Below are 115,343 nucleotides of genomic sequence, written 5' to 3' on the forward strand. Positions count from 1 at the left end.
TTTATTTCTGTCCATTCACCTCCAAATTGATTTGCCATAGCTATTCATTAAAAAGGAGAATTTGAGTTATCTAAAATCTGCATGAGCTCTGATTTCCAGTACAGTTTTCCATTTCTGATTGATTGAAAGAAATCTGTGTAATTATCTGGGGATAGAAAATAAAAATGGTAAGTCCATTTCACTCCCTTTTCTTGTAGCTTTTCATTTAATACTTTGAAATGCTCTTGAGCATCCCTGTATTTTGCTCTGTTCTTCGGATGGCTGTCGCCATCAGCTTTTATCTCTACGACAAGCATTTCATTCTTGCCCTTCAATTTTAAAAAGAAGTCAGGATTGAAATTTTCGCGTTTTACGTGACTTGACCCTGTTTCTGCTGGTTTGTATGAGTACGGGAATGAATAGAATCCCTTATCCGGAGATTTGAGGAATGAGTCTATCAGGTCAATATTCGCTTGTAATGCTTTTAAAAACTGACGTTCAGGATCGAATGAGACATAAACCAGATTGTGGATGGTTTTTAAATTTTCATCATCAACCTGAATTAGATTTTGATCAAGGAAATCTACTTCTTGCAAATTTCCTCCGTATTTCTCCGCAACCTCCTTTACCACTGATAATCCACCAGTTTGAATTTTGTCCTTATCCTCAAGATAGTCTTTCAGAATCGCATATTCTTCTTTCTTAAGTGCATTCAACCCTTCTTTGGAGTAAAAAAGATATCCATTCCGTTTTATACTACTTTCTGAAAAGGTTTGAGTAGGAAGGTTCTTTAGTTTTATCTCACTTGTATTATGTGCTTTTAAAATTAGGCGGACTACCTGCTTGCCTGCTTCTCTAAACATGGGGCCAAACGCCTGTTTGAAAGTAGACAGGTTTTCACGACTTACATACGTTGAGTCGTATCCTAGGTTATCTAGTTTGCTGCTTAAGAATTCCTGAATTCGTTTTATTGGCCATTCCTTCGAAATCTCAGGATCTTTGTCCTTAAGAAAAAGTTTGATCTGTCTAGCAGCAGATTCTATGGGTTCATTATCCTGAATTTCAATTTCAAAACTGACGGAACCTGATTCAGAATACTCACTATAGGTTTGCTTTACTTTATTTTGAGGCTTAAGCTTTTCAATCTTGGGTTCCTTTGAAGAAGGCTGTTTTTCACTTCCTACTGTTTTTTGATCGGCAACGTAATCAAGGTTATAAAGCGGAAAGTCATATTGCTTTCGATTTTCTGAATAACCATAGCTGATCCGGTTTTCAAGTTCAAGTACTTCTTCATACAGGTCTTTAATTTCCTGTGACCATTTTTCATGGTTATTGATTCGAACATAGACTGGTTGTTCAACACCTTTAGGAATTCTTAGACCTCTTCCCAACACCTGGGCAATCAGAAGTTTGGAGTTAAATGCTCGCTGTTCATGTGGCACAATCTGAAAAACATTCTTTACATCCCAGCCCTCTGTAAGCATGGCTACTGAAATGATCCATTCCACTGAATTATCAGGTTCATCCACAGTTTTTAACGTGGACAAATTTTCCTTCCTTGCTTTTTCTGGGCTCTCTATAATCGACTCAATGATGCCTTTCTCCTGTTTATTGGAAGGAATACCGGAAGCCACCCAAATCACTTTTTTAGAAGCTTCCTCAAAACTGATTTTTTCCTTTTTCGAAATGTATTCTGAAAGCTCTTTCCAGATTTCAACGGTGCGGTAAATCCTATCTGCAACCACAATGGTGAGAGGCTTCAATTTTCCACTATACTTATTAGCAATCTCATTGTGGTTGTGCCAGGTTTCATCCCAACCTTTATCCTGATCCGCTTCTTCCAGTTTATAGTCAATCTTTTTGACTACTCCGTCTTCAATAGCCTGTTTTATCCCATAGCGATAAATTACATCATGGAAATAATCATTGCCAATGTAGGGGGTTCCTGTTACACCAATGTGATAAGCGAAATCATAATCTGGATTGATGATAAAGTCAAACCATTTCTTAGTGGCTGCTTCATCTGGGCTGTAGATATGATGGGCCTCATCACTAATTACAAGAGTTCTTTGCCCTTTTCCTAAAAAGCTGTCCTGAATGGATGAACCTGTGCGTTGGTAAACCGCATGAATATTTTCTACGCAAATATCTCCGCTCAAAATGGGAACGTTTGCATTCTTAATGCTTGGTGCAGGATGAACTCCTCCTAATTCTTTCAGAATTTGTTGATTGGTTTGGCTTCCGGCCAGTTGCTCAAACTTCTTTTTGAGTTCTTCTTCAATAGTAAGCGAAGGGCAGAGAACTAATACCTTATCCACCAAACCTTCTGCTAATGCCAATTGAGCTACTCCGTAAATGACCCAGCTTTTGCCTGTTCCGGTGGCCAAGTCAATGCTTGCAGCCTTTTTATCCTTAATTTGAATATTGAGTAGGTATTGCTCAAGTGCATTATATTTTAATTGCAGTTTTGAATTGTTGTGCCAATTTTCTTCTGCTAATTCCTGAGTATTTCGGTATTTGTCAGTTACCAGAAATCGCAATGCTCTGCGAATAGCTTCTCTTACATGCTCAAAATTTTCTGTGGTGATGGCATCAAGGTATGCTTCATACTTACCCACAATGGCATTAGTCTGGTCAGTATAATCACTGATCTTCAGAACAAAATCATCTTGTTTATATTGAAGGCTCATGCAAAGTCTTTTTTAGTGCGTATTACTTTCAATTCATTGCCATATTTATCCATGAAAATGATCATCATTTTTTCTCCCGTAAATGCTTTTTCAGGAATGCGAACAATGGCTTTCTCTGCCTCAGTATCGAATATCTTATCAGCCCAATAAACTTCATTCAAATGAAAATACTCTCCGTTGTAATTGGTATCTACCATGACCATGGAGAAGGTTTCAAAATTCTCAAAGTCTTCAGGGTCGTAGGCAAGGGTATTTGACTTGAATTCTGTTATCTCAATAATGAAGTCTTTATCTGAGGCATTAAACAGATCTTTATTGTCAGGTGTAGCTCGTTTGTAGTTTACCTTTACCAGTGGTTGAGAAATGAAGTCAAAACCTATGGCGTCCATCACTTCATTCACATCTGTCTCACTGGCCGGTTGTTTCAGCGCACCGGGCTCTCCTTTATTAATCAGCGCCATAAGAACAGAAAGCGGCACTTTCAGAAATACATAGGTTGTATTTCCATGTTTGATCTCATCCTGCATAAAGCTTAAGGATGAAATAGGAGCAATAACATAGAATTTGTCGCCAGCTCTGCCTCCCAAAGCTTCATGTAATGTTTTCACATATTCCTCATCCAGCAATAGATTCTTTTGGTTTGGGTAGTCCCAGATATAAGCGGAATTGACTCCTATGTATCCATCAACTTTCAGGCTATGTACTTTGTGTTCACTTATTCTAACTCCAAACAACTGAGCCACAAAAGGACGGTAGTGCTCCCATTCCATTTGCAGTATGAGTTGATTATCATAAATCCCAGAATGATATAAGGTAAACTCGTTCCCTTTAACTTCTCTTGGTCTACCTGAAAGAAACTCATTAAACATAATTCCTTTCATTTTACATAGTCTGCTTTGTATGGTGTAAATTGACATTTTACCACAATCCAATGCAATCCATTTCCTGTTAAGATATTCACTTGCACATGCTGTTATACCACTGCCACCAAATGCATCCAAGACAATGTCCCCCTCATTAGATGATCCCAGAATAATCCTTTCTAAGAGAGGCAATGGCTTTTCGGTAGGGTACCCTACGCGTTTAATCCCATCCTTAGGATATCTACCAGCGATAGCCATTAACCAATGATCCTCAGGCACTTTTCCGTCAGGAATTTCATATTCTCCATCAATAAAACCTGAACCACGAAGGCCTTCTTTAAAATTTCCCTTAGTCTTCTCATCATGTGCCGTTCGTACCATATCTGCATTGAAAATCCATTCATTGGACTTTGAGTACCAATAAATGTTGTCATGCTTTCTGTTGTACTGTTTCATGTGCGGTGAGCCCGGACCATAATAATTCCAAATTATTTCATTCTTGAAGTTATGTTCTCCAAATATCTCGTCTAGAATTGCTTTTATGTAATGACCTTTTTTCCAATCTAAATGGACGAATATTGATCCATCATCAGCTAAAATCTCTCTCAACAAGATCAACCTCTTTCTCAAGAACTCAATAAACTGCGCACCAATGATTTTATCCCGGTAAGCCTTCTCCCGGTCTTTCATGAAATCCTGTTTGGTAGCAAAAGGGGGGTCTATGTAGACGAGCTTTATTTTGTTTTTGGTCTTGTAAAGGTTTGGCCCTTGTTGATCTTCGTAAATGGCTTTTAGTGCGAGCAAGTTATCACCAAAAATGAGCATGTTGCTCCAGTCATCTTTAAATTGATTATCACTGTTGAAGCTTCTTATTTTTTGAAGTGGGGCGGCTGGTGTATTGGCAATGATATCTTCTTTCCGTGCCTTTCCTTTATAAACCAGCTTGTAATCTTTGGTAGCTTCTACAAACTCGGTGTCCTCCGTGTTAAACAGCTTTTGTTTGTAAATTGAAGGAATAGGTTTTCCTTCGTCCAAACACTTTTTGATTATTTCTTTATCCTTTTCGGTCAGGTTCATTTAATTATTCTCCTATATATCTAAGTATTTAATTTAATTATGATTAAATAATTCCCTCTTGAAAGCGAACCTTCAAAGGTTCTGATCCTTCAAGTACAATTACACAATGGGTATTTACCAATAAATTCTTATTGACTAAACCCTGACTGTAGGATTTTAGGCTAGATTGAAGGTCTTTAATGAGGTCTTGAAGCATAGCTCTAAAACATTGAGTTTTAAAAATAAGAATTTAATTGATTAAATCATCTATAGTTTTTATTCCCTAAGAACTTTTATCAATCATTTGAGTCTAAAATCAAAAATTTCTCTCTGCTAAATTGGTAAGGACATTTGAAACATCCTCCACAACAATCTGCCCTTCCTGGTTGTAGAGCTTGTTTTCTTCATTAGAAACCTTCCCTCCATATCCAAACAAAGAGGCCTTTATTCTTGCTACCCTTCCTGTATTTAAGTCTGCTACAAAAATTCTGAAAGCTGGTTCTGGAGTTTCACTAACAGTAAAAAAAGCAAATTCACCATTTGAAACTACACTGGATATGGATGGATCTCTTAATCTCTCAGGTCCACTGGTCAGGGGATGGTCAGTAACAAACAAAACAGCTTCATCAGATCCATTTTTTAAAATCAGGCTATGCTTTCCTCTCCACAGAATCAGATCACTCTCCTCCACTTTGATTTGTTCCTGATGGAAATCATGGTTGTTTCCATAATACTCTAGATAGCCTTCTTTGGATTCATCAATCCATGCAGGTGGCTCTTGAATTGGATGATAAGCTGACTTGATCATTCGATCATCTATTTTCAACTGGTATTTTGAAGTTTTAGCTATTGGTCCATTATTCCAAGATGGCTTAATAGGTAAGACCAAATCAAATAAATCATCATTACCTGGAACAATGGCTTGGAGATTAGCTTGAATGATCCAGTCCAATGTAGGGTCTGGCTCTGCTTGAATATCAGGAAATAACTTCTCAGCTAATGCATCATAAAATGGTTTATGCTCTGACAATCTCGCTTCTGGTGGAAATGGTACCACAAGTTTTATATCACAAATACAACCCCAGGTGTCAAGCTCATAGATTTTTCCAGTAGCCCCATTTTTAACTTGGCCATAGTATCCTCCGAAGCCACTTCCTCCATCATACCAAATCTCCATCCTATCTGGAATTCCATCCTTATTAAAATCTTCGCTGTAGTCCCCTTCTTGTTGAGCATGGGATATATTGACTATCAAAACAAGTAGGGAAATACTTAAAAAGTTGATTTTCATCGATAAACTAAGTTTGATCATAGGATACAAAATAAGAATTTAAAGGCAAACTATTTTCTTCAAACCCAAATTAAGCTCAGTCTAAGTCTGAACTTACACTATTTCGAAACCTCCTTGGAATACAGCTTTCTTTGCAGTAAGCACTTTGGTAGAAGGCTCCTCGAGCTTCCTCTTGTTTGCGGTAGTGATAATTACTGGTGCTAAACCAGATACATTTTCTGATATAGCATTCCTGAGCCTCAAATTCATCCATAAGCTTCAATAGTACCTTATGCTCCTTCTCCTCATTCCAATAGATCAACTCAGTGATACGCTCATCAATTTCTTGGGGTACTTCAAACTGATTCCACTCCTCTGCCATAATCCATCTGGCTTCGAGCTCTTCGTCCTCTATTTCAGGTTTGTTCAGTAAATCCTTCATCAAAAAACTCTTTTATACTAATATCTAACCCTTTCAATATTTTAAGCAAACTACTGAATTTCAGATCTTCCCCTTTTTCATACCTTCCATATTGTGCCCTTGGAATATTATGGTCGTAGGCAAAATATTCATAGGAGGTATATCCTTTTTGAATTCGAAGCTGCTTGATTCTAGCAGCTAGTTTTTGGAGCTGATCCTTTTTGAATTCCTCGAATTGCTCATCCTTATTCTTCATAAAGATAAAGCAAATTCATTACGAACTCTTGCGTTACCACTTTTAAGTTACTACTTTAGAGTAACAAAAAATTTAAGCACGGTATTTTATTTAAAAAAGTCTTAATGGAAAACCAGACTCAAAATCTAATTATTGAGGCTTTAAGCCCAGAAAATCTTGAAATCATTTGGAAGAATAAAACTTCAAAAAAAGAAATGATCCCTTTGAAGTCAGAGTTACCTCTACGCAATGTATTGAACCCAAATGGAACTAGGAACATTGAAATAATTCTTTCAACTGACTATGGGTATTTTTCAAAGACTTTGGCACTCGTTGAAAAATCAGATATAATATTTCCAAATGAGTATTTATCATCTGTGAAAAATATTGACTTAGGTGGATTCAATGATCATTCTTTCAAAAGAGAAATCGATCTTTTGATAGGGGCCTTTTCTCTTGAAACCATGTTTTTAGCTTTTGATCAAAAGGATGTGAACTCATATAAAGCAAATGGCTTGACTTATGAATTAGTCGTGGCATTTGATGGAAGCATTCAATGCTTTGAAGTTTCAGGTCGAACAAAGGCTCTTGGGATGTTTGATCCATATTTAAAACTTACTTCAACTGAATTTGATGAAAAGCCACTTTCATCTTTCAAAATAACTGATCAAGGTCTTGGGGTATATCCCACTAATTTCACGAATCCCTGGGTTGAACAATTAGCCCCTCAAAGACTTCTACAGACATTTAATACGCTTCAATGATTAATTAAGGATGATATTGCCAACTCTTTCATAAATTCTCATTTATAATTTCACAAGCTTTATGGATTTTAGACTAATTAAAATTGAAGAAATTGAGGATCTTACCTTAGGATCAAGTTCTTTGAGAGTAGCTCTTTCACCTGTAAAATACGTTTACAAAAACACTGGCTACCACTTTGATCATACTGAATTTAAGGAATTCATTTTATTGAACACGAAGGAGAATAGAGATTTTTTCCTTGATGATCCTGAAGAAATAAAAGAATTGCATATTCCCCATTTTGGATTAGGTACTCTTACTAAGCCTGATGGGACTAAAATTGATGTTTATAGGCATATCGACTATATCCGAACATTACAAAACTTAAGGAAGGGAATAAGGAACCTAGATTCATACCACCCTTTAGGGAAATTACAAGTTGACCCTAATATTGATGACGAAAATGATCTACCCTTTTAATTTGGATTGACATAACAATTAAACTTTCAGTATCCAATTTGTCTTCTCATTTCCTAAGTTGAATATAATTTCGGGTAGTGGTTAATTTTCTATCTCTAGTAACCTACTGAGTCACAATCAAAGGGATTCCCGTTAAAATGGAGTTTGAGATAAAGGCTGTTCTTTCTATATGGCTTGAAATTAGCATCCTCTCAAAGGCGCTTCATATAGGCATTGTATTTCGTTGGAGATCTTGATTGGCTTTTTATAAAAAAGAGGTGTATTACCACCTCTCATTATTTAAAGAAATTGCTAAGCTTTTCCAGCTCAGTCCTCTTATTCTCATCCGCTATCTCCACATACTTCTGAAGGGTAGTTAGCTTTCGATGCCCAGTAATTTTCTGAATCACAGGTAAGGGAATCCCAGCTAATATGGCATTGGTAATAAAGGTTCTCCTTCCTGTATGACTTGCAATCAGCTGGTGTTTGGGAAAGGTCAGGTACTTCTTCACACCCTTTTCATACCGGACTATTTCAATTTGATCTGTAATTCCAGCTTCTCTGCAAAGCCCCTTGACATAGTCATTAAACTTCTGATTGGAAATTTTCAGTGGGGTTAGATCATACTCATATTTAGCCAATACTGCTTTTAAATGAGGATGAATAGGAATAGATACTTTCTCTCCAGTCTTTTGGGTATTGATATATAGAAACTCTCCTCTCACCCAGCTTTTTCTTACCCTGACTGCATCTCCAAACCTGAGACCTGTAAAGATCAATACAAGGAATAAATCCCTCACTTTGGATTCTGAATTAGTCTTTGGGACATACTGAATCAGCTTTACCACTTCATCCTTGCTTAGTACTATTGTATTGGTTTCAACCATTCTAGGATATTGGAATTCCTTGTAGAATTCATTTTCTAGAAGGCCCTCTTTTCTGAGGTAATTCATAAACAATAGGATAAACCTGAAATTCTTGTGGATAGTATTTGGCTGTAACCCTACCTTCTGTTCCCAATAATGCGTCAGTTTATTGATAAAGGTCTGATTGTATTCCACTAGGTACATTTTCTTTCTGCCTAGAAAGATCTTTAGATGATTTTTAATGGTAGTAAGCTTAATGACCATTTTGTGCTTGGCTGTCAACTTCTTTACTTCCATGAATTCTTCAAACAGCGTGAGAATATCCCTTTCCTGAACAGGCTTCTCTTCTAATTTGGTCTTTATTAGGTCTACTGTAAGATATCCAATCTCCTTCTCCCATTGATAGAGCTGTTGCTTTACTTCTTGATGCTTATCTTCTAGTCTTCTCAGAAGCTGCTCTTTTTGGGGATATGATTTAGAGATTATACCATTTTTCCAGAATTTCTCATGGATTTCCTCCCCTGTGGGAAGGTACATTCGCTCCCTTTTGCTATCTCTGGAAAAGTAGATTTCTATGGTAATCTTACCCATTCCAGTTTTCTTACTTGGGTTTTTCAGGACATATTTTGTTCGGTACATTTTCAGTGGCAATTCAGTGGCAGAACTCTCTGAAATCCCCTGGATCAACTCATCATTTTATATACTTAATCGAAATGGAAACTGGTAGAATCAACTTGTACTAAGCTCTAGAAATTATGCCTAAACTAAGGTGTCGATCAGGTCAGACTGCTGCTTGCGATGCGATTAAGCAAGCTTAAGACTCAGTCGCTAAGCTAGACTCAGGTGTGTCACCCAGCATAGTCTAGTCGAAAAACCAATCGGTGACTAAGCATGTAGACGGTACGGTGTTTCCTTATCTGGACGCGAGTTCGAATCTCGCCAGCTCCACCAGTTCAAACACAAAACCCATTGTAAATCAATTATTTGCAATGGGTCTATCTTTGTTTTAGTAACAAAACAGTAACAATTTGCGATTTTTTCACCTTAGGTAATCTAATTACAAGAATCTGAGGATTTGAAGTGGATTAAAAAAACTTAGCCATACTTCACCTTAACAGATTGTTTGTTTTAAAAATAAGCCTACCTTTTTGGCAATATACGTTGTTAGACTATCCTTTTTTTTAAATCTACATCTCACTTTTTAGACAATACTATACTTATCTAAAAATCAATGAATAAAAACGATAAGAAAAATGGAAAATTACCCACTTTATGGTATTGATTTGTACGATAGAACAAATTACTTTTAGGATTAAAATTTTAATTACAAAGCTATGAAAACAAAAATGAAATTTATCCTAGTGATTCTAGGAATGCTTTTTTCGTTTAGTAATTACGCCCAAGACGTAATAACGAAGAAAGACGGAACAGATATAGAGGCAAAAGTCTTAGAAGTTACTCCTGAAGAAATAAAATATAAAAGGTTTGACAATCAGTCAGGCCCGACTTTTACAATTTTGATATCAGAGGTATTGATGGTAACATATGAAAACGGAACAAGAGATATTTTTGATCAAAAAAGAACCTACTCAACCGAGTCTGATGAATTATATGAGCTAATAGAAAAGGGAAAGCAAGATGCCCTTATGTATTACAATGGGAACAATTCTGGTAGAGGAGGTGTAGCTGCAACATCTATTTTATTTGGGCCTGTTATTGGTCTTATTCCAGCCGCAATAATCACATCATCTGAACCAGATGAGGGAAATTTAAACGCTCCCAATTTAGAACTGATGAGAGATCCTAACTACCGTAAGGGCTACACAGATCAGGCAACCAAAACCAAGAAGAAGAAAGTTTGGAAAGCTTATGGCATTGCTTCAGGAATTTGGCTAGGCATTATAGTTGCCAGCTATGCAGTAGCGGGATCACTCTAATTAAATTCTTTGATTTTGAAGACCATTGGTCTGACCTATGTTAAAGTCTTAACCTTCTAGCCCTATAAAATTTAAAGAAAAACTTTACTGTTATTCACCAAATAAATAAGTCCCTGTATAATTATCATATACGGGGATTTTTTTTGAAAAATATCGGAAGCCCTTCAGCTCCACAACTGGACAAAATTAACCCTGTAAGAAATGGACTTACAGGGTTTTCTTTTTATAGCTTTTTATTTTTTAGAAATGAAGATTCTACAATTCTAAAAGTTTTTCTCAACCGGCTGATTCCGTTCTATTTAGCACCTGTTGAAGCAATTTCATTTTTTTATTAAAATTTAACTTTTTAAAGAAAATTGTATTTATTTTAGCGAATTATTTCATTTTTCCAAGAATAAAATACTGGAATTAACCAAGTAAAATTATCATTTATTCAATCCTGTGATATCCAAAATTGTAAAACAACATGAAAGGATTCTATAAATCACCGTGTGAACATAAAGTAAAAATTAGCAATAGATTAAATAAGAAGGTAGCAAATACTACATTTATACTATCCTGTCTAATAGCTTTTTTTCTTTTTTCAAATCGTGTATTTGGCCAGACTAAGCAGACTCAGTTTAATGGATTCGGTCACCTTGAGTTTTCGATGATCAGAGATGAAGAGGGAAGGAAGGCATCTTTTGCAATTGGTGAGCATGACTTTTTCGTAAATGCTACTATTTCAGACAAGATTACTTTCATTGGAGAGTATGTTGTTCGATTTAATTCTAAGTCAGTAACTAACTACCTACCGAGCATTGAGAGGTCTCTTGTAAAATTCAACTATACCAACAACCATTCGGTGATAGTTGGAAAAGTTCATACTCCTTTAAATTATTGGAATGACTCTTATCATCATGGTCGGGTATTTTTCCCTGTCATTGATCGCCCCCTTGGCTTTTCATACTTTATTCCTCTCCATACTCTGGGTCTACAGTTTCAGGGCCAGAATTTAGGCAAGCTTAATTTTGGATATGATGTAATGGTTGGCAATGGGATAAGTTCAACGGATGTTTATCATGATTCGGTAGTTCCATCTTTTTCGGCTTCATTTCATATCAAACCAAGAGACGGAATGCGTATCGGCGCATCCTATTATTGGGATAATTTACATGATAACACTCCAGGAGTGCATAGTGGCCATAGCACTGCTTCATCAGTACCATTGGATCAGCGATATGAAGGACCTGTAAAATTCCGGTTGACGAGTTTTTCTTTTGCCTACTTCAAGGACAATTTTGAGATCCTTAACGAGTCCGGCTATAATGTTTCCACTACTGATACTACAGGACGAGCCAATAATTTCTACCAGTTTGTCTATGCCGGGCTAAATGTGACTGAAAAAAGCACCCCTTATATATTAGGAGATTACATTCATGTGGCAGATAATGATGTACATGCTTACCCTGCTGAAAGGCTTAAGATTGCTCTTGGTTATCGTTATTCTTTCGACTATTTATTAAACGTAAAAATCCAATTGGAAAAAGAATGGGAATTCAAACACGCTTTTCATCAGAACCATCCCACATCCTACGGAGGACCATTTTTAAGGATTCAAGTCGCATACGGATTTTAATCAATGAGGACTATGAAAACCTGGTATCTTATTGTGTTGGGGCTGTTGGCAGCCCATCTCAGCTATGCACAGAAATCTGACATAGGTGAATTGGATTTTATAATCAATGTAAATGGTGTGACTGAATTACCCCAATCAGAAATATTGAAAACTTTCAAAAATGGGAGGTCACTTTGGGATAGTAATCAAAAAGTAATCATTGTTCTACCTGCTAAAAACTCTAGCCTTGCATCTGATGTGGCTAATAATCTTTACAACACAAGCGTATCTGGAATGCAAAAGTTTTGGCTTGCCCTAGTATTTCAGGGAAGGTCCAGCCCCCCTGTATTTCTACAGTCTGCTAAGGACATTGTAGAATATGTTGAAAACAACCCAGGTGCAATTGCAGCTATTCCGGCAGGAAGTATTGAGATTCCCTCTAATTTGAAATTATCGATCAAATGAAACCGAATCCTTTAAAAAATATTCTCTATGGGCTTTCCTTTCGTATATGGTTTCCTTTTGCCCTATCGATTACGATTCTACTAGCATCCTTATTAGTCCTCTACCCTAGTCGCCAATCCACCCTCTTTAAACAAAATTTTGAGACCGAATTTAACCAGCTAGGTAGAACAACAGCACTTGGTGTCAACTTAGCCTTGCGAAACAATGACTTTGAAGGACTGGCAGACATCATTGATTTGGCCAATGTAAAGTCTGAACTGGAATATATTGCCTTAGTGGAAGAAGACTCCCTAGGTAACCTGACCGTATTCGCAAGCAATCCTGAAGGAGTAAATCCGGAATTGATACTAAATGCAGATTCCATAAACTATTTATTAGTAAAAAATCCGATAATTTCTGATGATTTGAATGGCTTTGTAGCCTTAGCTATATCAAATAAGGTAATTGAAGAAGCAATTTTTCGAATCAATTACCCCATTTACGTTTTCCTTGGGATCATTTTGGTAATGTCTTTAGGCTTATTTTATGGAATTGCCGAACGGATTGCTACACCGATCACCTACCTCACAAATATCTCTAATCGCCTACAAACTGGTGAATATGACATCGAAATAGAAACCATTTCAAATGTCGATGAGATATCAAGTCTAAATACCTCACTGATAGAATTAAAGGAGCATTTGCTCCAAGCAAAAATCCAAAATGAAGAATTCAACTTTAAACTTGAAGAACAAATTCAAGCTAGGACAAAAGCTCTTGAGGAAACAAAAAACAGGCTGATAGAAGCTCAACGAATCGCCAAACTGGGGAATTATGAAGTAAACCTGATTACTGGTGAATGGCAAAATTCTGAAATGATCGATGACATCTTCAGAATACCGGATGATTTCGAGCGTAATAACAATTCTTGGCGGACATTTTTAAATGAGAAGAATAGTGAAAAACTGATTGATGCATTCTATAGATGTCGGGTTTTCAAAGAGTCATTTAAGATGGATTTGCAAATAGTGGATCCTCTCACTCAGGAGTCAAAATGGATTAGTATTACGGGATCTCCCGTAGTCTTATCCAATCAGGATATCCGAACCGTAACGGGCACAATTCAAGATATCACAGACCGGAAAGTAATAGAGCGGGAAGTAGAAAAACTCTCATTGGTAGCAAAAAGAACATCAAATGGAGTAATTATCACTGATACGGATTTGAAAATTACTTGGGTAAATGAAGCATTCTTGAATCTCTCAGAATATTCTATGGAAGAGATCATAGGACAGACTCCTAGGATGTTTCAATTCGAGAAGACAGACCGGACAATTGCCAGGCAAATCAAAAAGGAGGTTTTAGAAGGTAAAAATGTTACCGCAGAAATACTAAACCGAGGTAAAAACGGAAAAGAATATTGGCTACAACTGAATATTGTACCGATGCGTGAGGATTCTGATAAAATCACGGGGTATATGGCTGTAGAGGTCGATATCAGTGAACTAAAGGAAAATCAGGCGCTGATTCAGCATCAGGTGGCACTTCAGAATATCCTAATTGATATTTCCTCCACTTACATCAATATTGATATTAATAAGATCGAGAATGTTATTTCAAGCTCACTTGAAAAAATGGCAAAATTCGTAAATGCAGATCGAGCTTACATTTTTGATTACAACTTTAAAGAAAAAATTACCACCAACACGTATGAATGGTGTGAAATCGGAATTGATCCGGAAATTCAAAACTTACAAAACGTCCCCCTGGATATTGTCCCTGAATGGGTCGAAAAGCATCTAAAAAAACAACCCTTCTTGGTGGAAGATGTAAAAGAGTTGCCTATCGTAGAAGAAGGGAAAACTAATTTAAGGTCAATTTTGGAGCCTCAAGGAATCCAAAGTTTGATTACGATTCCAATTTTTGAAGGCAAAAATCTACAGGGGTTTGTAGGCTTTGACAGCGTCAGGTCAAGACGAAAATACGCAGCCGAGGAAATCAAGCTCCTGACACTTTTCGGTCAAATGATCATCAATGTCAAAGAAAAGCAACGAGTCCAAAAACAACTCCAAATTCAGGAAGAAAAATACAGGAACATCATTGCGAATATGAATTTAGGATTCCTGGAAGTAGATGAAGACGATACGATTTTAGATGCAAATCCAAGCTTCTCTCTAATGTCAGGATATTCAACAGAAGAGCTTATCGGAAAAAGAGGCATTGATTTATTTTTTCATGATGAAAAAGGAAAAAGGACCATTATCCAGAAAAACATCCTGCGAAAAATCGGACAATCCGATGTTTATGAAACAGAAGTAATTGACAAGTTTGGAAATCGACGATGGTGGCTGATCAGTGGAGGTCCTAATTACAATGATGCAGGAGAATTGATTGGTTCGGTAGGTATACATCTAGACATCACTGACAAGAAAAAATTAGAGGATGAGCAAAACCAATTGCTTAATCTAACCCAAAAACAAAATGACCGTCTTAAAAACTTTGCGCATATAGTTTCTCACAACCTTCGGTCACATGCCGCCAACCTAAGCGGAATGATATCTTTTATTGAGTTAAAAGATAAGCAGTTTGCAACCAATATCTTCTTCCAAAATTTCAAAAATGTCGTTGATAATTTGATGGAATCTATTCAAAACCTTTCGGAGGTAGCAGATATACAGATCAATGAAGCAGGGGATTTGGATAAACTCAATCTAGTAGAAATCATTAACTCCACGCTTCTAAATGTATCTTCTCTTGCGAGGGGCTCTGAGGTACAAATTAATTTTGAACAAAATCAGGGGAAGGCTTGGGTGATGGGAATCTTAAGCTATTTAGAGAGTATTATTTTAAATCTACTCACTAATGCCATCAAATATTCTGATCCTAAAAAGCAAAAAAGAATAAATATTTCCATAGAAATTTCAGATGAATGGACTATACTTCGAGTCTCTGACAATGGATTAGGAATCGATTTGAAAAGACAAGGGCGAAAAATCTTTGGAATGTATAAGACTTTTCATAATCACCCGGATTCCAGAGGAATTGGTTTGTTCATCACCAAATTCCAAGTAGAAACCCTAGGAGGAAAAATAGAAGTGGAGAGTGAGGAAGGGATTGGTTCCACCTTTAGCGTATATCTAAAAAATCAATGAAAAAAAATAAATCTATCTGTATCATCGAAGATGATGAGAACTACTTGACTCTCACTCAAAAAATGATAGAGTTTACTGGCCTTTTTGGCGAAATACTGACTTTCAGAAATGGAAAAGAAGCTTTTGAGGGGATTCTTCAAAGAAAAAAAGATACAGAGAGTTTCCCAGATTACATTTTATTAGACATTAATATGCCTATTTGGGACGCTTGGGATTTCTTAGATGAATTCTCAAAATATTCATCAGAATTTTCAGGAATGATATACATAATCACCAGCTCCATAAACAAAGTAGACGAAGCTTACGCAGATCAATACCCCTTCGTCAAAGGTTATTTGAAGAAACCAGTAGGACTTGAAAAACTAATAGAAATTTTCAGTTCATAAGACTAGGCCTAATGGGCTAGAGACCCTCCAACCCACTTTCTTCAATCATTAATCTTAAATACCAACCACTTAAATTCAATAATCCTCCCTGTCTCAGGCAACAAAGCCAGAAGAGCTATATAAACCAATCATTTTAAGGAATCAGCTCCAACTCCTTTTGCTTCTCTTTGATCCGTAGCACAAAGTCACTGAGCACATTCATATAATTGATAAATGCATCATAAGGCGTATCGTAAGGACTGAAGTAAGAGTGAATATCCCCGTCGGAGAAAAACTTGGTACACATATAGTAGAAATGATCGGAGGTCTGTAGGTAATTCCAGTCTCGAATCAAATCCGGATCATCTAGCTTTCTCACAATTTTCTCCAATTCATAGAGTCGATCGAAAGCTTCATCCTGCAGATCATTTCCCAACCATGCGGTCAAGTCACGCTCTTCATCCGCCCAACTGATCGGATAAGGCACCTGAATAGGGCTTACAGGTTCTACCTGATTCAAGACCTCTGATGGCGTAGAGAAGCCATAATTCGTCTGACTCAAAACTGCCTCAGGCAAGGCGCGCATAAATTCAAAGATCCCCGTCTCCTTCCATTGATGCTCCCCGAAGGTCTCATAGTCCATAAAGAGATTGAGAACCGGTTCGGACGCTGGAATAGGCTTGATCCAAGAAATGAATTTCTCTACAGTTAGCGGATAATCTTTCCAGGTCTTGTTGGAGAAGCGGAAGGCAATATCATCAGAAAGCAGGAAGTTTTTCAAGAGTACTTTGAGCTCTGGCTTGATGCTATTTTGGTACACATAATTGGGGCTTTTCCAACCCAAGACATGCTTGGCACCTTCAGTTAAAATCCCTTTGTAGCCCATATCTGCTACCATTTCTCCGATTTGATCCGAGTAGATAAGCTCGGTATTTCGGAAGACTTTGGGCGTGTAGCCATTGAATAATTTTTGGATTTTCTCCTTATGTTGATTCACCATGCGAGCAAACTCTTCCTTGCTCTTCAGGGCAGCCAGTGAGTGACCATAGGTTTCGCTCAGCACCTCCACATGACCTGTCGCCACCAGCCTTTGAAAGCTTTCGAGCACATCCGGCGCATAGGCTTCCAATTGATCCAAATAGGTCCCTGAAAAAGAAAAAGTCACTTTAAACGCTCCTTGATGCTTTTCGATCAGCTCTAGTAATAGGGCATTCATCGGCAAGTAGCACTTTTGGGCTACCCTCCGCATAACATTCCGGTTTAGAAAATCATCCCAGTAGTAATGGTCATCTCCAATATCAAAAAAGCGATAGGGCTTTAGCCGGTACGGCTGATGCACCTGAAAGTAAAAGCAAATCGTTCTCATGGTTATTGCGCTAAAGTTTTTTCGTAAATCTTAACTAGTCGGGCAGCCACATGCTCCCATTTCAAATTTTTCAACTCCTCACTCCCCAGTTCTTTAAACATCTTAGAAATCCCTTGGTAATGCAGCAAGGCAAAAGTGGCATCCGCCATGGCATCCACATCCCAATAGTCTATTTTGATGGCATTCTGAAGGACTTCTGCTACCCCAGATTGCTTGGAAATTACGGTAGGTGTATTATGCCGCACCGCTTCCAAAGGAGCAATTCCAAAAGGCTCCGAAACAGAAGGCATGATATAGACATCTGAAATGGCATACATATGGTCCACGTCATCGCCTTTCAGGAATCCTGTAAAGTGAAATTTATGTCCCATGCGCAGTTCTGCCACCCGATCAATCATTCGGTTGAGAAGGTCTCCTGACCCAGCCATGACAAAGCGTACATTTTCATCCCGATCCAAGACCTTTTTCGCTGCCTCCACAAAGTATTCAGGGCCTTTTTGAAAAGTAATTCTCCCTAAGAAAGTGACAATTTTCTCTGGTACTTTCTTCTCATATTTTGACTTGATGATGCTGGCATCCAATACGGCATTGTGCAGCACGCTGACTTTTTCCGCAGGAATTCCGTAGCGACGAATGATCGTATTCTTGGTGAGTTGGCTGACAGCCACGACATGGTCGGCGGCTTCCATACCCGCTTTTTCAATATCAAAAACAGGCTTATTGACTGATTCACCAGATCGATCATATTCTGTCGCATGCACATGGGCTACTAGTGGTTTTCCACTGATTTCTTTTGCAGCTATACCTGCAGGGAAAGAAAGCCAGTCATGGGCATGGATGATTTCGTAATCATCGCGATCCCGGGCTATTTGCGCAGCAGTCAAGGCATAGCGACTCACCTCTTCCATGAGGTTTTTACCATATTTCCCGCTGAACTCATATTTGGTGGTGAAAATACTTTCATCCACATCCGTCCGATCATGAATCGCATAATCGGTAAATTTCTGATACTCTTCAGGACCCAGATATGGAACCAGAAAACTGGAAACTTCCAGATAGGTCAGGTTTTTCCAGATACTTTTAAACTTCTTTTCCCGATAGTCTATGGTGATATCACTGGCATTGACAAAGTCTGCCAATTCCTCCTCATCACCCCAAAGTTTGGGTACTACAAATATCACCTCCTGATTGTGGTGAACCATCCCCTTGACCAAACCATAACAGGCAGTACCGAGGCCCCCGGAAATATGCGGCGGGAATTCCCACCCAAACATTAAGACTCTCATGAAAAATAAATTATAGACGTTTTATTAAATCCATCATACGCAGCAATTCTCCCACACTCCAAGCTTGTGAAATCGCTCCCTTTGGCCGATGCGGTGCATCTCCATCAAATATCTCTGCTACTGTACCGACACCATATTGGGTCATCACTCCATCAAATCCCTGAATAATTTTCTTGATGAAATTTTCACCGGATTTTCCATGAAGCTTCAAATAAGCATCTACAAAATGACCCAAAGGCCAGACCCAAACGGTTCCATTGTGATAAGCATTATCACGACTGATCGGATCACCGAAGTAATATCCTTTATAGGCAGGATCATCAGGAGCAAGCGTCCGAAGTCCTCGATTTGTCAGAAGTTTGGACTTGACTAAGTCAAGCACACTGGCTTTTTGATTTTCATCCAGCATGGAGTATGGCAAGGAAGTCGCAAAAACCATATTAGGCCGAATAGCCCAATCCTTTTCTCCATCATGAACATAATCCGCCAAATAGCCATTTTCTTCATCCCAAAATTCAGCTAAGAAGGATTCTTTGGCTTTCTCTGCCAGCTTGCCATATTCCTGATCCCCGGAAAGCTCCTCATAGAACTTGAGTGCATTGTACCAAAGAGCCTGAATCTCCACAGGTGAACCGGTTCGAGGGGTCACAGGCCCATCCACCGTGACTGCATCCATCCAAGTCAATGCGACGCCGTCATAGCCTCCGTAGACCAATCCATTATCCATGACATGAATATTGAAGTCGGTTCCTTCCCGATATCCATCGATTATGCCTTTTAGCTTATCCAAATATCTTTTTTGGATGGTCTTTTTATCTCCTGTAAAGAAAATATATTGCTGAAGTGACCAAGAGAACCATAGTGGAGCGTCAATGGAATTCATGTTGGTGAAATCACCACTACCCACGTTGGGGAAAAGCGGTCCCTTCAGATCGCGGGACATGGTATCCATGATTTCCAGGAAAGTCTCTTTGTCCCCTCGGGCCAAAGTCAATCCGGGTGCAGCCACAAAAGTATCTCGACCCCACCAGCCAAACCATGGATATCCTGCGATGATCCGGGTATCCCCTTCTCGCTTTCGGATAAATTGAGTGGCTGAATTAATCAGGCAGTTTTCAAAATTATTTCGGGGAATTCTACGAGCTACCTCCTTTTCGAAGGCTCGCTGTCGGGTAGCTGGATCAGCCTCTGTCAGACCTGCCGCAAAAATCACGGATTCCCCCTTTTTGATATCGAATTCAAAGTAACCAGGTACATACAAGTCTTCTTGATAATCATAGCCTCGCTCCCTTTCGATGATGTACTCTAGGTTATTGTACCATTTCGGGTCAGACTCGAAGGTGTTCTTCTTGGAAAGCTGTAGATACAAGGGATCATATACCGGGTAAAGTTGAAACTTCACACCGTTGGGCACTTTTTCAAAATCCTTATTTATGTCATTGTTTTCCTTACAAAGGGTATGATAGCCTCGAAAAGCCAAAAAGGGCTGAATTCGAATTTTGGTAGGCGAATGGGCTTCAAGCAAGGTGTATCGAATCATTACCCGATCCCGATTGGTATCGAGAATCAATTCCTTCTGGAGCAAAACCCCACCGACACGATAAGTCAGTTTCGGTATGGGTTCAGAGTCAAAATCCTTCAAGTACTTATGCCCTCGTGGATGGTAGTTTCCCGGAAACTTGCTGATGCCCAAGTTGAAACTTGCCCCATGCTGAATAACGGTCTCATGGACCGTGGACAGAAAGACATGGTTTTGAGAATCAATCTTTGGCTGAGGAGCCACCAAAAGACCGTGGTATTTCCTTGTGTTACAACCAATTATGGTAGTGCTTGTATAGGTTCCCGAACGATTGGTACGTATGATTTCCCGGTCAAGGGAATAATTGAGGTTGACTAGTTGGGTCTTGTCAAAATGGATATAACTCATGGGTTGAAAAGTTGCTTCCGTTAAAATAGAATATAGAAACGGAAAGAAAAATCAAATGCAAAAAAATAAAGGTTATGTTGCCATAACCTTCTGATAATCGAATCTTTTTTAGGAGCGTACAGCTTCTTTTTGAATTTCCTCAAAATTTTTGAGGGACTCCTCAAACTTGACCATGTAATTTCGGACAAGCGAGATATTCACCGGTTTCACCACCGGGAATTTCGGTGAGTTTTTAAACAATGTAAACATCTGAAGTTGGTTTAGTTTGTCGATTTGCACCAAATCCTGTGCCAAAGTACTGAGGATTAAAAGGAAAACCCCTCAAAATGAGGGGTTTTAGGGGTGAAAGACCGGGTTCGAACCGGCGACCTCTGGTGCCACAAACCAGCGCTCTAACCAGCTGAGCTACAATCACCATTTGATAATCTTCGAGAACTTTTTCTCAATCGGATGGCAAAGGTAGACAGAAGTCCCTTTTTGCGCAAGAATCATCCCGAAATTATTTTTAGAAATTGAGGAAAAAATCATAGGCATCCCGTCTCCACATTACAAGACCATTGATACACTGAAGGAATAGACCCGAAAAGTTCCAAGTCGTAATCGCTATATTTGCACAATATTTAATCTTTTCTCCTTCCAAACCCAACCATCATGGCCGAGCAGGCAATCAATTTTGAGGCATTTAAACTGAATAAGCAGCTACTTAATGCGATCGCAGAGGCAGGCTACAGCACTCCTACCGCTATTCAGGAGAAGGCTATTCCGCTTGGCTTGGCAGGTCATGATGTATTGGGAATTGCGCAGACAGGTACCGGAAAAACCGCTGCCTACGTGCTTCCCATCCTGATGAAAATCAAGTATGCCCAAGGCATGCATCCACGGGCTATGGTCCTTGCTCCTACTCGGGAGCTCGTCATGCAGATCGAGGCAGTCTGCAAAGATTTGGGAAAATACACCGACCTACGCGTAGTCTGTCTTTATGGTGGATTGGGACCAAAAACCCAAATCGAGCAGATTGAAGCCGGAGTGGATTTGATTATCGCGACACCGGGCCGATTCATGGATTTGTATAAGAAGGGCGTCATCCTGACTCGGGAATTGAAAACCATGGTCCTAGATGAGGCGGATAAAATGCTGGATATGGGATTCCTACCGCAGATTCGGGCTATTTTGGAAATTATCCCAGTGAAGCGTCAAAATCTACTTTTCTCAGCGACTTTCTCAGATAAGGTGGAGCGACTTTCTGCCGAGTTTCTTGAATTTCCAGAGCGCGTCGAAATCACACCCTCTGCCACCACTGCGGAGACTATCGCTCAAGTCAAGTATTTCGTACCTAACATGAGGACGAAAATCAACCTGCTGGAACACTTGCTCGAAAACGAGGAAATCAACCGAGCCATCATTTTTACCCGAAGCCGGAAAAATGCCGAGGAAGTATCCAGCTTTCTACTGCGGAAAAAGGTGGGCGAAGTACGCGTCATTCACGCCAATAAAGGGCAAAACACCCGAATCAACTCCATGGAGGATTTCAAAGCTGGAGATGTGCGACTTTTAGTTGCGACAGATGTGGCCTCCAGAGGCTTGGATGTGACGATGGTTTCCCATGTGATCAATTTTGATGTGCCCTTGATCTATGAAGACTATGTGCATCGAATCGGCCGAACCGGAAGAGCAGAAAATGAAGGGAAAGCCATTACTTTCATCAATCCGGCAGAAGTCTGGCATTTTGAAAAAATCGAAGAATTGATCCGCATGGATGTACCTGAGGTAACGATTCCCAAATCTGTGAAAATCACCGAAACACCTTTTGCAGAGCAGCAGATTTATGCTCGTGAATTGGATAAGCTCAAGCAAAGAGAAAACCCCGATTACAAAGGAGCTTTTCATGAAAAGAAAGCCAAACCCAAGCGAAATATCGGAAAAGGTGAAAAAGTAAAAGCGAAGAAATCCGGAAAGAAAAAGAATAGGAATCAGTTGAAGACGAAGAATAGGAAGAATTAGAACGCACTTAGTTAAAAAAGACTAATTTTTTTTTAGTGAAACCACCTTTCATTATTTAGCAATATGAAAAGGCTCCTTAGTATCATTCAGGTAGTTATTTGGTTTTTCTCTTGTCAGCCATCGCAGGAGGAAGAACTCCCGATCAAATACTCGATTGAAACCATTAAAATCCCTATTTCTTCAGAACAATTAAACTCTTATCAAATCCAATCAAATTTCTCTCTAAACGAGAAACCGGTCCTTGTCAGCTATAATGACAAAAGGCATAGCTTAGATTTTTTTAACCTAGATCATGAAGAATCGATAACATCAAAAAATTTGGATTCCGACGGACCTAATGGAATTGGAAAGATTGAGTCAATTTTTGTTCAATCTTCAGATTCCATTTTCGTCTACGAATTAGGTAAACTTCATCTTTTAAATGGTGATTTGAGTAAAAAGCAATCTTGGGACCTATTTCAGATTTATGGCGATTTGAACTTAGGAATTCCTCAGTGTAATTTTTATTTCAAATTATACTATGATTCAGAACGCCAATCCGTGTATTTTTTTATGAATCAAATGGGAGTAAGCCTATTGGAAATAGCTGAGTTACCGTTGATGACTTCTTTGAATCTAGAGACTAATGAAGTAAATGTACTTCCCATCTACCATTCAGAATATTTTAAATCTGTTGCGGGCCAGGTAGGATTTATGACCTATTTGGGCTTTTATGGGAAACTTGATAATCAATTGATTTTCAATTACCAGTATGAGTCAACGATTTATGGGTTTCAATTGAATGATGAAAAATTGTCTACCACTTCAAGTTCTAAGGTGAAGTTTGTGCCCAGTACTCCTCAAACCAACGATCCTCAAGCCTATGATCAGCATGCCATTGAAAACCCACATTTTTTATCACCAATTCCTGATCCATGGAGAAACTTGATTTACAGTATTGTTTGGGATAGCCCAGATGCTAATTCTTACAAAACCTACTTGGATAAAAGCCAGATTTTGAGAGTCTTTGATGAAAATTTAGAGCTAATCCAGACTGTCCCTCTTCCAGACCGCACTTACCAAATTAACAATTGGTTTGTCAATGAAAATGGACTTTATCTCAATAAAGCTCACCCAGGAGACTCTCTTTTAAATGAGGATTTTTTGATGTTTGACGTATTTAAGTTTAAAGTAAATTAATCATGAGTCTTTTTGGTTTCATATTCCTTTTATCTTTTGGTCATTCAGATTGGATAGAAGTTCCCTTGGATCATGAAGACCCCTATTCCATAAAAGTCAAAATTGAATATTCTATTCAACAACCTTTTGACTCTAAAAAGAAAACTATCATTACTCATGCTGATCCACTTGATGATTATTTAGGATTAGGTGACTTGATAGAATTGGAATTTACCGGATTCAATCTGATAAAAATCCATGGAAGGTATTCCTCCCCTTATTTGAACCAATTTATTGAAGAAAACACCGGTATAGAATCTGATAAAAAATATCTCTGGTTAAGTCGAGGTCAAATCATCAAAGATATAGAAGTGGTCCGAAAAGAAATTTTAGGGGATGATTCAGCAATTTTAATCGGGTTTGGAAGTGGTGCAGGCCTTATTCACTACTATCTTCATGAATTTCCAAATAATGTAGAAAAGGTGGTTAGTTTAAATCCACTGCTTCTAGACATTCCAAAAAATCTAAGCTTTTGGGATCTTTTAGAAGGGTTTGATTCAATTTTCAAAGAATACTCAACTGATCAAATTGTAAGATTCTCAATTACATCTTCTGAACCTTACTTTTTTATGGACAAGCCTATTCGAGATAGTTTGCTAGAATCGAGAATTAAAGAATTTGTAAAAACTTCTTTTTCAGAAAGTCAAAAAGAAATAAGTCTAGGATTAGAAGCAAGAGCTTTTGAGCATTATTTGGATATTGGAATCTATGATTTAGGGCCATTTGGCCATTTTTTGGGCTTACTCTCTTCAAGTCTAAGATCGAATACAATGTCTTTGGAATACTTCAACGGGACAAATTACGATCGTGGAAAAGCATATTCCTCCAAAATAATTTTGGTGGGTGGGGTTTACAATTTGCTTTTAGACCCTAAATCATTTGATGTTATTGGAGAGTTTTACCCCAACGCTTCTGTACATTACCTTAGAGATGGGTATGATTTTTCGGAAACTCGAAAGCGCAGAATATGGGAAGCATTGATTTCTAGTTTATGCTCAGATGATGTTTCGACTAAGATTGAAATGTTTAAGTTATTGCAAGAACATGAATTACTATTTCAGGAAAAAAATTACAATTCTATCCGAGTAGGAAAGTAAAAAAGGGTCTCAGCTGAGACCCTTTTCCAATCTTATCGCTCTCCGCGAGTGTTCGTTCCATCTACTCGAGTTCGCTTTTCTCTATTTGCCAAATCCCAAGCTGTGTGAAAAATCAAATGCGCCCGCTTGGTCATCAGTGGGAATTCGATTTTATCAACTGTATCGGTCACCTGATGGTAATCATCATGCACACCGTTGAAGAAGAAGATCACCGGAATATCAAACTTCGCAAAGTTGTAGTGATCTGATCGATAGTAGAATCGATTTGGATCATCCTCAGCATCATATCGATAGTCCAAGATCAAGTCTGTGTAGGTGATATTATTGTACTCGTTGATTTTCTTCAAATCGGTAGAAAGCATCTCCGAACCAATCACATATACATAGTCCTTGTTCTCAGCATCCTGATATTCGTAGTCAATACGGCCTACCATATCGATGTTGATGTTATTCACAGTATTGGCGATCGGGAATATTGGGTTTTCAGAATAATACTGAGACCCCAGCAAGCCTTTTTCTTCACCAGTCACATTCAAAAAGAGGATAGATCTTCTAGGTCGATGACCTTCTTTGGCTGCAGTAGCAAAAGCTTCGGCAATTTCCATCACAGAAACAGTCCCTGAACCGTCATCATCTGCACCATTGAATATTTCGCCGGTAGAACTCACACCCACGTGATCATAGTGTGAAGAAATTACAAATACTTCTTCTTTCTTATCAGTTCCTTCCAAAAAGCCCAAGACATTGTATGCTTCTACTGGAGTCACGCTTTTTTGCACTTGGTAGGACGCTTTTTGGGACTTGATGGACTCAGGACTGGACTTTGCAGCTTCCTTGAGCTCCTCCACCGGAGTTTCAAAAAACTCTCCCATTTTATCAGAACTCACCAAGAAGATAGGTCGCTGTTCGATTTCACGCTCAAATCCAATTCTACCTCTTCCGGAAAGCGTCTTGTATCGGTTGGCGATACGGTCAAAGTTAGCCTGACCTTCCATGCTGACGATTACCACACCGGCAGCTCCAGCATCCATCACTTTAGCCACTAAGCTATTGCTTCGCTCACCTACAGCCCAAATCCCGACTAGTTTTTCACTTACATCTACTTTGGCAAGGTTTTCATCATTGGCAAGACCCAAGAAAACCAAATCCGTTTTGGAGGCTTTTTTCATGTCTCCATCACCGATAAAAACAAAATCCTCGTTTTCAACCAAGTTGGACTTACCCACTTTCAAGCTGACCTTTTCGAATTTAGCACTCACCAAAGGCACCTGCTGAAAATAGCTTCCATCTACCGGGCCAGTCAGCCCCAGTTCTTTGTAAAAATCAGCCAAATAATTGGCAGCAATCAGCCCTTCAGGCGAACCCGTATCCCGGCCTCTCATTTCATCGGAAGCCAAGAAAGTAAGGTACTCTTCCAAATCAGCCTCAGTGATCGTGTTGGCATATTTTACCTGCACGGGATTCTGCGCAAAAGAGCCCCAGGAAATCCCCAAAGCCAGTGCAGAAGTCAGTAGAAATCGTTTATTCATTTGTTTATTTTTTATTTTGATCGCTAAGCTAGACATTTTTTTATCCTATCGGTAAACCGTTTACACGAAAGGGGTGTTGAGGAGGTGAATTTCTGTCTGTTAAGTAAAGATTATCCCTTGATAAATTGTACATTTGCCGCCAGAAATTGAAAATATTTCAGACCCTACTATTCATCACAGCTTCCATTAAAAAAGTATGAAGATTAACCTTTCGAATGCTGTCAAGTTTGAGAGCAGACACAATGGCCCGACAGAGGCGGAAATCGCAGAAATGTTGGAGAAGATCGGTGCCACATCCCTTGAGGAACTTATCAATCAAACCGTCCCAAAAGCAATTCAAAACGAAAGACCTTTGGATTTGCCCAAAGCGAAACTGGAATCTGAATTTCTAAGAGATTTCAAAAAACTCGCTTCCAAAAACAAGGTATTCAAATCCTTCATTGGGATGGGTTATTACGATACCATCGTTCCGGGGGTGATTTTGAGAAATGTGCTGGAAAACCCAGGGTGGTATACAGCCTACACTCCGTATCAGGCAGAAATTGCCCAAGGGAGATTGGAAGCTTTGATCAATTTCCAAACGGTGGTCATGGAACTGACCGGCATGGAGCTAGCCAATGCTTCTCTATTGGATGAAGGCACTGCAGCTGCCGAGGCAATGACCATGCTTCACTCCGTAAAACCAAGAGCGAAGAAAACCGCAAACAAATTCTTTGTAGACGAGAAAATCTTCCCTCAGACCAGAGCGCTTCTTGAAACTAGAGCTGAGCCGGTAGGAATCGAATTGGTATTTGGATCTATTCAAGATTTGGATGTGACCGACCCTGAGCTTTATGGCGTCATGTTCCAATACCCTGATGCAGAAGGTGCTGTGAGAGATTACTCTGCCATAGTAGCTGCCGCAAAAGAAAACAATGTATTGACAGCCTTTGCCACAGACCTTTTGGCGCTCACGTTATTAACCCCTCCGGGAGAAATGGGAGCCGATGTGGTAGTAGGATCTGCACAGCGATTTGGTGTACCGATGGGATATGGTGGACCTCACGCAGGATTTTTTGCAACCAAGGAAGATTTCAAAAGACAAATCCCAGGCCGAATCATCGGTGTATCTGTAGACCGTGCTGGAAATAAAGCCTATCGCATGGCGCTTCAGACACGTGAACAACATATCAAGCGTGAAAAAGCCACATCCAATATCTGTACCGCACAGGTATTACTTGCCGTGATGTCTTCGTTCTATGCAGTCTATCACGGTCCGCAAGGATTGAAAAATATTGCGCTTCGTACGCATGGCCTTGCCAAATTGACAGCTCAAGCACTGAAGAAGGTAGGCCTCGAAGTTTCTGATCAAACCTTCTTCGATACCATTCAGGTAAAAATGAATGAGGTATCTCGCGAGCGTGTAAGAGGATTGGCCTTAGGAGCTGAAATGAACTTCCGCTATGAAGAGGACTCTATATTCATCTCCTTTGATGAGACTAAGTCGCTTGCTGATGTAGAAGCTATCGTATCCATCTTCGCTACAGAAGAAGGAAAGCATACGTTGAACTTGGATGAATTGGTAGCTGACTTGAATCTGGAATTGCCAGAGGCTCTAGCCAGAAAGTCTGACTACCTCACCCACCCTGTGTTCAACAACTTCCACTCCGAGCATGAAATGCTTCGCTACATCAAGCGATTGGAAGCAAAAGACCTTTCTTTGGTACACTCCATGATCTCCTTGGGATCTTGTACCATGAAGTTGAATGCTACCGCTGAGATGATTCCTGTCACTTGGCCAGAATTTGGGCAGATTCACCCATTTGCTCCTATGGATCAGACTTTGGGTTACCAAGAGTTGTTTTCCAATCTCAGAACATGGTTGACAGAAATCACCGGTTTCGCAGACACTTCTCTTCAGCCCAACTCAGGTGCTCAGGGCGAATATGCTGGCCTGATGGTCATCCGAGCCTATCACATGAGCCGTGGCGAAGGTCACCGCAATATCGCTTTGATCCCTACTTCTGCTCACGGAACCAACCCTGCTTCCGCTGTTATGGCCGGAATGAAAGTAGTCTTGGTGAAATGTGACGAAAGAGGAAATATCGATGTGGCAGACCTGAAGGAAAAAGCTGCTGCAAATGCTGAAAACCTTGCAGCTTTGATGGTAACCTATCCATCTACACACGGGGTATTCGAAGAAGCTATTCAGGAAATCTGCGCCACTATCCACGAATTTGGAGGACAAGTTTACATGGATGGTGCGAATATGAACGCACAGGTAGGTTTGACCTCTCCGGGACGAATCGGAGCTGATGTCTGCCACCTCAACTTGCACAAGACATTCTGTATTCCTCACGGTGGTGGAGGTCCAGGCATGGGACCAATTTGCGTAGCTGCTCACTTGGCACCTTTCTTACCAGGAAACCCAATCATTAAAACGGGAGGAACTCAAGCAGTATCGTCCATTTCAGCTGCACCATACGGTAGTGCTAGCATTCTTCCAATCTCCTACGCTTACATCGAAATGATGGGAGGAGATGGTTTGACCAATGCGACTAAAATGGCTATTCTAAATGCCAACTATATTAAGGAAAGATTGGATGGTCATTACCCTATTCTTTACACGGGTGCTAATGGAAGAGCTGCTCATGAGATGATCATTGATTGTCGTGGCTTCAAGGAGTTCGGTGTAGAAGTAGAGGATATCGCCAAGCGATTGATGGATTATGGCTTCCACGCTCCCACTGTATCTTTCCCTGTGGCAGGCACGATGATGATCGAACCAACCGAATCCGAGACCAAGGCTGAGTTGGATAGATTCTGTGATGCATTGATTGGAATTCGTGAGGAGATCAGAGAGATCGAAAATGGATCTGCTGATAGAGAAAATAATGTGTTGAAAAATGCTCCGCACACAGCAAACATGGTCTTGATCGGAGATTGGGAATTACCTTACTCCAGAGAAAAGGCTGTTTATCCTTTGGCCTATGTGAAGGATAATAAATTCTGGCCTACCGTACGGAGAATTGATTCTGCCTATGGTGACAGGAACTTGATGTGTAGCTGTATCCCTGTTGAGGAATACGCCCAAGAGCAGGAGCTCGTATAAATTCATAAAGAAGCCCGATCGAAAGACCGGGCTTCTTTATTGATAGTCAAATTTTTACCTAGGAAATCACCCCTTTTGTTTCCTTTGATTTTCTGAAAATCAACCAGAACATCACTAAAATCAGGATTATTAGGAGTGCAACTTCGAATTGTGCCCAAATCTGTGAGCGATTGATTAGTCTTTTAGCTTTCTTGATCAATCTTTCACCTTCATCCAATTGGATCGCACTGAGATCATCCAAGTCCTTTCTCGCCCGAGAAATTTTTGCATCATATCGCTTGACTTGGTCGATATTTACTCCACTAGAATCAGAGTAAAGCAAATCATAACTCTTGATCGATAGATCATTCACAATGATATTTTTGAAATCTGTCAAATATTGAGATTCATCCGGTGTCAGCTTTGTCTTTTCAAATTCTTCTATGATCGCCAAAATCTCATTTTCCTCCTGTTCAATTTCATCCAAAACGCGCGAATAATCATAATCAATATCGCAGTGGTCTACGAGCTTTTGGATCTGAAAAAGACCTTCAGAAATATCAAAGATGTAGCTTTCTACCACCAGTCGGTCGTTATACACCTCAGTAAAGGTGGAGCTGATCTCTTTAAAATTCTGACGCTCAATAAGATTTTTTGCATAGATCAACAAAAGCAAAAGGCTGACAATAAAGAAGGCCTGAAATTTTTTTCTTCGAATTGAGGACATGGTATTTTAGTAAGTAAGGCTAACTAATTTTCTTCTTCAGTTTAGGCATTCTTAGACAGTTTGCCAAAAATTAAATTAGGGGTTCTCTCCCGGCATTTCATCATAGACCCGGACATAATCGACTACAAGCTGCTGTGGCCAGATATCCGGATCTACTCCTTCTCGACCTCCCCAATTTCCTCCGACTGCAATATTCAATATCAAGTGAAAAGGTTGATCAAAAGGCCATTCCTGATAGCTTCCTCCCGTATTTTCAAAGGTAAAATACTGAACACCGTCCACTAGAAAATCAATCTTTTCTTCTGTCCAATTGATGGCGTAAACATGAAATTCAGAATCAAAATCAGGAACTTGAATCTGATTTCCTTTTTGGGTGCCTTTGACATGATTAAATGCCTCTGTATGAACAGTGCCATGAACCACTCCGGGATCATATCCCACATGCTCCATGATATCAATTTCCCCATTCTTTGGCCAGCCTCCATGGCGATTTTCCTCCGCTAGCATCCAGATAGCAGGCCAGGTACCAACTCCTTTGGGAAGCTTTGCCCGCACTTCTATGTAACCATATTTCCAGGTTGCTTTTCCCCTAGTAAGTAATCGAGCAGAGGAATAGCCTTTTGGAAAACCCGCATCAGACCTTGCCTCAATGATCAAATACCCATCTTCTACCCGGGCATTTTTAAGGTCTTTTTCTGTATAAAACTGCAACTCATTGTTTCCCCAGCCATGATCTCCCACATCGTATGTCCACTTAGTGGCGTCCGGCAATCCTGGAATTTCAAACTCATCAGACCAAAGCAGTTTCTGTGCTTGAAGAGACTCCGTATTGGTAAAAAAGAAAACAAGTAATAGGCTCAAAAAGGATTGAAAACAAACTTTTAATTTAATAGGCATGGAACTATTTTTTAGGTAAATAGGTTTTATTGTTGTTAATCTTTTATTCTAACCAAAAATATACATTTTATGTCATTACAACTGAAAGGAAAATGGAATCAACTGAAAGGACAATTAAAGCAGACTTACGCCGCACTGACTGACGATGATTTAAAGTTTACCGAGGGACAGGAAGATGAGCTTTTGGGTCTTTTACAGGAAAAAACCGGTGAAAAAATAGAAAACCTCAGAAAGATGATTTTTGAAACTGAGGAAGAAAGCAAATAAGTCTACCCTAACAAATATCGAAGAGGCTGGTTAAATTGATAATCAGCCTTTTTATTTATGCTGTTTTTTCTCTCAAAGGCTAATTGTAAATTGCCTTCGTAAACCCAAATAAAAACCCATGGCATATTATCACAGACTCGGTCAGATTCCGCCCAAGCGGCACACGCAGTTTCGACAGCCAGACGGAAGCCTCTACAAGGAAGAGCTTGTCAGCTCAAAAGGTTTCTCAGGAATCTATTCCAATCTCTACCATATCTACAATCCAAACGAGGTAAAAACCATCGGTAAGCCCAAACCTTTCAAATGGGAAGTGGCTAAAGACCACGGTCTCCAGCAAACCCATCTCAAAACATCAGGAGTTGGCACCACTGGTAAAGACTATCTCTCCGCCCGTCGTATGCTCATGATGAATAATGATGTGATGATGGGCATCTGCTCTCCGGAGCAGCGGAAAATGGACTATTACTTCAAAAATGCAGATGGCGACGAACTCATTTACATTCATGATGGTAATGGCGTTCTTTATTCTCAGTTCGGAAAATTGGAAGTGCGGAAAGGCGATTACATTGTGATCCCACGAACGACGATTTATCGGTTTGAATTTGAAGAAGAAGGTCCTTTGCGATTACTAGTCATCGAATCTCATGGTCCGATCGAGACAGTGAAGCGATATAGAAATGAAGTCGGTCAATTGCTAGAGCATTCCCCTTATTGCGAGCGGGACATTCGGCCTCCACATGAACTTCACATTGAAAAAGAAAAAGGTGAATACCTGGTTCAAATCAAAAAACAGGGGATGTTGCACCAATATTCTTACGGTCATAGCCCACTAGATATAGTGGGATGGGATGGTTACCTGTATCCTTATGCCCTGTCAATCTATGATTTCGAGCCCATTACCGGCCGAATCCATCAGCCACCACCCGTACATCAGACTTTCCAAGCTTGGGGCTTTGTGATTTGTTCTTTTGTACCCCGCTTATTCGATTATCATCCCTTGGCCATTCCAGCACCTTACAATCACTCCAATATTGATTCTGACGAAGTACTGTACTATGCGGAGGGAGAGTTTATGAGTCGAAGAGGAATTGATCGAGGATCTTTCACGATTCATATGGGAGGACTGCCACACGGACCTCATCCGGGTACGGTTGAGAAATCTATTGGAGCCAAATCCACGGAAGAATATGCAGTCATGCTGGATACTTTCAGACCGCTGCAGATTACCACAGATGCTTTGGATTTTGTGGATGAAAACTATCCCATGAGTTGGACGGATTGAAAAAAGATTAAAACTTAGAAAATCAAATACCCCAAAAAGCAAAAAACTTTTGGGGTGTTTTTTTTAAATAGGATTTTCGATTAAAAGTATAATTAATATATCTCCTTTCTGTGCCCTAAATCAATCACATCTACCAACAGAATCTTGTCTTGTATTTCGTATAGGATACGGTAATTGGCTACCCTAATTCGATACCCCTCCCTACCTTTTAACTTTTTATATCCTTTGGGCCTTGGATTATCTGCTAATGCCAAAATGGCTTCTTTAATATTTGAAAAATAGGGGTCAGGAATCTTTATTAATTTCTTTTTGGCTCTTTTTGCTATTCTAACCTTATACTTGCTCATTTTTCCTGGATTCTTCAATTTCCTTAAAGACCTCCTCAGCATCAAAAAATTCCTGATCTTCCTTTTTGGCCTCATCGAAAAGCCTAATATCATCCAATTCCTCCAACTCTTCCAAAATCGCTTTAAAATCCTTCATAGGGAGAATTACAGAAACTTTTTTCCCTTTTTTATCTGTAACATATTTTGGGTTGACACTTATCATAGCGATTGATTTTTAAAGATCTAATATTTGAACTTAGTTCACAGGTTTAGCTTAAAATAAAGCTGCTTATTTATCGAACGTACAAAATTAATCCAAGTTCTTTACCTTTCCGCAGTACTCTTATTTTGAAATAGCTCGTGGTTTTCATTTCCACCCGCTATCAAATAAGCCATCAAATCCTTCAACTCCTCCTCGTTGAGCCGATTGATTAATCCAGGAAGCATGATGGACACTTCTGAGTTTTTGGTAAAGGAAACTGTGCTTTTTGGCACCTCACGTAAATCATCTGGAGCAAATGGATTCTGAGACACAAAATACGCCTCCTCATTTTCATTTACCAGTCTTCCCACCACAGAGCCTCCATCTTTCAATTCAAATACGGTTGCATGATATTGCTCCGAAATGACATCACTTGGATTGATGGTAGCTTCCAAAATGTCCTTTTTGGAAAAACGGGTGCCTAATTGAGTCAAGTCCGGTCCGACGATTCCACCCTCTCCCTGCATGGTATGGCAGGATTGACAAAGAGTCGCCTGATACATGGCCTTTCCTCTGACATAATCCTGAGCACCCAAATTATCCACCGCTGCCAAGGCTTCGTCTACAGTCCATCTTCTTCCAGGACCCTCGGGCTGAATTCCCGGTTCGACAATATCATTCCCACTGGCAGAAAGCAATTTCCCACCAGATAGCTCATCATACTTTTCAAAATCTGCAGGATCCACGGATGCTAAGGCCATCTTTCGGGCACGGTCCAAGAATCCCACATAGCTTCTGCCTCCTTTATATTCGGTCAACGCATTTTTGATCCAGGCAAAATATTCTTCACGCATCGCTGGAGTCCATCCTTTTTCGGCACCTCCCAAAACAGTCGCATAGTAAGTAGCCTGAGCTGGAGGCACATTTGCAAGCATATTTGCGATATCCAAACCATACTGTGGATTTCTAAAAACCAATTCAGAAGAAGAAGTGAAGGTCTTTTGATAGTCTGCGTCGTCTTTGGCTGTTTGTAGCAATGCCAAAGTTTTCTCCACAGCATCAGGAGCTTCTAAATGCGTTAAAAGCACCGAAAGGGACCGGTTTAATAAATTATCATCTGCCGGGAAATTGGGGGAAAGATAGGCGACCAAATCAGACTTGACCGAGGCAGCAGCGTCATCATACCGATACAGAATGACCTCAACTGTTCGAAGCAAATCCTGTTTTTCTTTTTCAGAAAGTGCTGAATAATCTATTTCCATCAAACCATTCAGCAAGTCAGTTGCATCCCCCGAGCCTCCCTGACGAGCCAAGGCCAAACTGGCTTGCGTTTTCTTGACTGGGTTTGTTTCTGAACTGACTTTGTCTCTCCAAGATTCCAAAGGTTGATGCTCCAAAGCTATCCGAGCGGCATATTGAACAAATCGATCTTCGTGATCTAAGTTTTGCCAGGCCAACTCCAGACCTTCTGGCCCTGGATTTCTTTCGTGAAAGCTTTCCAATTCCCGTCTCAGCTTAGCTTCGGCGGGCAATTCCTCCACCGTCAAAGCTGAAACATCATCAGGATTCCCTGTGTAATAAACCCGGTAAAGATCCGACTCCAAGCGTCTACCACCCGTGGCAAAATACATCGCACCATCAGGGCCGATAGTTCCATCCGTCAGGGGAAGTGGTGAACCAGAAATAAATTCCTCCGCATTGGCAGAGTAGCTCGCTCCTTCTGGTGTAAGATGAACCGCATAGATAATCCCAAAACTCCAATCAAAGGCATACAAAGCCTTTTGATATTTAGCGGGGAAAGCCGCCTCAGTTCCAAACATCACATTGGTCGGAGAACCTTGTCCGATATTCAAAACAGCTGGGAGGTTGTCCGGAAAATTGGGTGACCATTTCGCATTTCCTGTTCTCCAGCCAAACTCCGCACCCGATGTCACATGATTGATTCGGGTAGGCCGATACCAAGGCATTCCGAAGTCCCATTCCATGTCTGAATCATAGGTGAAAAGATCGCCCACTTCATTATAGGCTATATCAAACTCATTCCGAAAGCCTGCTGCGATCAATTCCCAATCCTTGCCTTCCGGATCAATGGTTGCAACCCAGCCTCCAGGTGCTTGTCTGCTATTGGCATGACCACGTGGGTCCTTGATGAGAGGGAATAAATTGTCTTCATCCCATACCCTTGAAAGTCGATAATGATCCATCTGAGGCACATCCACATGATTACCTGCGGAAAGCACAATTCGGCTTCCATCCGGGGTCAATTTCATGGAATGAGGTCCATGCTCACCCGGCTCTCCTGTAAAAGTCCGAATCTCGGTTACGGTCTCATACTGATCATCTCCATCCAAGTCCTGAATACGGTAAAGCCCTGTTCCTCTGGAAAAAGTCTCATTGGGATTGTGATTCACCATCACGTAGATGGAATTAAAGGCAAAAAGCAAGCCTTGTGCATAGCCCATCCCAACTTGAGGCTCCTCCACATTTCCAACCAGCATTTTCTCCACCTTAGGCTTGACAGAGTCAGAACCTACTTTGGGGATGGTCAAGCGATAGAGAAACCCATATTGGTCTGCTGTAATCATCCGGCCTTTATCATCAAAAGTCATAGCTACCCATGACCCCTGATCGTTTTCTCCAGGACTATACAGATGCTCCACCTCAAAACCTTCGGGAAGCTTTAACTTGTCAATTTTAGGATTACCAGTGAGTTGACGCTCTGACTTGGGCTGCTGACAGCTAAATCCCAAGAGGACTAAAACGAGTAATGAAAGGCTCGAAATGCTTTTTATTGAACTTTGCATGAAAATAAATTTCAGGTTGAAAAAGAAATTTAAAAAAAGCAAAATAGATTTCAGCCGAATGATCCGACCGTTTACATAAAAAACTGGAAAATTATATTTTTTACAGGGTGCATCCTGCTTCTTTTGGTCTCTTTTGAAAATAAAGCGATATTTTCAAATCTAATATTGCCTCAAAAGCCCTTTAAAAACCATGAATCAAATTCGTCTTTTAATTTCTCTAGGTCTCGTTTCAATTTTCTCTGCATGCCAAGAGCAAAAGCATTTAGAATTAAGCAAGGATGCCCAAATCGCTATAGTCGGGGGAAATTTAGCTTCTCGAATGATGGAATATGGCTGGTTTGAAACCTCCATGCATGCTCGCTATCCTGATTCCACACTTTTCATCCGAAACATGGCCGACCCAGGAGATACACCGGGCTTCAGACCGCGTTCTGCCACTAATGATCCGTGGGCCTTTCCAGGAGCAGAAGAATTCCAGGACGAATATGCCACCAACTCCAACTCACAGGGCTTTTTCGAAAAGCCCGATCAATGGTTGACTAGACTGGAAGCCGATATCGTAATTGGTTTTTTTGGTTTCAGCGAATCCTTCCAAGGTTTAGAAAAGCTTCCAACCTTCAAAGACGAACTCGAAGCTTGGGTTCTTCATTCTAAGTCCAAAAAATACAATGGCACTGATTCCCCTCAGCTAGCCTTAGTCTCCCCGATAGCCATGGAGGATATTTCTGATTGGAAGGATTTGCCTAACGGAATCGATCAAAATGAAATTCTAGAGGCATACACCCAGGCGATGGAAGAAGTTGCAGAAAAGCATGATTTGGTATTTGTGGATGCTTTTTCGGCTAGTAAAAAATGGTACGCTGATGCTTCTTCTCCATTAACACTAGACGGCTCACAACTGACCGAAGAAGGCTATCAGCGCTTCGCCGAATTATTGGCTGATCAGCTTTTTGGCCAGACTGGTCAAAAAAATCCTGAAAGACTTGCATCCATTCATGAAGCTGTACAGGAGAAAAACTGGATGTGGCATAATGACTACAAGATTCCAAATGGTGTGCACGTATTCGGTCGTCGCTATGATCCCTTCGGTCCTGATAATTACCCATACGAATTGGAAAAAATCAGACAACTAACCGCAAATCGAGACTCTGCCATTTGGGCAAGCGCCAAAGGAGAAAACTATGATTTGACTGCAGCAGATGTGAAAACCAGAGACCTTCCTGAGGTGGAGACCAACTACAATCCAAAAGCCAATGGAAGCTTGGAATACAAATATGGGGATGCTGCTCTTGCAGAATTGAAAGTACCTGAAGGCTACAAAATCGAACTTTTCGCCTCAGAGGAAGACTTCCCGGATTTAGCTAATCCCGTTCAGCTTTCTTTTGACAACCATGGAAGACTTTGGGTAGCTACCATGCCTTCCTATCCTCATTATAAGCCGGGCGACCCCAAACCTTCCGACAAACTCATCATCTTGGAGGATACTGATCAGGATGGAAAAGCCGATAAGCAAACGGTTTTTGCTGATGATCTTCACCTTCCTGTAGGTTTCGAACTGGCAGCCGAAGGAGTGTATGTATCTCAATTACCAAACTTGGTTTTACTGGAAGATACCGACGGAGATGACCGAGCTGATAAAAGAACTATTCTTCTTTCGGGATTTGATGACCATGATACACACCATGCGATTTCTGCCTATTCTACTGATGAATCCGGGGCAATTTACATGGCGGAAGGTGTCTTTTTACATACCAATGTCGAAACTTCCTATGGCCCGGTAAGAGCCACAAATGGCGGTTTCTACCGCTATGAACCCAAGCGACATAAGTTAGAGCGTGTGAATCAGGTAGCCATTCCCAATCCTTGGGGAATAGCCTTCGATGATTGGGGTCAAAACTTCTACCTCGAAACTTCAGGACCGAATCTCAATTGGATGCTTCCAGGCTCGGTACTTCCCCGGTATGGAAATTCCAATTACAAAGGTCCCAACCTGATCGAACAGCAACAGATGGTCAGACCAACTTCTGGTTTGGAATTTGTCTCCAGCAGGCATTTTCCGGAGGAAGTTCAAGGAGACGTCTTATTGAATAACACCATTGGTTTCTTGGGAACCAAGCAGCACAAAATGGTGGAAGATTCCGTAGGCTTTCATACCGAATACCGACAGGATTTGGTGAGTTCTACGGATCGTAATTTCCGGCCGGTTGATCTTGAATTTGCACCTGATGGCTCACTTTACATCGTCGATTGGCATAATATCCTGATCGGACACATGCAGCATAATGCCCGCGATCCATTGAGAGATCATGTACATGGCCGGATTTATCGAGTCACCTACCCTTCCCGACCTTTGGTAGAGCCAGCCAAAATCGATGGCGCCAGTATCCCTGAGCTTCTGGATAATCTGAAGCTACCCGAATACCGAACACGCTACCGAACACGAAGAGAGCTCAGAGGAAGGGATGCCGATCAGGTATATCAAGAGGTGGAAAATTGGCTTAGCCAGTTGGATACAGAAGACCCCAATTACGAACATCATCGCTTGGAGGCTCTTTGGGTGACTTGGGGAATCAATCGAGTCAATCAAAACCTACTTCAAGAGCTCTTGGATTCCAAGGATCATCGGGCTAGAGCCGCGGCTGTGAGAGTCCTTCGATACACCGGGCATCAAGTGAGCAATCAACTAGACCTCCTAAAAAGTGCTGCTTCAGATCCACACGGACGAGTTCGCATGGAGGTAATTGCAGCAGCATCCTGGCTTCCTCAAGAAGATGGCGTGGATATTTTGAGTGTGGTAGAAAAGCAGCCACAGGACAATACTTGGATTTCAAGAACTTTAGAGACGGCTATTGCACACATCAATGGTCTTTCTGTTGATGAGAAAAAAGAGGAAGATATCAAGTCCAACCTGACTGGGTCTGACCGTGAGCTTTTTGTCATTGGAAAGGAAATCTACGCACGCGAAGGCTTTTGCGCCACCTGTCATCAGCTCGACGGAAATGGTCTGACCGCTTCTCAATTCCCTCCACTCAAAGGTACGCCTTGGGTAACAGGAAGTCCTGAGCGACTGATCAAAATTGTCTTAAACGGACTTCTCGGTGAAATCGAGGTTAATGGTCGGGTCTACCCGGGTCAAGTTCCGATGACCCCTTATGCAGGCATGCTCAATGATACGGAAGTTGCAGCCGTTTTGACCTATGTAAGAAACTCATTTGGGAATCAAGCGAGCCCTATTCCCCCTGAGCTCGTCAAGCAGGTACGAGAGGAAGTAAAAGACAAGGAAGGGTTTTGGAATCCAGACGAACTTCTGGAAATACATCCCATGGAAAAATAATCCATTGCATCTTTTTAGCTATTTACCAAAACCAAATAAATGGAAAACCTAGAACTACTTATTGATTTTCATATAGATGCGGAAAGACAGGGTCCGGATAGCGATGAGGATACGGTCAAAGCTTTAAACCTTACCCAGCTTTCTAAGCAAAGTAACCTTAAAGTTGCGGACATCGGATGTGGATCGGGTGCTCAGACGCTTGTTTTGGCAAAAGAACTGCAAGCTGATATTACTGCGGTGGACTTATTTCCGGAATTTCTAGAGAAGTTAACCGAACGTGCCAAAGCATCAGGACTAGAAGGAAAAATCAAAACCTTGGAGGCATCTATGGAAGATCTGCCATTTGAAAAAGAGAGCTTGGATTTGATCTGGTCTGAAGGTGCCATCTACAATATGGGCTTCGAAAACGGAGTGAAATATTGGAAGAATTTTCTCAAAAAAGATGGATACCTAGCCGCGAGTGAAATCACCTGGCTCAGCGAATCAAGACCGAAGGAAATTGAGGAACATTGGAATCGGGAATACCCGGAAATCGGCACTGCCTCCACCAAGTTTTCTGTTCTGGAGCGAAATGGTTTTTCGCCAGTAGGCTATTTTGTATTGAGTGAGGCTAGTTGGATCGATCACTATTACCAACCCATGGAAAAGCGATTTGACAGCTTTCTCAAAAAGCATCAAAATTCTGAAGATGCCAGGGAAATCGTAGCGACTGAAAAAGATGAGATCAGGAAGTATAAAGAGTACAAGGACTTTCTGAGCTATGGCTTTTACATCGCAAAGAAAATATCATAATACGGCTCTGGCTTTTCCAATCATTTAAAATCAGAGACACGCATTCCTTTTCGGAAGGTATCAAAACCAAACATGGTGGGTTCATAAGTCCCGACAAAGTCCACATTCATTTCTGGATCAATTGCCTCTTCCATTCCCATCAACCAAATTGCGGCATTGATTACAAGCCTTCGTAATCCTTCACTCTGAAAATCCAAGGAAGCACCCATGGTCGAAGCAAAAGCCATTCCCTGCTTTCCACCCTCGAGTTGGTATGGTTTGGTCCAAGCGATAGGCATCAGGGCTTTTTCCCAAATCAATTCCGAATTAGGATCTAGCTCAGCGGTACTTTGACCTTGTACCAAGACATTGGCTGACTCGGGAAGATGGCGAATCCCATAGACATCCGAAGGCCCCCAAATATCTGTGACGCCACGAAGAATCGGATGTTCATTATTTTGATCTACCCCATCAATCAAGCCCCGGGTACCCTCTTTGCCGTGGACGCCGTGGTGATTGACCCAGGTTTCTCCAAATATCCGCTGACCAAATCCCCGCTCCCATCCCGGAGCCTTACTCATCCAGTCCCACTTGGCAAACTTGGATTCTTTATTCTTTTGGTAAAAAAATGCATGTGTGGAAGTCCTCAAACCAATGACAGGCTTGCCTGCCATCAGAAAATCTTCAATGTATTGGCTTTGCTCATCCGGCAGCTCCCGAAAGCGAATCAGCATAATCATCAAATCGGCCGACTGCAAATGCTCCAATCCAGGGATATTGTTTTGATAATTGGGTACTACATCCCCTGACTCAGGATGAATCGGAAAAAGAACGGTAGTCTTAAACCCAAAACGCTCCGAAAGAATCTTCGCCAGCATCGGCATACTTTCCTCCGAGCGATACTCATCATCTCCTGCCACCAAGACCACATGCTTTCCCTTTCCTACACCTTCTCCCCCTTCAAATTGCAGGAAAGTCTCGCCATTTTGTGCGGCAAGTGGTTGTAAAATCAAAAGGAGGATAGCAAATGTCAGGATATGGGCTTTCATTTTTCTGATAATTAAAAGGTTTAAGCAGCTTTCTTTTTAAATAGTTTTTTGAAAAGGGAGACAGGTACTAAAGTGAGAAAACCGATCACCAAACCAATCAATCCGTCTCGAAGGAAAGTCGGCCAAGAGGGCAAAAGGTGATGGAAGAAATCAATATTATGTGAGAAAATCCCTCCGGAAACTAATAAAAGCGCGATAGTACCAATAAAGCCGAGTGCTCTAACGACCCATGGCAGGCCCCTCACAAGTAGCTTTCCTACCTTATCCGAAAAGCTATCATCCTCCTCATTTAAAGCTATCAATTTATAGCCCATTTCATCCATTCGGACGATCAGCGCCACAATTCCATATACACCCACCGTTGCCAAAACAGCTATAATGGACACCACCATAATTTGTGTAGACAAAGCTTCTGTTGATACCGCCCCTAATGCGATGATTACAATTTCTACAGAAAGGATAAAGTCCGTGGTGATCGCGGATTTTATTTTTGCCTTTTCGACTTCCAAAACCTCCTTTTTCGAGAGTTCAAGATCTGGCGTATCCTTTACCTCCTTTTTATGAGGAATGATGTAATGATAAATCTTTTCTGCCCCCTCATAAGCCAGGTACAAGCCACCAATGATTAAAATAATTGTTACTGCCATTGGAACAAAAGCACTTAGAAGGAAGGCTAATGGAAGAATAATCAGCTTGTTCAAAAAAGAGCCCTTAGTAATAGCCCATAAGACGGGCAATTCCCGATCTGGCAGAAATCCGGATGCCTTTTCCGCATTAACCGCCAAGTCATCCCCTAATAATCCTGCTGTTTTCTTTGCTGCTACCTTACTCATGACCGCCACATCATCCATCAGTGTGGCGATATCGTCCAAAAGTGCAAATAATCCTGAAGCCATTTGATTGATTAAAATTCGAAGGCTTAAGTTTCAAATTTGAAAGCTAAAAAAAAAGTTTTTCTCGTGTATCGCTCATTTTTTGAAGAAGTATAGGCCTTATGAAGGTCTTCCTACGAAAAAAAAAGCAATCCGAGTCCTTCTGCCAGATAGCTAATTGTAATCTTTTGGTATAGTCTTCTGCCGCTCTTCCAATCAGCATTTGTGGTATTCCTTGCTTTTTGTAAATTGATTTTCAATCTCTTCAAACCCTGTAACCTATGAATCAACTTAATCGCCGCGAATTCCTAAAGGGATCTTCTGCATTCATGACCCTTGCCAGTTTTGGTCTATTTGGTATGGACTTTAAAAATCCAGATGGCCCTATTCGAACAGCCTTAATCGGAGCAGGATGGTATGGGAAATCCGACCTTTTCCGATTAATCCAAGTAGCAGACATTGATGTGGTAGGCTTGGCCGATCCGGATAAAAATATGCTTGAAGCGGCTGGAAAGCTGGTTTCAGAGCGACAAAAGTCCGGTAAAGTTCCTCCACTCTATGAAAATTACCAAGACCTCCTAGCCAAAGAAAAACCAGAACTTGTTTTGATCGGCTCACCAGACCACTGGCATGCCTTGCAGGCGATTGACTCCCTCAAAGCCGGTGCTCATGTCTACCTACAAAAGCCCATCTCGGTTGACGTGATCGAAGGTGAAGCTATCCTAGCTGCCGCCCGCAAATACAATCGTGTGGTACAAATTGGAACACAGCGAAAATCCACTCCTCACTTGATCCGAGCAAAGCAAGAGATCATCGATACAGGAAAGCTGGGCAAAATATCCCATGCGGAGGTTTGCTGCTATTTCCACATGCGGGCAAATGGGAATCCTCCCGTTCAGGAAGTTCCGGATTTCTTTAATTACGATCTTTGGACTGGTCCTGCACCGCTTCGCCCTTATGATGGGCTACCGCATACGCGTTGGTGGAGAACTTTTATGGAATATGGCAATGGCATCACAGGAGACATGTGCGTGCACATGCTTGATACGGTTCGTTGGATGTTGAAATTGGGATGGCCTTCTCAGGTCACCGGTACAGGAGGTATTTATGTGCAAAAGGATGGTAAATCCAATATCGCAGACACCCAAACAGCCATTTTCGAATTTCCTGAACTCAACGTAGTCTGGCAACACCGCACCTGGGGCAATCCGGTTGATCCGGAATACCCTTGGGCCTTTAAAATCTATGGTGAAAATGGAATGCTAGCCGGAAGTACCATGCAAGCAGATTATTTCCCCTATGGAGATGAGGAAGAACCCATTCACTACGATGTGGTCTATGAAAAAGAGGAGTATCCGGAGGATGTCACCGAAGATCGGATCGAGCTAAATGCAGCCCCTGCTACTCGCCTTCACATGAAGGATTGGCTCAAGGCAATCGACAACAATACCCGACCCATCGCTGATGTGGAAGAAGGTCATATCTCTACTGCTTCCTGTATTCTAGCCAATATCTCTATGGAGCTTGGTGGCAGACCACTTCGCTACGACCCCAAATCGATGACTGTAATCGATGATCCTGAAGCTACAGCAAAACTCCGCAGACCTTATCGGGCTCCTTATCAGCACCCTGAACCAAGTAAGGTTTGATCCGAATAACGCATTAGACTTTATTATCCATTTTGATATTATTATAGAGAAAGGTCTGCCAAAGTTTTAAGCTCTGGCAGGCCTTTTATATTCGGATATCTTTGAGAAAATCGTCCATGCCTACGGCATTTATACAATCAAAGATCAATCAGCCGGTACTCGATTGATGACTCCATCTGTGATTTATACAGAATTACCTTGAGCATCAGTCCCGGATGCACTGAATGTTCCGCTTACCGTACTTCCTAATTCGGTGATTTCCACCGTTCCGGAATTTCCACTTGCACCCCCTGAACCGCTTGCTTTGAAATACTGAAAACTCGCATCGCCCGAAGACCAATTTTGCCCAACTACAGGATAGGAACCTGGAGCAGTTCCATAAAAATCAATCTCAATGTTTTCATAGGAAGTTCCCGAACCATTTTCATAATAAACCCGGGTTCGCTGCCCATTGATATCAAACCAAACAGCATCTACTTGAACATCGGAGCCATTCAGTTTGAAACACATTTTTCCTGCGGGGCAATCTCCTGCAACTGGGCTCATATCATCATCCTCTCAGCAGGAGGAGATCAATAGAATGAAAGAAAAAGCGAAAAGTAATTTTTGAAAATTTTTCATGGTTTTTATTTCAAAGTTGTCTTGATTCGGAGCCAAAGTCCATACGACAAATGCCCTAAATAGCTTGGACATTTCCTAAATATTAAGCAAATGCTACCTACTTAGATTTTTAATAAAACAAGCTTAACGCCTTGGGAAAGGACAGGGAAAGGCTTTTGCCTAATTTTGAACTGTACAGCAAAAACTTTTTAACTCCTTGCATAAATTTTTCGCCCCGGCTTGTCCGGGGTTTATTTTTTCCTAAATCTTCGATAGAAAATCACTTGGGATTTTATGCCCTTCTTGTACCTTAGTTGGGTAAATCAAGCACTATGGAAATAGCCACCACGCCCAGTAAAGAACTGAATTTTGATCGGAAGAAACTCAGCAAAACCAAACTTTTGGAACTCTATGAAGCGCTTGTCATTCCGAGACGAATTGAGGAAAAAATGCTCATTCTTCTTCGACAGGGCAGAATTTCAAAATGGTTTAGTGGTTGGGGGCAAGAGGCAGTTTCTGTAGGGGCTGTGCAGGCATTGATGGAGGATGAGTTTATCCTTCCCATGCACCGAAATTTGGGGATTTTCACCGGAAGAAATGTCCCGCTCACCAAACTTTTTGCCCAGTTTCAGGGAAAAAAATCGGGCTTCACCAAAGGTCGGGATCGATCTTTTCACTTTGGTTCGGTAGAGCATCACATTGTGGGGATGATTTCCCATTTGGGGCCCCAACTTGCCATTGCGGATGGTATTGCATTGGCAAATAAGCTCTCAAAAGAAAAGAAGGTCACCTTGGTTTTCTCCGGAGATGGAGCGAGTTCAGAAGGAGATTTTCACGAAGGTCTCAATGTGGCAGCGGTTTGGAAATTGCCTGTCATCTTTGTGATCGAACACAATGGCTATGGACTTTCCACTCCCAATCAAGAGCAATTTGCTTTCAAAAATTTCACGGAAAAGGGACCTGGCTACGGAATGGAGACTGTGCGAATCGAAGGCAATAATGTCCTCGATGTCTACCAAACGATCCACGACCTTGCGAAAGACATCCGAAAAAATCCCCGCCCAGTCCTCGTGGAAGCAATCACCTTTCGGATGCGGGGTCATGAGGAGGCTTCCGGAACCAAGTATGTTCCTAAGCAACTGATGGAGGAGTGGTCCAAACTTGACCCCGTCGAGAATTACGAATTGTACCTCGAAAGCATCGGGGTGCTGGATGAGAAAAATAAGGAGCTAATCAATCATAAAGTACGAAAGGCAATCACAGAGGCATGGGAAATTGCTTTTGCGGAAGAATCGATTTCACCCGACCTAGTAGAAGAACTAGCAGATGTCTATGCGCCTTTTGAGCAAAAGCTAATCGAGCCCAATTCAGAAAAAAGCAGCGAGAAGCGATTTGTTGATGCCATCAGTGACGGACTTCGGCAGTCTATGGAAAAATTTCCAAGGCTCGTTTTGATGGGTCAGGATATCGGGGAATATGGCGGAGTCTTCAAAATTACAGATGGCTTTGTCAAGGAATTTGGCGCAGATCGGGTACGAAATACTCCACTTTGTGAAAGTGCGATTATCGGTGCTGGTTTGGGACTATCGGTCAAGGGCTACAAAGCCATGGTCGAGATGCAGTTCGCTGATTTTGTTTCTGTAGGTTTCAACCAGATTGTCAATAATCTGGCAAAAATCCACTACCGCTGGGGACAAAATGCCGACGTGGTCATCCGCATGCCTACGGGTGCAGGAGTAGCAGCCGGACCTTTCCACTCCCAATCCAATGAGGCTTGGTTTTTTCACACTCCCGGCTTGAAAATCGTCTACCCATCCAACCCTTACGACGCCAAAGGCTTGCTGAATGCAGCCATTGAAGATCCAAACCCCTATTTATACTTCGAGCACAAAGCCCTCTATCGTTCCTTGAGCGAGGAGATTCCTGATGACTACTATACCGTGGAAATCGGGAAAGCAAAACTGATTTCCGAAGGCGAGCAAGTTTCTATCATCACCTACGGGATGGGAGTGCATTGGGCAAAAAAGGCCAAGGAGGAAATGGGAATTTCGGCAGATATCTTAGACTTGCGCACGCTTCTTCCTTGGGATCAGGAGGCAGTCAAATCGACGGCAAAAAAGAACGGAAAGGTGATTTTTCTACAGGAAGATTGCTTGACGGGAGGAATTGGGGCAGAAATTTGCGCTTGGATTTCTGAGCATTGCTTTGAGTACTTGGATGCTCCGGTGATGCGGGAAGGAAGTCTGGACACTCCAGTACCTTTTTCTCCAAATTTGGAAAAGCAGTTTTTACCCAAAGAAAGATTTAGAAAAAAACTGAGGAAACTCATTGAATTTTAGAAGATTATTTCGGGTATTGTCTTTAAAATTGGCTTTTTCCAAAACTCTTTCACTATGAAAGCATCCATATCCCAGGGACTATTAATTTTTATTTTCTCTTTTTCGATCAGCTATCAGACTTGGTCACAGACTATTTTCGGTGCTCAAATTGATAATCGGGCTGGCATCAAAGGCCTTACCTTGAATCCAGCCAATGTGATCAATCCCAGACTCAAGGCAGAAATTCATCTTTTCTCCTTCAGCGGATACGTGGGGAATGATTACGTAGGTATCAATCTTTCCAACCTGAATAGAATCACCACTTTCCGGAGCTTTCAGGAAAACAGCAGTCTAAACCCAAAGCCGGATAATAATTTTGTCGGAAACCTAGATTTCATGGGACCGGGCTTTCAAATGAACCTTAGCCCTAAACATAGTATTGCGCTCAGTACCCGAGTGAGAACTTTCTTCAATCTCAACAATATCGGTGGTGAATTTTTTGAATCTATCTCAAGTCCAGAAGATGAGTCCGAAAATTATGAGGTGTTGATGAGAGATCTGGATGGGATCTTTCACCTTTGGGGAGAAATAGGGCTGACTTATGGCCGCGTCATTATTGATCAGGACAACTATTCTATAAGAGGTGCCGCCACATTCAAATACCTTGGAGGAGCTGGAGGGGCTATCGGATCCAGTGATTTATTAGGGGCCGTTTACCTTCAAAATCCCAATACTCTTACTACCCGGGGTCAGTTTCGCTATGGCTACTCGAATGGTTTTGACTTCGAGGATATAAATCTTGATAACCTAAAATCGGGATTTGGAATGGACCTCGGATTTATTTTTGAAATGAGAAATCAATCTGACAGAGCCTATACCGATGGGTATAAGTTGAAGGCGGGAGTTTCCGTTTTGGACATTGGAGGAGTTAATTATCCGGAGTTTAGCCGCTGGGATTACAATATGAACAATACCATTTCGCTGGATGAATTTAACGAGGACAACTTTCAGGATGTCTTGGAGGAAAATTATGAAGGCCTAAGAAGCGATCAAGCCAGTAAGTTAGGCATGCCCACTTCTTTACAGATTTTTGCGGATTATGCCATCACAAACCGCTTTTACCTCGCTGCTCAGGGCTCGATTTCTCTCCGAAATCATCAAGAGCTACCTGTCAGCCAAATCGTAAATAACTTCATGCTTACGCCAAGAATGGAGACTGGATGGTTGAGTATTTACAGCCCCATCAGCTATCGCCAATATGAGGGAGCCTTGTCTTGGGGTCTTGGGTTCCGAATCGGTCCTGCGACTATCGGTTCCGGCTCGATTCTTACTAATTTGATTTCGAAAAACTCACGAAGCATCGATGCCTATTTAGGGTTTCAGATTCCGCTTTACCGAAAAGGAGTCAAAGGCAGCCAAAAGTGAAACATGAGCTACCCAAATACTCGTATTAAAGGCTAATATGAGTAGAGTATTTGCTATTATCCTGTTTTGCCTTTTTTCACAAATTGCATCCGCTCAATTCTTCCTTGCCGGTGGCCATTTCAATGGTTCTGTACCGGTAGGCAAGTTGAAACAAGAAACAGGATCCCTCTTTTTCCCAACCATCTCGGGGATATTTTTGTATGAATTCAGAACAGCTCCCCTACAGGTAGGATTGGAATTGGGCTATGGGATTTACGGTTCTAAACTGGAAAGAAGAACAGATTTATATGCCGGATTTTCCGACGAACTGAGACTACGGAGAAATAACAATCTCGCTACAGGCATGGCAGTCATTCGTTACCTGCCATCAGTCAACACCAAGCTTACACCCTTTATCGAAGCACAGTTTGGGGCGAATTACCTGTACACACGCTATAAAATCCGGGAAACCATCCTCTCGGAGGAAAGCATAGAAAGCGGCAAAGACTTCGAAGATTGGGCCTTGGCTTATCGGATTGGTGGAGGAATTCAAATTCCTTTGGATGAATTTCTAAGGCTGGAGATCCGGGCTACCCTACAAGATGGGAATTCTGTACGCTTTCTGCAACGTGGAGATGTTTCTTACCTACCCGATGAAGGAATATTTGATTATAATTTCCGAAGAAGCCCTTTGCAATACATGACCTTTTCTATTGGGTTGATTCACTATGATGTTTTTCATTAAATCAATCCATCCATTCCTTTAAAAAATCCTCATACTCCTCCCCAAAACTCGGATTCATCAAACTAATGACTTTTCCATCTTGGATATTCAGGACGATGCCGCTCATATCTCCTTCAAGATTCTCCTTACGAAATGAATCCTTAGGATCAAAAATCACAGGAAAGACAAAACGCTTTTCTTCCATCCAACTCCTTAACTTCTCTTCGCTTTTTCCTCCGTAGTAAAAAATAAAGTTGATTTCGGGAAATTTCTCGCCTAGCGATTCCCAGTTTAGGTTGAAAGTGGCTAGCTCCCAAGTTAAATTCCGAGTATAAACCACTACTTGAAACTCCTTGTTTTCAGCCAAAAATAAATTATTCACACCAGAATTTAGGGACAACAACTTACAGTCCAAACAATGACGAATGACCTTACCTGTATTGCCTTGAGTCTCTTTTTTATTTACCCAAAAAATCAAACCTACCACCAAAATCAGCGAGGCAATTAAAATACTATTTTTCAAGCCTACCATATAGGATTACCGGATTAGAATCTTCTACTAACACCTTCAACTGCTCTCGGACTTCCTCGGTCACATTCAACTCATCTATACGCTGAATCAAAGCAGGTGCATAAGCAATGAATAGTACATGGCTTCCAACCAAAGCAAAAGGGGAATAGTATTCTGGAAAATTGTCTTGGGTGATTTCTATTTTTCGGCTTTCCCCGCTTACTCGGTCAATAATTAAAAGCTCCTTTCGATAGTCTCCTTCACGCTGTAAAACTATATCTGCAAGGAAAAATTTCTCGTTTTCGAAAATTGAATACGAATCCGCAAAACCATTTTTATTCAGTTGCTCAAAAAGCTGAAATGGATCTTCTATCTCCCATATTTCGTTTGGTATGGAATAGCTACCAAAGTCCATTTCATAGGCTAGCTTCAAGGAATCACTCTGCACCTCATAAATCTCGGGAAAAAGTGGTTCACGAAACAAAAGTCTTTCTCCACCTTCAAAAAATGAATTTTCGGTAAAGGGAATCAATGCGTCATTGAAATCATTAAACAATCGCTGTTCAATAACTTTACCCATCTGATCGACACGCTGTAGTCGATAATCACCCACGGCTTTGTTCAGACCCGAATACAACCAAAAACTACCATCTTCATTGGGATAAAAAGAAAAGGCAGAAGCCTCTGTCTCTATGGTTTTAACTAGTCTATGTTCAGGAATATAAAAGAAATTCAAATCGATATGATCCCCCTTCCCTGTATTTACAATCAATGTATCTCCGTGAATTCGAAACTCCTCAAAGCGTAAAACCTGACCCGGAGCCTCGCCCACTTCTGTGATTCTACCTAGATGCTCTCCTTGGGGTGAAAAGTGATGAATCGCTTTTGGTCCGTTGTAATTGGAAACAAAAAACCCATGTTTTGAAAATACTGTCCTCAATTCACTTCCCAGCAATTCTAGGGTATCCGAACCCAATAGAATTGCCTGATCGATTAGCAGTTTATCTTCTTGAATAGGAATATTATCTAGCGGAATGATCTTGACTTGATTTGGGTCGTTTTTAGAAGAATTACAAGCCAAAAAGCCCAATAAAACAATTAGATATAAAGATTTTGTCCATTTCATAATTCTTGAATTATATTGGATTCTGATGATAGCATTCAATGAGCAGGATTAAGTTATTTCCCCCTCCTCCAAAACTTCCAACTACGCTTTTTCTTGACCTTTGTCTCCTTGACTTGGACCTCATTAGCAAGTGCTACTTTCTCCTTTTTCCAAAGGAAAACCGGCAAGGCCCAGAATACTCCCAGCATACTGAAAACCAAGCCTCCGATGGTACCAATCGCGAGTGAAAACCAGAAAATCTCATTTTGACCTTCCATGATAAAGGGAATCAAGCCAAAGCAGGTAGATAGAATGGTCAATAAAATCGGAATAGCTTTTCCGGCCACTGATTTGAGCACATTGCGATTATAGGCCCCTGCCGTCCGGTTGTTCAGGTCATTGACAATAAAGATCCCGGCATTCACCGCCAAACCACCCAGCATCACAAAAGCCGCATAGCCTCCCTGATCGAAGTAAAAGTCAAACAGGGAAAAGATCAGAAAGAGACCGATAAAACTGATCGGAATAATGGCAATGATATACACCGGCTGCTTGAGATTCTCAAAGAGTACCGCACAAATCATGAAAATCCCCACAATCAAAAATGCTAACAAGGAATACTGTCGCTTGGCTTTTTCATAGCTGAATGACCAGGTCCGCTTTTCGGCCGTATAGCCAATCGGCATCGTCTGTTTCATCTCATCGAGCACTTCATCCAAGTATTCATTTCCGAATTTGGCCGAACCCATGTACTCAAAAGCCACTGCGCGGATATACTGCCGGTCTTCTTTGTTTAGCGCATTGGTCGTGGTTTCCTTGGTTAGGGTTCCAAAGTCCGAAATCTTAAAAATCCGCTCAGTCCCTCCGACTAAACCTTTTTGCTCCAAGTCAAACTTACTGAAATCATTGGATTTAGCTTCACGAATGACCATACCATAATTCTTCTCTTCCAAGGTCAGCGAACCGCTTGGCCCCTGAGGCTTACTCAGGTCAAGCATGGTGTTGATCAGCTCGAATTGGTTGGTCTGCCCAAGGGCGATTTGATTTTGATCCAAGCGAAGTACATATTCCTCGGTTTTCTGCTCTCCCCAACCCAGTCTCTCATTCGTATTGACTTCCTGAATCCGCTTATGCTTCAGCAGTTTCTCTGCCAAAATCTCTGCCTGCCGCTCCAGTTCATCGAAATTGTAGCCCTTCATGGTCACTCGAAAGGAAGGAATCCCCTCTCCTCCTGCTCCGGTATAGAATCCCTGTCCTACGCCATAAATGTTCCATTGCGCACCACTCCAATCCGTGGACTTGACGGATAGTTTTCCTTTAAGCTGATAGGGCAAAGCGGAATTTTCGTAAGCTTCTTTGAAGGTGATTTCTATTTGGGCGCGTTGACCTGACATCACATAAGTCACAAACTTATCGATCCCTTCCACGTCCTTCAGATAGGCTTCAAACTCACGCATGATAAAGTCCATCTGATCCAGGGTATTCCCAAAAGGCAATCGGGCTGAAACATACAATCGAGTCTTCGCAGCTTCCCGATAGGAGCTTTTCTCAAAAACTCCCCGGACAAACATCCGCAAGGAACCACCCAAGGCTTTGTCCACATAAGGCCGGACTTCCTCTTGGTAGAAAGTGTTTCCGACTGTTTTATTGTACCATTCCTGTCCTTCCCACTTGGCAGGAAGGTAGAAAATCGGAATCCCAAAAAGCAAAATAATTAGCGTAATAAAAGCTTTGCGATAGCGAGCAGTCCAGGATACAGTCTGCTCAAATCGATTCAGGTATTTCGCCCGCTTCCGAAGTTGCGGAATACTGAGCTTCCGCCCCTTTCGAGAGGACTCTTTGAAAAGCACTTCGTAAAATGCCGGGGTAAAAAAGAGCGCAATCAACAATGAAATCCCCAACATCACGGAAACGACGATGGAAAACTCTGTCAAATTCTTCTGGTCTTCCTCGGGGAGGAAAAAGACAATCATTAATGCCGCGATCGTGGTCAGTGAGGCCGCAAGCAAGGCCAAAAACACCCGTCTATTTCGATGCTTATGTAGGTGATCGATCATGATGATGGCATTGTCCACGATCAAGCCAAAACTAATCGTCAAGCCTGCCAAAGAGTAAAGGTGAATATCCACCTTGAGGAAGTACAGCACGATGGCACAAAGGCTGAGATTGACCAAGATGCCTAGGAATAGAACAGAAAGGTATTTGAGATTGCGATTGATCAAGAAGATAAAGACAATCAAGATCAGAATGGAAAGCCCTGACCGCTTGTAGATTTTATCCAATTCCTTGTCGAGAAACTCGGTATCATCCCGCTCCAGGCGAACCTCAAATCCTGCCGGCAGAAGAACCTTGGTCCCTTCCACCGCCGCTTTGAGATTTTGAGCCAATAAGACCTTATTGACTCCATCCCGGTTGAAAATGGTCAAGGTCACCGAATTATTACCGTTGATTCGGTAGTAGGATGAGGGCTCGGCTTCCTCCAGAGTCAATTTGGCAACATCACGTAGCAGCACATCCTTCCCCTGTACCTGCGCCACCCGAAGATTTTCCAGTTGATCCATATCCCTCAGGGATCGGTCTACCTGCACAAAGAGGGTTTTACCTTCATTATTGAGGACGGAGCCTGGAAAATTTCGCCCAAATGCCTGATTGATTTGAGTATTCAGTTGAGAGCGGGTCAAGCCGTACGCTTGTAGCTTTTGGATGTCAAAAGTGATGTACAATTGCAGGTCTGTGGCTCCCCGAACCGACACTTCCTCCACTTCCTCAAAACGCGTCAGTGCTGGTTTGATGATATCCTCGGCGATCTTTTTGATCTCAAAAGCAGCAAAGGGTCCATTGACAGAATAAGTCAGAATCGGGGTCTTTTCATCGGTTCGGGCCTGATCGCTTTGAGATACCGTGGGATAACTGAGCCTGGAGTCCAATTGGGGAAAAATCTGACGTATCAGCGACAGCACCTCAAAGCGCTTGAGCTCCATATCGGCCTTCTTGTCAAATCTCAGTGTGATTTGCCCCCTATCGTAATTGGAGATGGAAGTGATGTTTTTTAGCTCCGAAAGTTGGGAGAAAGCACCTTCCAAAGGCGAAGTGGCCAGTTTTTCGATAATCTCCGGTGAACTTCTCGGAATGCCATAGGCAATGGTCAAAACGGGTTCTTTTTCCCGGGGATTGAGATCAACCGAAAGCAAAGGAATGACCGCCACTCCAAGAATGGCCAATACAACAAATGCAACTAAAACCCGAAATGGTGTCATCTTACGCCTCCTTCAATTTTTTCTTTGACACAAAAAACCAATACGCCAAGGGAACGAAATACAAGGCTGTCAGTGTACCAATCGTCAGACCTCCGATTACCGAAAACACCAAAGGCCGCTGCAAGTCTGCTCCCAAGCCTGAACTGAAAATAATCGGAATCAAGGCCAAAATCGTGGTGATAGAGGTCATCAAAATCGGCTTGAGTCGAATCTGACCTGCCCGATGCAGCGCCATTTCCAAAGCCTCCTTTGGATCTATCTCCGGTCTGTCCACGTATTCCTTTCGCAGTCGGTTGATCGTATCGATCTTCAAAATGGCGTCATTCACCATAATTCCCAGCATGACCACCAAGCCGATGGCAGACATCACATTCAGCGAAGCTCCTGCCAAGAGCAAAACCAAAAATGCCCCTGCAATACCCAATGGCAAGGTCAAGACTACAATCAAAGGTTGAATAAAGCTTTCGAACTGTGCAGCCAAAATAAAATAGAGCAAGAGCACTGAAATCAGCAAAATCCCGATCAATTGCTGAATATTTTCCTGATCCTTGAAGTATTGCCCTACCATGCTGACTCCTAGGTTACGATCGGCACCCCATCGGATAAATTCGGAATTGTAGCTATCGGGATTAGGCGCTGTGACAAGGACGGATTGATAGATGCCCCCTTTATCTGCAGTCACATATTTGTAGTGATCTTCATAGCGAAAGTCTACAAATTCACCCAAGGTATAAAAGGACGAATCGGAAGTAGTCAACTGCGTGGTTCGAAGCAGATCCTCAAAGCGAGTTTCCGATTCCTTCAGCCGAATGGGAGTAATCTCTCCAAATCGACGGATATCGGTGATGGTGTAAGTACCAAACAAGCGGGACAGCTGCTCCTGAACTTGATCGACTGCAATCCCATAGGTGGCCAAGCGATCTGCTCGCAGGGTAAAAACCACCGAGGCTTCTTTTTGCAAACCAGGTCCTCGCTCCCAGTCAGACACAGGGAATTGACTGAGCCATGGATCCATTTTCTGTTCCTCGATCGGCTCTTTTGATGTCAGATCTTTCCAGCGCACCTCGTAGTACGGAAGTGTGGAATTGAAGAGCTGATCGAAGGCATTGGGCGCATCGCCTAGTTGAAAGTTGGCATTCGGGTAGTTTTCTGACAGGTAGCTTTCCAACTCCTTCAGCCGCTCCTCTTTGGCCTCTGTAGAGGCGAATAGAAAATAAAGCAACGACTGCTGAATGGAGTTTTCTCCATCGAAAAGCAGGAATTGACGTACTCCCACATCCGCTTCTGCCTTTTCGTAGCGACCGTCCAAGGAACGCATCAATGCGATGACCCGATCCCTGTTTTCGGAGGCTGAAATGGGCTCATTCCAATCGATCTCCAGCGTGGCATCAAACTTTTCGATTTGTGGTAAGCCTTCTGAATCCAGCCAAATACTTAGTCCTAATCCCAAGGGAATCAAAATGGCAAAAATGGCTAAAGCAAGTTTTCTACTCCCAAAGATTCCCCGATATCCACGATCGTAGAGTTTGAGAATTTTGCTGAAAAAGACCCCTTCCCCACCCTCTTCGGTCTTTTTGCTTCTGCTGAAAAAGAGAAAATACAGCAAGGGTAAAAGAATAAAGGCCACTGCCAGTGAAACGGTTAGAATCGCTGCAACTGCCACAGCCTGATCGAAAAACAAAGCTCCGGAAATCCCACTCAAAAAAACCAAGGGTACAAATACCGAAAGTGTGGTCAGTACCGAACTGATCAAGGCGCTCATCACTTCATTGACCCCGGCCACGCATGCCTCAAAGAGGGATAGCCCCGACTCTCGCTTGCGGGTGATATTATCAAGGACGATGATGGAATTGTCAATCAACATCCCGATACCCAATGCCAAACCTGAAAGGGAAATAATATTGATCGAAATGTCGAAGAAGTAAAAGACCAAAAAGGAAATCAATAAGGAGGAAGGTAAACTCACGCCAATAATGATCGGCAGTCGATAATCTTTCATAAAAAGAAAGAGAACCCCAAAGGCGAAAAGCCCTCCAAATAGTAAAGAGGTTTGCAGATTGGAAATGGCCGCGTTCAGCAAGTTGGACTGATCCTGTGTCAGTTCAAAATCCACCTGAGGGTAATCAGTCTTGAAGAGCTCCAAAGCTTCTTTCAATTCCGGGATCAATTCATTCATCTTGGCAGCGGCCTGCTTATGCACGGTGATCACCAAGGCTTCCTTTTCTCCAAAAAGATGGTAACCAAGCATTTCCTGCGCCTGATAGCTCACTTTCGCCAGACGACCTAATGGGATAATCGCCCCGGAAGGTGCCGACACAGGAAGACTCTCAATATCACTTGGAGTATCGACGCGGGTAGCTAGTCTCAGGTAATAGCGAAACTGACCATCTTTGACCGATACACCGGGAAGCTCCGAGTTTCCCGCCTGAATGGCATTGATGACTTCCTGCTGCGTCATGCCCAGGGCACGAATTGCTGCCTCATTCGGCTCTACCGTGATGATACGGTCTTTTTTTCCATTGATATCTACAAGTGATACGCCGGGAAGTTGCTCGATCCGCTTTTTCAGTACATTCTCCGCCAAAAGGCTAACCTCGATCTCATCCACTCCTTCTTTGGGAATGACTTGTACACGGGCCACCGGAATATCGGAGGTATTGATACGGATCACTTCCGGGCGGGTCAGGCCTTCAGGAAGTGAATTGGTGATTCGGTCGATCTTTTCATTGACATCGATGTAGGCAAGCTCCATCTGCGTGGAGTAATTGAAAGTAAGTCGAATCGTCCCAACCTCAGACCCGGCTTTGGAGTCCATTTCCTCCAGGCCATTGAGTGTAATCAAACCTTCCCTGATGTTCCGAAGGACATTTTGTTCGATAGCCTCAGGAGAAGCATTGGGGTAATTGACCTTGACTACTATCTGCGGCACATCAATCGGCGGAAGCAGCGATATGGGCAACATCCGCAGGACAATGAAAGAGAAGACCATCAAGGCCGAAAAAGTCATGAATACGGCTATAGGCCGTGCTAGTAAAAATCTTACCATGACTTATTCGCTTACGATTTGAACAGGTGCCTGATGTGCTAGCTGCAGATTATTGGTCGTGATGACAGTGCTGCCTGAGGTGATACCATCCAAAATCTCAATTTCCTGCCCATTATCCTTTCCTACCTCCACATAATTCCAGCGGGACTCATTGTCCTCGATGGTAAAGACTACCGCTCTGCCGGATCGATACACCACCGCGTCTTTAGGAACAACCAGAGAATTGGACTGCGGAGCGCGAATGATCGCCCGGGCATTCATACCCGGCAGTAGGTTTTGAGAACTTGTCAAGCGGATGGCTACTTCGACCAGTCCATTTTCATCTACTTTAGGATTGATTGCGATGACTCTTCCTTCCAATGCTTCCTGCGTATTGGATACCGGATACACCTCGGATTTTTGATTGATGGAGATCAGACCGATATCGGATTCCAGGACTTTCACCCGAAGCTCCAGATTATTGGTACTGAGGATTTCGCAAAGCTCGGCATTGGAACTGATCAGACTCCCCATTTTGAATTGAAGATCTGCTACTTTCCCACTGATTGGGGCTTTGACTTCGCAGCGCTCAAGATTAAGCTGTGCCTCCTTGAGTTCGATTTCGGCGAGAAATACGCCATTCTTTGCTTTGAGCTGCTGTTCTAAAAATGTCTTCCGCTCTTCATCCTCTGATGCAAAATCACGGGAAAAACCCAATTTATCATTTTCGAAGGATGCCTGCGCATTTTGAAGAGCGATTTGGGCTTTCTGAAGACGTATCTCCGCTTCGGTAGGGTCGAGCTTGGCGATCACCTGACCCTTGGTGACAGACTGACCTTCACGGATGGGTAGCTCGATGAGATACCCAGGTTGCTCAATGACCGCCTTGACTTGGGCAGCAGCTTCGAGTTTCCCGGTGGCATTAATCAAGTAATCGAAGCTTTTGGTTTCGGCCTTGGCCACCCGAACTTCGGTAGCGGCCACTTCATTTCTGAAAGATTCTGCAGGGATTTCTTCCTGCTTTTCGGTGTCTTCCTGACAAGAAAAACTAAAGCCCATCAAAAAGATAAGCGCAAAATAGCGGTAGTGTTTCATCTAAATAATCGTTAGAACCCTAATAAACTAATTAATTGGATTGAAACAAAAATTGATATTAAAAAAGACTGTTAAAAATGGTGAAAGCAATTTCCTTTCCAAAAAGGTAAACCAAACTCAAATGATAAAATGCTTAATTTAAAATAAGTGGCAACTCATGAACTTTAAATCTATCAGTCTGACTATCGAAGGTGTAGACTTTTTGATTGGCTAGATCAAAGTCGAAGGAGGTGAAGAAATCCTCAAAGACTAATTTCGAAATCGGGTTTCCTTCCCAATCGAAAATTAGGATCTCCGGAAGAGACTTTCGCTCGGTTGCAAAATCCTGCTCCAATTCATTGAGATGAAGTAAGGCAAAGAAATCATCGTAGACTCTTACATCTGAAAATCGATAATTGCGCTCAGGTTGAGGGACCTTTTCAAGGAGACTCAGATCATCGAGATTTGGTTCGATAGCAATCGTTTTCTTCAAAGAACCATCCAAAGCGTACAGATTAAAATAATTAAGGCGAAAATACATCTCCAAGATTTTATCGCGCTCTGGACTAAGCCTTGTCATCGATGCCATCAAAGACATATTTAACATTCCATTGGAAACTTCAGCCCGATTTAGCTGATCGAGAAGTGCATTGCTGGACAATTTACCTTGAAATAGCAAATACCGATTTTGTTTTGTCTCCTGATTTTCAGGCTGTCTCAGAAAATAATGATCAGGACCCAAGATCAAAAAATCAAAAAGAAATAGTGGCAAATCATAGTCAACTAGCTCCAAGCTATCCTGCCCTAATTGTATTGATGGGTTTAGATTGAATTTTATTAAGTTACCCTTTGAGAATTGATAAATCAAGGCTGTTATATCATTTCTTTCGGATCGAAAAAGAACCTTATCCGAGGCTATTGATGGGTCGGCAAATTCCTTTGGTCCTTCTCCTAAAGACAGAAAACTACCTAATGAGTCTAAAGCAGGAAGTTGATAGATACTCCAGAATTTTGGAAAAGCAGTAGAAACGACCATAAGACTATCCACAATCTCAAAATCTTTCATTCCAATAAATTCCTTGTCTAAGCTTACTCCCTTCTCGATAGCGTGAATTTTTGGAAATTTATTGACCACATGAACAGAGTCAAAGGTCATGAAATTGGAATTTTGCGGCACATCCTGCACAAAAATCGTTTGATCAGATTTTTGAGAGCAGGCCATGAGCACAGCCCACATTAAAAATACTAATTGATTGAGTCTAGATTTAATTTTCATCGTTTTAGTTATTGATAGGCACACCTTCCAAGGAAAGTGTGCCTTACTTTATTACAAAATTTAACCTATTCCAGGACATTGATAGCAAAGGCCTGTATCCGTTCCCACTCCCATACTATTTTCTATATAGGTGCAAGTGCCACAATACATGGCTAGCCAGCCATTTCGTTGAGTTATCGTTTTCCAACAGCCGGCTGGAATACAATCACTTTGAGCTTCGATTTCAGAAGGAGTTAAAAAATAAACTCCAACGAGAACCATACTCAAAAATGATAGTTTTAAAATCGTCTTTTTCATTTTTGTTTGGTTTTAATAAAACATCGCAGACCGAAGCCACTTTGACTCCGGGGAAAAATCGATGATTGGCCAATACCTTGATCCTAGTTCGTCTAAACTAAAACCTAATTCCTAAACTTGCAAGTTATTTTAAGATTAAAAAAAATGATTAGTTGATACAAGTTATTGATTATCAATTGGAAATATTTTTTAATGATTGAAATATTTTAGTTTAAAAATAATCCTATTCTTCACAGAATCAAACCCTTACCAAATCGGCCAAGCCCACGAAATCGGTCTTTTTCGAAACACTATAGCCTCCTCAAAATACCGAATCCGGAGAGTTCCGCGAGCTTCCCCTTCGAATTGATCGTACAATTCATTCATGGCGTCTATCGAAGCTACTTCAAGTTTGACCTGTGCTATTCCATCATCGAGCATTTGAAGTTGGGAAGCCGCACCCCGGGATAAATCAATAATCCTCCTTGAGGCTTTCGGCAAGCGGTCATTAATTCGTACCCAAACTGTATCTCCGGTATCCAATCGAGTCACCTTCACACGAGTATCAAAAGGCAGGTATTTATGAGCCGCTGTCAGGCTGTCTAGGTGAAAAACCTCTCCGTTTGCGGTTTTCCGAAGATGAAAGCGCTTCCCGTAAAAACTCGCCCATCCTGTCTGAATCTGTACGGAATCCGCTCCCTGAGCCTTACTATCCCAAGGCAACCCAAAAATCAGAAGTAAAAGAAGCGAGAGTAAAGATTTATTCATCAGCAGAAGCAGGTCAACAAAAATGCCAATTTCTGTCCAGCATAGATCTACCGATATCAAATGGTAGGCGATAAAATATTCAAATAATGGTACTCAAATAAGCCTGTGGGAATATCTTCTTTGTTGTTTGTCCCTGGACGTCGGGAGAGTAAAGCGAGATGCTTCCGGATTAAGTTCCTTTCAAGGCATTCAACTGTTCACACTTTTTTTGCTTGAGATAAAATAGAAAATCATAAAAAATTTTGAGAAACTTACAACCCGATAAAAACCTAATCAAATATTAGAATAAGTCAATTTTCAACTAAAGAGAGAAAGAATTTATAACTTTTTAAACTTTAAATATTTTTGAAGGAAAAGACACTTTTTTGAATTTCAAAACCATAAATAATATTTTTAAATACATTTTTTTGCGTTTCAAATATTAGCATGCATATTTGCGTACGATTAGACACCCATCTCTTCCCGATAGTCCTAAACTGAATTTGTACAATTTTGACCAAAGTACTGAACACGAATTTACCCTTGAAAAAAACCTATGATCTCTAGAATTTCTAAAAATATTCTTTCGAGGTTTTCAGCTCAAATGAAAGTCGTGGGGCTATTTTGGCTTTTGGCCTGCGTAGGCTTTTTTAGCAATATTTCGGAGGTAAAGGCTCAGTTCCCTGTAATCGAATCCACCGCTACATTTCAGAATAATTCAAGACCAGATAATCATGATGTAGACTTACCAAATGGGATCCAAAACGGCGATTTGCTATTGATGATTTTGCGGCCTCAATCTAGTAGGTCAATCAGTATTCCCTCTGGATGGATTCAATTAAGTACTAGAAATGATAACGGTCGATCATATGTCATTTATCGTGAAGCAAATGGTAATGAGGGCTCCAGTCTAAATATTAGGTTAGACGATGATGGACGACTTGCTGCAATTACCTACCGGATATCGAATTGGGAAGGCACTCCAGAGGCAGTTGTAGCGGGTTCTAACACGACCAATCCACCTTCTTTGACCACTTCTTGGTCAGCCAGTCCTACGCTATTTTTAGCAGCTAAAACCAATCGAGTTACCGAAAATAACGTTAATGGACCTCCTAGTGGATATGGAAATTTAATTACAGTAGCAAACTCAAGCAATAGAAGAACCTCTAGAGTTCGAGTTTCTTCCGCATCTCGCAATTCAACTAACTCAAACGAGAACCCAGGTTCATTCAACCTATCGGGAGATTTCGATTCTCCCCATGCCTTCACCATAGCAATTAAAGGCAAAGCGAGAGTTTTAACGGTTACAGCCAACCCAATCACCAAGGTTTATGGGCAATCCGATCCAACATTAACTTATTCGGTATCTGGTTTTCAAGGGAATGACAATGCAAGTATTATTACTGGATCTTTATCTCGAGCTAATGGTCAAAACGTAGGAACCTATGCCATCAATCAAGGAAATCTTGCTGCTCCAGGATATACCATAACCTTCACAGGAGCAAATTTTTCCATAACTCCTAAGAATCTTACCATTACCCCTGATGAAGGCCAATTCAAGCTTATAGGCGAGTCGGACCCTAGCTCCTTTACCTATCAAGCATCTGGGTTTGCCTTTGCTGATAATCCCTCCATTCTCTCGGGAAACCTCGTACGGGATGCAGGAGAATCTGCTGGCTTCTATGAAATCAGGCAGGGTAGCCTAAGCAGTTCCAGTGGCAATTACACGATTGATTTTGTCTCAGGAATATTCTTTGAAATCCAGTCAAAGGTCTTAACAGTCACAGCCAATCCAATTACCAAGATTTATGGGCAATCCGATCCAACATTAACTTATTCGGTATCTGGTTTTCAAGGGAATGACAACGCAAGTATTATTACTGGCTCTTTATCTAGAGCTAATGGTCAAAACGTGGGGACCTATGCCATCAATCAAGGAAGTCTTGCTGCTCCAGGTTATACCATAGAATTTGTAGGGGCAAATTTTTCAATCACTCCAAAGCTTCTAACCATTACCCCTGATGCTGGCCAATTCAAGCTTATCGGCGAGTCGGACCCTAGCTCCTTTACCTATCAAGCATCTGGGTTTGCCTTTGCTGATAATCCCTCCATTCTCTCGGGAAACCTCGTACGGGATGCAGGAGAATCTGCTGGCTTCTATGAAATCAGGCAGGGTAGCCTAAGCAGTTCCAACGGTAATTACACAATTGATTTTGTCTCGGGAATACTTTTTGAAATCCAGTCAAATCCAACTCAATACCTAGTCACAGTTTCTTCTCAAAATCCAAAAAAAGGCACCTCGATTACCATCACAGCTCAATTAGCAGATGTCAATGGGAATACTGTATCAGAAGCGGGAAGATTAGTTTCCTGGTCCGAACTGAATGGAAACTCTGGCACATTCTCCTCTTCCACATCCACTACAGACGGAGATGGAATTGCCACCATAGAATTTACTGTCGCTAATTCAGTTGGGATTACAACTCAAATTACTGCTTCCGGATCAGGCGGACTATTCGGAACCTCCCCAGAAATCACTACGGTCGATGCCATTCCGACCCAGCTGGTCTTTGTACAAGACCCCACAGGCAGTACGACAGAAGCAGGACAACCTTTTGCTCAACAGCCGATTATTGAAGTTCAGGACGCAGATGGGAACCGGGTAGAAAGTGCTTCAGTCCTTATTTCTTTAAGTTTGGAATCTGGATCTGGAGAGCTACGCGGGGAAATCGAACTCCAGGCAGTCAATGGTTTGGCGACTTTTTCGGGATTAAACATTGACTTGGTGGGAAATGATAAGGTTATTTTGGCAGAATCCGAGGGATTATCTTCTGCCTCCAGTGGGCAATTTGCCATCTCGGTAGGACCTGCTGCATTATTCACCCGCTATGCGGGAATCCAACAGGTGGCTCCCACAGGAATGGCGGTCACCACTCCTCCAGCAGTTAGGGTTCAGGATATTTTTGGGAATCCAATTTCAGGGGTTTCGGTAAGTTTTTCCGTCACTTCTGGTGGAGGCAATATTGAACCAACCACGGCAGTTTCTACGAATTTAGCAGGGATAGCCTCCTTGACTTCTTGGATTTTGGGTGAGACTCCTGGCCAAAATACACTAACCGCAAGCTCTTCAGGCTTCACTTCTCTGACATTTACAGCCCTTGGTACCGAAGATGCAATACAAGAATTCAATACCAGTACCACTTGGACTGTGCCTCCGGGTGTGACCAGCATTATGGTCGAAGCTTGGGGCGGCGGTGGAGGCGGCGGTGGATCTGGTGCATTTTTCGGTACTGGTAGAGGTGGCGGAGGCGGAGGCGGAGCCTATTCTTCAGCCACCATTTCAGTCTCTCCGGGACAAACACTTAGCATCAATGTTGGTGTGGGTGGTGTAGGAGGCGCTAATGCTGATGGTCAAAATGGAGGTTTTTCTAGTGTAGAAACCGGAGGCACCGAGCTAATGAGTGCCAATGGAGGAATAGGTGGCCAAGGAGCAACTGGTGTTTTTGGAACATTTAATGGCAATGGTGGAAATGGAGGAAGCGGAGCAGGAAGTACTCCTGGAGGAAATGGGGGGAATGGAAATAATAATTTTGGAGGAAATGGTGGTGGAGACGGTGGAAACGGCGGATCTGCGCAATCGAATGGAAATGGAAATGATGGAAACTCCCCTGGAGGAGGTGGAGGAGGTTCAGTCAGTTCTGGATTTGGCTCAAATCAAGGCGGTAATGGAGGCTCAGGCAAAATCATTATCACTTACCCCAAGCCTGTCAACCAATTCCGCGCATCGGCTTCCGGAAATTGGGAGGATGAAAATACCTGGGAGCAGCAGTTCTCGAATGGACAATTTGCAAAGATCAACTCCAAACCTGGGACAAACTCCATGGTGATGATTTCGGGAGAAAACACCAAGGTCAATGTCTCTGACAATCTTTCTATCTCAGGTTCAGTCAGCATAAACGGAAAAGGTGAACTGAGTCTAGTCTCTGGAAAATCCTTAAGCTTAAACTCAGGCTCAACGCTGACTGTAGGGAATGAAGGAATCCTTAGTCTCCCAGCCGAAGGCACTGTAAATGGAGCTGGAAATGTAACGGTTAGCAAAGGGGCAACCTTAGCTATTGCACATCCAGATGGAATAAGTCTTTCAGGGAATAATGGAGCAATTCAAAATACTGGAACCCGTACCTTCAGTAGTGAAGCTAATTATATGTATAATGGGTCCGAAGCCCAATCCATAGGAAGCGGGTTACCATCAGTGGTCAACTCTCTGATGATTGACAATAGCTCGGTAGTCACGCTGGATAGACCTTTAGAAGTTACATTGGATTTAGTCATGAACTCAGGTTCATTCCAATTGGATGAATCACTATTAGTGGATCTTGGGATGACTTTGAATGGTTCCTCGGAGCTTGTTGTGAAAAATGGAGTATCCTTCACCGCAGACTTATTATCTAATCTAAACACCAATGATGCTTCACGGATTGTATTGAATCCAGGAGCTAAATACAGTAATCTAGGAATCAGTACCCCTACTATCGAAGTGCAGCAACTTCTGACTGGGGTGAAAGGATGGCGAATGCTAGGCTCTCCGGTAAGTGGGGCTACCTATCTCAATTTCTTGACTGGACTGGAAAGTCAAGGCTTTACAGGAAGCTCCAACCCTAGCCTTCAGCCCAATGTACTTTGGTGGGACGAAACAGATGGTGGCACTACCCTGCAAGGATGGAGACAACCTTCCAATATCAGTGAGCAAGTCCCGAATGGAAGAGGACACTATGTGTATGTCTTTGACGGAGGTTCCAAGGCTTCATCCGGCAATTACTCCGATAATCTCCCAATAACCTTATCAGCCTTTGGTTCTGAGATAAATCTGAACAATGGTGGATTTGATTTTGGAGTGACCTACACTCCACGCAATGAAGATTTCAAAGGCAATGTAGAGTCAGGGACCTACACGCAAGTGGAAAGCGCTGTGGAAGGCTTCAATTTACTTGCCAATCCAACAGCCAGTTTTATTGACTTTTTCAAAGAAAGTGGCTGGACTAAATCTGGAATCGATGAAACTATCTACATCTGGGATCAGAATTTCAACAATGGTCAGGGAGATTTTAGAGAAGTGACAGAAGATACGCCAGAAGCAAATCGGTTAATTGCTCCTTATCAAGCTTTTTGGGTGAGAACAAACCAAGAAAACCCGAGCCTGACTCTTTCTAATGAGGCTAAGTCCTTTGCTTCAAGCATGTTCTACGGAAGAGTTATGAGTGAAGTGCCAGGAGCAAATACCTCAAAAATTATTCTTTCGATTCAGGGAGAGGGATTAAAAGCGAATGCCAGTCTGAGAATTTCCGATCAGGGGGAAGATGGCTTGGATCCTTGGGATGCATTTCAGCTGGAGTCTCTCAACAGCTTCTGGCTCAACCTATACTCCTTGGGATCTCCAGATCAATTGGATCCATTGGTAATTAACCATTTAAGCTTGCCTGAGCAGGGCGAAAAATCAATCCCGCTCTACGTGGCAGCCGCTAAGAATGGGCAGACTTTCTCAGGAAGTTATACCTTAAACTGGGAATTACCGCTTGATTGGCCTTCTGATGTACCGGTAGTACTGATGGACCACATCTCCAAAACTGCTATTGACATGAGTGAGGTGCAATCTTATGAATTCAGCTTTGAGGCACCAACCTCTACCAATATGCGGATTCGAACAGAGGACGGGGAGATGAAACAACCACAAGCGGTAGTATTTTCGCATGAGATCAAAGATGGAGAAGGACAGAATTTCAGAACCAAAAGCGGTCAAATCACTCGTCCATTTACGATCATCATCGGCTACACTGGTGATGGAGCCAATCCAGAATATCGCCCCGAAGTACCAAAACTCTACACCCCTTACCCTAATCCTTTTGTTGACCGTACAATGATCAAATTTTATCTTCCTGTGGAGGATGCTGCAGAAATAAAAATCTACAGCATAAATGGTCAGGAAGTAGGAAGTTTCGAAAAGCAACTATACCCAGCCGGAATTCACACTTTGGAATGGATACCAAATGCAATTAATCTACCAAAAGGAGTGTACCTAATTCATCTTCAAACGAGTAATCAGCTGATGGTCCAAAAAGCAATTAAATTATAATTCAATGTCAAAAAAAATATTCCTGATCCTGCTTTTTGGGTTTTTTGCACTGCAAACTCACGCTCAATCATCCTCTTTTTCCATCAAGGCTACAGCCGTGGTGATGGAGAATCTACAAATGATTACGATTCGGGATATGGACCTAGTGAGTCCAGCGATTGTTGAAAATACAATTACTGTAAGCCCGATTACAAGTACCTATGCTGGGCTATTTAAGATTTTGGGTAGTCCAAATGCAAGAGTTCAGATTAATTATACACCAAGAGAAACTTTGGTGGAGCAAAATGAAGGAGTAGGGCTAGTTCAGGCGGTTTATTCCCTGAGCGCAGCTCCAGAAGACAATCAATCAGCCAGTTTTTTGTTGACGCAGGGAAATGCTGATGTCACCATCGGCCCTATGGGTGAGGTATTTATTTGGCTGGGGGCCGAATTGGACGTTTCTCAAGCTACTCAGGGTAATTATGTATCAGAATTTGTCATAGAATTTGAATACATGTGATGAAGAAGGTTGCAATTTTGATCGGGCTTTTACTATTATCGAATCTAGTGATCAGCGAGGCGGTTGCTCAACGGATCAATTTCTCAACTTGGACAGGAAGTGAGGATGTAAGCATTCGTTCGATTGGATCGGTGATTTCCTCCTTGCGATTCAATGAGAAACAGCAAGTTCTCTTGGCCAATACACCAGCCATCAACATTGCAAAAAATGACCCCCAAGTTGCCATTTTTGAAATTGAAGCACCCTCCGAATTTGATATTACGGTAGAACTTCAGGCCCCTAACTTTCTGGCAAAAGAAGGCGATCCAAAAAATGGAACTATCCCTTTCGCTTTACAAATGTCATATAGCAATCAAGGATTACCCAATGAAATGGCCGCTCTCGGATCATCTATGGATGTCCCTTTGGGTTTTACAAGTGTGACTTTTCCGGTTCATGCAGGAAGAAGAGGTGTACCCCTTCCTCCAAACCCAGAATTGTATGGAAATGCGCGACCAAAATCAACAGTCTACCTGTTTGTTTATGGTACTTTAGGCCCGATCGGACAGGTCAGTGCAGGAAATTATGTAGGTGAAGTCTTAATTAATGTATATGTATCAGGTGGCGATTAAGGTATTCTTCTTAGTCTTGGGAATTGGCCTTGGTTCTTTACAAAAAGGATTCGCTCAAAGTCAACCTGTCCGAATCAGTATTGAACTCCCAGCCGGTGTAGGCCTGAGCTCTAAAGTTCCTTCTGCAACTAGCACAAAAGGAGGGAATTCGGGAATTTCGGAATCTGAAAAGGTGGACTTTGCTTTGATTGCTGAAGACGGGACACTAATTCCACTCACCTGGATCCAAATGAGAAGCTTGGAAAACAGCCAATTTTTGATCGACCTTCGAGATGAAAAAGGAATTCAAATTAATTTTCCTATTTACTTTTTGAATGATCAAACGGACGAACTTTTTTCATCCAAAGCTTATGAAAGACTTCCGGCATTAATGCAATTCGATCGGTCTTCCCTACTAATTAGAAATAAAATACCCCGCCAAACTTCAGTTCGAGCTTGGTTGGGAATCCCGAGTCTGGTCCAAGGGACCACCTTGGTTTTGGAGTACTTTTAATCCGACTTCGAAAGGGAAAAACCATAATTCTCAAAACCCCTAATACAATAGAAGTATTGACTTTTTGGCTTCTACAATTTCTAGCAAAAGCCAGCAAATTTACCATTCACTTCAGATAGTAAAGTTTGGAAATCTGTCCAGCAAAAATTCTTTTAAAATGCTCACAAACAAGAGCAAAAAAAATCCGAAAACACCCTTCCCTACTGCAGTTTTTTGGTTGCCTTAGCTGATTCCCAATTACAATATTTCTTGTTTGAATTCAATATGAATTCCATCAAAATAAAGGAGTTTATCATGAATTTCTATTTTCTTTTTAGGCGATGATTCTTAAGAAATTATTATGGAAATGGAATTCTATCCAATGATTTAAATTTTCTCCTAAAAGGAAGCGGATATTTTTGGCAAAAAATAATTTTTTTTCGAGTAAATTTAATATTAGTAAAATGCAATTATTATTGAATTATTGGTCAATTATTTTCATTTTTTATAATCCTATTTATTGATTTTAGAAATCCAAAATACACGTTTTTTCATTTGAAATTATTTTTTATGTATTTCAAATACATTTATTTGGGTTTTAAATCATCTTTACAGTATATTTGTAACAGTAAAAGTGATTTCAGAACCTGTTGATCAAAATTTAACTATTTCAAGAACACAACAGATACTAAGAATCATTTTTCACTACCTAGGTAAAATCAAAATTGAAACACAAAAACAAACCTTTAAACAATCAAATTAAACAAGTAAAAACTATGAAAAAACTAGTAAAAATTATCGCCGTAGCGGCCTTCGCTATTGGATTCGGAGTGACCGCTCAGGCGCAAGTTAGAAGTGCTGATATGACTGCATCAGCTACTGTGTATGATGCTATTTCAGTAGAAAAAACAGCTGACTTGAATTTCGGCCAAGTAATGAAGGGTACTAAAAAGTATATTAAACCAGGAGGTGGCGCTGCATCTAGTGATGGTGAAAATGTTTCTACAGCGGGTATTCGGCAAGGCGGTTTTAAAGTATTTGCCGGTGCTGGTTCTAATGTGATACTTTCCTTCAATAACTTGACAGAATTAGTTAATGGAACCAATAAAATGCCTATTATCTTCAATGAAAATGAAGCTGGTGATGAGGAGACTACAATAGGATATGGAACTGAGTCTAGCTCCTTAACAAGGTTAAACGTAGCAACATCCAACCCTATAACATTCCCTACCTCGACAGTTGATGGAAAAAATGGGACTTATGTTTATGTGGGTGCAACTGTAGATGCTGCGGCAGATCAAGTTAGCGGAATTTACACTGCTACCCTGACTTTAACTGCAACCTATAATTAATTCAATCCAAAAGAATACCGGTGGAAAAGACTTTTCTACCGGTATTTTATACTAAAAACCAATGAAATCTCTCATCCTATCGATTCAATTTCTACTTGTCTTTGGCATTGTTCAAGCGCAAGTTTCATTAGCTCCGACTACCGTATTTGCTGATGCAAATGGGATCGGTACTATGTATGTTTCCAATGGTTCAGATAAGCCACAAGAAGTTAATATTAGCTTTTTATTTGGCTATCCCGGAAATGATGCTGAAGGAAATCTGCAAATGATCTATTCCGACAGTATCAGAGAGAATCAGGCGGGCTTAGGAGACCGAATTCGTACATTTCCTAAGTCCTTTATACTGGCTCCAGGTCAACAACAAGCAGTGCGTTTCCAAGTTCGTCCGGATAGAAACAGACCAGATGGAATGTATTTTACAAGAGTCAAGGTAGCCTCCAATGAACAAACAGCTAGCGTAGAAGAAACAACAACCGAGGGTATCAGTACGCAGATTAGCTTAAGGTTAGAACAAGTTATAGCCGTCTTTCAAAAAAATGGAGAAACCTCCACTGGCCTGGAATTCAAAGAAATAGCGGCAAGCAGAAAGGAAAATTTTATTAAGGTAGAATCTAAATTCACTGTATCAGGAAATTCCCCATTTCTAGGAAGCTTGGAAGCGGTAGTGAAATCGAATTCAGGTGAAATAATCGCAAGACATCAGCAGACGGTAGCCTTGTATTTCGAAGGCCTCAGAAGCTATTCCATTCCAATTCCCGAAGACATTACACCAGGAGATTATGAAGTAGAGCTCCTTTTCAAAACAGAGCGCTCTGACATCTCAAGCTCTGACTTGGTTCAAGCACCTCCTGTCAGAAAAAAACTTAGTGTTACGCTCTAATTCACAAAAATTCTTCTTCAAAACTTTCTAAATCGTAGTCACGGTGGACATAATCAATCCAGTGGTATTCTTCTGGAAGCGGGTTTTTTGTGCCCTGTCAATACTTGCTTTTTGCCTAGGTTCCATACCCGAACTGCAGGCTCAGCAAGAACCTGACGGAGAAGCCCTGCTGACTTTTTCCCATCCATCCATCGGACAATATTATGTGAATGCAGTTTTTTTTGGAGATGTAGCATTCTTACCACTCGGTGAATTCCTGAGCCTCACTGAGATTCCTTACGAACAAACCGATAATAAACTGGGCCTACAGGGAGTCTATCCCGGTCCAAAAGAAATTTGGAAAATAGATCCGGTAGCAGGTTTCATTTGGATCAATGGGGTATCAGAACCACTTCCTGCAGATAAATTTTACCTGGGCGAACTCGATCTTTTTGTTCATCCAGAATATTTTCAGCGCATATTTGAAATGGAATTTACTGTAAACCCTTACGCGCTATCCTTGTCTCTTAAGTCAGAGCAAGCTCTTCCAATCGAAGAGAAAATGAAACGGGAGGCCATCCGAAAAAAATTAATGGCAAGAGCTGAACATCAGGGAGATGTTCCCATGGCCTTTCCAAGAGATCGGTCCATTTTAGGCTTGGGTATGATGGACTACGCTGTCAATTTTGACCAGTCCTCCGAAAATACAGTTACCACCTTTCAACTCAGGGCCGGCGGCGAGTTTTTAGGCGGGGATATTCAGGGAGCCTACACCGGTTCTGTAGATGCTGAGGGTTTGAGCAGTCAATTCTCGGGATTACGCTGGCGATATGTATTACCGGGAGGCTTAAAACCTAACAAAAACGTCCTGCTGAGCAGCATCACCCTGGGACAAATCAATACCACGAGTCTGACAGACGCTGTTTCTTTGACGGGCTTTTCACTGACAAACAATCCTGTAATTCCCCGACAAGAGTTGGATGTCTATGTGATCGACGGCTACACCGAGCGAGATTCAGAGGTAGAGCTATTGATTGGGGGGCAATTGGTTGACTTTATGCGGGCTGATGAGGTTGGTTACTATCGATTCAATGCACCGGTGACCTATGGAACTGTCCGTTTAACGCTGAGAATCTACACGCCTCAGGGAGAAGTGATCGTTCAGGACCGTCAATTGCAGATCCCTTTCTCCTTCCTGCCCAAGGGATTTTTGGCTTACAATATTCAAGGTGGCAGGCTCCAGAATGCTGCAGATTCCCTTCCCTCTGATCTTGTGGGACATGCGGACCTTGCATTTGGATTGAGTAAATCAACGACAATACGTGCGGGTGTAAATTATGGGGACTACTTTGGCATCAGTAGACAGAATACTTCCTTTGGTTTGTCTACCCGTTTGTTTCAGCAATACCTCTTCAACGTAGATTATTTACCCGAGCGATACTATCGAGCCAATGCCAGTGTTTTTTATGCCAATAACATCAACATCAGTACACAGGCTACCGAATACCTGACGCTTCCAGACGAAGAAAATGCAAGTAGCCAGCCTATAAGAGATGCTAACTTAAATGCCTTCCTTCCATTTAAGCTATTTGGAAGATTTTCAGGGATTCGATTCGGTGGAGAAAAGCAATGGCTAATGGATGGATACAAGGGAAATCTCCAGGCTGACTTTAATATGCAGCTTGGGAAACTGGCTGCACGTTTCAATTATCGGGCACAGCTTTTTGGCCAAGGAAGTGGTGATGATCTCTCCTCGGAATTTGCCCCCGGAGTTTTGACAGGCTCCTTCACTTATTCCCTTCCACGAAGTCCAAGTTTACCTGTTTTTGTGAAAGGCATGTTTATCCGATCTCAAGTAAGATACAATACTGCCTCCTCCCAATTGTCTAATCTGAATATCCAAGTTTCACAAACGCTATTTAAACTGGGACGCCTAACCATGGCCTATGACCGGGATTTGGTGAACGGTAATGGACAATTTCAGATTGGATTTCTTTACGACTTTAACTTCTTCAGGTCGTCTTCTCAATTTTCAAAACGAAAAGGAGACTATTCTGTCCGACAAAGCATCAGTGGATCGATTGGTATAGACCCTGTGGCTGGTGCCTTGCTACCTTCCAATCGAGATCAGGTCTCGAGGTCAGGAGTATCTGTGCGGATGTTCATTGATGAAAATGAAAATGGGAAATTTGATAAAGGAGAGGAAATAGTCCCTGCCAAGGCAGTACGTCTAGATAAATCCGGAAATATGCTATTAGGATCTGATGGCGTACTGAGAATTACCCAATTGCAGAGTTATTGGACTTATACACTGGAAATTGATACGCAGTCTTTGCCTGATCCAACCTTGGCACCTAAGGAAAAGAAATTTGGCTTTGTAGCTGAACCGAACCGATTCAAGGTAATCGATATTCCGCTTTACCGAACAGGGATCATTGAAGGGGCTGTGCTTATGAAGCAAAAGTCCGGAGAACAAGGAATAGGCGGACTTAGGTTGCTACTTACCAAAAAAGGAACAGGTGAACTTATAGAAACCCTTCGGACTTTTGCCGATGGATCCTATTATGCATTTGGTTTACTCCCTGGGAATTACCAGTTGGAAATAGATCCTAAACAGCTGGAGTTTTTGAATGCCAATGTGGATCAAAGTATCATCGAATTTGAAATCAAACCGCTGATAGATGGGGACTATTTAGAAAACCTGAATTTCACCCTTTCAAAGATCGAAGAGGAGTAGGCTTTTGAAGACTTAATCAGTTTACCATTAGGGCAATAAAATTGAATCTAAAATGAACAAATGGATTCAATATCAAGTTGATTTTGGGCGGTTTATATCTTGTGAGGGTCAAAAAATCTATTGATTTTTGCTGTTCATTTAAAAAATCCGCGATAAATTAAATTTACATTTTAAGCAAAACCCAATAATCTTATAATCACCAAAGTAAGCCATGAGAATTTTAGAGAAGAATATGGGATTACTTGATATTGGGATAAGAATAATTCTTGCTGCGGTATTATTCACGTTATTTTTCACCAATACAGTTACCGGAACAATAGGTTTTATTGATTTGGGCATAGCCATATTATTCACAGTTACTTCCTTTGTTGGATTTTGTCCTCTATATAAAGTTTTCGGATTTAAAACCTGTCCGAATAAGAGGTTAAAGTAACTTTTTCTAAAAAAGAGACTCGAAGGCTCAATTCGACACCTCCTTCTTTCGATTCATTTTTACCAAAATTTCTAATGTAAAACTAGACCCAAACATTCAGAAAATCAGCATCAATATAATTTTGAGCTGGATTTGATTCATTGGCAGTCCCGTGTAAACAAGAATGCCAATTTCTGTCCAAATTAGTTTTTCCCTTGGAGGATCTCCCTTCATCAGGTATCTTGGATTAAGATTTTAAATTCAAGTTTTTTCATTCCAAATGCTCAAAATCCTTCATACTGCAGATTGGCACCTTGGCAAGCGCCTACAGGAATTTCCCAGAATCGAAGAGCAAAAGCTCGTGCTCGACGAAATCTGCCAGATTGCCGATGAGCAGGAGGTTGACCTTGTCCTTTTGGCGGGTGATATCTTCGATAGCTTCAATCCTGCGCACGAAGCCGTGGAATTGCTCTACAAAACCCTCCGCAGATTATCAAAAAATGGAAATCGTCCCATTATTGCCATCTCCGGCAATCATGACAGTTCCCAATTTGTCGAAGCACCCGATCCCCTCGCGCGGGAAATGGGTATTTTCTTCTATTCCCGCTATGACAGCCTTATTCCAAATGGAACACTGGACTCAGGAGTCGAAATTCTACGAACAGACAAAGGTTTTGTGGAATTAAAACTTCCAAAAATTAACTTTCCTATCCGGTTGATTTTGGCTCCCTATGCGCATGAGGTCAGCTTACGCACCTATCTTGGGGAGGAAAACCGGGAGGAAGAATTTCGCAATCTCCTTGCTGATAAATGGAAAGCCCTGGCTGACCAATACTGCGATTCCAATGGGGTGAATGCCTTCGTTGGCCATTTCTTTTTTGCAAAAAAAGGAGCTCCACTAGAAGAGGAACCTGAGTCAGAGCGCCCAATACTACATGTGGGCGGTACACAGGCACTATTTACAGAAAATCTACCTCCACAGGTTCAATACGCAGCGCTAGGGCACCTGCATCGCTACCACGCGGTGGATAAAAATCCTTGTCCTGTAGTCTATTCCAGCAGTCCACTGGCTTATTCCTTTTCGGAAGCAGACCAGGAAAAGCAGGTAGTCATCGTCAGCTTAGAGCCCGGAAAAGCCGCTGAATACAGACCAATCCCCTTAAAATCAGGGCGACCACTTTACCGAAAAACCTTCGACAATCTGTCTGACACGTTGGATTGGCTAAAGGAAAATTCATACTGTTTTCTGGAACTCACCTATCAGACAGAGCACTCGATCGATGCCAATACTCGCAAAGCAATCAATCAGGCGCATGACGGAATAGTCAACCTGATTCCCCAAATCAAAAACCCTCAAGGACAAGAATCGCTAAGCCTGAAAGCTGAAGATCTCGAAAAAGACATGCTCAGCCTTTTCAAGCTTTATTTTCAAAGTGAACGGGGACAAGAACCGAATGAAGAGCTCCTCGAAATTTTCAAAGAAGTCATCAGTCAAGATTCCAACGCATGATTCCTGTACAGTTAGAAATTCAAGGCCTTTACTCCTATCGCGAAAAGCAGACGATCAACTTCGATCCGCTGACAGCCGCTGGTCTTTTTGGTATTTTCGGAGCTGTGGGAAGCGGAAAGTCTTCTATCCTTGAGGCCATTTTATTGGCTCTCTATGGTAGCACCGAGCGCCTCTCAGATCGTGGTGAAAAAAACTCCATGCTCAACCTCCAAAGTGAGCAGATGCTGATTCGATTTATCTTTCGCTCCGGAAAAAACAATACCCAAACCTTCCTCGCACGCTATGAAGCCAAGCGCAACAAAAAGGATCCCGAACGGGTAGATCCGGCTTCTCATATTTTCTATCAGCAATCAGGCTCAGATTGGGAAGCAATCGACACTAAAGCTGAGGAAATCATTGGGATGAAAAAGGAGCATTTCAAGCAGACTGTGATCATTCCTCAGGGGAAATTCCGGGAATTTATCGATCTCACCCCAGGTCCACGTGCTGAAATGATGAAGGAACTCTTTGGTTTGGAGCGCTTTGATCTATCAGGTAAAACGGGACATCTCCTAAGAGCTGTAAAAGATGAAAAGATCCGATTAGAAACTCGATTGCAAAGCCTGGAAGCCTATTCCGAGGAAGGGGTAAAAGAGATTCAAACCCAATTGGAAGCGGCTAAGAAGAACTGGGAAAAAAGTCTGTCCGAGTTGGAAAAGCTGGAGAAAATCCTGAAAACCCAAGAAAAACTTCGGGAAAAAAATGAAGCTTGGCAGCAAAACCAAAAGTCTTATGCTGAGCTCCAAGCGCAGAAACCTCAGATAGAAGAAAAGCGACAAATTCACAGGGATTTTATCACCGCAAAAACCTACCTGAGACCTGTTTGGAATCAGCTACAAGAGCTTCAAAAAGATGTCGAAAAATACCGGGTAAGCATTACGGACGCAGAGCGATTCGCGGTAGAATTTGAAAAGGAAATTGATCGACTACAGCAGGAGGAAACTGCCCTTCGGCAAAAGAATCAAGACAGACCCAAGCGGGAAGGAAAGATCCGCGACCTCAAGAAAGTCTTGGAAATTCAAGAGCTGGATTCTAGGTTCCAAATTGCCAAAAATGAACTGGATCAAATCCTTCCGGCGATTCAAACATTTCAGGCAAAGCGAAAGGACTTGGAAAAGGAGATTCTGGAAAAAGAAACCTTCCTACAGTCCGAATCCGGCACGGATGTCAATCAGCTAGCCGAATTGAAAAACCAACTGAGTTCCTGGAAGGATCTTTTGGAGCAGTTGGCACAAAAGGAAAAGCTCATTTCCCAATTTGAAAAGGAAAGCGAGCATGTCGAAAACACGCTTTTGAAATTGCGGCATAGCATCCCGCGTGAATATGAGAACCTCGATAAGTGGCAGCAAGCTCAAAAAGAAGTGATCAATACCTGGGATGAAAAACGGGAAAATTTGCTTCGCAAATCCGGACTTCACAGCCATGCCCACTTGCTGGAGGATGGAGAACCCTGCCCGCTTTGCGGTTCCTCAGAGCATCCCAATCCTTTGGAAAAATCGGCTGCTGACCGAAGCTTACGCGAAATCGAGCTAAAGATCGGTCAAGAAAAAGAGGAGCTGGAGAAAATCCTTCTCATTAGACAGCAGCTCAAAGAGCAGGAGATCTATCAGCAAACGCACAGTGAAAATCTGAAAAGAAACCGTTCAGAAAAATCGCTCCTGATAGAGAAACTTGAAAATTTGACCTCACTCCTTTCTGCCCAATCTATCCATCAAAAGGATGAATTGGAAGCTTTTATTGCTAAGCTGGAAAATCAGAGCCAAGTCCGGGAGCAAAACCTGAAACAGCTTCAATCCCTAAGAAAAGAACTGGATCAGGTACAGAAGCAGCTGGATAGCTCGCAGGAAAATCTCCAAAAGGCCCAACTGAAAAAAGAAAATACTCTCACGGCGATCCAATCCAAAAAGGAGGAAATCAAGGATCCTGAATTTTGTAAAAGCTTTTTCTCCAAATCTCCTGAAAAGGTAGAGGAAACTATCCTGAAGGTAGAGCGGGACATTGAAATCGCGGCAGAAGAACTCGAGAGTAAGCAAAAATACCTGCAGGAAGTCCGGACCAAAGCCACGACGAACCTTGCCGACTTGAAAAACTTCAAAGCGACACTTGCAACTTTGACTTCAAAAAATGAAAATCTAAGTGCAGAGTTTGAGCAACTGAAAGCGGAGCATGGGTTTCAGGATGAAGAGAAATTAATCGAGCTATTCGAGCATTCCTTGGATGCCGAAAAGACCGCGAAGGAAATTCAGAATTTTGATCAGCAGGTGGCATTGGTAAAAAGTAAAATTGAAGAATTAGAGCAGGATCAAGCGGTAGTTTCTTTCGATCAAGCCGCATTTGAACAGTTGCAAAGTGACTTAAGTCTTTTCAAAAATGAGTCAAGGGAGATTCAGAATCGATTGACCCTACTTCAGGAAGAGCTTAAGAACACCAACCAAAAACTGGAGGAGAAAAAAGAGCAGGAGAAGCTTCTAGCCGAAGTAGAAAAACGGGAAACTTACCTTCGCGAACTGGAAAAACTCTTCAAAGGAAGCGGCTTTGTCAAATACGTGAGCTCGATCTATCTCCGTGAACTTTGCCACACGGCCAATCAGCGATTTATGAAGCTCAGTAAAAACAGCCTGGCATTAGAGATTGATTCTGATAACACCTTTTGGGTGATCGATTACCTCAATGGAGGCAAAAAACGACTGCTAAAAACGCTCTCCGGAGGTCAGACTTTTCAGGCTTCCCTCTGTTTGGCTTTGGCTTTAGCTGAAAAAGTCAAAGCACTCAACCAAGCTGACCAGAGTTTCTTCTTTTTGGATGAAGGCTTTGGGGCTCTGGATCGAAATTCCCTCCGCGTTGTATTCGAAACCCTCAAGTCCCTTCGCCACGAAAACCGAATAGTCGGGATCATCAGCCATGTGGAAGATTTGCAGCAGGAGATCGGAGTCTTCGCTCAAGTCGAGCTAGACCCAGAGGTAGGTTCGCAGGTGAGTTATTCTTTTTGAGGGGTGATTGCACCTTGACGGAGAAGCGACCTCAAAGGTATTTCCGTCATTGCGAGGGCAGAAACCTAAAAACCCTATAGCTGCCCACTTTCTTTTCATGCCCGAAGCAATCTTAAAATCACCCTTCATCTCCTTGAGACTGCTTCGTCGTTCCTCCCTGCCTTGTCGGCAGACAGGCTCGCAGTGACAGTAGAAACGTCATTGCGAGGGCAGAAACCTAAAAACCCTAAAGCTGCCTTTTTTCTTTTTATGCCCGAAGCAATTTCATAATTTGTTATTCTCTACTTTGGGACTGCCTGCCCTCCGGGAGGCGGGCTTCGCTTCTCTCGCAGTGATGGGGTAAGACTCTTCCAATTTTTCATTAAATTGAAATCACCATCAAAATCTAACCCTTATGAGAACCCTAATCAGCATTTTCTTTTTATCGCTAAGCTTTTCAGCTTTCTCCCAAAATACACCGAGCAAAGACATTCAAATCAAACTGGCTCTTTTGGCCGCTCCTGAAGATCAGCAAAGCGAAGCCACTGTATATGCCTATGATGGAACGCTCTTGAGAAAAGGAAGCAATCAGACGATTTGCTTGGGGGATGATCCCAACCGAGAGGGACTGAGCGTCTCGTGCTATCATAGCAGCGCACAGCCATTTATGGAACGTGGATGGGCGCTTCGAAAGGAGGGAAAAGGTTTTCAAGAAGTCTTTGACACCCGGGAGGCTGAGGCAAAAGCAGGAAAGCTGCAATTACCCGATCAGGGCTCCGTACTTCATGTGCTGACAGCTGATGAGGCTGATGTCAATTGGGCTACCGGAGAGGCGCAAAATACTTATACGCGATCTGTGGTCTATATTCCTTGGGCTACTGCGGAAAGTACGGGTCTTCCACTGAAGCCCGCAGGTCCAGGACTGCCTTGGATCATGGACCCTGGTACCCACAGAGCTCATATTATGATCAACCCTCCTAGGAATTAAAGTCAAAAAAGACATAGCCTTTTTACAACCTAGACCGATTGGAATAATGGATGAAGGAATTGTAGAGTCTATTTGATGGCTCAACAATTCATCACAAAACCTACATGAAAAAATTACTTATCACCGGAGCTACGGGAAATGTGGGTGAGCGAGTCATTCATTTCCTGAAAAACAATAGACAGGGCTTTGAAATATTGGCTTGCTACAGAAGTGAAAAAGATAAAGCGAGACTCTCAAAAATCACTGATATCACCCCTGTTTTTTTTGATTTTGAAGATATCGCTAGCATCGAGATAGCTATTTATCAATGTGATATCCTATTCTTATTAAGACCTCCACATTTGACAGACGTTAAGAAGTATTTCGAACCTATCACCCATTTAGCTAAAAAATCAGGACTTGAGCAGATCGTTTTTCTGTCTGTTCAGGGTGCTGAGTCAAGCACCTTGATCCCTCACCATAAAATCGAAAAACTTATTGTAGAAAGCGGTATTAATTTCACCTTTTTGAGACCTGCTTACTTTATGCAAAATTTCACCACTACGCTGAAAAGAGATATTCTTGAAAAAGATGAAATTTTCCTGCCAGCAGGAAACGCAAAGTTCACACTGATTGATCTCAATGATGCGGGTGAATTCACATCTAATGTATTGATTAATAATGAGTTACACATCAACCAAGCCTATACTCTAACTAATCAGGAACAACTTACTTTCCAGCAAATGGCAGTCATATTAAGTGAGGAATTGGGAAGAAAGATAAGTTTCAAAAGCCCGAATCTGCTCAATTTTTTTATTCAAAAAAGAAGAGAGAAAGTCCCAACTGCCTTTATCCTTGTGATGATCATGTTGCACTATCTGCCAAGATTTTCATCAACTCCACCTACCACAGATACTGTGGAAAAGCTCATCGGATCAAAACCAATAAATTTTCGAGAATTTGTCAAAAGGGAAAACAGTTCTTTGAAGTCACCTAGTAGCTAACAAAAGGCATCTGATGGATAAATTCGTCTGAATCCACCTGCTTCAAAATGAAGTCCGACAAATCCGCCCGAGCGATTTTGGTCCCGGAATTGACTCCGACCCAGCCTACACGATAGCTTTCTTTTGGCTTTTCGTTTGTCAGCCTAGGTCCCCGAATAATCACCCAATCTAATCCGCTTTCTTTTAACACTTTGGAATGTTGAATCGCGTCATCCAGAACTTTTGAAAAAGCTATTTTCATAATAGCCCGTATAAGTTTATCTGCAAATTTAGGTTGATCCTTTTCTGGAAATGGAAGCCCACCGCCTGAGAGTGAGATAATTTTTCGGATCCCAAATCTGTTCATAGCCTTCACAATATGGTTAGTCCCATTTGTTTGAAGCCATTCTGGAGAATTTTTTACATGCCCGAATAAACTGACTACCAAATCACAATCTTTGATCGTGGTCTCCACATTTTCATAATTCAAGACATCCCCTTTGACAATTGTTAAATTATTGGAATAATAATCCACTTTTTTTGGATCCCTGACCAATGCCTTGATTTGATACCCTTGATCCAATGCCATCTTCAAGACAAGCTTGCCCGTCTGTCCAGTTGCTCCAAATAACGCGATAGTTTGCATGTGTTTATAATTTGATTTAAGCAGTAATACCAATGACCCATTAAGGAGGAATAGCCACCCATTAGAATAGCTTCCGTCAGATGGGTTCGATCTTTTTACTTGTTTCTAAAATTCAATTCCAAAGCTAGGTTAAAAAGAATGAGCATACTATTTTAGCAGTACTAACCTTTTTGTGTGTATGAAAAACAAACCAATTGAAGTTACGGCTAGATGTCCTATAAGAACTACATTGGAACTGGTGGGAGGGAAATGGAAACTAATTATTCTCCAACAGCTAATAAGCCATGAGGAATTGAGACTAAGTGAATTGAAGGTTTTAATTCCAGACATCAGTGAAAAAATGTTGATCCAGGAACTCAAAACTCTAAAAATAAGTGATTTAGTTGATCGGATTAATTATGGAGAAGTCCCTCCAAGAGTGGGGTATCGAATTACTGAGAAAGGTCGAAATGCACAATTGCTGATAGATGAAATGGTACATTTTGCAAGAAGCTATGAGGAATAAAGACCTGTTTATTCATTTTGCCATCCACATTTGACAACAAATCGGATTCAAATTGATTATTTTAGATGCTAGTTATTGGAATTATGGAACAGTATATCGCTTTCTTCGAAGATTTGCCTGCACTTTACAAACTCGCTTGGGTAGTTGCCTGCTTGGGCTTGGTTTGGACACTTGAACTGGTCATTCCACTTGTCAGGCATCAATATGACAAGATCAAACATGATGGCGTCAATTTGGTGTTCCTGAGCATGTCCATGGTCATCAATGTGCTGGTTGGTATTGCCACAGTCGGTGTTTTTTATTGGATTAGTACTTCGAAGGTGGGGATTTTACAGTGGGTTGAATTACCCTTCTGGGCAGAGCTTCTCATTGCAGTGATGGCCTTGGATTTTATTGCGCAATATGTGGCGCACTACCTGCTGCACCGGGTAGCTTGGATGTGGAAGTTTCATTTGGTGCATCATAGTGATACGAAAGTAGATGCCACCACTGGCACCAGACATCATCCCGGCGATTATTTTATCCGGGAACTCTTTTCGATTGCGACAGTGATCGTTTTTGGTATTCCAGTTGCTTTTTATGTTTTCTACCGAATTTGCACAGTATTTTTCACTTACATAACCCATGCAAATATTGAACTACCCCGATGGATTGACAGACCGCTGAGTTTCATTTTTGTCACTCCCAACGTGCACAAATTTCATCATCACTTTGAGCGTCCTTGGACAGACACCAATTTTGGAAATATCTTCTCGATTTGGGATCGGCTATTCGGTACTTTTGTATACGATGACACCAAAAAAATCCAGTATGGAGTCGACGTGACTGACCCGCTTAGAGATGAAGATCTACGCTACCAATTGGGTTTGCCACTGAACAAATCCATCAAAACAGACAAGGATTTGTAGGCTTATCAAAGTCCAAAAAATTCGATCACCGAATCGGTAATGTAATTCACTTCACCTTCAGTAATCCATGGATTCAAGGGTAGCGACAATCCTTGTTCAGTGAGCTTCCTGGCGTTAGGAAAATCTCCTTGAGACTGATAAGGCTCCATGTCCGGGATGATTTTTGGGTAATGGATGGCAGTTCCGATTCCCTTTTCTTTCAAAAAATTTCTAAGCTCATCCCGTTTGATCGTCTCCACGACGAAAAGGTGAGCGTTGTGATCGTCAGCAAGAATATCCTCAGGGAGTCCAAGTTTTGGAAGGCCACCCAATTTTTCCAAATAGACTTTAGCCAAGTCCTTTCTCCTTTTTTGAATAGCATCAAATCTCCCCAAAAACAAATTCAAAAAGCCAGCTTGAATAGAGTCTATTCGACTATTTCGGCCGACAGAAACATGATCATCCCGGCTGACTTGTCCATGATTGATTAAAACCCGGATTTTTTCGGCGATCTTTTCATCTTGAGTCAAGCACATGCCAGCTTCTCCCAAGGCTCCAAGATTTTTGGTAGGGTAAAAGCTTAGACAGCCAATATCCCCCCAAGTCCCTGCAGCTTTTCCATTTCTTGTCGTCCCAAAAGCCTGAGCCGCATCCTCAATGACGGCAATTCTCGAGGACTTCGCTGCTTCACAAATTGACTCCATATCTGCCATGCGTCCATACAAGTGAACGGGAATCACTGCTTTGGTCTGTTTGCTAATAGCTTTCACCCAATCTGTCCGCAAAAGCCCCTTCTCATCCGTATCCCAAAAAATGGGCTTCGCTCCTACTATTCTGACAACCTCGGCTGTACTGACCCAAGTGAGCGCCGGCACAATCACTTCGTCTCCCGTGCCAATTTGTAGCATTCGAAGTGCCAGTTCCAAAGCATCCGTTCCATTGGCACAGGCGATCGCATTTCTACTATTCAGCTTGTCTTGGATCGATCTTTCGAATAAATCCACTTCTTTCCCCCCTGAAAAAACACCCTTGTCCAATAAAGCAGCGAATTTCTGCTTCAACTCCTCTTTGAGCTCAGAATCAATCCTGCTTAAGTCAAGAAAGGGTACTTTCATCGAGTATTTCAGCTAGTTGTTTACTTAGATTTTTTCTGGAAAAATGAATAATCTCCTCAGGATTTGAACGTGAAAACTGACCGCTACTTAAAGACTTTAGGCTAGATCGGATTCCTTGTTCATCTTCCGATGCAACTACCCTTCCACCCTTAGACTCCTTTAATATTTTCGCCGTATCACCTTCTGGATCACCCAATGCCAATATCGGAATACTTGTGGAAAGGTATTCAAATAGCTTCCCCGGAATGTTTCCTTTGGCATTTTTAGTGGTGGTGAGAATCAAGACAAGCGTATCAGCCTGCGCATAGTAGTCAAAAACCTCCGCATGACTGACATAACCCGGGAAATGAACCTGATCTATCAGCCAAGGGTCATTTTTTACAAATTCTCTTACCTGCTCACTGACTTTTCCGACAAAGGTAAATTTGACATTTTGTCCAGTCTGAGAAAACTCCTCCCGGAAGGCATTCAGAATAGGTCTAGGATCTCGGATAGAGTCGATGACTCCGGTGTACACCAAGTGCAGCTGACCAGTATGAAATTTCTTGGGCTTGAAATCAGCGGGTAGATCATCCGAATCAAAACCATTCGTAAGCAAATCAATCTTTCTCCCTGCTATGCGCTCCAAATCAGCTTGAAAGCTGGGAGAGATAGTCAAGACATGATCTGCCAGAGTCAACACGGCCTTTTCCAGCTTTTGATGCTTTCTTCTCACTGCTGAAGACATCGGAAGGGTATCCAAAAACTCCCATTCAGACCAAGGGTCTCGAAAATCAGCTACCCAAAAAACTCCTGTTTTTTCCTTTAGCTGCTTCCCAATCAAATGCATGGAATGGGGAGGTCCCGTTGTGATGATGGCCTGATAATGGCCTGACTGTACAGCCTCAAGAAGAAACTTCACGGAGGGTTTGATCCAAAATTTCCGTGGATCAGGAACCAATAAATTGGCACGTGCCCAAATGGCTATTTTTTCCAAAAAAGTATGATCCTTCTGCTCTTGGATTCTTGCTGGATGCGACTTCTTTTTGCCTCTCAGTTTTGCCAAAAGTGAGTAGGGTTCCCAAATCGGAAACTTGATTACTTCCAGGTCCTTAGAAATCTCCTTCTCCAAACTCGCATCTTGAATATCAAAATCCGGATTTTCCGGGGTAAAAATGACCGGTTCCCAATCAAATTCGGGTAGGTATTTGGCAAACTTTAGCCAACGCTGTACCCCGGAGCCTCCACTTGGCGGCCAATAATACGTAATGATGAGAACCCGTTTTTTCATTCCTGTACAAAGTAGTAGCTAGCAGTGAGAAAGTGCAAGTTTGCTGAAAAGATTCTTACTTGGGCGAAAACTGATAGGAAAATTGGCGGTGAGATAAAAATTTCAGAACCGTGCTTTTCTTCCTATATTTTCCCAAGCTAAAACCTTGACAATATGGAAGGAAACATACTGACTGAAGTTTTTCTACCCCTGACGCTGGCAGTCATCATGCTTGGAATGGGGCTCAGCCTGACGGTTACGGATTTCAAAAGGATTTTTATTTACCCAAAAGCCGTGACTTTGGGGCTAATCAATCAACTAGTAATTCTTCCGTTGATCGCTTTCTCATTAGCAATATTTTTTGATTTGAATCCAGGGTTAGCAGTGGGCTTGATGATTTTGGCAGCTTGCCCTGGCGGCCCCACATCCAATCTCATTTCCCATTTGGCAAATGGTGATACGGCACTCTCGATTACTCTGACTGCCTTTTCCTCCCTGATTACGGTGGTGACCATCCCTTTCATCGTGAATTTCTCAATCTCCTATTTTATCCCGGGTGGAGAACAGCCCCCGCTGAATATATTCGGCACGGTGATCTCAGTATTGGCTATTACGATCATTCCTGTTGCGATCGGCATGTTGATTTTCAAAAAATCACCTCAGCTTGCACGAAAAATGGATAGGCCTTTTCGGATCTTTTCTGCAGTTTTTTTCGTGGTGATCATTCTAGCAGCCATTCTGAAAGAGCGAGAAAACATAGTAGACTACTTTAGTCAAATTGGACCGGTAGCTCTAGGCTTGAATGTTTTAACCTTAGCTTTTGGCTTTTTCTCAGCAAAAGCCTTGGGACTTGTGGCAAAACAAGCTCGGACTATTTCCATCGAATCAGGCATCCAAAATGGCACACTTGGGATCACCATCGCCGCTACCCTAATTGGCAACTCAGAAATGACTATACCCTCTGCTGTATACAGCTTGATTATGTTTGGTACAGCAGGCGTTCTAATTTTCATTGGGGGTAATAAAAAAGCGACGACAAAAACTGCATAAAGTCAAGGGGCTTACTGCATTAGAGTATCCTTTTGAAAAATAAAAAAGGGAAGATTTCTCCTCCCTTTTTGAGCTTTATTTCAGTTGCACATTTAATTCAGTGCTATCTTTTCTGTATTTCAATCTTCGTATTTGAAATTATTCTCCTTGTGCAAGCGAATAGCCTCTTACCCCATCAAAGGTGTATAAGTGCTCTGTCTTGATAAAGTCAAAGCCTAAAGCCTTGATTTGAGTCAATAATTCCAAAATGTGGTTATGCGATAATACTTTTTGGTCTGCCGTCTTGAATCGACATCTCCAGTGATCAGTACAGAAAGTCTCTCTAAGTCCTTCTGGGAATACCTTAACTCCACGATTGGTGATAAGATGCAATTGCAAACCATCCGCATTGGCTTTTCGAAGGCGCTCTCCGATGATATTTGGATTACGATTATCCTCATCCCAATCAATAAATACATCTACTCCGACCAATTCCTTCTTAGCCTTAGGCTTTTTGGTCAAGGTGATATTCATTGGCTCAGTAGCATCTTCACCAAAGACAGCAGGAGTCATTTTCTCAGGCTTTTGGCCAAGGCGCTCGATAACGGCATCAGCAAATTCCTTTGTAGAGGCTTTTTTGGAAGAAAGTCCCTCTTGGAAAATATCGCCAGTGTGAATTCCATCTTCCAAAGTCTTCATCCAAGCATTGGAAATCTTCTCGGCTACATCCGGCTGACCAATGTGTACCAACATCATGATGGCTCCATTCAGCAAACCGGAAGGATTGGCTATATCCATACCTGCGATATCGGGAGCCGAACCGTGAATTGCTTCAAACATGGCCACCTCAGCACCCACGTTGGCAGATCCTCCAAGACCTACAGATCCTGTCACCTGAGCAGCTACATCGGAAATGATATCTCCGTATAGGTTTAGAGTCACCACCACATCAAAAGTCTCCGGTTTATCCGCAATCAAAGCGGTACCGATATCGATGATCTTGTGATCGGACTGAATCTCTGGATATTCTTTGGCGATTTCATCAAATTTCTTGTGGAACAAACCATCGGAAAGCTTCATGATATTGTCCTTGGTCATACAAGTCACCTTCTTGCGACCGTATTTCTTGGCATATTCGAAAGCATAGCGAATGATTTTTTCGGAACCTGGCTCAGAGATCAATTTAAGAGTCTGATACACTTCCTCTGTCTGTCTGTGCTCGATACCCGCGTATAGATCTTCCTCATTTTCACGGATAATAACCATATCCGTCTTAGGGAAGTGAGTCTTTACAAAGGGAGAAAAAGCCTTACATGGACGCACATTGGCATACAATCCAAAAGACTTCCGAGTAGTCACGTTCAAGGACTTGAAACCTCCACCTTGAGGAGTGGTGATCGGCGACTTCAAAAAGACTTTGGTTTCGCGAAGTGAGTCAATGGCTTTGGGCTCCATTCCTGAGGAAATCCCCTTCAAGTACACCTTTTCACCAATTTCGATCACGTCATATTCCAACTGAGCACCGGCAGCATCGAGTATTCTCAATGTAGCGTCCATGATTTCTGGACCAATTCCATCCCCGTATGCTACGGTTATCTTTCTTTTTGAAGACATATATTTTGAGGTTTTGATTAAAATTTCGTTCCGCAAAAGTAAGGAAAAAATGCTGTACCACGCCCTGAAATACCTAAATTGAATTTATATCTTGGATAAATTTAGGTTTGTATTCCCTACGATTTTTGGATTTTTCCAAGACTCCATTTGGGATTGAATACCCGAGACGTATATTTGTTTTCTACAGAACAAGAAGCTTATGGACCACTTTAAAAATATCCTAGCCGAAACAAAAGATGGAATTCTTTACCTCACCATCAATCGGGAAGATAAAATGAATGCCCTGAATTTTGCCACTTTGGAGGAATTGAGGGAGGTATTTGACACTGTTTTGGAGGACAAATCCATCAAGGCAGTCATTCTCACGGGTGCAGGTGAAAAGGCCTTTGTAGCCGGGGCAGACATCAGTGAAATCGCCGAGCTTAACGAGGTGAATGCACGGAAATTTGCCGAAAACGGTCAGGAAATTTTTTCTGTGATTGAAAATTGTGAAAAACCGGTAATCGCCGTGACCAATGGCTTTACGCTAGGTGGCGGCTGCGAACTCGCCATGGCCTGTCACATGCGAATTGCTTCAGCAAATGCAAGATTTGGACAGCCCGAAGTAAACTTGGGTATCATTCCAGGATATGGTGGCACCCAGCGATTGACCATTTTGATCGGTAGAGGAAAAGCAAATGAACTCATGATGACCGGCGACATGATCAATGCTGAAGATGCCAGATCGCTCGGGTTGGTCAATCATGTGCTCCCCACCAAAGGAGAAGCCATGGCTAAAGCCGAAGAAATTCTGCACAAAATCATGTCCAAGGCACCCTTGGCGATCGGAATGATCGTGGACTGTGTGAATGCAGTCTATCGCTCGGATGAAAACGGCTATCAAACTGAGGCCAATTCATTTGCCAGATGTGTCAAGTCCGGTGATTACAAAGAGGGCACTTCTGCATTTTTGGAAAAAAGAAAGCCTGTATTCAAAGGCGAATAAGCGGCGAATAGCCTATTCATGAGCAACCTCAAAAAACTAGCCGGTCAGACTGCGATCTATGGTCTCAGCAGTATTTTGGGCCGCTCGATCAATTTTTTACTGATCATCGTCTACACCGCATACCTGAGCAAAAACGCTCTAGGTGCTTTTACAGGTATTTATGCGCTGATTGGATTTTTGAACATCATCTTCACCTACGGGATGGAGACGAGCTTTTTCAGATTTGCTACCGGTAAAAACCTCGATCCAAAGCGGGTCTACAATAATGCCCAAAGTCTCTTGGTTGGGACTTCATTGGTCTTGGGTACGGGCATTTACCTCCTGGCTCCACAACTCGCAAACTGGATGGACTATCCGGGCCAAGCCTATTTATTTCGCTGGATGGCCTTGATTTTGACTTTTGATGCAGTCTTGGCTATCCCTTTTGCGAAGCTAAGACTAGACAATAAAGCCTTGACATTTGCCGCAGCCAAATTGACCAACATTACCTTAAATGTCGGATTCAATTTGCTACTGATTATCGCCATTCCGATGTGGATAGATCAGGGAGTTATTGCCGAAGGATTCTGGGGTTACCGATCGGACTGGGGGGTTGAATACATTCTTTTGGCAAATCTCCTCGCCAATGGCTTGATTATTCCTTTTGTCTGGTGGAAAGCGGGCTTTTTCAGTCCAAAACTGGAAAAAAGCATCCTTCAGCCGATGTGGAAATATGCCTTGCCCCTGCTCTTCATGGGTTTGGCAGGAGTTACCAATGAGTTGGTCTCTCGGCTACTTTTCGAATACATTCTACCCGAAAATTTCTATCCGGGCCTGAGCAGTCGTGATGCAGCTGGAGTCTTTGGCGCCAACTTCAAATTAGCGATACTGATGAATCTAGTCATTCAAGCTTTCAAATATGCAGCCGAGCCATTCTTCTTTCGGGAGTCAGGAAATAAAAATTCTCCAGAACTCTATGCGCGGGTCATGCATGCATTTATCATTTTCTGCAGCCTATTGATGATCGCAATATCTGTCAATCTTGAATGGATGGGACCACTATTTCTTCGAAGTGAAGGCTATGCAGAGGGCTTATACATTGTCCCCGTTTTATTGATGGGATACCTGCTTCTGGGTGTTTATTTCAATCTTTCCATTTGGTTCAAAATCACCGACAAGACTCAATATAGTTTCTGGATCACTTTTATTGGTGCCTTGGTGAGTATTGTAGTCGTGATCCTTTTGGTACCGATTTATGGTTTTATGGGCGCTGCTCTAAGTACCTTGGCCTGTTATGTTGTGATGTCAGTGATTTGCTTTGTTTTTGGTCAAAAGTTTTACCCCATTCCCTATCAGACCGGAAAAGACCTCGCCTATTTGTTGATTGCATTTGGGCTCAGTTATTTGGGATTTTGGTTCAGTACCGAATCCGAAATTCTCTCTTTTTTCCTTAAAAACGCCTTCCTGATTACTTTCATAATCCTGATTCTGGTCCTAGAACGCAAAGAACTCATCCGATTTTTGGCAAAAAAGGGTTAAAAACTCTTATCGAAGGGATGATTTGTCAAGGACTGCTGTTGCAATAATTCAATGCCTTTCGGCAAAAGGCATTATGTTTGTAACTCAAAGAGTAAAGGGAAAAAATCACCGTGCACATTCATAGATTATTGCTTGTTCTGGCACTTCTTTTTTCAGGAAGCATCGCCCAAGGACAAGTCCAAAAAAAACTTTCAAAAAAGGAGCGAAAAATCCAGGAGCAGGAAGCACTGGCAGACCGGAATTTCATCGAGGGCACCAAGCAATTGGCCTTGGGTGAGTTTGAGAAAGCCTTTGTCTATTTGCAGCGAGCCTTGGAGCTAAATCCTGATGAGCCTGCAATTCACTATAAAATCGCAGAAATCTACACCCGCGCCAATGACCCAGAAAAGGCTCTTCCTTATGCGAAGGAGGCTGTAAGACTTGATTCTGAAAATAAATATTACGCCTTGATGGTTGCAGAGATCTACAATAATCTCCAACAACCGCTAAGAGCAGCAGAAATACTCGATCAACTCACTGCCGACGGAGAGAGCAATCAGCAATATAATTTGGACTTAGCTTCCATTTATTTACAAGCTGGGGAATTTGACAAAGCTTTGGTCGTGCTGGATCGTGCAGAGCGGTATTTCGGTGTAATGGAGCCCATTACCCAACAAAAACAGCGAATTTATCTCCGTAAAAACCAACTCGATCAGGCGATTGAGGAAGGTGAGCGCCTGATCGAAGCCAGACCTGGAAATCCTCAATTTGTCTTGGGCTTGGTTGAAATACTATTCAACAACAACCGTCTGGACCAAGCCATTGAATTGGTGAATGAGGAAATTGAAAAGTATCCCAATCAGCCTGAACTTCAAATGGCAGCTTATACCCTACTAAAATCAAAAGGGGATACTGATAAATCCACCGAATATCTGTTTAGCGCATTCGCCAGCCCTGATTTGGACCCGGATTCAAAAGCCAGAGCCTTTGCAGGTATTTTGAATGAAATAAGCACGCCTGAGCGAGAGCGAATTCTAGATTCATTGACTGTTTTGATGCGGGCAGATGAAGCAAATAATGCAGCCATCTATGAAACGCTTGGAGATAGAGAGTCCAAGGAAAAGCGGATTCCAGAAAGTGTAGCGCTGTATAAAAAATCCTTGGATTTGAACCCTTCAAACCCGAGGATTTTAGAGCAAGTCATTCTCAATTCATTTGGAGAAAATGCCGATCTACAAGGCCTGGAAAAATACACCATCATGGGAGTGGACGAATTTCCGGAAAGCCCTCAGTTTTGGTTTTATGATGGTGTGGTCAAATCCGCTTTGCAAAAGGACAGTTCTGCTGTAAAATCCCTCCAAAAAGCCATTGACCTGAACTCCGGGCAAAATGATCAATTGGATCAAGTTGCTTTTGGGTCCTTGGGTAGCTCGCTATACAATCTCGGACAAAAAGACTCCTCCTTTGTCTACTTTGACAAGGCTCTACAAATCAATCCAAATGATGAGCAGGTACTGAATAATTACGCCTACTTCCTCTCCTTGGAAAAGAGAAACTTGGAGAAGGCTAAAGAAATGGCAGCCAAAGTTGTCAAGCGATTTCCAGAAAATGGCACTTTTTTGGATACGTATGCTTGGGTGCTTTTCCAGCTAGGTGAGTATGAGGATGCCTATCTATACATGGAAAAGGCACTTCAAAGCGAAACCGAGCCTAGCGGAGTTCTTTTGGAGCATTTTGGCGATATTTTGTATCATTTGGGCAAAAAATCAGAAGCCATTAGCTATTGGGAAAAAGCAGCTGATAGTCCGGAAGCATCCGAAAAACTACCAATGAAGATTAGAGACAGAAAATATTATGAATAGATTTTTAGGCACCAGCCTGATTCTTTTATTATTGATTTTTTCGGCCAGCTGTGCAAAAAAGGTCATCCCTTACCAATCGGATGGAAGGATGGAAAGCTTTCAGCCCAGCTATCCAAGCTATAATTATTTAAGTGCCCGGGCCAAGGTCATAATCGAAGAAGAGTCTGGAAAAGTCACTCGGGGCACGCTCAGTCTTCGCTCAAAAAAGGATTCAGTCCTTTGGTTTACCATTTCTCCGGGTCTAGGAATGGAAGCAGTAAGGGGCTTGATTACTCAAGAAAAAATCCAAATCAAGGACCGAATCGGAAAAGAGGATATCAACCTGACCTTTGGAGAGTTCAAAAATTATTACGGCTTGGACTTGTCCTTAGACCTTTTCCAAAATATCCTTTGGGCAAATCCTCCATTTCGCTTTGACTACAGTGACCGCTTACTTCGGGTCAAATCTCAATATGAGTTGACGCAAGTGCGAAACCAAGTGAGGTATTTCAGCAAAATCGGAACGGAGAGTGCAAAGGTCATCGAACTGGCGGGAAATTCACTCGACGACAGAGGTTCTTTACTTGCAAGTTTTGATGGATTTCAGGAAGTAGATGGTCAGCCATTCCCTTCCGAGACACTCTACAAACTTGTTTATCAGCTTAGTACAGGATCTCAAAATACTATCTTACATGTGGACTGGACCTCCATCACTTTGGAAGACGAACCATTGAATTTTCCTTTCAAATTTTGATGAAAAACACTTCATATCGACTTTTTCTGATTACCTGCTTAGCCTTGATAAGCATGGCCGCCTTGTCCCCGGTGCAAGCGCAAACTTCACGGACGCGAGCGGATTTGGAACGGGAAAAAGCAGAAATCCAAGCCAAACTGAAGGAATTTGACGCTATTCTTCGGCAGACAACTGCCAATAAAAAAGAAACCATTGGCTCACTTAATGCAGTCACGAGGCAATATCAGACTCAGTCACGCCTAGTCAGCACTCTCGACCGAGAGGTGAAAGTATTGGATAGCGAAATCCAAAAAAATGAGGATGATATCAATCGTCTGGAAAATGACCTGAAGGAATTGAAGGCTGAATATGCCCGGATGATTTACAATTCATCCAAACTCAATCGAAACTTATCCATTGTTGCTTTTGTATTCAGCTCCAATAATTTCAATCAGCTTTACATGCGTTTGAAATACTTGAAGCAATACACAGATAGTAGAAAACAGCAGGCTGCACAAATCCAAGCCCTTAGTCTAGAACTGGCTAAGGAAAAAGAGCAGCTCGAAATCCGAAAGCAGGACAAAGAAAAAATCCTGGCGGAGGCCCAGCGTGAGCGTCAGAAGCTGGAGGCTATGCGGAGAGAGCAACAAGGAATCGTCAATACCCTTACCAAAAAGGAAAAGAGTATCAGAAGTCAAATCACGGCTACCAAAAAACAGCAACAACAACTCGAGTCCATGATCCGTAAAGCTATTGAGGAGGAGATCCGACTAGCTGAGGCGGCTGCTAAAAAAGAAAACAGTACAGCAACCAAAGCTGCAGGTAGCAGTTTACCGATGACTCCTGAAGTAGCGGCACTTTCCAGCTCCTTTGCTGGAAACAGAGGCAGACTCCCATGGCCTGTAGAAACGGGCTTTATTTCCCAAACCTACGGAGACCATCCTCACCCGACATTACGAGGCATTACAGTGCCCAGTGACGGGATCAATATACGGACACAGCCGAATTCAAATGTCAGGACGGTCTTTGACGGAACAGTCGCCAAGGTAGCATCCATGCCCGGCTATGGCGAAACCGTTCTCATCAAACATGGTGAATATTATACCTTGTACACCAAGCTTCAGTCCACTTCTGTAAAAGTTGGTCAAGTTGTCAAGGCAAAAGACGTAATTGGACGAGTAGCTACCAATTCGGATGGAGAAGCCGAAATTCATTTTCAAACCTGGAAAGGTCTTCAGAAAATGGATCCTGCCTCATGGATTTCATCCCGGTAGTGTAAAAATCCGTATATTCAAGAAAAACAATCGAAGAGTCTCATAGCTTCTTTGTCCATGCCAAGGACAATAGTATCTTTGTGGCTACATTTACCCTAAATCAAATTAACTATGGCAACATTGGGTTTCTTTCAAAATATGGGTGGCGGATCGATCGTCCTGATCGTTTTGGTCATTCTTCTCCTATTTGGAGCAAAGCGAATTCCTGAACTAGCTAGAGGTCTTGGACGCGGTATCCGTGAGTTCAAAGACGCTACTAAAGATATTCAAAATGATCTCGAAGAGGGATTGAAGGATAAGAAAAAGTAATTCCTTAATCTCTGTGACGTTGGAAAAATTTATTTCATTCGGGGAAATTCAAAAATCCCTCGAAAAAGGAGAAACGAATTGTCTTTCAATCGTTCAGTACTACCTCAACAACATTCAGACGAAGGCGCACTTAAACGCCTTCGTCGAAGTTTATGAGCAATCAGCTCTTGCCCAAGCAAACCGCGTAGATGCAAAACTTGCAGCCGGAAAGGCTGGCAAACTCGCAGGAATGGTCATTGGCATCAAGGATGTCCTATGCTATGCAGGCCACGAATCCAATGCATCTTCGTCCATCCTACAAGGCTACGAATCACAATACACTTGCACAGCTGTACAACGCCTGATTGATCAAGATGCGATCATAATTGGGCGACTGAACTGTGATGAATTTGGAATGGGCAGTTCCAATGAAAACTCTTCCCATGGAAAAGTCCTGAATGCACTTGATGAATCCCGAGTTCCCGGTGGTTCCTCAGGAGGTTCTGCCGTGGCTGTTCAAGCAAATCTTTGTACCGTCTCACTAGGAACGGACACAGGAGGATCGGTCAGACAGCCAGCAGCTTTCACCGGAGTAATTGGCTCTAAACCAACTTATTCCCGCGTTTCCAGATGGGGATTAATCGCCTATGCTTCTTCTTTTGATACAATCGGCGTTTTTTCTCAAACCATACAAGACAATGCCCTTGTCATGGAAGTGATCGCAGGGCATGATGAGTGGGATAACACTTCCTCTCGAAAGCCAGTACTTCCATACAGTCAACTTTTGCATTTTGACAAGAAGGTAAAGATTGCATATCTGAAAGAAGCTTTGGAGTCTCCCATGCTACAAGCGGAAATCAAAAAAAACACAGAGTCTGTTCTTAAAAATCTTGAATCCGACGGACATCAAGTAGAGGCTGTAGATTTTCCACTTTTAGAATACATTCTCCCGACATACTACATTCTCACTACAGCTGAGGCTAGCTCCAATCTGTCCCGATTTGATGGAGTCAAATATGGATATCGAAGTCCAAATACACATAATCTTGAGTCCATGTACAAGCTCAGCCGCAGCGAGGGCTTCGGTGAGGAAGTGAAGCGAAGGATTATGCTGGGGACTTTTGTTTTGAGTGCCAGCTATTATGATGCGTATTTTACCAAGGCTCAAAAGGTCCGCAGACTGATTAAAGAATTTACCGAGTCACTTTTGGATGATTTTGATTATATTATCATGCCGACTACGCCTACCACGGCGTTTAAATTCGGAGAGCATAGTGATGATCCTGTATCCATGTACTTAGAAGACCTTTTCACCGTGCAGGCTTCAGTTTCTGGAGTACCAGCCATTTCAGTCCCGAATGGTAAAGATCAAAATGGTATGCCAATTGGAATTCAAGTCATCACCAATTCCTTCAAAGAGGCAGATTTATTCTCTTTTTGTAACTATTTGAACCAAAAAACCGAAAAATAAACCATGACGGATCGCAACTTGAAAATATTTATTCTGATTGTTTTCACCTTCAGTCTATCTATTTCTACTGCTTTCCCTCAGGAAAATGAGCTAGTGGCTCCGGATCTTTTTGATGAAAACTTGGTTCAGCCTAATTATCACTACGAATACATCCCTGATTTTACATACGATCTAATCAAGGAGCGTGTAGATAAGATGGACAGCGAAATGTCCTTCGAATTGAACGATCGAATTTTCTCTTTTATCCAATATTTCACCGTCCGAAATCGCGACTACACCAAAATGGTTTTAGCTCGCAAAGACTTATTCTTTCCGCTTTTTGAGGAGACTTTGGCAGAGCATGAAATGCCGGACGACATCAAGTATTTATCCATCATAGAGTCAGGGCTTGACCCTCAAATTCGCTCCCGGGTTGGAGCTATGGGCCTTTGGCAATTTATGCCAGCCACAGGTCGAATGTATGGTATGGATATCAATTGGGATATTGATGAGCGAATGGATCCTGAACAATCCACCGAAGCAGCTGCCAAATACCTAAAATCCCTGTATCGAATGTTTGGGGATTGGGAATTGGCACTCGCAGCTTACAATTGCGGTCCTGGAAACGTGAGAAAAGCCATCAGAAGATCCGGAGGCAAAAAGAAATTCTGGGAAATCTATAACTACCTGCCTCGAGAAACTCGTGGTTATGTTCCTCAATTTCAAGCGATGATGTATATCCTTCGGCATTTAGATGCGCACAATCTACATCTCGAAGAACCCACTTATTCCTTCGCTACTGAATCCATTCGATTTGAAAGAGCCTTTACCTTGGACAAGCTTTCAGAGCTTACCAACCTTTGTCTTAGCGATCTGGAAAAGCTAAATCCTGCCGTAAAACGTAGAAAAATACCCGAGAGCCACAAAAGCATGGCTATCCGTGTTCCTGTCAATCAGGCAAATTTTGTAAAAGAAAACTTTGCTTGGATCGCTGATTCTTTGGGAAATGAGCTTCGCCCACTACTTGCAAGCGATAAACTCATTTACCGATCCGAAGATGAAAAACTGGACGAAATCGAGCGAAATACCATCACTTATCGCGTGCAAAGCGGAGATAATCTTGGGAAAATCGCGCAAAACTATCGCGTATCCGTTTCTCAAATCAAGGAATGGAACAACCTTTCCTCCAATCTGATACGAGTTGGACAGCGGCTTACATTGCACGCTCCTGAAGGTGCCGCTCCGTCAAGAACCATTGCAAAAGTTCAAACCAATTCGAACGGTCAAAAAACCTATGTCGTACAACCGGGAGATTCACTTTGGATCATTTCTCGGCGATTTGCAGGACTGACCGTAGACCAGTTGAAAAGACTGAACAACCTGAACTCCACTCAAATCAAGCCGGGACAACGACTCATCATTGGTTAATTTGACTGAGTTCACTCCCTAATTCTGTTAATTTTTTTTAACAAAATCCAAAAGTTCATAAGGGATTGAGTTTTCCCCTCGGAAAGTATTTATTTTACTTCCAACCAAATAAAACCAAACAACTTAATGAAGCCTCTTCTGAGATTTAGTATGTTCATACTTGGAGCAGTGATGTTTTTTGCATGTGATGCAAATGGCCCACTCTCCGAAAACACCAAACCCAAAGCCCGGGGTGCCATTGGCGAAATCATTCTAGTCATTGACTCGGCGAAATACGCTGGCCCAGTGGGTGACGCGTTGAAAAACATTTTTGAAGCGGATATGCCCGGAATGATCCGCTCCGAAAGCAAATTCAAGGTGAATACCGTGGACCCTCGAGCAATGACCCGAATGCTGAAGATGTCAACCAATTTGGTTTACGTCACCACTTTCGACGATAAGGGTTCGGCTAGTCAGGTGATCAATGCACAGTTTTCTAAAGAATCCAAAGAGAAAGCGCTGAATGACCCGTCCATTTATTCCCTACGAGTAGAAGATGAATATGCGGTAGGACAGGAAGTACTTTATCTTTTTGGAAACAATGAGGAGCAACTTGTAACCAACTTGAAAAAGAATTCAGACCGCCTTCAAAATCTTTTTGAAGTACGGGAAAGAGGACGTTTGGAAAGCATTATTCTAGCAAGGAAAAATACAGCTGCCAATGCTGAGGCAGAAAAAAACCTAGGAATCCAGATCAACGTCCCTGCTTCTTACCAAGTCGCGAAGAGCCAACCAGGATTTCTGTGGCTCCGACAACCTACTCCTACCGAAAGAAGGCCTGATATCAGCCTGATTTTTCATGTAGAAGATTATGTCTCTGAGGAGCAAACATTCCCAGAGAACATCCTGGCTCTCAGGGACTCTATCACAAGACAACATGTCTTTGGAGACCCTGAAGATCCTACCTCTTATGTAGTAACTGAAAAACAAATCCCTCCAGCTTTCCGAAACATGGTGATAAATGATAATTTTACCACCGAAATCAGAGCCTCTTGGAGGACCAACAATATCAGCATGGGTGGAACCTACCTGGGATACCTGATGGTAGATCAGGAAAAAGGTAAACTTTATTATCTGGAAGGATTTGTGTACTACCCAAATGAAGTACACAGAGATGCTCTCAGAGAAATAGAGACCATTCTTCTCAATACGGATATTAGTTGGGTACCCGAGCAAGGCTCTTAAGTACCCAACTAACCCCATTTTTATGGCCATCAAAATCCGGAAAGAAGACGCCCTGAATTACCATACACAGGGTTCACCTGGTAAAATCGAAGTAATCCCTTCCAAGCCGCTTTCGAGTCAAATGGACTTGGCGCTTGCTTATTCACCTGGAGTAGCAGAGCCTTGCAAAGAGATCGAAGCAAACGTAGAGAACGTCTACAAATACACTGCAAAGGGCAATTTGGTAGCTGTCATATCTAATGGAACAGCCGTCTTGGGCCTTGGAAACATCGGTCCTGAAGCATCCAAACCCGTCATGGAGGGAAAAGGAGTCCTTTTTAAGAAATTTGCAGGTATCGACGTTTTCGATATCGAGATCAACGAAAATGACCCTAAAAAGCTCATCGATATCATCAAGTCTCTTGAGCCGACTTTTGGCGGCGTCAACTTGGAAGATATCAAGGCTCCGGAATGCTTTGAAATAGAGCAAACCCTCAAAAAAGAGATGAAAATCCCGGTCATGCATGATGATCAGCATGGAACCGCGATTATTTCTGGGGCAGCACTTTTGAATGCCCTTGAGCTCGTCGAGAAAGATATTACTAAGATCAAACTCGTAGTCAACGGAGCCGGTGCTTCAGCCGTTTCCTGTACGCGTTTTTACATGTCCCTTGGTGTCAAGCGTGAAAATGTCGTCATGTGTGACAAAGAGGGAGTCATTCGATCTGACCGCGACAATCTAGATAGCATAAAAGCAGAATTCTCTACCGATCGGGATATTCACACCCTTTCTGATGCGATGAGCGGTGCAGATGTTTTCTTGGGACTTTCCGCTGGGAATGTAGTTTCCCAGGACCAAATCAAGCTGATGGCTCCTAATCCGATCGTTTTTGCATTGGCAAATCCAGATCCGGAAATCGCCTATGATTTGGCAATCGCTGCTAGAGAAGATGTCATCATGGCAACAGGTCGTTCTGACCATCCTAATCAAGTAAATAATGTTCTTGGATTCCCGTATATCTTCCGAGGAGCACTAGACGTTCGATCTACCGCCATTAACGAAGACATGAAGCTTGCGGCAGCGAAGGCGATCGCCAAACTAGCCAAAGAACCTGTCCCGGATATCGTAACCAAAGCATACGGAGAAGCAAATCTGGGTTTTGGCAGAATGTACCTTATTCCAAAGCCTCTTGATCCAAGACTCATTACTACTATCGCCCCTGCAGTAGCGAAAGCAGCCATTGATTCAGGAGTAGCCCGTAAAAGCATCACCGACTGGGATGCTTACGAATTAGAGCTACAAGAACGAATCGGTATCGATCAGCGATTGATGTCTGTCGTTATTGCGCGAGCGAAGAAGGATCCGAAGCGAGTAGTTTTCGCAGAAGCCGACAACCGCAAGATCTTGAAGGCTGCCCAAATCATCCGTGATGAAAAGATTGCACAACCGATCCTTCTTGGAAATAAGGAAAAAATTCTAGCCCTGATTCAAGAGAATTCTCTGGATTTAGAACATGTCACTATCATTGATCCTCTGGAAGAAACTGAAAAACTTGATCAGTTTACCAAGGTGCTTTATGATAAGCGAAAGCGAAAAGGAATGACGCTGACGGATGCTTCTCGATTGGTAACTCAGAGAAACTACTTTGGAGCCATGATGGTAGAGGTAGGCCTCGCGGATGCATTCATTTCAGGTTTGACTAGAGATTATCCGAAAACGATTTTGCCATCACTTCATACCATCGGAGTAAAGCCTGAGGCGAAGCGAGTAGCCGGAATGTATATCATGAATACAGACAAAGGTCCTTACTTCTTTGCTGACACGACTGTCAATCTAAATCCAAGTGTGGAAGAGTTGGTCGACATCATCGGGTTGACAGCAGAGGCTGTGAAGTTCTTTAATGTACAGCCACGAGTGGCCATGCTTTCCTACTCCAACTTTGGCTCAGCTCAGGGAGATATCCCTGTAAAAATGGCGAAAGCAACGGCACTTGCCAAAGAGAGATATCCTGATCTCATCATAGAAGGGGAAATGCAAGCCAACGTCGCAATCAATGACGAGATACAAAAAGAGATTTATCCTTTCTCTCAATTGATCAATCGACGAGCTAACACCTTGATTTTCCCAGATCTAGCTTCAGGCAACATCGCCTACAAGCTACTTTCGGAGCTTGGAAACGCAGAGGCAATCGGTCCTATTCTTCTTGGTATGAATAAGCCAGTTCATATCCTTCAATTAGGTAGTTCAATCCGAGAAATCGTGAATATGGTTGCTATCGCTGTAGTGGACGCACAAACAGCCCAATCATGATTGCCTATCTTCAGGGAAAATTAGCATTCAAAGACCCCACCTACGTCCTCATCGACGTGGGTGGGATTGGCTATGAGGTCAAAATCTCCCTGCAGACCTACAGTAAAATCAAAGATCAGGAAGCCATACGTCTACACACTTACCTACACATCAAAGAAGATGCACACACCTTGTATGGCTTTTGGGAAGAAAGTGAAAAGCGTCTTTTCTTACTCCTGATCAGCATTAGTGGTGTGGGACCCAATACCGGTTTGATGATCTTATCCTCAATGAGTACTGAAGAGGTGGAAAATGCGATCCTCTCGGGGGATGTGGCATCTATACAACAAGTGAAAGGTATTGGATTGAAGACCGCACAAAGGGTGATTCTAGAACTCAAGGATAAGATTAGCAAATCAACCGCAACTGGTGCCGGACAGCAAATTGGCTTCCTCAAATCAAGCAATAAAGTCCGAGAAGAAGCGTTACAAGCCTTATTGACTCTTGGTTTTCCTAAAGCTGCCGCTGAAAAGAATATCAACCAAGTACTCAAAAAAACCGATGGAGAAATTTCTTTAGAAGATTTAATTAAAGCATCTTTAAAGACATCATAATCAAAACTTGGATTGAACTTTCGGACAATACTGACTTTTTGCAGGGAAAGATCTCTGGTTAGTTGGCCTTTTTGCTTCATCCTGTTTGGATTGTTGATCAGTTTATCGACTGCAGAAGCCCAGCAAACCAACCCGGACAGTACCCAAACTAGACTCGACTCGCTCAACCAGCGCCGCCTTGCACCCTCTTTTTTGCTTTGGAAAAACCAAAGTACCAATCCCCTATTTCCCTACCGAAACCCTTTTTTAAACTCATATTCGCCCTTTTTCCCTAAGTCTCTCCTTCAAAAATCTGTTGAGGTCAAAGTAGATTCCACCGCCGGCCTTCGATACAATATTGCCGATGAGCTGGATTCGACGCGGGTCGGCAATGAGCAGGAGTACGATTTTGAAGAGTTTTCCCAAATTCAGGAATACAAGGTTCGACAGGATTATTGGAGAAGTCGGGCCCGGGGCGGAGATGGAGAAAGTGCCGTAGAAGGCCGGGGGCTTGTACCTCCTTTGACAGTCAGTCCAAATTTTGACCGGATTTTTGGAGGTTCCGAAATCAACATTACTCCGACCGGATATGTAAACCTAGACTTGGGTGCCGTATTCCGAAGAATCGATAATCCTACCCTACCTATCCGGCAGCAACGAAATGGCGGCTTTGATTTCAATCAACAGATCCAAATGGCTGTGAATGGTTCTTTGGGTGAGAAAATGAAAATCGGAGCCAATTTTGACTCCAACAATTCCTTTGATTTTCAAAATCAATTGAAATTGGAATTCAACGGCTTTGAAGAGGATATCATTCAGTCGATCGAAATTGGTAATGTCTCCATGCCTGTACAAAACAGACTGATCCAAGGTGCCCAAAACCTATTTGGGGTCAAAACTCAGATGCAATTCGGAAAGCTAAATGTGACAGCAGTAGCTTCTACTCAACGTGGTCGTAGAGACAACCTCACCATCGACGCCAACGGGCAGGGAAGAACTTTTGAAATCCAAGGCTCGGAGTACGATGAAAACAGACACTTTTTCCTTGGCCATTTTTTCAGAGAAAATTATGAGAGATGGCTGAGAGGCTTGCCACAGGTACTGTCTGGTGTGAATGTGACGCGAGTTGAAGTCTACATCATGAACCGGGCGGCTAATACCGAAACCCTGAGAAATTTCGCGGCTTTCATGGACTTGGGAGAGGGCCGGGAATTACTCAACCCGAGTAATCCGAATATTGCTCCCACAAATCCCAATGCCCCCGCAGGGAACGGAGCGAACCAACTCTTCTCAAATATATCGAGCAATCCAGCTTTCCGCCCATTCGACACCGGTTCGAGGGCAATGGAGAACAGCCTTGGTATCAGAAAAGGATTGGATTTCGAACAAATCAACGGAGCGAGAAAACTCGAGCAATCCGAATTTTTCTTTAATCCCCAATTAGGCTACTTATCCCTTTTCAGAAGATTGCAAAACGATGAAGTTTTGGCAGTTTCTTACGAGTACACCTACAATGGCCAAGTTTACAAAGTGGGTGAACTCACAGAGGATTATCAAAACCGGGCAGAGGATGAATTGATTTTTCTCAAGCTCCTGAGACCAGCCAGAATCAATACGCGAGTTCCAACCTGGGACTTGATGATGAAAAACGTTTACAGCCTTAACGCCAGTCAGATCCTGAGAGAAGGTTTTCAGCTTCAGGTGATCTACCGAGATGACCGCACAGGTTTGGACAACCCATCCCTTTTGGAGGGGCAAGAGGTCAAGGATATTCCGCTGATCCGGCTTACGGGCTTGGATAATCTCAACCCTCAAAATGATCCTGCCCCAGATGGCAACTTTGACTTTGTCGAAGGCTTGACCATGATTTCCAATCGAGGGCTTTTGATTTTCCCCGTTTTGGAGCCTTTTGGGTCCAATCTGGAGCGCAAGTTCCTCCCCTCTGAAGGAGTCCTGAAAGAAAAATATGTCTACGACACACTCTATCAAACTACCCAAGCAGATGCGGAGCTCGTCACGCGATTAAATAAGTATTTTATCAAAGGGCGACTAACAGCAGGCTCTGCCAGTGAAATACAACTTCCCGGACTTAATATTTCTCCTGGCTCCGTGATCGTCACGGCTGGAAATATTCCTTTGACTGAAGGTGTGGACTTCACTATTGACTACAATGTGGGTCGCTTGGTCATCATCAATGATGCCATCCTACAATCCGGAAAGCAAATCAATGTGAGTTTTGAAAAAGCCGATTTGGTTTCATTCCAAACGAGGAGTCTCCTTGGAACACGCCTAGATTATCTTTTCAGCGACAAATTCAACCTTGGAGGTACCTTTCTATACCTCAATGAAAGACCAAATGTCACGCGAATTGCGACGGGTAGTGAAACACTCCGAAACAGTCTTTGGGGCTTGGATGCAAACTATTCAGATGAGTCCAGATGGCTCACCAAATTGGCGGATGCACTTCCTTTTACCAATACCAAAGAGACTTCCGAGGTTCGGATCAGCGGTGAATTTGCACATTTGCTACCCGGTACATCCAACCGTGTAGATGGAGAAGGAGCATCCTACATTGATGATTTTGAAGCGGCCATTACCCCGTTCAATCTTGGAGGTGCTGCCAATCAAAACTGGAAGCTTTCTTCGACTCCCCAGACTCCTGACAATCGATTTGATCTGAGTTTCCAAACCGAAGATGAGCTAGGTTCAGCCTATCGAAGAGCCCGAGTGGCTTGGTACAACATTGACAATATTTTCTATCGAGAAAATGGCCCAGGAGTACCGTCCAATATTACACGCGAAGACCGAAGAAACCACTATGTACGTAGGGTAATTCCTCAAGAAATCTTCCCACAGCAGGATAGGGATGTGATCATTACCCCTGAGCCCCTTTTTGAATTGGCTTATTTCCCATCGGAAAGGGGTATGTTTAATTACAACCCAAATCTGCGACAAGATGGCTTGCTTCCTAATCCTAGAGAAAACTATGGTGGGGTGACACGGGCAATTACGACAGAGGTAGACTTTGACCGGACCAATATTGAATACATGGAATTTTGGTTGCTTGATCCATTTATCGAAGGTGAAAACGGGCGTGTCCTAGATGGAATATTCAACCAGAACAATACCACAGGTGGTAAGCTTTATTTCAACTTAGGAGATATTTCGGAGGATGTAATGAAGGATGGCAGCCATTCATTTGAAAATGGTCTGCCAGCAGATGGGGATCCTGCCGAGACTCGAGAAAATGAATGGGGTCGAATTACAAGAGAGCAGTTTTTACTTCCTGCATTTGATAACTCTGAAGAAGCTCGTGTAAATCAAGACATCGGACTCGATGGTCTGAAAAATGAGGACGAAGCCCCATTCTTTCAGAGTAGATTTCTTGACCGGATCAATGTAAATCAGCAAGGTTTAAACCGGATTCTTGCTGATGTATCGGCGGATAATTTTGAGTATTACTTGAATGAGGAATTCGATCAGCAGGATGTCAAGATTCTGGAGCGATACAAAAAATTCAACGGGATGGAAGGCAACTCCCCGGTCGAGCCACCACAAACCGCTTCCTTCACCCCATCCGGCACCAACCTTCCAGACAACGAAGACCTCAACACCGATAATACGATCAACGAGCTAGAAAACTACTACGAATATGAAGTGGATCTTCGCCCTGATAATCTGGTCGTTGGCCAAAATTACATCGTCGACAAAGTAACCGCCAATGTCGGTGGAGAATCTGTAGACTGGTATTTGTTCCGTATTCCTGTAAGACAACCTGATCGGGTGGAAGGAAATATCACAGGCTTTAAGTCTATTCGATGGATCAGAACTTACCTCACGGACTTCGAGCAGCCGGTGGTGCTTCGAATGGCAAACTTCCGAATGATCGGTAGCCAATGGCGAGTATTCCAAGAGTCTTTGTTTGAGCGTGGATTCTTCGAAATTCCAGAGCCTGACAATTCCAACGTGACTGTAGATGTGGTAGGGATAGAAGAAAATTCCCAAGGCAGCGATACCCAAAGCCCTTATGTACTTCCTCCAGGGATCAATCGGGATCGAGACAATACTTCTACTGTTGAGCGGAGATTGAATGAGCAATCCCTTCGTGTATGTGTGGAAGATCTTGCTCCTAGAGATGCTCGGGCCGTTTTCAAAAACCTACAATTGGACTTGGTACAATTTGAGCGGATCAAGATGTTTTTCCATGCTGATAGTGAAGATGCGCTTGACGGAGAGATTACTGCATTTTTGAGGCTTGGTACAGATTACACAGATAATTATTATGAGATCGAAGTTCCTTTGATCATTACTCCAAAAGGCACTCGAGATCCAAGGCAGATTTGGCCGCTGGAAAATGAAATTGATATCGCGATTCAGGAAATTGTATCCGTCAAAACCGAGCGGGACAATAATCAAGTCCCCTTAAACCTCCCCTACTCCAAGGATATCAGACAATACAAAGTAACTGTAGTCGGCCGGCCTGAACTTAATCAGACTCAAGGTGCGATGATCGGGGTAAGAAATCCCGGGACAGGAATCGGAGGAAGCAAAAGCGTATGTATCTGGGCAAACGAACTTCGGGTAACGGGCCAAAACGAAAATAACGGCTGGGCTGCAAATGCTTTCCTAAATGCCAAAATTGCTGACCTTGCTGTAGTCTCTGCTTCCATTCGCCACAATTCAATTGGTTTCGGAGGTCTAGAAACCAGAATATCTCAGCGAACTCGACAGGCCACTACTCAATATGACATTTCTACCAACATTAAGGCAGACAAGCTTTTGCCAGAGGAATTGGGAGTGAGTATTCCAGTTTACTTGAGCGTTGAAAATTCGAATACAAGGCCTGAATTTGACCCACTTAATCCCGATGTGCCTTTTGAGGTCGCTTTACAAAAGTTCGAAACCGATCAAGAAAGGGACGCCTATCGAGATATCGCACAGGACCAGCTAACCCGAAAAAATATCAGTCTTAACAATGTCCGAAAAATAAAAACCAATCCTGAGGCTCCAAATAGAATCTATGACTTAAGCAATTTCTCTTTCTCCTACGCAGTGGGTACAGTTACCCAGACCAATGCTCAGATTCAGAACTACGAATTCAAAACGAATCGGGGAAATATCACTTATAACTTCGCCCCCAAACCGCTCAACATTGAGCCATTTAAGAATTCAGAGGGACTTTCGTCGCCTTACTTGAAACTGATCAAAGACTTTAACCTGAATCTAGCTCCAAGTCAGATTTTGGCGCGGGTGGATGTAGATCGAAAATTCCTCCGCTCTCAATACCGCAATGACCAGCTTGGTACTGCCGGTGTAGATCCGCTTTTCCAAAAGTCATTTTTCATGAACCGGTTCTACACACTCAACTGGGACTTGAGTAAAAACCTTCGGGTGGATTATTCTGGTTCAGTCATGGCTGTGGTGGATGAGCCTCAGGGAGATTTGGATTCACAGGAAAAAATTGACTCCGTCAGAACCAATTTCTGGAATTTTGGTCGAAGGACGAATTACAACCATACCGTCAATCTGAATTATACCATTCCACTGGATAAAGTACCTTTCCTAAATTGGATCCGGGCAGACTATCGATACAACACCACCTACACATGGATGACCGGTGCGATCGGGCAAAAGGACACTTTGGGTAATGTCATCCAAAATACGCGCGAGCAAACTTTAAACGGAAAGTTTGACCTAATCAGGCTTTACAATAAAAATAAAAAGCTAGAGGCTCTCAATGCCCCAAAACGACCAAGCATTCCGGGTAGAAATAATATCGCTGCCGAAGACACTATCGGTACGCCTTTTAGCAATCAACTGCTCAAGTTTCTAATGTCTGTCAAGGAAGTCACTTTCAATTATGGAGTAGTTGAAGGAACATTCTTGCCCGGATATTTGCCGAATACCGGTCTTTTGGGAATGGACCGGGCATTTAGTAATCCAGGACTTGCCTTTATTTTCGGTAGTCAGGACCCGATGATTCGAAATGAACTGGCGGCACGTGGTCTCATGGCTCCAAGTGCTGAACTTACCCAACCCTTCAGGCAAAATCGGGCCATGAATTTGAGATTGGGAGCTTTAGTAGAACCTTTCCGAGACTTTAGAATAACCTTAAATGCCGACAAACGGGAAGTAGGCGATTATCAAGAAATATTCAGGAATTCGGCGGATAATCCTGGGGAATATTTATCCATCAGTCCTACTCGTACGAATACAGCCTATTCAGTGACAACTATTATGCTCGGGACTTCATTCTCTAGGGATGATTCACAAAATAACTCTCCGCTTTTCCAAGATTTCGAAAATAATCGGGCGATAATCAAATCAAGGCTTGACGCTCAAAATGGATCAACAGGAGAATACAGTATCAATGGTCAGGATGTATTGGTACCGGCATTTATAGCTGCTTATCGAGGTCAGGATGCAGCAGAATCAAACCTCAATCCATTCCCAAAAACTCCTCTTCCAAACTGGAGGATTGATTATGCGGGGCTATCGAGACTGAAAGGTCTAAGTGATATTTTCACTAGTATCAACATTACCCATGCCTACACCTCCACTTATGATGCGAGCAACTTTTCCAATTCACTCCAATATCAGCAAGGGCTAGAGCTATTTAATCGTCTACAAGAGCAAAGACTTCCAAACGAAGTGAACGACGATGGATTTTTCATTCCAATTTATGTACTCAATCAAGTCGTACTGTCGGAACGTTTTGCTCCGCTTATTGGACTGGATCTGATGACAAAGGGAAGAATGAATTTTGCTATCAATTATAACAAGGAGCGAACACTAGGATTGAATTTCTCCAATTCTCAGGTGACTGAGCGAAGAAGTAATGATTTCGGATTGAATTTCTCGTATACTAAAGCAGGCACTAAAATTCCTTTCAAGATTCAAGGAAGAGAAACCATCCTGAAAAATGACCTGACACTACGGATGGATATGAAGATTGTCGATACCCGACAGGTTCAGCGGAAGATCGAAGAAGGTAGCACAGTTACTAACGGAAACCTCAATATCCAAATCCGTCCCACGATCAGTTATGTGATCAATCAGAACCTCAACCTTACCTTCTATTTTGATAGAAGTATCAATGATCCACGCGTCACCACTGCCTTCAAGCGTGCATCCACTTCTTTTGGTGGACAATTACGATTTAATTTATCCCAATAGATTTTTTAGCTCTCGGATTCCTCTTATTTTTGGAGACTTTAAAATCAAATCAAGAAATGAATTTTCCTCAAGAACTTAAGTACACCAAAGATCACGAGTGGATCAAAATCGACGGGGATGTAGCCACGGTTGGAATTACTGAATTTGCCCAGTCTGAATTGGGAGATATCGTCTACGTGGAAGTAGAAACTGTAGGTGAAAGTATCGAAGCCGGAGAGGTGTTTGGTACTGTAGAAGCCGTCAAAACTGTTTCTGACCTCTTCATGCCTGTAAGCGGTGAAATCCTAGAATTCAACGACGAGTTGGAAAGCTCTCCAGAGCTAGTCAATGAATCCCCTTATGAATCAGGCTGGATGATTAAAATCAAAGTTGACGGCGATCTTCCTGAAGATCTACTCAATGCTGAGGAATACACAGAGCTGGTAGGCCAAAATTAAGATTCATTTGCGCTGGGTTGCCGGACTGATCTGGTTAATTTTACTAGGCTTTGCAATGCTTATGCCTGGAGAAAAATTCCCCGAGATTCATGCCTTCGACTTTCAGGATAAATTAATCCATACCGTTCTTTTCTTCATCCTTTCCTTTATTTGGGCAGGAGTGAGATTGAAAGAACAAAAACCGAACTGGCTACTGTTCAGTCTACTAGTAGTCCTACCATCTATCCTATTTGAAATAGGGCAATATTGGATCCCAAATCGCTCACTCGACATATGGGATCTGGTATTCAACCAAATCGGTGTTTGGGCAGGTCTGTTAGGATATTTTAAGATTTCATCCAAGGTATTTCGCTTGGATTAATCTTTTGAAATGCTTACAATTGTTAATTAGTTTCGAATACATTAACCTATAATAAACCAAAAACGCTATGGAATCAAAAAAGACTCCGGCAGCCGATCTCACCAAAAAGTCAGGAATGTTCCTGAACTTGGGTTTGATGGTAGCCGTTGGTGCTGTCCTAGTGGCTTTTGAGTGGAAATCATTTGATGACGGGGCTCTTAAGGATCTCGGAATGGGTGATGACAACTTTGAAGAGCTACTGGATATTCCTATCACAGAGCAGCCACCACCACCTCCACCACCACCAGTAGAGCAGCCTATCATTCAGGAGATTCCTGATGAGGTTGAAATCGAAGAGAAAATCGAAGTTAACTTCGATGTGAACGTGGAAGAGGAAACTGTCATTGAAGAGGTTGTTATCGCTGAAGCTCCTGTAGAGGAAAAAGCTGACGAAATCTTTGACGTGGTAGAAACTCAACCAGTTCCTCCAGGTGGAATGTCAGGTTGGAATCAATACCTAAGCAAAAACCTTAAGTACCCAACTCAAGCCAGAAGAATGGGTATCGAAGGAACTGTAATTGTGGTATTCGTTATCAATACTGATGGCTCTATCCAAGACGTAGAAGTTCTTCGAGGAATCGGAGGAGGTTGCGACGAGGAAGCTGTGAAGGTAGTAGAAAATGCACCTAAGTGGGAGCCTGGTAAGCAACGTGGACGTCCAGTTCGTACTCGAATGAGACTTCCAATCCGCTTCAAGTTGAGCTAATCACAAACAAGTAATATTGAAAGCCCGGTTTTCCGGGCTTTTTTGTTTTTAAAACTTTTAACATAGTTAAATACAGTTAATCCGTTCTTTTCGAGACCATTACATGGTAAATTCTTGGGTAATTTATTTTCAACCAAAACCCCGCTTACCATGGAAACGAAAAAGAATCCCAATGCAGACCTGAGAAAATGGTCTACGCCACTCTTTTATTTTGGGCTGACCTGCAGCCTAGGCATTTGCCTCACTGCTTTTGAGTGGAAAAGCTACCCAGAAGGGAAACTCAAAGAAATCACTTCTCAGACTGATATCTGGGAAATTCCTGAGGTACCGATTAGTATTCAAACTCCCCCACCCCCACCAGAGACTGCTCCGCCTATAGTCACTGAAGTACCCAATGATATCACAATTGATCCTCAGGACTTCAATATTGATATTAATATGGGAGAGGATGTAGAAATACCAACGGTGGTTTTACCCAATACACCCCCAACAGTTGATAAAGCCGATGAGATTTTAGATTTCACTGAAGTACAAGCCACATTCAAAGGTGGGATGGAAAAATGGACTGCTTATTTGAAAGAGAACCTTACTTATCCCAGTCAAGCCAGAAGAATGGGAATCGAAGGAGTGGTCTTAGTTCGCTTTGTAGTCAATAAAGACGGATCGGTCCAGGATGCAGAAGTGGTCCGCTCTTTGGGCGGAGGCTGTGATGAAATTGCCTTGAAAGTCGTGGCCAACTCACCAGAATGGAATCCCGGAAAAGTAGGAGGAAATGCTGTAAGATCAAGGATGGTTATTCCGATTCGCTTTCGCTTAAATTGATGAAATCATTGCCCCAGCCCAAGAAGGTTTGGGGCTTTTTGATAATTCATCCCAAGACTATCAAAGCGAATTATGTATTTTGGATACCTATGAAAGTCCAAAAGCTAATTCTCGCAATCCTCATCCTATTCGGTTCATGTCAAAGCAAGGAATATGACTTGGTGATTCTCAATGGTACTGTCTACAAAGGAGATGGATCTCCGGGTCAGATACTGGATATTGGAGTTTCTGGGGATGAAATAAGCTTTATCGGAAAACTTGAGAATTACAAAAGCAAGGAAACCATTGACGCTTCTGGACTTGCAGTTTCGCCTGGATTTATAGATCTACATACGCACTTGGAGCCTATTTTGGAAATGCCCCTAGCAGAATCCTTGATCAGGCAAGGAGTAACCCTAGCTCTTGGAGGACCTGACGGAAGCGGTCCTTTGCCCTTGGGAGAGTTTTTGGATAGCTTGGAGCAAATGGAGATAGGTCCTAACCTGGCTTATCTTGTCGGACATAACAGTATCCGCCGAAAATACCTGCAAAATTCAGATCGGGAACCTAATGAGGAAGAACTTCAGCAAATGATCCAAGAAGTAGATCGAGCGATGAAGGAAGGAGCTTTTGGAATATCTACAGGACTGAAGTATTTGCCGGGTACCTTTGCGAAAAAGGATGAGCTTATTGCACTTTCAAAAGCTGCGGCTGAGCATGGTGGAATCTATACTTCTCACCTTCGGGAAGAAGGAATTGGCCTCGTTGAGGCAGTGCAAGAGGCTATCGAAATTAGCGATGAAGCTTCTATCCCTGTGATTTTGACGCATCACAAAGCCATTGGCGTCAAAATGTGGGGAGCTAGCACAAAAACTCTTGCCCTCGTGGATTCGGCAAGAAAACAAGGCCTAGATATCAAAATGGATCAGTACCCTTATGCTGCCAGTCACACGGGAATAAGCGTATTGATTCCAAGTTGGGCCATGGAGGGCGGGAATTTTGAAGAAAGAGTCAAGAACCCCTCCCTACGCGATAGTATCAAAGATGGAATTATCTACTCCATTCTCAATGACCGCGGTGGGGCTGATTTGAAAAGGATACAATTCTCAACTGTCACTTGGGATCGATCCCTTGAAGGGAAAACTTTACATGATTGGCTGATTCGTGAAGGTAAAAACCCCTCTGTAGAAAATGGGGCTGATTTTGTGATTCAAGCCCAACTCAATGGGGGAACAGGTACGATCTATCATGCCATGGATGAAGCTGATGTTCGGAGAATCATGCAACATCCTATGACTATGATTGCATCTGATGGGAGATTATCCAGACCGGGAGAAGGTCACCCTCATCCAAGGGCATACGGTACATTTCCTAGAGTATTGGGATTTTATACAAGAGAAGAAAAAGTTCTTGACCTTCCTACAGCCATTTATAAAATGACCGGACTTTCGGCTCAAAGTCTTGGCCTTTCGGACCGGGGACTGATTGAGGAAGGAATGAAGGCAGATTTGTGCCTATTTGATCCTGAAACCATTCGGGACAAATCAACCTTTATCGATCCACATCAATATCCTGAAGGGATTCTCTATGTATTGGTGAATGGGCAGTTTGCTGTTAAGGAAGGGGAATTTTTAAACAAAGGTTTTGGAAAGGTGATCCGGAAACAAGCTACAGGACGTTGAGGGTTTGTTCCTTGATTTTCTCCAACTCATCCTTCATCAGAATCACCCACTTCTGCATACCTGCATCGTTGGCTTTTGAACCTATGGTGTTGATTTCACGCCCTATTTCCTGACTGATAAACCCTAACTTTTTTCCTTGCTGGGTCTCTTCATTCAGCACTTTGATGAAATAGTTGAGGTGAGTTTCCAATCGAACCAATTCCTCAGTGATATCAAGCTTCTCAAAATAATAGATCAACTCCTGCTCAAATCGGTTTTGATCGAAGTCATTTTCTTCTATCCAATCATGGAAGTTTGACCTGATTCTGTTTTTGATTCGATCTTTTCTCTGTCCCTCTATCGCCTTCACCCGTTGAAGTGCACTTTCAATTACTTGGATATTTTCCTTTAGCTTTTCAAAAAGCGACTCCCCCTCATCTTTACGAAACTGATCGCATTTTTTAAGCGCTTCAATGATCACTTTTTGAATCAATTCCCATTCCTCCTCTGCTTCGGTAGCTTCATCAGGAGCCATGTTGACAATGACTGACGGCGATTGGAGAGCTAGCTTGAATAACTCACTTTTCTCAGCCACCACCGAATTGGCTAGGTTTTGATACTTTTCGAAGTATGCCTGAAAAAGCTCCTCATTGATTGTAACTGGAATCTGATTGGACTTTTTTGGAATAAAGTCCAGGGCAAGATTTACCTTACCTCTTTCTAGTATCCCCTGTACCAGATTCCGTACCTCGTGCTCCTTTTCGGAAAACTGTCGAGGCAATTTCAATGAAAGGTCTAGAAACTTAGAATTGAGTGTTTTGACCTCAGCCTGTATGGTGCGAAAATCATCTTCCATTCCGGCTCTTCCGAAACCGGTCATCGATTTGATCATGATATTACTTTAAAAGTTGTAACCCAAAGTTACATAAAATCTGAGGTCCTCTGTTTGATAATTTCTGATAGGCCGTGCTACATCAAACTTCACGTAGTAATTCAAGAGTACTGTACGCAAACCTGCTCCATAACTTTGGAGCCATGGATTATTGAAATTATTCAGCGTGATGGTGAAAGGAGATCCCTCTGTATTAATTACCTCTGTGTTCTGATCATTGATCCGCTCCCATGGCGCTGCCTCATTCCAAGCAGAACCAATATCATAAAATCCGACTAGCTGGAAATTTCTCACAAAATTCGACGTGATGTTGCCTCGAGTCAGGTATGAGAAAATTGGGATCCGAAGTTCAGTTGTAAAGGTAACGACCTTATTTCCCCTAATTTCATCATAATGATAACCTCTCAGATCAACAAATTCTGCAAATAGAATATTGGAGTTCTCTGCACCACTTGGGTTGCGAACAGGAGAAGCCTCCGGTCTATTGGATGGTGGTTGATAAAATTCATTGAAAAGCCAATTATCCATCCCACCGACAAGGTAGGTTTGAGGATTGTTTCCAAAGAAAGACCCTGCGTAAAGTCGCGTCGCAAGGACAATGTTCTTGTGAATTCGCTGATAATTTCTGACATCTAAATAGAAATTACTGAAACTTCTATCTCCTTGATTGAGACCCTGATAATGAACCAAACCAACCTTACCTTTGAGACCAGCTTGGGAATACAGACCTATCTGCTGTGTTCGGTCGAAAACAAATTCAGCTCGCCCTCCCACATAATTCACATCGAAGCGATTCTGCTCCGGATTGGTAGCTAGGATCAAGGAATCAGCATTCAGATTAAAATATTGGGACTTGGCCACAAATGGGGCTAAGGTGAATCTGGAATTCACATTGAAAGGATAAGATACTCCCACCTCAAATTTGGAAAGCACATAGCGCTGGAAGGTGATGTCATCAAACTCTGATATCCGAATAGTTCTTCTATCAAATCGTACTCTAAAATCTATTCTACTTTTCAGGTATTCGTATTCGGCAAAGATATCCCCTCCTGATCTAAAATCTAAAGCAGTTGAAATCCCACCATACAAGACATGATTGTCTAGCAGATCACTCATTTTGCCTTGAAGGCTAATTCCAAAACCTCTTAGTGGGTCGACAATAAATCGTGTGTTAATATTATTGGTAAAAAACTGAGGTTCCATGCCTCTTGGACCGGTCACTCGTTTTTTCAGGGATTGCTTTCTAAAGGCTTCTAGCAAATTGGTAGCCTTATCTTGGCTTTCTCCTTCCCTTTCTTGAGCAAGTAGAGTACTAGGCAAGGAGTCAAAGGTGTAATTCTCGGTATCAATTCCATTCCTATTTCGGAATTTCAAGCGATCCACATTGATAGAGGAAGTAGTTTTGGTTGAAGTTGTATCGATAGCTTGTGGTAGTGGCTGTACTTCAGGCTGTGGAGTTGGCTTGGGAAGAGGCTCTTCCTCACGCTTCGGCTGTGTCTGGGCTTCCATTCTCCTCCTTGCCGCAAGCCTTTCGTTCAAGCTTTTTGCCTGTTCCAACTGAATCCTTGGCGTACTCGGAGTAAACTGATCTGCACCGGAATAAGACTGCACTATCAAGAAGCTTTCCATTCCATCTCGAACGGCAAAGGCAATCTTATTCATGCGACTATTCACATCGAAGGTCTCGATACTTTTGTTAAATCCAGAAATTTGACTGGAAACTTGATTGCCTACATTCAGCCGCATCAGGTTGTTGATTCCACTTTGGTCACTCAGGAATACAACATTATTGCTATTGACCTTTCTCGGTCTCACATTCTTGCTAAAGCTATTGGTCAAGCGGGTCAACCTCACAGTATCCCTTACTTCAGCCATGAATATGTTATAGGTTTCTACGTATTGATTGAGATTTTCAAACTTCCCGCTAAGAGAGTCTAATTCCTCAGAATAATTAGTCGAATAAATGATCGTAGAATCATTCAAGAACATCGGGGTCAAATCATCAAACTCATCATTGGTCATTCGTCGACCTTGACCGCGTACGTTGAGCGTATAGATATCGGTTTTTCCATTTGAAATGGCGGAAAGAACCATATTCCTTCCTGTTGAATTAAAATCGATACTAAGAATCTGATTGATATTTCTCAGGAAGATTTTATCCTGATTGGTCCCATCCAAAGCTCTTAATCTCAGCGTCGTAAGCCCTCTCGTAAAGGATGCTATCGCCAAACTGGCAGAATCCCTCCAAGCAATTACCGGAGACCGAAAATTCGGAATTTGATCCTGGTATACCGATCCTCCCTGCATTAGAGTTCTTTCTGTTCCTGTGGAAAGCTCTCTTACCTGTACCTTGTATTTACCCTGATTATTGAGAACATAGGCTAGATTCAATCCATCTGGGCTAAATTTGATGTCTGTAATGACACCAAGCATCTTCGGAGAGGTAGATGCGATGGCCTGAGAGCTTTCGATAGGTCGAAAATTATTGGTTACCTGCTCATTGATAGTCAGGTAGTATTTTTTCCAATCTTCTAAAAAAGTATCGAAATTCAACCCAACGGTATTCGCTATGCTATTTTCCTCATTTCGGTTGATTCTTGATAGATTTAGAATGCTCGACAAATAGCGTCGACCGTATCGCTCAGCGATGTAATTCCAAATCGACTGACCAACAAGCGCTGCCTCGATTCCTTTTAGGCGAAGGATTTTCGGTTTTTCATCTTCTTTGAGATAATGACGGATATAATCATCCATCTCCATACTCCAACCCTTGGCCAGGTAAAGAGATATCCCCTCTACATACCAATCCGGAAAACTATTCATCAGGTTGGACTGGAACGCATCTGCAACAGATGCACCATAGAGCATCTCTTGAATAATTACTTTGGAAGTGGCATAAATCAAGTCCTCCTTGAACTGATCCATTTCGCCTTTGTAGGCAAGTTCGGCGATAAGTCTGCTAAAATTCGTCTGCCCTTCTTCGTTAAATTCTTCCTTATTCAAATTCAAATTGCTTTGTAGCAATTCTTCGGGA

85 protein-coding genes and 1 tRNA gene (2 of these 86 cut by a window edge) are annotated in these 115,343 nt (G+C 42.3%); 51 read left to right on the plus strand and 35 right to left on the minus strand.

The window, feature by feature from the left end; translation table 11 throughout:
- The 6 genes from tcmP to CDH51_RS07140 form a co-directional block, all read right to left on the minus strand.
- On the minus strand, positions 1–38 hold the 5' portion of the coding sequence (gene tcmP / locus CDH51_RS07115) for a three-Cys-motif partner protein TcmP (protein WP_100628019.1). Its footprint begins 805 nt before the window's first position; the window shows 38 of its 843 coding nt (coding positions 1–38); it begins with the start codon at positions 36–38; the stop codon falls past the left edge of the window.
- 9 nt (positions 39–47) lie between these two features.
- Positions 48–2,669, minus strand: coding sequence for a DEAD/DEAH box helicase (locus CDH51_RS07120; protein WP_100628020.1), 2,622 nt, complete (start codon positions 2,667–2,669; stop codon positions 48–50).
- Complete coding sequence (locus tag CDH51_RS07125) at positions 2,666–4,609, minus strand: DNA methyltransferase (protein ID WP_198514283.1); 1,944 nt, start codon at positions 4,607–4,609, stop codon at positions 2,666–2,668. The genes CDH51_RS07120 and CDH51_RS07125 overlap by 4 nt, the downstream gene beginning before the upstream one ends.
- Positions 4,610–4,904: 295 nt before the next feature.
- On the minus strand, positions 4,905–5,879 hold the full coding sequence (locus tag CDH51_RS07130; RefSeq protein ID WP_100628021.1) for a hypothetical protein: 975 nt from the start codon (positions 5,877–5,879) through the stop codon (positions 4,905–4,907).
- A gap of 76 nt (positions 5,880–5,955) precedes the next feature.
- Positions 5,956–6,300, minus strand: a complete 345-nt coding sequence (locus CDH51_RS07135; RefSeq protein ID WP_087939363.1) for a hypothetical protein — start codon at positions 6,298–6,300, stop codon at positions 5,956–5,958.
- Positions 6,275–6,535 carry a helix-turn-helix domain-containing protein gene (locus CDH51_RS07140; protein WP_087939364.1) on the minus strand — a complete coding sequence of 87 codons (261 nt, stop codon included), beginning with the start codon at positions 6,533–6,535 and terminating at the stop codon, positions 6,275–6,277. Before CDH51_RS07140 ends, CDH51_RS07135 begins: the two co-directional genes overlap by 26 nt.
- A 104-nt stretch (positions 6,536–6,639) precedes the next feature.
- Between CDH51_RS07140 and CDH51_RS07145 the strand changes: the two genes are divergently transcribed.
- A complete protein-coding gene (locus CDH51_RS07145) occupies positions 6,640–7,278 on the plus strand; it encodes a hypothetical protein (protein ID WP_100628022.1) in 639 nt (212 codons plus the stop codon).
- Positions 7,279–7,339: 61 nt separating this feature from the next.
- Complete coding sequence (locus tag CDH51_RS07150) at positions 7,340–7,738, plus strand: hypothetical protein (RefSeq protein ID WP_100628023.1); 399 nt, start codon at positions 7,340–7,342, stop codon at positions 7,736–7,738.
- A gap of 275 nt (positions 7,739–8,013) precedes the next feature.
- On the opposite strand, the gene CDH51_RS07155 is transcribed toward CDH51_RS07150, so the two are convergent.
- Positions 8,014–9,222, minus strand: coding sequence for a tyrosine-type recombinase/integrase (locus CDH51_RS07155; protein ID WP_157807062.1), 1,209 nt, complete (start codon positions 9,220–9,222; stop codon positions 8,014–8,016).
- Positions 9,223–9,917: 695 nt separating this feature from the next.
- Between CDH51_RS07155 and CDH51_RS07160 the strand changes: the two genes are divergently transcribed.
- The 5 genes from CDH51_RS07160 (at position 9,918) to CDH51_RS07185 (ending at position 16,099) form a co-directional block, all read left to right on the plus strand.
- On the plus strand, positions 9,918–10,520 hold the full coding sequence (locus CDH51_RS07160) for a hypothetical protein (protein WP_100628025.1): 603 nt from the start codon (positions 9,918–9,920) through the stop codon (positions 10,518–10,520).
- Between the two features lie 649 nt (positions 10,521–11,169).
- Positions 11,170–12,138: a hypothetical protein gene (locus CDH51_RS07170; protein WP_100628027.1), complete on the plus strand. Its 969-nt coding sequence runs from the start codon at positions 11,170–11,172 to the stop codon at positions 12,136–12,138.
- Between the two features lie 12 nt (positions 12,139–12,150).
- Positions 12,151–12,582 carry a hypothetical protein gene (locus tag CDH51_RS07175; RefSeq protein WP_100628028.1) on the plus strand — a complete coding sequence of 144 codons (432 nt, stop codon included), beginning with the start codon at positions 12,151–12,153 and terminating at the stop codon, positions 12,580–12,582.
- On the plus strand, positions 12,579–15,713 hold the full coding sequence (locus CDH51_RS07180; protein ID WP_100628029.1) for a PAS domain S-box protein: 3,135 nt from the start codon (positions 12,579–12,581) through the stop codon (positions 15,711–15,713). The genes CDH51_RS07175 and CDH51_RS07180 overlap by 4 nt, the downstream gene beginning before the upstream one ends.
- Positions 15,710–16,099: a response regulator gene (locus CDH51_RS07185; RefSeq protein WP_100628030.1), complete on the plus strand. Its 390-nt coding sequence runs from the start codon at positions 15,710–15,712 to the stop codon at positions 16,097–16,099. Before CDH51_RS07180 ends, CDH51_RS07185 begins: the two co-directional genes overlap by 4 nt.
- A gap of 133 nt (positions 16,100–16,232) precedes the next feature.
- On the opposite strand, the gene CDH51_RS07190 is transcribed toward CDH51_RS07185, so the two are convergent.
- From CDH51_RS07190 to CDH51_RS07210, 5 genes are all read right to left on the minus strand, one after another.
- On the minus strand, positions 16,233–17,444 hold the full coding sequence (locus tag CDH51_RS07190) for a glycoside hydrolase family 57 protein (RefSeq protein WP_100628031.1): 1,212 nt from the start codon (positions 17,442–17,444) through the stop codon (positions 16,233–16,235).
- 2 nt (positions 17,445–17,446) lie between these two features.
- Entirely contained in the window at positions 17,447–18,730 is a 1,284-nt protein-coding gene (locus tag CDH51_RS07195) for a glycosyltransferase family 4 protein (protein ID WP_024285051.1), read from the minus strand.
- 10 nt (positions 18,731–18,740) lie between these two features.
- Positions 18,741–20,657, minus strand: a complete 1,917-nt coding sequence (locus CDH51_RS07200) for an amylo-alpha-1,6-glucosidase (RefSeq protein ID WP_100628032.1) — start codon at positions 20,655–20,657, stop codon at positions 18,741–18,743.
- A 108-nt stretch (positions 20,658–20,765) separates the two neighbouring features.
- Positions 20,766–20,906: a hypothetical protein gene (locus CDH51_RS20185; protein WP_165967536.1), complete on the minus strand. Its 141-nt coding sequence runs from the start codon at positions 20,904–20,906 to the stop codon at positions 20,766–20,768.
- A 91-nt stretch (positions 20,907–20,997) separates the two neighbouring features.
- A tRNA-His gene (locus CDH51_RS07210) sits at positions 20,998–21,073 on the minus strand.
- A gap of 235 nt (positions 21,074–21,308) precedes the next feature.
- Between CDH51_RS07210 and CDH51_RS07215 the strand changes: the two genes are divergently transcribed.
- From CDH51_RS07215 to CDH51_RS07225, 3 genes are all read left to right on the plus strand, one after another.
- Entirely contained in the window at positions 21,309–22,658 is a 1,350-nt protein-coding gene (locus CDH51_RS07215) for a DEAD/DEAH box helicase (protein ID WP_100628033.1), read from the plus strand.
- A 63-nt stretch (positions 22,659–22,721) separates the two neighbouring features.
- Positions 22,722–23,837: a DUF4221 family protein gene (locus CDH51_RS07220; protein WP_100628034.1), complete on the plus strand. Its 1,116-nt coding sequence runs from the start codon at positions 22,722–22,724 to the stop codon at positions 23,835–23,837.
- 2 nt (positions 23,838–23,839) lie between these two features.
- Positions 23,840–24,973: an alpha/beta fold hydrolase gene (locus CDH51_RS07225; RefSeq protein WP_100628035.1), complete on the plus strand. Its 1,134-nt coding sequence runs from the start codon at positions 23,840–23,842 to the stop codon at positions 24,971–24,973.
- Positions 24,974–25,005: 32 nt separating this feature from the next.
- Here CDH51_RS07225 and CDH51_RS07230 read toward each other — a convergent pair whose 3' ends face one another.
- Positions 25,006–26,502: a M28 family metallopeptidase gene (locus tag CDH51_RS07230; protein ID WP_100629368.1), complete on the minus strand. Its 1,497-nt coding sequence runs from the start codon at positions 26,500–26,502 to the stop codon at positions 25,006–25,008.
- Positions 26,503–26,698: 196 nt separating this feature from the next.
- On the opposite strand from CDH51_RS07230, the gene gcvP reads away from it, so the two are divergent.
- Positions 26,699–29,593, plus strand: coding sequence for an aminomethyl-transferring glycine dehydrogenase (gcvP, locus tag CDH51_RS07235; protein WP_100628036.1), 2,895 nt, complete (start codon positions 26,699–26,701; stop codon positions 29,591–29,593).
- A 58-nt stretch (positions 29,594–29,651) separates the two neighbouring features.
- Here gcvP and CDH51_RS07240 read toward each other — a convergent pair whose 3' ends face one another.
- Together CDH51_RS07240 and CDH51_RS07245 are read right to left on the minus strand one after the other, a co-directional pair.
- Positions 29,652–30,299, minus strand: coding sequence for an MCP four helix bundle domain-containing protein (locus tag CDH51_RS07240; protein WP_198514284.1), 648 nt, complete (start codon positions 30,297–30,299; stop codon positions 29,652–29,654).
- Positions 30,300–30,374: 75 nt separating this feature from the next.
- Positions 30,375–31,196 carry a glycoside hydrolase family 16 protein gene (locus tag CDH51_RS07245; RefSeq protein WP_100628037.1) on the minus strand — a complete coding sequence of 274 codons (822 nt, stop codon included), beginning with the start codon at positions 31,194–31,196 and terminating at the stop codon, positions 30,375–30,377.
- A 69-nt stretch (positions 31,197–31,265) separates the two neighbouring features.
- Between CDH51_RS07245 and CDH51_RS07250 the strand changes: the two genes are divergently transcribed.
- A complete protein-coding gene (locus tag CDH51_RS07250; protein ID WP_100628038.1) occupies positions 31,266–31,463 on the plus strand; it encodes a CsbD family protein in 198 nt (65 codons plus the stop codon).
- A 118-nt stretch (positions 31,464–31,581) separates the two neighbouring features.
- On the plus strand, positions 31,582–32,745 hold the full coding sequence (locus CDH51_RS07255) for a homogentisate 1,2-dioxygenase (RefSeq protein ID WP_024285043.1): 1,164 nt from the start codon (positions 31,582–31,584) through the stop codon (positions 32,743–32,745).
- A gap of 92 nt (positions 32,746–32,837) precedes the next feature.
- On the opposite strand, the gene CDH51_RS07260 is transcribed toward CDH51_RS07255, so the two are convergent.
- The 3 genes from CDH51_RS07260 to CDH51_RS07270 form a co-directional block, all read right to left on the minus strand.
- Entirely contained in the window at positions 32,838–33,092 is a 255-nt protein-coding gene (locus CDH51_RS07260; RefSeq protein WP_026945424.1) for a type II toxin-antitoxin system RelE family toxin, read from the minus strand.
- Positions 33,079–33,294, minus strand: a complete 216-nt coding sequence (locus tag CDH51_RS07265; RefSeq protein ID WP_024285041.1) for a hypothetical protein — start codon at positions 33,292–33,294, stop codon at positions 33,079–33,081. The genes CDH51_RS07260 and CDH51_RS07265 overlap by 14 nt, the downstream gene beginning before the upstream one ends.
- A gap of 101 nt (positions 33,295–33,395) precedes the next feature.
- Positions 33,396–36,077 (minus strand): c-type cytochrome, encoded by a 2,682-nt coding sequence (locus tag CDH51_RS07270; RefSeq protein WP_100629370.1) that lies wholly within the window; start codon positions 36,075–36,077, stop codon positions 33,396–33,398.
- 190 nt (positions 36,078–36,267) lie between these two features.
- Between CDH51_RS07270 and CDH51_RS07275 the strand changes: the two genes are divergently transcribed.
- Positions 36,268–39,411 (plus strand): PVC-type heme-binding CxxCH protein, encoded by a 3,144-nt coding sequence (locus tag CDH51_RS07275; protein ID WP_100628039.1) that lies wholly within the window; start codon positions 36,268–36,270, stop codon positions 39,409–39,411.
- Between the two features lie 39 nt (positions 39,412–39,450).
- Complete coding sequence (locus CDH51_RS07280) at positions 39,451–40,203, plus strand: class I SAM-dependent methyltransferase (protein WP_100628040.1); 753 nt, start codon at positions 39,451–39,453, stop codon at positions 40,201–40,203.
- A gap of 20 nt (positions 40,204–40,223) precedes the next feature.
- Here the strand turns inward: CDH51_RS07280 and CDH51_RS07285 are convergent, their stop codons facing one another.
- Entirely contained in the window at positions 40,224–41,231 is a 1,008-nt protein-coding gene (locus CDH51_RS07285) for a ThuA domain-containing protein (RefSeq protein WP_100628041.1), read from the minus strand.
- Between the two features lie 20 nt (positions 41,232–41,251).
- On the minus strand, positions 41,252–42,127 hold the full coding sequence (locus CDH51_RS07290; protein WP_100628042.1) for a DUF808 domain-containing protein: 876 nt from the start codon (positions 42,125–42,127) through the stop codon (positions 41,252–41,254).
- Positions 42,128–42,384: 257 nt separating this feature from the next.
- Here CDH51_RS07290 and CDH51_RS07295 point away from each other — a divergent pair, with 257 nt between their 5' ends.
- Positions 42,385–43,752 carry a Gfo/Idh/MocA family protein gene (locus CDH51_RS07295; protein ID WP_100628043.1) on the plus strand — a complete coding sequence of 456 codons (1,368 nt, stop codon included), beginning with the start codon at positions 42,385–42,387 and terminating at the stop codon, positions 43,750–43,752.
- Positions 43,753–43,935: 183 nt separating this feature from the next.
- Here the strand turns inward: CDH51_RS07295 and CDH51_RS07300 are convergent, their stop codons facing one another.
- Positions 43,936–44,298: a hypothetical protein gene (locus CDH51_RS07300; RefSeq protein ID WP_100628044.1), complete on the minus strand. Its 363-nt coding sequence runs from the start codon at positions 44,296–44,298 to the stop codon at positions 43,936–43,938.
- A 386-nt stretch (positions 44,299–44,684) separates the two neighbouring features.
- Here CDH51_RS07300 and CDH51_RS07305 point away from each other — a divergent pair, with 386 nt between their 5' ends.
- The 3 genes from CDH51_RS07305 to CDH51_RS07315 are packed head-to-tail and all read left to right on the plus strand — an operon-like array spanning position 44,685 to position 48,819.
- Positions 44,685–46,691: an alpha-ketoacid dehydrogenase subunit alpha/beta gene (locus CDH51_RS07305; RefSeq protein WP_100628045.1), complete on the plus strand. Its 2,007-nt coding sequence runs from the start codon at positions 44,685–44,687 to the stop codon at positions 46,689–46,691.
- Positions 46,692–46,745: 54 nt separating this feature from the next.
- Entirely contained in the window at positions 46,746–48,095 is a 1,350-nt protein-coding gene (locus CDH51_RS07310; protein ID WP_100628046.1) for a hypothetical protein, read from the plus strand.
- Positions 48,096–48,132: 37 nt separating this feature from the next.
- The gene (locus CDH51_RS07315; RefSeq protein WP_100628047.1) at positions 48,133–48,819 is read left to right on the plus strand and encodes a hypothetical protein; all 687 of its coding nucleotides are present in this window, start codon (positions 48,133–48,135) and stop codon (positions 48,817–48,819) included.
- A 1-nt stretch (position 48,820) separates the two neighbouring features.
- Here the strand turns inward: CDH51_RS07315 and CDH51_RS07320 are convergent, their stop codons facing one another.
- The 8 genes from CDH51_RS07320 to CDH51_RS07350 form a co-directional block, all read right to left on the minus strand.
- On the minus strand, positions 48,821–49,321 hold the full coding sequence (locus CDH51_RS07320; protein WP_157807063.1) for a hypothetical protein: 501 nt from the start codon (positions 49,319–49,321) through the stop codon (positions 48,821–48,823).
- A complete protein-coding gene (locus CDH51_RS07325; RefSeq protein WP_157807064.1) occupies positions 49,311–50,435 on the minus strand; it encodes a 6-bladed beta-propeller in 1,125 nt (374 codons plus the stop codon). The genes CDH51_RS07320 and CDH51_RS07325 overlap by 11 nt, the downstream gene beginning before the upstream one ends.
- A 53-nt stretch (positions 50,436–50,488) precedes the next feature.
- Complete coding sequence (locus CDH51_RS07330) at positions 50,489–53,671, minus strand: efflux RND transporter permease subunit (protein ID WP_100628050.1); 3,183 nt, start codon at positions 53,669–53,671, stop codon at positions 50,489–50,491.
- Position 53,672: 1 nt separating this feature from the next.
- Positions 53,673–56,717 (minus strand): efflux RND transporter permease subunit, encoded by a 3,045-nt coding sequence (locus CDH51_RS07335; protein WP_100628051.1) that lies wholly within the window; start codon positions 56,715–56,717, stop codon positions 53,673–53,675.
- Positions 56,718–56,720: 3 nt separating this feature from the next.
- Positions 56,721–57,791, minus strand: a complete 1,071-nt coding sequence (locus tag CDH51_RS07340) for an efflux RND transporter periplasmic adaptor subunit (RefSeq protein WP_100628052.1) — start codon at positions 57,789–57,791, stop codon at positions 56,721–56,723.
- Between the two features lie 133 nt (positions 57,792–57,924).
- Entirely contained in the window at positions 57,925–59,046 is a 1,122-nt protein-coding gene (locus CDH51_RS07345) for a BF3164 family lipoprotein (RefSeq protein WP_157807065.1), read from the minus strand.
- A 60-nt stretch (positions 59,047–59,106) separates the two neighbouring features.
- Positions 59,107–59,343: a hypothetical protein gene (locus CDH51_RS20045; RefSeq protein WP_157807066.1), complete on the minus strand. Its 237-nt coding sequence runs from the start codon at positions 59,341–59,343 to the stop codon at positions 59,107–59,109.
- A 246-nt stretch (positions 59,344–59,589) separates the two neighbouring features.
- Entirely contained in the window at positions 59,590–60,090 is a 501-nt protein-coding gene (locus tag CDH51_RS07350; protein WP_100628054.1) for a septal ring lytic transglycosylase RlpA family protein, read from the minus strand.
- Positions 60,091–60,625: 535 nt separating this feature from the next.
- Between CDH51_RS07350 and CDH51_RS07355 the strand changes: the two genes are divergently transcribed.
- The 12 genes from CDH51_RS07355 to CDH51_RS07410 all read left to right on the plus strand — a co-directional run bounded on the left by CDH51_RS07355 (position 60,626) and on the right by CDH51_RS07410 (position 79,630).
- Positions 60,626–66,199 carry an MBG domain-containing protein gene (locus tag CDH51_RS07355; RefSeq protein ID WP_100628055.1) on the plus strand — a complete coding sequence of 1,858 codons (5,574 nt, stop codon included), beginning with the start codon at positions 60,626–60,628 and terminating at the stop codon, positions 66,197–66,199.
- A gap of 4 nt (positions 66,200–66,203) precedes the next feature.
- The gene (locus CDH51_RS07360) at positions 66,204–66,698 is read left to right on the plus strand and encodes a hypothetical protein (RefSeq protein WP_100628056.1); all 495 of its coding nucleotides are present in this window, start codon (positions 66,204–66,206) and stop codon (positions 66,696–66,698) included.
- Entirely contained in the window at positions 66,698–67,309 is a 612-nt protein-coding gene (locus tag CDH51_RS07365; RefSeq protein ID WP_100628057.1) for a hypothetical protein, read from the plus strand. The genes CDH51_RS07360 and CDH51_RS07365 overlap by 1 nt, the downstream gene beginning before the upstream one ends.
- Positions 67,284–67,802 carry a hypothetical protein gene (locus CDH51_RS07370; RefSeq protein WP_157807067.1) on the plus strand — a complete coding sequence of 173 codons (519 nt, stop codon included), beginning with the start codon at positions 67,284–67,286 and terminating at the stop codon, positions 67,800–67,802. Before CDH51_RS07365 ends, CDH51_RS07370 begins: the two co-directional genes overlap by 26 nt.
- Positions 67,803–68,506: 704 nt before the next feature.
- Positions 68,507–69,133 (plus strand): DUF4402 domain-containing protein, encoded by a 627-nt coding sequence (locus CDH51_RS07375; RefSeq protein WP_100628059.1) that lies wholly within the window; start codon positions 68,507–68,509, stop codon positions 69,131–69,133.
- A gap of 61 nt (positions 69,134–69,194) precedes the next feature.
- A complete protein-coding gene (locus tag CDH51_RS07380) occupies positions 69,195–70,013 on the plus strand; it encodes a COG1470 family protein (protein WP_100628060.1) in 819 nt (272 codons plus the stop codon).
- A 43-nt stretch (positions 70,014–70,056) separates the two neighbouring features.
- The gene (locus tag CDH51_RS07385) at positions 70,057–72,729 is read left to right on the plus strand and encodes a hypothetical protein (protein ID WP_232724774.1); all 2,673 of its coding nucleotides are present in this window, start codon (positions 70,057–70,059) and stop codon (positions 72,727–72,729) included.
- Between the two features lie 211 nt (positions 72,730–72,940).
- A complete protein-coding gene (locus CDH51_RS07390) occupies positions 72,941–73,162 on the plus strand; it encodes a YgaP family membrane protein (protein ID WP_100628061.1) in 222 nt (73 codons plus the stop codon).
- Between the two features lie 259 nt (positions 73,163–73,421).
- Positions 73,422–74,651, plus strand: coding sequence for a metallophosphoesterase family protein (locus CDH51_RS07395; RefSeq protein ID WP_100628062.1), 1,230 nt, complete (start codon positions 73,422–73,424; stop codon positions 74,649–74,651).
- On the plus strand, positions 74,648–77,680 hold the full coding sequence (locus tag CDH51_RS07400; protein ID WP_100628063.1) for an AAA family ATPase: 3,033 nt from the start codon (positions 74,648–74,650) through the stop codon (positions 77,678–77,680). The genes CDH51_RS07395 and CDH51_RS07400 overlap by 4 nt, the downstream gene beginning before the upstream one ends.
- Before the next feature lie 394 nt (positions 77,681–78,074).
- Complete coding sequence (locus CDH51_RS07405) at positions 78,075–78,647, plus strand: hypothetical protein (RefSeq protein WP_100628064.1); 573 nt, start codon at positions 78,075–78,077, stop codon at positions 78,645–78,647.
- Positions 78,648–78,751: 104 nt separating this feature from the next.
- Positions 78,752–79,630, plus strand: a complete 879-nt coding sequence (locus tag CDH51_RS07410; protein ID WP_100628065.1) for an NmrA family NAD(P)-binding protein — start codon at positions 78,752–78,754, stop codon at positions 79,628–79,630.
- Here the strand turns inward: CDH51_RS07410 and CDH51_RS07415 are convergent.
- Positions 79,620–80,255, minus strand: coding sequence for an NAD(P)-dependent oxidoreductase (locus tag CDH51_RS07415; protein ID WP_100628066.1), 636 nt, complete (start codon positions 80,253–80,255; stop codon positions 79,620–79,622). The two genes, CDH51_RS07410 and CDH51_RS07415, sit on opposite strands and share 11 nt — an antisense overlap.
- Before the next feature lie 178 nt (positions 80,256–80,433).
- Here CDH51_RS07415 and CDH51_RS07420 point away from each other — a divergent pair, with 178 nt between their 5' ends.
- Both CDH51_RS07420 and CDH51_RS07425 read left to right on the plus strand, forming a co-directional pair.
- The gene (locus CDH51_RS07420; protein ID WP_100628067.1) at positions 80,434–80,760 is read left to right on the plus strand and encodes a winged helix-turn-helix transcriptional regulator; all 327 of its coding nucleotides are present in this window, start codon (positions 80,434–80,436) and stop codon (positions 80,758–80,760) included.
- 83 nt (positions 80,761–80,843) lie between these two features.
- Positions 80,844–81,668, plus strand: coding sequence for a sterol desaturase family protein (locus CDH51_RS07425; RefSeq protein ID WP_100629372.1), 825 nt, complete (start codon positions 80,844–80,846; stop codon positions 81,666–81,668).
- Between the two features lie 5 nt (positions 81,669–81,673).
- Here the strand turns inward: CDH51_RS07425 and CDH51_RS07430 are convergent, their stop codons facing one another.
- Positions 81,674–82,762 (minus strand): DegT/DnrJ/EryC1/StrS family aminotransferase, encoded by a 1,089-nt coding sequence (locus CDH51_RS07430; protein ID WP_100628068.1) that lies wholly within the window; start codon positions 82,760–82,762, stop codon positions 81,674–81,676.
- Positions 82,743–84,032 (minus strand): glycosyltransferase family 4 protein, encoded by a 1,290-nt coding sequence (locus tag CDH51_RS07435; RefSeq protein WP_100628069.1) that lies wholly within the window; start codon positions 84,030–84,032, stop codon positions 82,743–82,745. Before CDH51_RS07435 ends, CDH51_RS07430 begins: the two co-directional genes overlap by 20 nt.
- A 153-nt stretch (positions 84,033–84,185) precedes the next feature.
- On the opposite strand from CDH51_RS07435, the gene CDH51_RS07440 reads away from it, so the two are divergent.
- Positions 84,186–85,061, plus strand: a complete 876-nt coding sequence (locus CDH51_RS07440; RefSeq protein ID WP_100628070.1) for a bile acid:sodium symporter family protein — start codon at positions 84,186–84,188, stop codon at positions 85,059–85,061.
- 138 nt (positions 85,062–85,199) lie between these two features.
- Here the strand turns inward: CDH51_RS07440 and CDH51_RS07445 are convergent, their stop codons facing one another.
- Positions 85,200–86,654, minus strand: coding sequence for an NADP-dependent isocitrate dehydrogenase (locus tag CDH51_RS07445; protein WP_100628071.1), 1,455 nt, complete (start codon positions 86,652–86,654; stop codon positions 85,200–85,202).
- A gap of 199 nt (positions 86,655–86,853) precedes the next feature.
- Here CDH51_RS07445 and CDH51_RS07450 point away from each other — a divergent pair, with 199 nt between their 5' ends.
- The 17 genes from CDH51_RS07450 to CDH51_RS07530 all read left to right on the plus strand — a co-directional run bounded on the left by CDH51_RS07450 (position 86,854) and on the right by CDH51_RS07530 (position 111,438).
- A complete protein-coding gene (locus tag CDH51_RS07450; RefSeq protein WP_100628072.1) occupies positions 86,854–87,639 on the plus strand; it encodes an enoyl-CoA hydratase/isomerase family protein in 786 nt (261 codons plus the stop codon).
- 18 nt (positions 87,640–87,657) lie between these two features.
- Positions 87,658–89,157 (plus strand): lipopolysaccharide biosynthesis protein, encoded by a 1,500-nt coding sequence (locus CDH51_RS07455; RefSeq protein WP_100628073.1) that lies wholly within the window; start codon positions 87,658–87,660, stop codon positions 89,155–89,157.
- 110 nt (positions 89,158–89,267) lie between these two features.
- Positions 89,268–90,998, plus strand: a complete 1,731-nt coding sequence (locus tag CDH51_RS07460; protein WP_100628074.1) for a tetratricopeptide repeat protein — start codon at positions 89,268–89,270, stop codon at positions 90,996–90,998.
- Positions 90,991–91,731: a DUF4292 domain-containing protein gene (locus CDH51_RS07465; protein ID WP_100628075.1), complete on the plus strand. Its 741-nt coding sequence runs from the start codon at positions 90,991–90,993 to the stop codon at positions 91,729–91,731. The genes CDH51_RS07460 and CDH51_RS07465 overlap by 8 nt, the downstream gene beginning before the upstream one ends.
- Positions 91,731–92,984, plus strand: a complete 1,254-nt coding sequence (locus tag CDH51_RS07470; protein WP_100628076.1) for a murein hydrolase activator EnvC family protein — start codon at positions 91,731–91,733, stop codon at positions 92,982–92,984. Before CDH51_RS07465 ends, CDH51_RS07470 begins: the two co-directional genes overlap by 1 nt.
- Positions 92,985–93,095: 111 nt before the next feature.
- Entirely contained in the window at positions 93,096–93,293 is a 198-nt protein-coding gene (tatA, locus tag CDH51_RS07475) for a twin-arginine translocase TatA/TatE family subunit (protein WP_024285007.1), read from the plus strand.
- 19 nt (positions 93,294–93,312) lie between these two features.
- Entirely contained in the window at positions 93,313–94,743 is a 1,431-nt protein-coding gene (gene gatA, locus CDH51_RS07480; RefSeq protein ID WP_100628077.1) for an Asp-tRNA(Asn)/Glu-tRNA(Gln) amidotransferase subunit GatA, read from the plus strand.
- A gap of 3 nt (positions 94,744–94,746) precedes the next feature.
- Entirely contained in the window at positions 94,747–96,150 is a 1,404-nt protein-coding gene (locus tag CDH51_RS07485) for a lytic transglycosylase domain-containing protein (RefSeq protein ID WP_100628078.1), read from the plus strand.
- Positions 96,151–96,276: 126 nt separating this feature from the next.
- Entirely contained in the window at positions 96,277–97,374 is a 1,098-nt protein-coding gene (locus CDH51_RS07490; protein ID WP_100628079.1) for a DUF4837 family protein, read from the plus strand.
- 22 nt (positions 97,375–97,396) lie between these two features.
- Positions 97,397–99,664, plus strand: coding sequence for an NADP-dependent malic enzyme (locus CDH51_RS07495; RefSeq protein WP_100628080.1), 2,268 nt, complete (start codon positions 97,397–97,399; stop codon positions 99,662–99,664).
- On the plus strand, positions 99,661–100,257 hold the full coding sequence (ruvA, locus tag CDH51_RS07500) for a Holliday junction branch migration protein RuvA (RefSeq protein ID WP_100628081.1): 597 nt from the start codon (positions 99,661–99,663) through the stop codon (positions 100,255–100,257). Before CDH51_RS07495 ends, ruvA begins: the two co-directional genes overlap by 4 nt.
- A 90-nt stretch (positions 100,258–100,347) precedes the next feature.
- Positions 100,348–107,412 carry a T9SS outer membrane translocon Sov/SprA gene (gene sov, locus CDH51_RS07505; RefSeq protein ID WP_449353826.1) on the plus strand — a complete coding sequence of 2,355 codons (7,065 nt, stop codon included), beginning with the start codon at positions 100,348–100,350 and terminating at the stop codon, positions 107,410–107,412.
- A 56-nt stretch (positions 107,413–107,468) separates the two neighbouring features.
- On the plus strand, positions 107,469–107,849 hold the full coding sequence (gcvH, locus tag CDH51_RS07510) for a glycine cleavage system protein GcvH (RefSeq protein WP_100629374.1): 381 nt from the start codon (positions 107,469–107,471) through the stop codon (positions 107,847–107,849).
- Positions 107,850–107,856: 7 nt separating this feature from the next.
- The gene (locus CDH51_RS07515; RefSeq protein WP_198514285.1) at positions 107,857–108,210 is read left to right on the plus strand and encodes a VanZ family protein; all 354 of its coding nucleotides are present in this window, start codon (positions 107,857–107,859) and stop codon (positions 108,208–108,210) included.
- 67 nt (positions 108,211–108,277) lie between these two features.
- Positions 108,278–108,955, plus strand: a complete 678-nt coding sequence (locus CDH51_RS07520; protein WP_026945381.1) for an energy transducer TonB — start codon at positions 108,278–108,280, stop codon at positions 108,953–108,955.
- 150 nt (positions 108,956–109,105) lie between these two features.
- A complete protein-coding gene (locus CDH51_RS07525; RefSeq protein WP_100628083.1) occupies positions 109,106–109,777 on the plus strand; it encodes an energy transducer TonB in 672 nt (223 codons plus the stop codon).
- The gene (locus CDH51_RS07530) at positions 109,777–111,438 is read left to right on the plus strand and encodes an N-acyl-D-amino-acid deacylase family protein (RefSeq protein WP_232724775.1); all 1,662 of its coding nucleotides are present in this window, start codon (positions 109,777–109,779) and stop codon (positions 111,436–111,438) included. The genes CDH51_RS07525 and CDH51_RS07530 overlap by 1 nt, the downstream gene beginning before the upstream one ends.
- On the opposite strand, the gene CDH51_RS07535 is transcribed toward CDH51_RS07530, so the two are convergent.
- Positions 111,425–112,309 carry a YicC/YloC family endoribonuclease gene (locus tag CDH51_RS07535; RefSeq protein ID WP_100628084.1) on the minus strand — a complete coding sequence of 295 codons (885 nt, stop codon included), beginning with the start codon at positions 112,307–112,309 and terminating at the stop codon, positions 111,425–111,427. The genes CDH51_RS07530 and CDH51_RS07535 overlap by 14 nt on opposite strands.
- 9 nt (positions 112,310–112,318) lie before the next feature.
- Positions 112,319–115,343, minus strand: the 3' portion of a protein-coding gene (locus CDH51_RS07540) for a biopolymer transporter Tol (protein ID WP_100628085.1). It continues 284 nt past the right edge of the window; the window shows 3,025 of its 3,309 coding nt (coding positions 285–3,309); its start codon lies beyond the right edge, outside the window; it ends in the stop codon at positions 112,319–112,321.

This window comes from Algoriphagus formosus (assembly GCF_002807035.1).
Taxonomy (GTDB): domain Bacteria; phylum Bacteroidota; class Bacteroidia; order Cytophagales; family Cyclobacteriaceae; genus Algoriphagus; species Algoriphagus formosus.

Coding starts and splice junctions, on each gene's coding strand:
- CDH51_RS07230 (WP_100629368.1), bottom strand. CDS start 26,502: ATGAATAAACGATTTCTACTGACTTCTGCACTGGCTTTGGGGATTTCC.
- CDH51_RS07145 (WP_100628022.1), top strand. CDS start 6,640: ATGGAAAACCAGACTCAAAATCTAATTATTGAGGCTTTAAGCCCAGAA.
- CDH51_RS07370 (WP_157807067.1), top strand. CDS start 67,284: ATGTATATGTATCAGGTGGCGATTAAGGTATTCTTCTTAGTCTTGGGA.
- CDH51_RS07395 (WP_100628062.1), top strand. CDS start 73,422: ATGCTCAAAATCCTTCATACTGCAGATTGGCACCTTGGCAAGCGCCTA.
- CDH51_RS07305 (WP_100628045.1), top strand. CDS start 44,685: ATGGAAATAGCCACCACGCCCAGTAAAGAACTGAATTTTGATCGGAAG.
- CDH51_RS07345 (WP_157807065.1), bottom strand. CDS start 59,046: ATGAAAATTAAATCTAGACTCAATCAATTAGTATTTTTAATGTGGGCT.
- CDH51_RS07330 (WP_100628050.1), bottom strand. CDS start 53,671: ATGACACCATTTCGGGTTTTAGTTGCATTTGTTGTATTGGCCATTCTT.
- CDH51_RS07190 (WP_100628031.1), bottom strand. CDS start 17,444: ATGAGAACGATTTGCTTTTACTTTCAGGTGCATCAGCCGTACCGGCTA.
- CDH51_RS07335 (WP_100628051.1), bottom strand. CDS start 56,717: ATGGTAAGATTTTTACTAGCACGGCCTATAGCCGTATTCATGACTTTT.
- CDH51_RS07455 (WP_100628073.1), top strand. CDS start 87,658: ATGAGCAACCTCAAAAAACTAGCCGGTCAGACTGCGATCTATGGTCTC.
- CDH51_RS07530 (WP_232724775.1), top strand. CDS start 109,777: ATGAAATCATTGCCCCAGCCCAAGAAGGTTTGGGGCTTTTTGATAATT.
- CDH51_RS07280 (WP_100628040.1), top strand. CDS start 39,451: ATGGAAAACCTAGAACTACTTATTGATTTTCATATAGATGCGGAAAGA.
- CDH51_RS07125 (WP_198514283.1), bottom strand. CDS start 4,609: ATGAACCTGACCGAAAAGGATAAAGAAATAATCAAAAAGTGTTTGGAC.
- CDH51_RS07170 (WP_100628027.1), top strand. CDS start 11,170: ATGATCAGAGATGAAGAGGGAAGGAAGGCATCTTTTGCAATTGGTGAG.
- CDH51_RS07300 (WP_100628044.1), bottom strand. CDS start 44,298: ATGAGCCCAGTTGCAGGAGATTGCCCCGCAGGAAAAATGTGTTTCAAA.
- CDH51_RS07490 (WP_100628079.1), top strand. CDS start 96,277: ATGAAGCCTCTTCTGAGATTTAGTATGTTCATACTTGGAGCAGTGATG.
- CDH51_RS07340 (WP_100628052.1), bottom strand. CDS start 57,791: ATGAAACACTACCGCTATTTTGCGCTTATCTTTTTGATGGGCTTTAGT.
- ruvA (WP_100628081.1), top strand. CDS start 99,661: ATGATTGCCTATCTTCAGGGAAAATTAGCATTCAAAGACCCCACCTAC.
- CDH51_RS07350 (WP_100628054.1), bottom strand. CDS start 60,090: ATGAATAAATCTTTACTCTCGCTTCTTTTACTTCTGATTTTTGGGTTG.
- CDH51_RS07200 (WP_100628032.1), bottom strand. CDS start 20,657: ATGAGTTATATCCATTTTGACAAGACCCAACTAGTCAACCTCAATTAT.
- gcvH (WP_100629374.1), top strand. CDS start 107,469: ATGAATTTTCCTCAAGAACTTAAGTACACCAAAGATCACGAGTGGATC.
- gcvP (WP_100628036.1), top strand. CDS start 26,699: ATGAAGATTAACCTTTCGAATGCTGTCAAGTTTGAGAGCAGACACAAT.
- CDH51_RS07185 (WP_100628030.1), top strand. CDS start 15,710: ATGAAAAAAAATAAATCTATCTGTATCATCGAAGATGATGAGAACTAC.
- CDH51_RS07315 (WP_100628047.1), top strand. CDS start 48,133: ATGAGTAGAGTATTTGCTATTATCCTGTTTTGCCTTTTTTCACAAATT.
- CDH51_RS07485 (WP_100628078.1), top strand. CDS start 94,747: ATGACGGATCGCAACTTGAAAATATTTATTCTGATTGTTTTCACCTTC.
- CDH51_RS07195 (WP_024285051.1), bottom strand. CDS start 18,730: ATGAGAGTCTTAATGTTTGGGTGGGAATTCCCGCCGCATATTTCCGGG.
- CDH51_RS07425 (WP_100629372.1), top strand. CDS start 80,844: ATGGAACAGTATATCGCTTTCTTCGAAGATTTGCCTGCACTTTACAAA.
- CDH51_RS07295 (WP_100628043.1), top strand. CDS start 42,385: ATGAATCAACTTAATCGCCGCGAATTCCTAAAGGGATCTTCTGCATTC.
- CDH51_RS07225 (WP_100628035.1), top strand. CDS start 23,840: ATGAGTCTTTTTGGTTTCATATTCCTTTTATCTTTTGGTCATTCAGAT.
- CDH51_RS07470 (WP_100628076.1), top strand. CDS start 91,731: ATGAAAAACACTTCATATCGACTTTTTCTGATTACCTGCTTAGCCTTG.
- CDH51_RS07150 (WP_100628023.1), top strand. CDS start 7,340: ATGGATTTTAGACTAATTAAAATTGAAGAAATTGAGGATCTTACCTTA.
- CDH51_RS07130 (WP_100628021.1), bottom strand. CDS start 5,879: ATGAAAATCAACTTTTTAAGTATTTCCCTACTTGTTTTGATAGTCAAT.
- CDH51_RS07270 (WP_100629370.1), bottom strand. CDS start 36,077: ATGCAAAGTTCAATAAAAAGCATTTCGAGCCTTTCATTACTCGTTTTA.
- CDH51_RS07135 (WP_087939363.1), bottom strand. CDS start 6,300: ATGAAGGATTTACTGAACAAACCTGAAATAGAGGACGAAGAGCTCGAA.
- CDH51_RS07435 (WP_100628069.1), bottom strand. CDS start 84,032: ATGAAAAAACGGGTTCTCATCATTACGTATTATTGGCCGCCAAGTGGA.
- CDH51_RS07450 (WP_100628072.1), top strand. CDS start 86,854: ATGGACCACTTTAAAAATATCCTAGCCGAAACAAAAGATGGAATTCTT.
- CDH51_RS07175 (WP_100628028.1), top strand. CDS start 12,151: ATGAAAACCTGGTATCTTATTGTGTTGGGGCTGTTGGCAGCCCATCTC.
- CDH51_RS07445 (WP_100628071.1), bottom strand. CDS start 86,654: ATGTCTTCAAAAAGAAAGATAACCGTAGCATACGGGGATGGAATTGGT.
- CDH51_RS07310 (WP_100628046.1), top strand. CDS start 46,746: ATGAAAGCATCCATATCCCAGGGACTATTAATTTTTATTTTCTCTTTT.
- tatA (WP_024285007.1), top strand. CDS start 93,096: ATGGCAACATTGGGTTTCTTTCAAAATATGGGTGGCGGATCGATCGTC.
- CDH51_RS07430 (WP_100628068.1), bottom strand. CDS start 82,762: ATGAAAGTACCCTTTCTTGACTTAAGCAGGATTGATTCTGAGCTCAAA.
- CDH51_RS07525 (WP_100628083.1), top strand. CDS start 109,106: ATGGAAACGAAAAAGAATCCCAATGCAGACCTGAGAAAATGGTCTACG.
- CDH51_RS07360 (WP_100628056.1), top strand. CDS start 66,204: ATGTCAAAAAAAATATTCCTGATCCTGCTTTTTGGGTTTTTTGCACTG.
- CDH51_RS07250 (WP_100628038.1), top strand. CDS start 31,266: ATGTCATTACAACTGAAAGGAAAATGGAATCAACTGAAAGGACAATTA.
- CDH51_RS20045 (WP_157807066.1), bottom strand. CDS start 59,343: ATGAAAAAGACGATTTTAAAACTATCATTTTTGAGTATGGTTCTCGTT.
- CDH51_RS07285 (WP_100628041.1), bottom strand. CDS start 41,231: ATGAAAGCCCATATCCTGACATTTGCTATCCTCCTTTTGATTTTACAA.
- CDH51_RS07325 (WP_157807064.1), bottom strand. CDS start 50,435: ATGAAATGGACAAAATCTTTATATCTAATTGTTTTATTGGGCTTTTTG.
- CDH51_RS07180 (WP_100628029.1), top strand. CDS start 12,579: ATGAAACCGAATCCTTTAAAAAATATTCTCTATGGGCTTTCCTTTCGT.
- CDH51_RS07465 (WP_100628075.1), top strand. CDS start 90,991: ATGAATAGATTTTTAGGCACCAGCCTGATTCTTTTATTATTGATTTTT.
- CDH51_RS07415 (WP_100628066.1), bottom strand. CDS start 80,255: ATGCAAACTATCGCGTTATTTGGAGCAACTGGACAGACGGGCAAGCTT.
- CDH51_RS07160 (WP_100628025.1), top strand. CDS start 9,918: ATGAAAACAAAAATGAAATTTATCCTAGTGATTCTAGGAATGCTTTTT.
- CDH51_RS07275 (WP_100628039.1), top strand. CDS start 36,268: ATGAATCAAATTCGTCTTTTAATTTCTCTAGGTCTCGTTTCAATTTTC.
- CDH51_RS07495 (WP_100628080.1), top strand. CDS start 97,397: ATGGCCATCAAAATCCGGAAAGAAGACGCCCTGAATTACCATACACAG.
- CDH51_RS07240 (WP_198514284.1), bottom strand. CDS start 30,299: ATGTCCTCAATTCGAAGAAAAAAATTTCAGGCCTTCTTTATTGTCAGC.
- CDH51_RS07265 (WP_024285041.1), bottom strand. CDS start 33,294: ATGATAAGTGTCAACCCAAAATATGTTACAGATAAAAAAGGGAAAAAA.
- CDH51_RS07520 (WP_026945381.1), top strand. CDS start 108,278: ATGGAATCAAAAAAGACTCCGGCAGCCGATCTCACCAAAAAGTCAGGA.
- CDH51_RS07440 (WP_100628070.1), top strand. CDS start 84,186: ATGGAAGGAAACATACTGACTGAAGTTTTTCTACCCCTGACGCTGGCA.
- CDH51_RS07215 (WP_100628033.1), top strand. CDS start 21,309: ATGGCCGAGCAGGCAATCAATTTTGAGGCATTTAAACTGAATAAGCAG.
- CDH51_RS07120 (WP_100628020.1), bottom strand. CDS start 2,669: ATGAGCCTTCAATATAAACAAGATGATTTTGTTCTGAAGATCAGTGAT.
- CDH51_RS07245 (WP_100628037.1), bottom strand. CDS start 31,196: ATGCCTATTAAATTAAAAGTTTGTTTTCAATCCTTTTTGAGCCTATTA.
- CDH51_RS07255 (WP_024285043.1), top strand. CDS start 31,582: ATGGCATATTATCACAGACTCGGTCAGATTCCGCCCAAGCGGCACACG.
- CDH51_RS07140 (WP_087939364.1), bottom strand. CDS start 6,535: ATGAAGAATAAGGATGAGCAATTCGAGGAATTCAAAAAGGATCAGCTC.
- CDH51_RS07390 (WP_100628061.1), top strand. CDS start 72,941: ATGAGAATTTTAGAGAAGAATATGGGATTACTTGATATTGGGATAAGA.
- CDH51_RS07405 (WP_100628064.1), top strand. CDS start 78,075: ATGAGAACCCTAATCAGCATTTTCTTTTTATCGCTAAGCTTTTCAGCT.
- CDH51_RS07260 (WP_026945424.1), bottom strand. CDS start 33,092: ATGAGCAAGTATAAGGTTAGAATAGCAAAAAGAGCCAAAAAGAAATTA.
- CDH51_RS20185 (WP_165967536.1), bottom strand. CDS start 20,906: ATGTTTACATTGTTTAAAAACTCACCGAAATTCCCGGTGGTGAAACCG.
- CDH51_RS07420 (WP_100628067.1), top strand. CDS start 80,434: ATGAAAAACAAACCAATTGAAGTTACGGCTAGATGTCCTATAAGAACT.
- CDH51_RS07220 (WP_100628034.1), top strand. CDS start 22,722: ATGAAAAGGCTCCTTAGTATCATTCAGGTAGTTATTTGGTTTTTCTCT.
- CDH51_RS07355 (WP_100628055.1), top strand. CDS start 60,626: ATGATCTCTAGAATTTCTAAAAATATTCTTTCGAGGTTTTCAGCTCAA.
- CDH51_RS07155 (WP_157807062.1), bottom strand. CDS start 9,222: ATGTACCGAACAAAATATGTCCTGAAAAACCCAAGTAAGAAAACTGGA.
- CDH51_RS07535 (WP_100628084.1), bottom strand. CDS start 112,309: ATGATCAAATCGATGACCGGTTTCGGAAGAGCCGGAATGGAAGATGAT.
- CDH51_RS07400 (WP_100628063.1), top strand. CDS start 74,648: ATGATTCCTGTACAGTTAGAAATTCAAGGCCTTTACTCCTATCGCGAA.
- CDH51_RS07290 (WP_100628042.1), bottom strand. CDS start 42,127: ATGGCTTCAGGATTATTTGCACTTTTGGACGATATCGCCACACTGATG.
- CDH51_RS07410 (WP_100628065.1), top strand. CDS start 78,752: ATGAAAAAATTACTTATCACCGGAGCTACGGGAAATGTGGGTGAGCGA.
- CDH51_RS07380 (WP_100628060.1), top strand. CDS start 69,195: ATGAAATCTCTCATCCTATCGATTCAATTTCTACTTGTCTTTGGCATT.
- CDH51_RS07365 (WP_100628057.1), top strand. CDS start 66,698: ATGAAGAAGGTTGCAATTTTGATCGGGCTTTTACTATTATCGAATCTA.